This is a genomic window from Inquilinus sp. YAF38 (assembly GCF_052113205.1).
GTDB lineage: Bacteria > Pseudomonadota > Alphaproteobacteria > DSM-16000 > Inquilinaceae > Inquilinus.
In genome coordinates this window covers 1-111,149 of record NZ_JBFRCU010000009.1, presented here as the reverse complement: position 1 = coordinate 111,149, position 111,149 = coordinate 1, and the positions used below count along the sequence as shown (strand labels likewise).

105 protein-coding genes, 1 pseudogene and 1 riboswitch (1 of these 107 running past the window's edge) are annotated in these 111,149 nt (G+C 69.4%); of the genes and pseudogenes, 52 read left to right on the top strand and 54 right to left on the bottom strand.

The genetic code is table 11. The features are described 5' to 3' along the window. Nucleotides 1-885, bottom strand: partial view of an efflux RND transporter periplasmic adaptor subunit gene (locus AB4Z01_RS06385; RefSeq protein ID WP_441691753.1) — the 5' portion only. 378 nt of this gene lie to the left of the window's left edge; the window shows 885 of its 1,263 coding nt (coding positions 1-885); the start codon lies at nt 883-885; its stop codon lies off the left edge, out of view. A 156-nt stretch (nt 886-1,041) separates the two neighbouring features. Between AB4Z01_RS06385 and AB4Z01_RS06380 the strand changes: the two genes are divergently transcribed. Then, nucleotides 1,042-1,347, top strand: coding sequence for a hypothetical protein (locus AB4Z01_RS06380; protein WP_441691751.1), 306 nt, complete (start codon nt 1,042-1,044; stop codon nt 1,345-1,347). A 2-nt stretch (nt 1,348-1,349) separates the two neighbouring features. Here the strand turns inward: AB4Z01_RS06380 and AB4Z01_RS06375 are convergent, their stop codons facing one another. The 8 genes from AB4Z01_RS06375 to AB4Z01_RS06340 form a co-directional block, all read right to left on the bottom strand. After that, nucleotides 1,350-1,814 (bottom strand): DUF192 domain-containing protein, encoded by a 465-nt coding sequence (locus tag AB4Z01_RS06375; RefSeq protein WP_441691749.1) that lies wholly within the window; start codon nt 1,812-1,814, stop codon nt 1,350-1,352. A gap of 16 nt (nt 1,815-1,830) precedes the next feature. Then, complete coding sequence (locus AB4Z01_RS06370; RefSeq protein WP_441691748.1) at nt 1,831-2,937, bottom strand: acetoin utilization protein AcuC; 1,107 nt, start codon at nt 2,935-2,937, stop codon at nt 1,831-1,833. A gap of 7 nt (nt 2,938-2,944) precedes the next feature. Next, the gene (gene secF, locus AB4Z01_RS06365; RefSeq protein ID WP_441691747.1) at nt 2,945-3,904 is read right to left on the bottom strand and encodes a protein translocase subunit SecF; all 960 of its coding nucleotides are present in this window, start codon (nt 3,902-3,904) and stop codon (nt 2,945-2,947) included. Further along, nucleotides 3,904-5,517: a protein translocase subunit SecD gene (secD, locus tag AB4Z01_RS06360; RefSeq protein WP_441691746.1), complete on the bottom strand. Its 1,614-nt coding sequence runs from the start codon at nt 5,515-5,517 to the stop codon at nt 3,904-3,906. The genes secF and secD overlap by 1 nt, the downstream gene beginning before the upstream one ends. A gap of 113 nt (nt 5,518-5,630) precedes the next feature. Further along, nucleotides 5,631-6,950: a bifunctional diaminohydroxyphosphoribosylaminopyrimidine deaminase/5-amino-6-(5-phosphoribosylamino)uracil reductase RibD gene (gene ribD, locus AB4Z01_RS06355; protein WP_441691745.1), complete on the bottom strand. Its 1,320-nt coding sequence runs from the start codon at nt 6,948-6,950 to the stop codon at nt 5,631-5,633. After that, nucleotides 6,947-7,636: a GTP cyclohydrolase II gene (locus AB4Z01_RS06350; RefSeq protein WP_441691743.1), complete on the bottom strand. Its 690-nt coding sequence runs from the start codon at nt 7,634-7,636 to the stop codon at nt 6,947-6,949. The genes ribD and AB4Z01_RS06350 overlap by 4 nt, the downstream gene beginning before the upstream one ends. Nucleotides 7,637-7,748: 112 nt before the next feature. Next, nucleotides 7,749-8,441, bottom strand: coding sequence for an RES family NAD+ phosphorylase (locus AB4Z01_RS06345; RefSeq protein ID WP_441691741.1), 693 nt, complete (start codon nt 8,439-8,441; stop codon nt 7,749-7,751). Next, entirely contained in the window at nt 8,432-8,839 is a 408-nt protein-coding gene (locus tag AB4Z01_RS06340) for an MbcA/ParS/Xre antitoxin family protein (protein WP_441691739.1), read from the bottom strand. Before AB4Z01_RS06340 ends, AB4Z01_RS06345 begins: the two co-directional genes overlap by 10 nt. Before the next feature lie 351 nt (nt 8,840-9,190). On the opposite strand from AB4Z01_RS06340, the gene thrS reads away from it, so the two are divergent. The 4 genes from thrS to AB4Z01_RS06320 all read left to right on the top strand — a co-directional run bounded on the left by thrS (nt 9,191) and on the right by AB4Z01_RS06320 (nt 12,754). Then, a complete protein-coding gene (gene thrS / locus AB4Z01_RS06335; protein ID WP_441691736.1) occupies nt 9,191-10,405 on the top strand; it encodes a threonine--tRNA ligase in 1,215 nt (404 codons plus the stop codon). An 85-nt stretch (nt 10,406-10,490) separates the two neighbouring features. After that, complete coding sequence (locus AB4Z01_RS06330; RefSeq protein WP_441691733.1) at nt 10,491-11,207, top strand: hypothetical protein; 717 nt, start codon at nt 10,491-10,493, stop codon at nt 11,205-11,207. An 82-nt stretch (nt 11,208-11,289) separates the two neighbouring features. Then, nucleotides 11,290-12,198, top strand: a complete 909-nt coding sequence (locus tag AB4Z01_RS06325) for an extracellular catalytic domain type 1 short-chain-length polyhydroxyalkanoate depolymerase (protein ID WP_441691731.1) — start codon at nt 11,290-11,292, stop codon at nt 12,196-12,198. Between the two features lie 67 nt (nt 12,199-12,265). Beyond that, nucleotides 12,266-12,754: a DUF2867 domain-containing protein gene (locus AB4Z01_RS06320; protein WP_441691729.1), complete on the top strand. Its 489-nt coding sequence runs from the start codon at nt 12,266-12,268 to the stop codon at nt 12,752-12,754. 153 nt (nt 12,755-12,907) lie between these two features. Here AB4Z01_RS06320 and AB4Z01_RS06315 read toward each other — a convergent pair whose 3' ends face one another. Next, nucleotides 12,908-13,714 carry an aminotransferase class IV gene (locus AB4Z01_RS06315; protein WP_441691726.1) on the bottom strand — a complete coding sequence of 269 codons (807 nt, stop codon included), beginning with the start codon at nt 13,712-13,714 and terminating at the stop codon, nt 12,908-12,910. Next, a complete protein-coding gene (gene pabB / locus AB4Z01_RS06310; protein ID WP_441691724.1) occupies nt 13,714-15,135 on the bottom strand; it encodes an aminodeoxychorismate synthase component I in 1,422 nt (473 codons plus the stop codon). The genes AB4Z01_RS06315 and pabB overlap by 1 nt, the downstream gene beginning before the upstream one ends. Nucleotides 15,136-15,221: 86 nt before the next feature. Between pabB and AB4Z01_RS06305 the strand changes: the two genes are divergently transcribed. Further along, the gene (locus AB4Z01_RS06305) at nt 15,222-15,755 is read left to right on the top strand and encodes a hypothetical protein (protein WP_441691721.1); all 534 of its coding nucleotides are present in this window, start codon (nt 15,222-15,224) and stop codon (nt 15,753-15,755) included. Between the two features lie 18 nt (nt 15,756-15,773). On the opposite strand, the gene AB4Z01_RS06300 is transcribed toward AB4Z01_RS06305, so the two are convergent. The 6 genes from AB4Z01_RS06300 to gor all read right to left on the bottom strand — a co-directional run bounded on the left by AB4Z01_RS06300 (nt 15,774) and on the right by gor (nt 21,282). Beyond that, the gene (locus tag AB4Z01_RS06300; RefSeq protein ID WP_441691719.1) at nt 15,774-16,121 is read right to left on the bottom strand and encodes a type II toxin-antitoxin system PemK/MazF family toxin; all 348 of its coding nucleotides are present in this window, start codon (nt 16,119-16,121) and stop codon (nt 15,774-15,776) included. Then, a complete protein-coding gene (locus AB4Z01_RS06295) occupies nt 16,118-16,342 on the bottom strand; it encodes an antitoxin MazE family protein (protein ID WP_441691716.1) in 225 nt (74 codons plus the stop codon). Before AB4Z01_RS06295 ends, AB4Z01_RS06300 begins: the two co-directional genes overlap by 4 nt. A gap of 83 nt (nt 16,343-16,425) precedes the next feature. After that, on the bottom strand, nt 16,426-17,598 hold the full coding sequence (locus AB4Z01_RS06290; protein WP_441691714.1) for a nicotinate phosphoribosyltransferase: 1,173 nt from the start codon (nt 17,596-17,598) through the stop codon (nt 16,426-16,428). A gap of 15 nt (nt 17,599-17,613) precedes the next feature. Beyond that, entirely contained in the window at nt 17,614-19,002 is a 1,389-nt protein-coding gene (locus tag AB4Z01_RS06285; protein ID WP_441691712.1) for a class II 3-deoxy-7-phosphoheptulonate synthase, read from the bottom strand. A 142-nt stretch (nt 19,003-19,144) separates the two neighbouring features. Next, nucleotides 19,145-19,903 carry a class I SAM-dependent methyltransferase gene (locus AB4Z01_RS06280; RefSeq protein WP_441691709.1) on the bottom strand — a complete coding sequence of 253 codons (759 nt, stop codon included), beginning with the start codon at nt 19,901-19,903 and terminating at the stop codon, nt 19,145-19,147. After that, nucleotides 19,900-21,282 (bottom strand): glutathione-disulfide reductase, encoded by a 1,383-nt coding sequence (gene gor, locus AB4Z01_RS06275; RefSeq protein ID WP_441691707.1) that lies wholly within the window; start codon nt 21,280-21,282, stop codon nt 19,900-19,902. The genes AB4Z01_RS06280 and gor overlap by 4 nt, the downstream gene beginning before the upstream one ends. A gap of 110 nt (nt 21,283-21,392) precedes the next feature. Here gor and AB4Z01_RS06270 point away from each other — a divergent pair, with 110 nt between their 5' ends. Further along, the gene (locus tag AB4Z01_RS06270) at nt 21,393-22,550 is read left to right on the top strand and encodes a cyclic nucleotide-gated ion channel (protein WP_441691704.1); all 1,158 of its coding nucleotides are present in this window, start codon (nt 21,393-21,395) and stop codon (nt 22,548-22,550) included. A gap of 1 nt (nt 22,551) precedes the next feature. Here the strand turns inward: AB4Z01_RS06270 and AB4Z01_RS06265 are convergent, their stop codons facing one another. The 3 genes from AB4Z01_RS06265 to gabD all read right to left on the bottom strand — a co-directional run bounded on the left by AB4Z01_RS06265 (nt 22,552) and on the right by gabD (nt 25,477). Beyond that, nucleotides 22,552-23,238: a class I SAM-dependent methyltransferase gene (locus AB4Z01_RS06265; RefSeq protein ID WP_441691701.1), complete on the bottom strand. Its 687-nt coding sequence runs from the start codon at nt 23,236-23,238 to the stop codon at nt 22,552-22,554. Between the two features lie 74 nt (nt 23,239-23,312). Then, the gene (gene rpiA, locus AB4Z01_RS06260) at nt 23,313-24,023 is read right to left on the bottom strand and encodes a ribose-5-phosphate isomerase RpiA (RefSeq protein ID WP_441691699.1); all 711 of its coding nucleotides are present in this window, start codon (nt 24,021-24,023) and stop codon (nt 23,313-23,315) included. Further along, on the bottom strand, nt 24,020-25,477 hold the full coding sequence (gabD, locus tag AB4Z01_RS06255) for an NADP-dependent succinate-semialdehyde dehydrogenase (protein ID WP_441691697.1): 1,458 nt from the start codon (nt 25,475-25,477) through the stop codon (nt 24,020-24,022). The genes rpiA and gabD overlap by 4 nt, the downstream gene beginning before the upstream one ends. 655 nt (nt 25,478-26,132) lie before the next feature. Between gabD and AB4Z01_RS06250 the strand changes: the two genes are divergently transcribed. The 5 genes from AB4Z01_RS06250 to AB4Z01_RS06230 all read left to right on the top strand — a co-directional run bounded on the left by AB4Z01_RS06250 (nt 26,133) and on the right by AB4Z01_RS06230 (nt 31,234). After that, nucleotides 26,133-26,876, top strand: coding sequence for a CHAP domain-containing protein (locus AB4Z01_RS06250; RefSeq protein ID WP_441691695.1), 744 nt, complete (start codon nt 26,133-26,135; stop codon nt 26,874-26,876). Nucleotides 26,877-27,209: 333 nt separating this feature from the next. Continuing rightward, a complete protein-coding gene (locus AB4Z01_RS06245; RefSeq protein ID WP_441691692.1) occupies nt 27,210-28,814 on the top strand; it encodes a glycosyltransferase family 39 protein in 1,605 nt (534 codons plus the stop codon). Between the two features lie 7 nt (nt 28,815-28,821). Next, nucleotides 28,822-29,838: a glycosyltransferase family 2 protein gene (locus AB4Z01_RS06240; protein ID WP_441691689.1), complete on the top strand. Its 1,017-nt coding sequence runs from the start codon at nt 28,822-28,824 to the stop codon at nt 29,836-29,838. After that, on the top strand, nt 29,804-30,712 hold the full coding sequence (locus AB4Z01_RS06235; protein WP_441691688.1) for a ChbG/HpnK family deacetylase: 909 nt from the start codon (nt 29,804-29,806) through the stop codon (nt 30,710-30,712). The genes AB4Z01_RS06240 and AB4Z01_RS06235 overlap by 35 nt, the downstream gene beginning before the upstream one ends. A 36-nt stretch (nt 30,713-30,748) precedes the next feature. Then, entirely contained in the window at nt 30,749-31,234 is a 486-nt protein-coding gene (locus AB4Z01_RS06230) for a YajQ family cyclic di-GMP-binding protein (RefSeq protein ID WP_441691783.1), read from the top strand. 344 nt (nt 31,235-31,578) lie between these two features. Here AB4Z01_RS06230 and AB4Z01_RS06225 read toward each other — a convergent pair whose 3' ends face one another. After that, a complete protein-coding gene (locus tag AB4Z01_RS06225; protein ID WP_441691685.1) occupies nt 31,579-33,423 on the bottom strand; it encodes a calcium-binding protein in 1,845 nt (614 codons plus the stop codon). A gap of 254 nt (nt 33,424-33,677) precedes the next feature. On the opposite strand from AB4Z01_RS06225, the gene AB4Z01_RS06220 reads away from it, so the two are divergent. Beyond that, nucleotides 33,678-34,112: a YbaY family lipoprotein gene (locus tag AB4Z01_RS06220; protein ID WP_441691683.1), complete on the top strand. Its 435-nt coding sequence runs from the start codon at nt 33,678-33,680 to the stop codon at nt 34,110-34,112. Here AB4Z01_RS06220 and AB4Z01_RS06215 read toward each other — a convergent pair. The 3 genes from AB4Z01_RS06215 to AB4Z01_RS06205 are packed head-to-tail and all read right to left on the bottom strand — an operon-like array spanning nt 34,087 to nt 35,712. Next, the gene (locus tag AB4Z01_RS06215) at nt 34,087-34,569 is read right to left on the bottom strand and encodes a nucleoside deaminase (protein WP_441691681.1); all 483 of its coding nucleotides are present in this window, start codon (nt 34,567-34,569) and stop codon (nt 34,087-34,089) included. The two genes, AB4Z01_RS06220 and AB4Z01_RS06215, sit on opposite strands and share 26 nt — an antisense overlap. Beyond that, entirely contained in the window at nt 34,556-35,164 is a 609-nt protein-coding gene (locus AB4Z01_RS06210) for a dimethylsulfonioproprionate lyase family protein (RefSeq protein ID WP_441691678.1), read from the bottom strand. The genes AB4Z01_RS06215 and AB4Z01_RS06210 overlap by 14 nt, the downstream gene beginning before the upstream one ends. Then, nucleotides 35,161-35,712 (bottom strand): AAA family ATPase, encoded by a 552-nt coding sequence (locus AB4Z01_RS06205; protein ID WP_441691676.1) that lies wholly within the window; start codon nt 35,710-35,712, stop codon nt 35,161-35,163. Before AB4Z01_RS06205 ends, AB4Z01_RS06210 begins: the two co-directional genes overlap by 4 nt. Before the next feature lie 83 nt (nt 35,713-35,795). On the opposite strand from AB4Z01_RS06205, the gene AB4Z01_RS06200 reads away from it, so the two are divergent. The 3 genes from AB4Z01_RS06200 to AB4Z01_RS06190 all read left to right on the top strand — a co-directional run bounded on the left by AB4Z01_RS06200 (nt 35,796) and on the right by AB4Z01_RS06190 (nt 38,779). Beyond that, complete coding sequence (locus AB4Z01_RS06200; protein ID WP_441691674.1) at nt 35,796-36,230, top strand: NUDIX hydrolase; 435 nt, start codon at nt 35,796-35,798, stop codon at nt 36,228-36,230. 313 nt (nt 36,231-36,543) lie between these two features. Continuing rightward, on the top strand, nt 36,544-37,500 hold the full coding sequence (locus tag AB4Z01_RS06195; protein WP_441691672.1) for a hypothetical protein: 957 nt from the start codon (nt 36,544-36,546) through the stop codon (nt 37,498-37,500). A 568-nt stretch (nt 37,501-38,068) separates the two neighbouring features. Continuing rightward, complete coding sequence (locus tag AB4Z01_RS06190) at nt 38,069-38,779, top strand: Crp/Fnr family transcriptional regulator (RefSeq protein WP_441691669.1); 711 nt, start codon at nt 38,069-38,071, stop codon at nt 38,777-38,779. Between the two features lie 166 nt (nt 38,780-38,945). Here the strand turns inward: AB4Z01_RS06190 and AB4Z01_RS06185 are convergent, their stop codons facing one another. Continuing rightward, nucleotides 38,946-39,359, bottom strand: coding sequence for a winged helix-turn-helix transcriptional regulator (locus tag AB4Z01_RS06185; RefSeq protein WP_441691666.1), 414 nt, complete (start codon nt 39,357-39,359; stop codon nt 38,946-38,948). Nucleotides 39,360-39,492: 133 nt separating this feature from the next. Here AB4Z01_RS06185 and AB4Z01_RS06180 point away from each other — a divergent pair, with 133 nt between their 5' ends. Further along, a complete protein-coding gene (locus AB4Z01_RS06180; RefSeq protein ID WP_441691664.1) occupies nt 39,493-39,957 on the top strand; it encodes a nuclear transport factor 2 family protein in 465 nt (154 codons plus the stop codon). 174 nt (nt 39,958-40,131) lie between these two features. After that, complete coding sequence (locus tag AB4Z01_RS06175) at nt 40,132-40,443, top strand: general stress protein (protein WP_138891958.1); 312 nt, start codon at nt 40,132-40,134, stop codon at nt 40,441-40,443. Between the two features lie 101 nt (nt 40,444-40,544). Here AB4Z01_RS06175 and AB4Z01_RS06170 read toward each other — a convergent pair whose 3' ends face one another. Together AB4Z01_RS06170 and AB4Z01_RS06165 are read right to left on the bottom strand one after the other, a co-directional pair. Further along, on the bottom strand, nt 40,545-41,057 hold the full coding sequence (locus AB4Z01_RS06170; RefSeq protein WP_441691663.1) for a YciE/YciF ferroxidase family protein: 513 nt from the start codon (nt 41,055-41,057) through the stop codon (nt 40,545-40,547). Between the two features lie 89 nt (nt 41,058-41,146). Continuing rightward, nucleotides 41,147-41,848 carry a PhoH family protein gene (locus tag AB4Z01_RS06165; RefSeq protein ID WP_441691661.1) on the bottom strand — a complete coding sequence of 234 codons (702 nt, stop codon included), beginning with the start codon at nt 41,846-41,848 and terminating at the stop codon, nt 41,147-41,149. A gap of 184 nt (nt 41,849-42,032) precedes the next feature. Here AB4Z01_RS06165 and AB4Z01_RS06160 point away from each other — a divergent pair, with 184 nt between their 5' ends. Continuing rightward, nucleotides 42,033-42,239 carry a hypothetical protein gene (locus tag AB4Z01_RS06160; protein ID WP_441691659.1) on the top strand — a complete coding sequence of 69 codons (207 nt, stop codon included), beginning with the start codon at nt 42,033-42,035 and terminating at the stop codon, nt 42,237-42,239. 2 nt (nt 42,240-42,241) lie between these two features. On the opposite strand, the gene AB4Z01_RS06155 is transcribed toward AB4Z01_RS06160, so the two are convergent. After that, nucleotides 42,242-43,162 (bottom strand): LysR family transcriptional regulator, encoded by a 921-nt coding sequence (locus tag AB4Z01_RS06155; RefSeq protein WP_441691658.1) that lies wholly within the window; start codon nt 43,160-43,162, stop codon nt 42,242-42,244. 110 nt (nt 43,163-43,272) lie between these two features. Here AB4Z01_RS06155 and AB4Z01_RS06150 point away from each other — a divergent pair, with 110 nt between their 5' ends. Further along, nucleotides 43,273-44,556 (top strand): MFS transporter, encoded by a 1,284-nt coding sequence (locus AB4Z01_RS06150; protein ID WP_441691657.1) that lies wholly within the window; start codon nt 43,273-43,275, stop codon nt 44,554-44,556. Here the strand turns inward: AB4Z01_RS06150 and AB4Z01_RS06145 are convergent. Then, a complete protein-coding gene (locus AB4Z01_RS06145; protein WP_441691782.1) occupies nt 44,547-45,140 on the bottom strand; it encodes a TetR/AcrR family transcriptional regulator in 594 nt (197 codons plus the stop codon). The two genes, AB4Z01_RS06150 and AB4Z01_RS06145, sit on opposite strands and share 10 nt — an antisense overlap. A 155-nt stretch (nt 45,141-45,295) precedes the next feature. On the opposite strand from AB4Z01_RS06145, the gene AB4Z01_RS06140 reads away from it, so the two are divergent. Further along, nucleotides 45,296-45,868, top strand: coding sequence for a hydrolase (locus AB4Z01_RS06140; protein WP_441691655.1), 573 nt, complete (start codon nt 45,296-45,298; stop codon nt 45,866-45,868). 19 nt (nt 45,869-45,887) lie between these two features. Further along, nucleotides 45,888-46,976, top strand: a complete 1,089-nt coding sequence (locus tag AB4Z01_RS06135; protein WP_441691652.1) for an AbrB family transcriptional regulator — start codon at nt 45,888-45,890, stop codon at nt 46,974-46,976. On the opposite strand, the gene AB4Z01_RS06130 is transcribed toward AB4Z01_RS06135, so the two are convergent. The 5 genes from AB4Z01_RS06130 to AB4Z01_RS06110 form a co-directional block, all read right to left on the bottom strand. Then, nucleotides 46,973-47,611 carry an HD family hydrolase gene (locus AB4Z01_RS06130; RefSeq protein WP_441691650.1) on the bottom strand — a complete coding sequence of 213 codons (639 nt, stop codon included), beginning with the start codon at nt 47,609-47,611 and terminating at the stop codon, nt 46,973-46,975. The two genes, AB4Z01_RS06135 and AB4Z01_RS06130, sit on opposite strands and share 4 nt — an antisense overlap. Nucleotides 47,612-47,779: 168 nt before the next feature. Further along, on the bottom strand, nt 47,780-47,974 hold the full coding sequence (locus AB4Z01_RS06125; protein WP_441691647.1) for a hypothetical protein: 195 nt from the start codon (nt 47,972-47,974) through the stop codon (nt 47,780-47,782). A 473-nt stretch (nt 47,975-48,447) separates the two neighbouring features. Then, nucleotides 48,448-49,158: a pseudouridine synthase gene (locus AB4Z01_RS06120; RefSeq protein WP_441691645.1), complete on the bottom strand. Its 711-nt coding sequence runs from the start codon at nt 49,156-49,158 to the stop codon at nt 48,448-48,450. Then, nucleotides 49,155-50,192: a class I SAM-dependent methyltransferase gene (locus tag AB4Z01_RS06115; RefSeq protein ID WP_441691643.1), complete on the bottom strand. Its 1,038-nt coding sequence runs from the start codon at nt 50,190-50,192 to the stop codon at nt 49,155-49,157. Before AB4Z01_RS06115 ends, AB4Z01_RS06120 begins: the two co-directional genes overlap by 4 nt. 40 nt (nt 50,193-50,232) lie before the next feature. Next, nucleotides 50,233-51,063, bottom strand: a complete 831-nt coding sequence (locus AB4Z01_RS06110; protein WP_441691640.1) for an IclR family transcriptional regulator — start codon at nt 51,061-51,063, stop codon at nt 50,233-50,235. A 203-nt stretch (nt 51,064-51,266) separates the two neighbouring features. Here AB4Z01_RS06110 and AB4Z01_RS06105 point away from each other — a divergent pair, with 203 nt between their 5' ends. The 7 genes from AB4Z01_RS06105 to AB4Z01_RS06075 are packed head-to-tail and all read left to right on the top strand — an operon-like array spanning nt 51,267 to nt 57,864. Continuing rightward, nucleotides 51,267-52,340, top strand: coding sequence for an ABC transporter ATP-binding protein (locus AB4Z01_RS06105; RefSeq protein WP_441691637.1), 1,074 nt, complete (start codon nt 51,267-51,269; stop codon nt 52,338-52,340). Then, nucleotides 52,337-53,197 (top strand): ABC transporter permease, encoded by an 861-nt coding sequence (locus AB4Z01_RS06100; RefSeq protein ID WP_441691635.1) that lies wholly within the window; start codon nt 52,337-52,339, stop codon nt 53,195-53,197. Before AB4Z01_RS06105 ends, AB4Z01_RS06100 begins: the two co-directional genes overlap by 4 nt. Nucleotides 53,198-53,204: 7 nt before the next feature. Beyond that, entirely contained in the window at nt 53,205-53,999 is a 795-nt protein-coding gene (locus tag AB4Z01_RS06095; protein ID WP_441691633.1) for an ABC transporter permease, read from the top strand. Nucleotides 54,000-54,012: 13 nt separating this feature from the next. After that, nucleotides 54,013-54,297, top strand: coding sequence for a (2Fe-2S)-binding protein (locus AB4Z01_RS06090; protein ID WP_441691632.1), 285 nt, complete (start codon nt 54,013-54,015; stop codon nt 54,295-54,297). Then, nucleotides 54,294-55,667 (top strand): FAD-dependent oxidoreductase, encoded by a 1,374-nt coding sequence (locus AB4Z01_RS06085; RefSeq protein WP_441691630.1) that lies wholly within the window; start codon nt 54,294-54,296, stop codon nt 55,665-55,667. The genes AB4Z01_RS06090 and AB4Z01_RS06085 overlap by 4 nt, the downstream gene beginning before the upstream one ends. Then, on the top strand, nt 55,664-56,788 hold the full coding sequence (locus AB4Z01_RS06080) for an NAD(P)/FAD-dependent oxidoreductase (protein WP_441691627.1): 1,125 nt from the start codon (nt 55,664-55,666) through the stop codon (nt 56,786-56,788). The genes AB4Z01_RS06085 and AB4Z01_RS06080 overlap by 4 nt, the downstream gene beginning before the upstream one ends. A 29-nt stretch (nt 56,789-56,817) precedes the next feature. Beyond that, on the top strand, nt 56,818-57,864 hold the full coding sequence (locus AB4Z01_RS06075; RefSeq protein ID WP_441691624.1) for an ABC transporter substrate-binding protein: 1,047 nt from the start codon (nt 56,818-56,820) through the stop codon (nt 57,862-57,864). Nucleotides 57,865-58,069: 205 nt separating this feature from the next. On the opposite strand, the gene katG is transcribed toward AB4Z01_RS06075, so the two are convergent. From katG to AB4Z01_RS06060, 3 genes are all read right to left on the bottom strand, one after another. Beyond that, a complete protein-coding gene (gene katG / locus AB4Z01_RS06070) occupies nt 58,070-60,247 on the bottom strand; it encodes a catalase/peroxidase HPI (protein ID WP_441691622.1) in 2,178 nt (725 codons plus the stop codon). Between the two features lie 252 nt (nt 60,248-60,499). Next, complete coding sequence (locus AB4Z01_RS06065) at nt 60,500-66,625, bottom strand: hypothetical protein (protein ID WP_441691619.1); 6,126 nt, start codon at nt 66,623-66,625, stop codon at nt 60,500-60,502. Nucleotides 66,626-66,630: 5 nt separating this feature from the next. Beyond that, entirely contained in the window at nt 66,631-70,812 is a 4,182-nt protein-coding gene (locus AB4Z01_RS06060; RefSeq protein ID WP_441691616.1) for an autotransporter domain-containing protein, read from the bottom strand. A gap of 238 nt (nt 70,813-71,050) precedes the next feature. Here AB4Z01_RS06060 and AB4Z01_RS06055 point away from each other — a divergent pair, with 238 nt between their 5' ends. From AB4Z01_RS06055 to AB4Z01_RS06035, 5 genes are all read left to right on the top strand, one after another. Continuing rightward, the gene (locus AB4Z01_RS06055; protein ID WP_441691613.1) at nt 71,051-72,013 is read left to right on the top strand and encodes a hypothetical protein; all 963 of its coding nucleotides are present in this window, start codon (nt 71,051-71,053) and stop codon (nt 72,011-72,013) included. 345 nt (nt 72,014-72,358) lie between these two features. Further along, nucleotides 72,359-73,408, top strand: coding sequence for a LacI family DNA-binding transcriptional regulator (locus AB4Z01_RS06050; RefSeq protein ID WP_441691610.1), 1,050 nt, complete (start codon nt 72,359-72,361; stop codon nt 73,406-73,408). A gap of 83 nt (nt 73,409-73,491) precedes the next feature. Next, entirely contained in the window at nt 73,492-74,877 is a 1,386-nt protein-coding gene (locus tag AB4Z01_RS06045) for an ABC transporter substrate-binding protein (protein WP_441691608.1), read from the top strand. A gap of 77 nt (nt 74,878-74,954) precedes the next feature. Continuing rightward, the gene (locus tag AB4Z01_RS06040; protein WP_441691605.1) at nt 74,955-75,836 is read left to right on the top strand and encodes a carbohydrate ABC transporter permease; all 882 of its coding nucleotides are present in this window, start codon (nt 74,955-74,957) and stop codon (nt 75,834-75,836) included. After that, on the top strand, nt 75,833-76,669 hold the full coding sequence (locus AB4Z01_RS06035) for a carbohydrate ABC transporter permease (RefSeq protein ID WP_441691603.1): 837 nt from the start codon (nt 75,833-75,835) through the stop codon (nt 76,667-76,669). Before AB4Z01_RS06040 ends, AB4Z01_RS06035 begins: the two co-directional genes overlap by 4 nt. A 65-nt stretch (nt 76,670-76,734) precedes the next feature. Here AB4Z01_RS06035 and AB4Z01_RS06030 read toward each other — a convergent pair whose 3' ends face one another. Further along, entirely contained in the window at nt 76,735-77,067 is a 333-nt protein-coding gene (locus tag AB4Z01_RS06030) for a DUF1476 domain-containing protein (RefSeq protein ID WP_034833006.1), read from the bottom strand. A 213-nt stretch (nt 77,068-77,280) separates the two neighbouring features. Between AB4Z01_RS06030 and purC the strand changes: the two genes are divergently transcribed. Beyond that, on the top strand, nt 77,281-78,048 hold the full coding sequence (gene purC, locus AB4Z01_RS06025; RefSeq protein ID WP_429228213.1) for a phosphoribosylaminoimidazolesuccinocarboxamide synthase: 768 nt from the start codon (nt 77,281-77,283) through the stop codon (nt 78,046-78,048). Then, nucleotides 78,045-78,287: a phosphoribosylformylglycinamidine synthase subunit PurS gene (purS, locus tag AB4Z01_RS06020; protein WP_441691600.1), complete on the top strand. Its 243-nt coding sequence runs from the start codon at nt 78,045-78,047 to the stop codon at nt 78,285-78,287. Before purC ends, purS begins: the two co-directional genes overlap by 4 nt. A gap of 105 nt (nt 78,288-78,392) precedes the next feature. Here purS and AB4Z01_RS06015 read toward each other — a convergent pair whose 3' ends face one another. Beyond that, the gene (locus tag AB4Z01_RS06015; protein ID WP_441691598.1) at nt 78,393-79,088 is read right to left on the bottom strand and encodes a tellurite resistance TerB family protein; all 696 of its coding nucleotides are present in this window, start codon (nt 79,086-79,088) and stop codon (nt 78,393-78,395) included. A 73-nt stretch (nt 79,089-79,161) separates the two neighbouring features. Then, complete coding sequence (gcvA, locus tag AB4Z01_RS06010; RefSeq protein WP_441691596.1) at nt 79,162-80,094, bottom strand: transcriptional regulator GcvA; 933 nt, start codon at nt 80,092-80,094, stop codon at nt 79,162-79,164. 129 nt (nt 80,095-80,223) lie between these two features. On the opposite strand from gcvA, the gene AB4Z01_RS06005 reads away from it, so the two are divergent. Continuing rightward, nucleotides 80,224-80,445, top strand: coding sequence for a DUF1127 domain-containing protein (locus AB4Z01_RS06005; protein WP_441691593.1), 222 nt, complete (start codon nt 80,224-80,226; stop codon nt 80,443-80,445). A 75-nt stretch (nt 80,446-80,520) separates the two neighbouring features. Further along, the gene (locus tag AB4Z01_RS06000; RefSeq protein WP_441691591.1) at nt 80,521-81,261 is read left to right on the top strand and encodes a dienelactone hydrolase family protein; all 741 of its coding nucleotides are present in this window, start codon (nt 80,521-80,523) and stop codon (nt 81,259-81,261) included. A gap of 185 nt (nt 81,262-81,446) precedes the next feature. Here the strand turns inward: AB4Z01_RS06000 and AB4Z01_RS05995 are convergent, their stop codons facing one another. Continuing rightward, a complete protein-coding gene (locus AB4Z01_RS05995) occupies nt 81,447-82,070 on the bottom strand; it encodes a hypothetical protein (RefSeq protein ID WP_441691589.1) in 624 nt (207 codons plus the stop codon). 132 nt (nt 82,071-82,202) lie between these two features. After that, entirely contained in the window at nt 82,203-83,138 is a 936-nt protein-coding gene (locus AB4Z01_RS05990; protein WP_441691587.1) for a transcriptional regulator GcvA, read from the bottom strand. A 133-nt stretch (nt 83,139-83,271) separates the two neighbouring features. On the opposite strand from AB4Z01_RS05990, the gene AB4Z01_RS05985 reads away from it, so the two are divergent. The 5 genes from AB4Z01_RS05985 to grxD all read left to right on the top strand — a co-directional run bounded on the left by AB4Z01_RS05985 (nt 83,272) and on the right by grxD (nt 87,162). Next, nucleotides 83,272-83,490 (top strand): hypothetical protein, encoded by a 219-nt coding sequence (locus AB4Z01_RS05985; protein ID WP_441691585.1) that lies wholly within the window; start codon nt 83,272-83,274, stop codon nt 83,488-83,490. Nucleotides 83,491-83,646: 156 nt separating this feature from the next. Continuing rightward, complete coding sequence (gene purQ, locus AB4Z01_RS05980) at nt 83,647-84,327, top strand: phosphoribosylformylglycinamidine synthase subunit PurQ (RefSeq protein WP_441691583.1); 681 nt, start codon at nt 83,647-83,649, stop codon at nt 84,325-84,327. Next, nucleotides 84,324-86,564 carry a phosphoribosylformylglycinamidine synthase subunit PurL gene (purL, locus tag AB4Z01_RS05975; RefSeq protein WP_441691581.1) on the top strand — a complete coding sequence of 747 codons (2,241 nt, stop codon included), beginning with the start codon at nt 84,324-84,326 and terminating at the stop codon, nt 86,562-86,564. Before purQ ends, purL begins: the two co-directional genes overlap by 4 nt. A gap of 1 nt (nt 86,565) precedes the next feature. Next, nucleotides 86,566-86,802 (top strand): BolA family protein, encoded by a 237-nt coding sequence (locus tag AB4Z01_RS05970; RefSeq protein WP_441691578.1) that lies wholly within the window; start codon nt 86,566-86,568, stop codon nt 86,800-86,802. A 21-nt stretch (nt 86,803-86,823) separates the two neighbouring features. Further along, nucleotides 86,824-87,162 carry a Grx4 family monothiol glutaredoxin gene (gene grxD / locus AB4Z01_RS05965; protein ID WP_429228200.1) on the top strand — a complete coding sequence of 113 codons (339 nt, stop codon included), beginning with the start codon at nt 86,824-86,826 and terminating at the stop codon, nt 87,160-87,162. Between the two features lie 75 nt (nt 87,163-87,237). On the opposite strand, the gene AB4Z01_RS05960 is transcribed toward grxD, so the two are convergent. Next, nucleotides 87,238-89,943 carry a beta strand repeat-containing protein gene (locus AB4Z01_RS05960; RefSeq protein ID WP_441691575.1) on the bottom strand — a complete coding sequence of 902 codons (2,706 nt, stop codon included), beginning with the start codon at nt 89,941-89,943 and terminating at the stop codon, nt 87,238-87,240. Nucleotides 89,944-90,295: 352 nt separating this feature from the next. Here AB4Z01_RS05960 and AB4Z01_RS05955 point away from each other — a divergent pair, with 352 nt between their 5' ends. Beyond that, nucleotides 90,296-91,582 (top strand): CynX/NimT family MFS transporter, encoded by a 1,287-nt coding sequence (locus AB4Z01_RS05955; RefSeq protein WP_441691572.1) that lies wholly within the window; start codon nt 90,296-90,298, stop codon nt 91,580-91,582. Nucleotides 91,583-91,593: 11 nt separating this feature from the next. Further along, a complete protein-coding gene (gene rarD, locus AB4Z01_RS05950) occupies nt 91,594-92,529 on the top strand; it encodes an EamA family transporter RarD (RefSeq protein ID WP_441691569.1) in 936 nt (311 codons plus the stop codon). Between the two features lie 56 nt (nt 92,530-92,585). Here rarD and rpsD read toward each other — a convergent pair whose 3' ends face one another. The 4 genes from rpsD to AB4Z01_RS05930 all read right to left on the bottom strand — a co-directional run bounded on the left by rpsD (nt 92,586) and on the right by AB4Z01_RS05930 (nt 96,382). Then, nucleotides 92,586-93,200: a 30S ribosomal protein S4 gene (gene rpsD / locus AB4Z01_RS05945; protein ID WP_441691568.1), complete on the bottom strand. Its 615-nt coding sequence runs from the start codon at nt 93,198-93,200 to the stop codon at nt 92,586-92,588. A gap of 361 nt (nt 93,201-93,561) precedes the next feature. Continuing rightward, complete coding sequence (locus AB4Z01_RS05940) at nt 93,562-94,326, bottom strand: ABC transporter ATP-binding protein (RefSeq protein ID WP_441691566.1); 765 nt, start codon at nt 94,324-94,326, stop codon at nt 93,562-93,564. Then, entirely contained in the window at nt 94,323-95,357 is a 1,035-nt protein-coding gene (locus AB4Z01_RS05935) for a FecCD family ABC transporter permease (protein WP_441691564.1), read from the bottom strand. Before AB4Z01_RS05935 ends, AB4Z01_RS05940 begins: the two co-directional genes overlap by 4 nt. Further along, nucleotides 95,354-96,382: an ABC transporter substrate-binding protein gene (locus tag AB4Z01_RS05930; protein WP_441691561.1), complete on the bottom strand. Its 1,029-nt coding sequence runs from the start codon at nt 96,380-96,382 to the stop codon at nt 95,354-95,356. The genes AB4Z01_RS05935 and AB4Z01_RS05930 overlap by 4 nt, the downstream gene beginning before the upstream one ends. 34 nt (nt 96,383-96,416) lie before the next feature. Next, nucleotides 96,417-96,644: riboswitch (cobalamin riboswitch) on the bottom strand. Nucleotides 96,645-96,970: 326 nt separating this feature from the next. Here AB4Z01_RS05930 and AB4Z01_RS05925 point away from each other — a divergent pair. Both AB4Z01_RS05925 and AB4Z01_RS05920 read left to right on the top strand, forming a co-directional pair. Further along, a complete protein-coding gene (locus AB4Z01_RS05925) occupies nt 96,971-97,261 on the top strand; it encodes a hypothetical protein (protein ID WP_441691558.1) in 291 nt (96 codons plus the stop codon). Then, nucleotides 97,251-97,820: a type II toxin-antitoxin system VapC family toxin gene (locus AB4Z01_RS05920; protein WP_441691555.1), complete on the top strand. Its 570-nt coding sequence runs from the start codon at nt 97,251-97,253 to the stop codon at nt 97,818-97,820. The genes AB4Z01_RS05925 and AB4Z01_RS05920 overlap by 11 nt, the downstream gene beginning before the upstream one ends. Nucleotides 97,821-97,850: 30 nt before the next feature. Here the strand turns inward: AB4Z01_RS05920 and AB4Z01_RS05915 are convergent, their stop codons facing one another. The 3 genes from AB4Z01_RS05915 to AB4Z01_RS05905 form a co-directional block, all read right to left on the bottom strand. Then, complete coding sequence (locus AB4Z01_RS05915) at nt 97,851-98,687, bottom strand: SDR family oxidoreductase (protein ID WP_441691552.1); 837 nt, start codon at nt 98,685-98,687, stop codon at nt 97,851-97,853. A 64-nt stretch (nt 98,688-98,751) separates the two neighbouring features. Continuing rightward, the gene (locus tag AB4Z01_RS05910; RefSeq protein WP_441691549.1) at nt 98,752-100,995 is read right to left on the bottom strand and encodes a molybdopterin cofactor-binding domain-containing protein; all 2,244 of its coding nucleotides are present in this window, start codon (nt 100,993-100,995) and stop codon (nt 98,752-98,754) included. A gap of 10 nt (nt 100,996-101,005) precedes the next feature. Beyond that, nucleotides 101,006-101,479, bottom strand: a complete 474-nt coding sequence (locus AB4Z01_RS05905; RefSeq protein WP_441691546.1) for a (2Fe-2S)-binding protein — start codon at nt 101,477-101,479, stop codon at nt 101,006-101,008. A gap of 281 nt (nt 101,480-101,760) precedes the next feature. Here AB4Z01_RS05905 and AB4Z01_RS05900 point away from each other — a divergent pair, with 281 nt between their 5' ends. The 5 genes from AB4Z01_RS05900 to AB4Z01_RS05880 all read left to right on the top strand — a co-directional run bounded on the left by AB4Z01_RS05900 (nt 101,761) and on the right by AB4Z01_RS05880 (nt 106,813). Continuing rightward, a complete protein-coding gene (locus tag AB4Z01_RS05900) occupies nt 101,761-102,651 on the top strand; it encodes a LysR family transcriptional regulator (RefSeq protein WP_441691543.1) in 891 nt (296 codons plus the stop codon). 224 nt (nt 102,652-102,875) lie between these two features. Continuing rightward, on the top strand, nt 102,876-104,741 hold the full coding sequence (locus tag AB4Z01_RS05895; protein WP_441691540.1) for a hypothetical protein: 1,866 nt from the start codon (nt 102,876-102,878) through the stop codon (nt 104,739-104,741). Between the two features lie 221 nt (nt 104,742-104,962). Then, entirely contained in the window at nt 104,963-105,646 is a 684-nt protein-coding gene (locus AB4Z01_RS05890; RefSeq protein ID WP_441691537.1) for a PadR family transcriptional regulator, read from the top strand. 10 nt (nt 105,647-105,656) lie between these two features. Next, the gene (locus AB4Z01_RS05885; protein ID WP_441691535.1) at nt 105,657-106,127 is read left to right on the top strand and encodes a Fur family transcriptional regulator; all 471 of its coding nucleotides are present in this window, start codon (nt 105,657-105,659) and stop codon (nt 106,125-106,127) included. Between the two features lie 38 nt (nt 106,128-106,165). Continuing rightward, complete coding sequence (locus AB4Z01_RS05880) at nt 106,166-106,813, top strand: alpha/beta hydrolase family protein (protein WP_441691532.1); 648 nt, start codon at nt 106,166-106,168, stop codon at nt 106,811-106,813. Between the two features lie 163 nt (nt 106,814-106,976). Here the strand turns inward: AB4Z01_RS05880 and AB4Z01_RS05875 are convergent, their stop codons facing one another. The 4 genes and pseudogenes from AB4Z01_RS05875 to AB4Z01_RS05860 all read right to left on the bottom strand — a co-directional run. Next, nucleotides 106,977-107,753 carry an RNA methyltransferase gene (locus AB4Z01_RS05875; RefSeq protein WP_441691529.1) on the bottom strand — a complete coding sequence of 259 codons (777 nt, stop codon included), beginning with the start codon at nt 107,751-107,753 and terminating at the stop codon, nt 106,977-106,979. Then, the gene (cimA, locus tag AB4Z01_RS05870; RefSeq protein WP_441691526.1) at nt 107,753-109,348 is read right to left on the bottom strand and encodes a citramalate synthase; all 1,596 of its coding nucleotides are present in this window, start codon (nt 109,346-109,348) and stop codon (nt 107,753-107,755) included. The genes AB4Z01_RS05875 and cimA overlap by 1 nt, the downstream gene beginning before the upstream one ends. A gap of 4 nt (nt 109,349-109,352) precedes the next feature. Continuing rightward, nucleotides 109,353-110,735: a cysteine--tRNA ligase gene (gene cysS / locus AB4Z01_RS05865; protein ID WP_441691524.1), complete on the bottom strand. Its 1,383-nt coding sequence runs from the start codon at nt 110,733-110,735 to the stop codon at nt 109,353-109,355. 97 nt (nt 110,736-110,832) lie between these two features. Beyond that, a pseudogene (locus AB4Z01_RS05860) lies at nt 110,833-111,149 on the bottom strand (hypothetical protein); the annotation flags it as partial.

Below are 111,149 nucleotides of genomic sequence, written 5' to 3'. Positions count from 1 at the left end.
CGGCTGGACCTGCCGCAGCGCCCCGTACCAGCGCTTGTCCGGCATGCCGAGGGTGGTGAAATAGGCGGTCATGCCGAGCCGCAGCCGGCTGACATCGGCCTCCGACACCTGCGCCTTGATCGTCATGGTCGAGAGGTCCGCGACCTGGACGATGATCGGCGCCGACTGGTTGGCGTTCAGGGTCTGGCCCCGGCGCGCCGACTGCGACACCACCGTCCCGTCGATCGGCGCGTAGATCTTGGTGTAGCCGAGATTGGCCTCGTCGCCCTTCAAGGTCGACTGGATCTGGCGGGTCTGGGCGTCGATCGCATCCAGCTGGGCCTGGGCAGCGGCATAGGCCGCCTCCGCCACCTGCAGCGCGTCGTCGCTGGTGGCACGGGACGCCTTCAGGTTGCGCTGCCGCTCGGCCTGCTGCCGGGCCAGCAGCAGCTGCGCTTCCTTCTCCGCCCGCTGCGCCGCGAGGTTGGCGATCTGCGCCCGGTCGGCCTCGACCCGCGTCTGGTAGACCGTCGGGTCGATCTCGGCCAGCAGGTCGCCGGCCTTCACCCGGTCGCCGATCGCGACATGCAGCGTCTTCAGCTGGCCGGAGACCTGGGTGCCGACATCGACATAGCTGAGCGGCTGCAGCGTCCCCAGCGCGGTGATCGCATCCTCGATGTCGCCGCGCTCGGCCGTGGCGGTGAGCCAGAGCTGGTCCGGCGCGACCGCCCGGCCCCAGCGGTACCAGGCCCCGCCGCCGGCCAGCAAGGCGAGAACCAGCAGGCCCAGCAGCACAAGGCGGCGCCGGCGGGGAGCCTTGCCGCGCGCGGTCCGGGTCGGTCCGGGCAAGGGCGGCGGTGCCGCCTCCCGCAGCCTCGGCTCGATCTCAGTCCTGGTGTCCGGCATTCCCCTCGGCCCGCAATAGTGTCGCCCCTTCACGGCCCGGCCGGATATTTCCGGCGCGGGGCCGCCTCCGATCCGGCTGGTCTGGCCAGGGCGAGCCGATTATATCCTTTCGCAGGCCTCCTGGCCGCAGACTCCGATACGGCTATCGAGGCAGGCATGGCCCGTGCGGCCGTCGTCACCCTTTCCGGCATTCTCCTGACCGCCCCGGCCCTGGCGGCGCCAGCCTCCTGCGGCCCGCACGACGTGGTGGCGGACTATCTGGCGCGCGCCTTCCAGGAAACGCCGGCGGGCGCCGGCACCACCAACAGCGGCGGCCGAGCCGAGTTGTTCACGGCGCCGAAAGGACGGAGCTGGACCCTGCTCTACACCGGGCCGGACGGGCAGTCCTGCATGATCGCGGCCGGCCGCGGCTGGGCCCCACCCATGCCTGGCCTGGACGACGAGACCACCAAGCCGCGCTGAGCTCAGCCCTTGGTCGCGGCGATCAGCGGGTGGACCACCCGGTCGCCCGGCTTGATGTCGAGGAAGCGGGAGATGCCGCCGTTCAACTCCAGCACCGCCTTGGCAGGCCCTTCGGAGGTGCGCGGGTCCAGAGTCTGCGGCGGCACCTTCTCGAGGATGTTGGCGATCGTCCCGTCGGTGCGGATGAAGATCATGTCCAGCGGGATCAGCGTGTTCTTCATCCAGAAGGCTTGCGGCCCGGCCTGGTCGAACACGAACAACATGCCGGCATCCGGCGCCATCTTCTCGCGGAACATCAGGCCGCGCTGCTGCTGCTCCGGCGTCAGCGCCAGCTCGACCGTGAAATGGAAGCTCTTGCCGGCCGCGGTCTCGATGGTCAGCTCGCTGGCCTTGAACGGGACCGCTTCCTGCGCCGGGGCGGGGCCGGCGGCAAGCAGCAGGGCGACAACGGCAAGGAGCGTCTTCATCGATCGTCCCATCTCGTCAGGGTGCCATCACAGCACGGATCACGTCCTGGACCTCGTGCCGCACCGGGCCCGGCCGCGGCGCGTCGTCCATCCGGTCGAACCACGCGGGCTCGGGCGGGGTGCCGCGGCGGCGCGACCAGGACAGGCCGGCCAGCACCGTGCGGGACCCTGCCGTCAGCGGCGCCGCCGGATCGAGGCCGTTCAGCACCGCCCAGACCCCGGCCCAGCAGCGCCCGACGGTCCAGGGATTGTAGCCTCCGCCGCCGAGCACCAGGAGGCGTGGCGCGACGCCGCGCACCGCCGCCACCACGTCCCACAAGGCGCGGTTGGAGAGTGAGAGGCGGCTCAGCGGATCGTCATGCAGCGCGTCGGCGCCGCATTGCAGCACCACGACCTGGGGCCGGAAGGCTTCTACCAGCGGCAGCAGCGCCTTGTCGCGCACCGCCGCCATCTCGTCGTCGTTCAGCGCGCGCGGCATCGGCAGGTTTCGGGCATTGCCGCCGCCGCGGTCGTCGATCGCCCCGGTGAAGGGCCAGCGCTGCGCCTCATGCATCGACACGGTCAGCACCCGCGGGTCGCCAGCGAAGGCATCCTGCACCCCGTCGCCGTGATGGGCATCGACGTCGAGATAGGCGATGCGGTCGACGCCGCGATCCAGCAGGTCGAGGATCGCCAGCGCCGGGTCGTTGAAGTAGCAGAAGCCGGAGGCGCGGTCGGGCCGGCCGTGATGCAGCCCGCCGGCCGGGCTGTAGACCACCGCGCCTTCGGCCACCAGGCTGGCGCCGAGCAGCGAGGAGCCGCAGGCAGTGGCCGGGCGGCGGAACACCTCGCCGAAGATCGGGTTCTCGATCCCGCCCAGATTGTGCCGCTGCCGGCGCGCCGGGTCGAGGTCCTGGTCGCGCTCGGCATCCTGCACCGCGGCGACATAATCGGGATGGTGGAACCGGGTCAGCGCCCCCGGGCCGGCCAGCGGGCCCTCGCGGTACTGGCCGTCGGCCAGCCAGCCCTGGGCCCGGATCAGGTCGAGCGCGGTCGAGACCCGCGGGATGGCGAGCGGATGCTTCGGCCCGTAGCTGGAATGCCGGTAGACCTCGCTGCCGATCAGGATCGGCCGCGCCGCCATCGCCGGATCAGGCTCCCTTGCCCGCCGGCTTGCCCTCCGCCGGAGCCGCCGGCGGGGCCTTCTTGCGGAACAGCTTGTCCTCGCCGAGGAACAGCAGGATCGGCGCCGCGATGAAGATCGAGGAGGTGGTGGCGACGACGATGCCGATCAGGATGACGATGGCGAATTGCTGCAGGTTCTCGCCGCTCCAGATCGCCAGCGGCAGGCAGGCCAGGAAGGTGGTCAGCGAGGTGCCGATGGTGCGGTTCAGCGTCTGGTTGATCGACAGGTCGATCAGCTGCCGCAGCGGCAGCGACTTGTACAGCCGCAGGTTCTCGCGCACCCGGTCATAGACCACGACCTTGTCGTTGACCGAATAGCCGAGGACGGTCAGCAGCGCCGCGATCGAAGTCAGGTTGAACTGCATGCCGGTGACGGCATAGACCCCGATCATCTTGGTGACGTCGAGGATCATGGTGACCACGGCGCCGACGCCGAACTGCCACTCGAAGCGGAACCAGATGTAGAACAGCATGGCGACCAGAGCGAGGCCGAGCGCCAGCATGCCGTTCTGGAACAGCTCGCCCGAGACCGTGCCGCCGACCGAATCGATGCTGCGGATCTCCGTGCCCGGGACCTTCTCGGTCAGGGTCTTCTTGACCGTGTCGAGCGCCACCTGCTGCTGCTGCTCGGTCGGCTGCGCCTCCATCCGGATCAGCACGTCGCTGGGCGAGCCGAACTGCTGCAGCTGGACCTGGCCGAGGCCGAGGGCATCGAGTTCGGAGCGCAGCACCGAGAAGTCCGCCGGCTGCGGCGTCTGGATCTCGATAGCGATGCCGCCCTTGAAGTCGACGCCGTAGTTCAGCCCCGGATGGAAGAACAGGATGACCGAGGCGATGCTGAGGAAGGCCGAGGTGGCGAGGCCCAGAATGCGGCCCCGCATGAATTGGATCTTGGTGTCGTCCGGGACGAGACGGAGCCAGAACATCACGCTTTCCTCAGCACGGGCAGGACGGTGGGGCGCTTGCGGCGGATCCAGGTGACCATCATGAACCGCACCAGCACCACGGCGGTGAACATCGAGGTCAGGATGCCGATCCCGGTGGTGACGGCGAAGCCGCGCACCGGGCCCGTGGTCAACGAATACAGGATCGCCATCTTGATCAGCGAGGTGATGTTGGCGTCGAAGATCGTGCCGAAGGCCCGGCTGAAGCCCGCATCCATCGCCGAGAACGGCGACCTCCCCCGTTTCGTCTCTTCGTGCAATCGCTCATTGATCAGGATGTTGGCGTCGACCGACATGCCGAGGGTCAGCAGCATGCCGGCGATGCCGGGCAGCGTCAGCGTCGCTTCCAGCAGCGACAGGATCGCCACCGTGAGCACCATGTTCATGACCAGGGCGATGTTGGCGAACAGGCCGAACAGCCCGTAGGACAGGAACATGTAGGTGATCACCAGGACGAAGCCGACAGCGACGGCGATGATGCCGGCCTGGATGGCGTCGGCGCCCAGGTCGGGGCCGACCGTCCGCTCCTCGACGATGGTCAGCGGCGCCGGCAGCGCGCCGGCGCGCAGCAGCACCGCCAGATCGTTGGCGCTCTGGGCGCTGAAGTTGCCGCTGATCTGGCCGCGGCCGCCCAGGATCGGCTCGTTGATGTTCGGATAGGTGATGACCTTGTCGTCGAGCACGATGGCGAAGGGCTTGCCGACATTGGCCTGGGTGACCTGGCCGAAGCGGCGGGCGCCGGCGCTGTCGAACTCGAAATTCACCACCCACTGCCCGTTCTGCGAGTTGGTGCCGGCGCGGGCGTCGGTCAGGTTGGCGCCGTCGACCTCGATCCGCTTGCGCACCGCGATCGAGGTGCGCTCGCCCTGCCGCGGATTCTCGATCGGCAGCACCTCGGTGTCCGGCGGCACCGGCTGGCCGGGCTGGTAGTCGAGATTGACCAGGTGGAAGGTCATCTTCGCCGTCTGGCCCAGCAGGCGGCGGATGCGGTCGGGGTTCTGCTCGCCCGGCAGCTGCAGCAGGATGCGGCTCGATCCCTGGCGCGAGATCAGCGGCTCGCGGGTGCCACTCTCATCGACGCGGCGGCGGACGATCTCGATCGACTGCTCGACCGCCCGGGCCTCGCGGTCGCGCAGGCCCACCTCGGTCAGGGTCAGGCTGCCCTTGCCGTCGCTGCCGACGCTGATGTCGAGGTCGCGCTTGCCGCCGGCCAACGGGTCGACGGCGCCGGTCAGCAGGTTCTCGGCCAGCAGCGTGCGCACCCGGTCGGCTTGGCCGGGGTCGGACAGGGTGAAATTGACCGAATGGTCGTTCACCGCAAGGTCGCTGAAGGTAATGCTCTCGCGCCGCAGCAGGCTGCGGATCGAATCCTGCATGTTGGCGAGGCGGGCATCGACCACCGCCTTCATGTCGACCTCCAGCAGGAGGTAGGAACCGCCCCGCAGGTCGAGACCGAGATTCATTTGCCGGGCCGGGATCCAGGACGGCAGCGAGTCGAGCGTGGTGCGTGGCAGGATGTTCGGCAGGCTCAGGATCACGCCGAGGAGGCACACCACCAGGATGGTGACCTTCTTCCACGGGGCGAAATACATCATCGACGGCAAGCTCTCAAAATTCGGTCGGTTCGGGCTGGCCCGGCCGAGACATCATGGGATCCGGACCGGCACGCCGGACCGCAGGGCGCGCACGGTACAATGCACGCCGCCGTTTAGCCATGGCGAAGTGGCGGGGTCGTCACACCGGCGTCGACAAGCCGCGCCAGATGCTCCGCCACGGCCGGCGAGACGTATTCTACCAGAAGATCGGGGCCGAGGGCGGCGGTCGTGATCGGCCGCCACTCCCGCGTCCCATTGGCACGGTGGGGGGCGGCGCTGCCCGGGAAGGCGATGCGGTTGCGCTCGCCGCCGCCGACCACCGGCGCGATGAAGACATGGGCCAGATCGACGCGCCCGGCCTCGAGCAACAGGCCGAGCAGGCGCGGGCCGCCCTCGACCATCACCGAAGCGACCGGCCGGCCGAGCCGCGCCACCATCGCCGGGCCGGCCAGCGTGTCGAACAGGGCATCGACCGGCGACCCGTCCGGCAGCGCCAGCACCGCCGCCGAAGGCGGCAGCAGGGCTTCCAGCGCCACCGCCTGCCGCGCCGCCGCCGCCCCCAGCAGGAACACGGTCGGCGCATCGGCGGAGAGCAGCCCGGACTTCCAGCGCTCCAGCCGCTGCGGCAGGGCGGCCAGCGCTCGGCCGTTCGGATCGTAGACCAGCCGCAGCGGATGGCGGTGCCGGTCGCCGGCGGCGTCGCGCACGGTCAGGGCCGGATCGTCGGCCAGAACGGTGCCGGCGCCGACCAGGATGGCATCGTATTTCTGGCGCAGCCAATGGGTGTGGGCGCGCGCCGCCTTGCCGGTCAGCCAGCGCTCGGCGCCGTCGTCATAGGCGAGCTGGCCGTCCAGCGTCTGCGCCCATTTCGCCGCCACCAGCGGCCGGCCGAGACGCTGCCGCAACAGGAAGGGCGCGTGCCAGGCCGCCGCCTCCGGCGCCAGCACACCGACGCTGACCGCGACGCCGGCCGCCTGCAGCCGAGCCAGGCCGGTGCCATCGACCAGAGGGAACGGGTCGCGCAGCGCCACCACGCAGCGCGCCAGGCCGAGCGAGGCCAGGAGGTCGGCGCAGGGCGGCTGGCGACCGTGATGGCTGCAAGGTTCGAGCGTGACATAGGCGGTGGCGCCGCGGAATGCCGAGCGGTCGGCCGCCGCCTCGACCGCGACACGCTCGGCATGGCGCTCGCCGATCCGCTCGGTGGCGCCACGCGAGACGACGCGGCCATCTCGGACGATGACGCAGCCGACCACCGGGTTCGGGTCCGACAACCCGTTATGGGTCATCGCCGTCCGCAGCGTCTCCAGCATCCAGGCTTCGTCGTCACCCAGGGTTCGGGTGGGCGGCGCGGCATCGCGCAGCGGCTCCAGCAGCGTGTCGCGGAGAACGCCGCCGAAGCCGAAACCCGGCGAGAGCCCGGCCGGCAGCGTCAAGGCTTGCCCAGGCGGCGCACCCCCGGGGTGTCGCCGACCGCCAGGGGCAGCACCTTGGCCTGGCCGGAAATCTCCGACAGATCAATGCGATGTGCGTGCTTCTTCACCTTGGCTTCAAGGTATTGGATGTTGTGTTCGGTGACGAAGACGCCGGTCGGCACGATCTCGGCGATCTCGATCCCGGCGGCCTCCAGCTGCTTCGCCTTGTCGGGGTTGTTGGTCAAGAGCCGGATCCGCTTGACCCCGAGCGCCAGCAGCATCTGCGCCGCCGGGGTGAAATCCCGCAGGTCGTGCGGGAAGTTCAGCCGCTCGTTCGCCTCGTAGGTGTCAAGCCCCTGGTCCTGCAGCACATAGGCGTCGAGCTTGGCGTAGAGGCCGATGCCGCGTCCCTCCTGCCGCAGGTAGAGGACGAAACCGCCTTCTTTGCCAATACGATGCAGGGCGTCGTTCAACTGCGGGCCGCAGTCGCAGCGCTGCGAGCCGAAGACGTCGCCGGTCAGGCATTCGGAATGCACCCGCACCAGCGGCACGTCGCGGCCTTGCGGCCCGAGGGCGATGGCAAAGTGCTCGCCGCCGTCGGCGAAGCCGTCGAAGGTGTGGAATACGCCCCTCGCCGCCCCGTCCAGGATCGGGATGGTGACGGTGGTGCGGATCTCGACCCGCGGCGGGTTGACCGGTGCCTGCATCGAATACCCCGACGGCCGCGCCGCGACCGACCTCGTGAAACCGTGGGGACAATATCGGTGGGCGGCTTCGATATTCCCAGCCCTAACGAACGGAGATCGGCTATGCGGCTCGCTACGTCTGCAACGCCCGGATCTCGTTCACCGCCGCGATCCGGGTGCCGTCCCAGTGATAGGACAGGTGCCGTTCCTGGATCACCGGGGTCAGCACGCTGCGCGGCCGGAACACCGCGGCGCACTGCCCGCCGGCATGACGGACGCTGTCATAGGCGATGCCATATGAGTCCTCGCCGTGCAATTGCCGCCCCAGCGCCTGGCCGGCTGAATAATCGACCGGGTCGTAGACACCGGGCAGTTCGGCGCCCAGGCCGCGGATGTCGTGCAGCTCGCCCGACAGGCTGTTGATCAGCACCCGCATGTCGATCGTGGTCGCCGGCGTCGCCGTCGCGGCGAAGAAGCGGGCGCGGTGGTAGCTGGTTTCCACCACCGCCGTATCCAGCGCCGCGGCACCGTAATAGGCCCCGTAGGTGCCGTCGGTGAAGCGGCTACCATCCGGGTGCAGATGGGTGAAGGGCGCCATGATGAAGCTGGTACCCGGGCCGCTCATCCGCTCCTCCAGCGGCACCAGCGCGATCTGGCCGACCTGGTCGCGCAGCCGGTCGTTGGTGCGGGATTCGAGCTCGATCAGCAGCTCCCAATCCTCGGGCGGCGCCACCCGCTCGAACAGGTCGATCGGCGGATATCGGCTCGGGATGATGCGCCAGCATTCGCGCCAGTCGACCCGGCGAACCGGAAGGGTCAGCCCCAACCGCCGCGCTCCGCATCCAGGTAGCGGCGGACCACGAACAGGTCGGCGACATTGCCCGACAGCATGCGGTCGAGCGCCGAGCGGCCGCCGAAGGGCGAGGCCGTGTTCGGCCGCCGCACCCAGCCATCGGCCAGCCTGGCGTCCTTGAACAGGATCTGCAGCGCCCGGTAAATGCCGAGGATGTAGGAGATCCGCTCCATCGTGTCGGCCGAGGGATGGCCGGTCGCGCCAGCCTTCCAGCGGTAGAAAGTGGCCTTGGACGGGCGGCCCAGCAGCACGCGCTTCTCCTCGTCCTTCAGCCCCCAGGCCTCGACGATGTTGAAGAAGGCGCTCAGGCCCGCCCGGGCCATCCGCCCCTCGGCACCGCGCGGCGCCACCGCCGCCTCTTGCGCCATCATCGAACCGCTCCTCTCCAAACTCGTTTGAGACTTTTGATCTCGTTTGAGATAAATATAGCGGGAGACCCGGCCGATGACAAGTCCCGCTCCATCAACACGGCAGCCCCTCCCCGCGTTGCATGCTGGTTGACGCCGTCCGCCGGCCATGGCTCACTCCTCTCATGAGTGCGATCCGTTCGATGATTACCGCGACCACCAAAACGACCACCGCCAGAGGCGGGTCGTGCGGAGGTCGTGTGCGCTGATCGGACAGCGCCTCGCCGACCACCAAAGGGCCCCGCCGGCAACGGACGGGGCCCTTGGTCTTTCTGGGCTCTCCCTGCGCCGGTCCAAACGCAACGGAGACTTCCCATGGACGACATCGATCACCGCAGCCTCGGCAACCGCCTCGACCTGTTCCACCAGCAGGAGGATGGCCCCGGCATGGTCTTCTGGCATCCGCGCGGATGGGCGCTGTACCGCGTGGTCGAGGACCATGTCCGAAGGCGCATGGCCCGGGCCGGCTACCGCGAGGTGCGGACACCGCAGCTGCTGGCCCGCGGCCTGTGGAACCGCAGCGGCCACTGGCAGAAATTCGGCGCCCAGATGTACGCCGTGGCCGTTGAGGGCCGGATCATGGCGCTGAAGCCGATGAGCTGCCCGGGGCACGTCCAGATCTTCAACAAGCGCGTGCGGTCATACCGCGAGCTGCCGATCCGCTATTTCGAGTTCGGCGCCGTGCACCGCAACGAGCCGTCCGGCGCGCTGCAGGGGCTGATGCGGGCCCGCGGCTTCGTCCAGGACGACGCCCATGTGTTCTGCCTGGAGCAGCAGATCGAGGCCGAGGTGGCGCGGTTCTGCGGCCTGCTGCGCCGGATCTACGCCGATTTCGGCTTCGACGGCTTCGACGTCGCCTTCGCCACACGGCCGGCGCAGCGGGCGGGGTCGGACGAGGTCTGGGACCGGGCCGAGGCGGCGCTGGCGGCCGCGGCGCGGCAGGCCGGGCTCGATTTCGAGACCCTGCCCGGCGAGGGCGCCTTCTATGGCCCGAAGCTGGAGTTCCACCTGCGCGACAGCCGCGGCCGGCGCTGGCAATGCGGCGTCATCCAGCTCGACATGGTGATGCCGGAACGGCTCGGCGCCGCCTATGTCGACGAGCACGGCGCCCACCAGCAGCCGGTGATGCTGCACCACGCGGTGCTGGGCAGCCTGGAGCGCTTCATCGGCGTTCTGCTGGAGCACCATGAGGGCAAGCTGCCGCTGTGGCTGGCGCCGGAACAGGTGGTGGTCGCCTCGCTCGGCGCCGACGACGTCGTCCCGGCCTGCCGGGTGGCCGAGGCGTTCGAGGCGGCGGGGCTGCGCGTCGCCCTCGACGCCCGGCCGGTGCGGCTGTCGCGCAAGATCGTCGACGCCCATGCCGATGGGGTGCCGGTGCTGGCCGCGATCGGCGCGCGCGAGGCGCGGGACGGCACCGTGGCGCTGCGCTTCCGCGACGGCCGCCAGGAGTCCCTGCCGCTGGCCGCCGCGATCGCCCGGCTGGAGGCCGAAGCACAGTCGCCGGCGGAAGCCCCTGCCCTCGCCGCCTGAACTGCGGGGCGCGGCGGATTATGCTTTGCCGCGCCCCGCTTCGGCGTCAGGATTCCGGAACGGTCCAAAGCACCGGAGACGCTCGATGGCCAGCACCTCCCTGGCGGCGCAGGACAGCCGCCTGCACCGTGTTCTGCGCCATCTCGGGCACGAGCTCCGCCACGTGCTGCCGCCGACCCTGTTCTTCCTGGTCGGCTTCAACCTGATCGTGTTCACCCAGAACCTGATGCTGTCCGAATACCTCGCCCGGTCGATCAACTTCCTGGTCGCAACCACGGCGGCGCTGGTGGTCGGCAAGTCGGTTCTGGTCGCCGACAAGATGCCGTTCCTGCGACGCTTCGACAACGCGCCGCTGATCCTGCCGATCCTGTTCAAGACCGTCGTCTACTGGGCGTTCGTGTTCATCGCCCGGCTGATCGAGGCCTTCATCCACCACATCGTCGACAGCGGCCGGATCGGTGGCTTCGGCACGGCCATGGTGGAGCAGTTCTCCTGGCACCGCTTCCTGTTCATCCAGATCTGGATCCTGGTGCTGTTCCTGATCTACACGACCGGCGCCGAGCTGAACGGCCTGTTCGGCGACGGCGAGCTGGCCCGGATCCTGTTCCGGCACCGCTCCTCCGACCTCAAGCAGACGCGGCGGCAGCGCATCCGCGCCCTGGTGCGGCTGAGCCGATTGACCGAGGCACAGCCCACCTCCGCCTTGCGCGATCCCGCCACTCCCGCTCATCGCGAGCTCGTCGGGCTGATCGAGCAGTTGGCGCAGGATGCCGGCAGGCGTCGCGGCAGGGTCCGCGGATAGCGGCGGCCCGCGACCCTTCATCGCGGGCGTGCCGCCATACCGTGCACGCTATCCTGCGGCGCACCCATTCGAAGCGGCACACATGGCACGACGGTTATCCCAGGCCCTGGCCTTCCCGATCACGATCCTCTCGCTCCTGCTCTCGACCGCCCCCGGCCGGGCCGCTGGCGTGGATGTCGAGGCCACGCTGCCGGTCGACGGGGTCTCCCGCAGCTATACCCTGCACCTGCCGCCGGCAGCGGCGGGCGACGCCCCGTTGCCGCTGGTGGTGGTGCTGCATGGCGGCGGCGCCAATGCCGACAGTGCGATCGCCCTGACCGGCTTCAGCGCCGAGGCCGATGCGGAAGGCTTCATCGTCGCCTATCCGAACGGCACCGGCCGCCTCAGGCCGACCGCCGAGACCGCCGGCCAGTTCAGCTGGAACGCCGGCGACTGCTGCGGCGCGGCGATGCGGCAGGATGCCGACGATGTCGGTTTCCTGCGCGCCCTGGTGTCGACGATCGAGCAGGAGCGCGCGGTCGACCGCCACCGCATCTACGCCGCCGGCTTCTCCGCCGGCGGCATGATGGCCTATCGCCTGGCCTGCGACGCCGGCGACATCTTCGCCGGAATCGCCGTGGTCTCCGGCGCCATCCTGGTGCCGTCCTGCACCCCGAGCCGCCCGGTCTCGGTGATCCACATCCACGGCACCGACGACACGGCGGTTCCGTTCGACGGCACCGCGGAGCGCGAGAGCTACGCCCGTGCCAAGTTCCCGCCGGTTCGGGACTCGGTGGCGTTCTGGGCGGCCTTCGACGGCTGCCAAGCGCAGCCGGTGGCGCGGGCGACGGTGCTGGGCATCGAGGCCGAGGACTATCCCGATTGCCGGGCCGGAACCGCGGTGCGGTTCGATGTGGTCGAGGGCGGCATCCATGGCTGGCCGGACGGCGCCCACGGCTTCGCCGCCACGCCGCATATCTGGCGCTTCTTCGCCGACCACCCGCGGCTGTGAAGCGCGACATTCTGCCCGCAAATGACTTAGCGAGGCCGCCGGCATGTGTTTAGAACGAAAAGTGCGAGTGCGCCGGGCCACGCCGCCACCTGAAAGCGTCGTTGCAGGCTGGTACGAGAACGCCAGCCTGCTCGATAGCTACAGCATCGATTTGAATTCATCGAAACAGGACAGCATGCGCATGCTGGCGACCCGGACAGTCGGCGATCCGCCCGCGTGGATCAAGGCGTTGGTCGCGGTGCGCGACGCCATGGTGACGCCCTTTGGCGTCAAAACCTCCGGCGAGGTCCGGGCGTCCAGGGCCGACACCGACCGCGTGGACTTCTTCCCGGTGCAATGGGAAGGCAACGACGAGATTGTGCTGGGTGAGGATGATCGACACCTGGACTTCCGGTTGTCGCTGCTCCGTCGCTATTCTCCAACCGGCACGCAGCTCATCGCGACAACCATCGTGCACTCCCACAATGCCCTCGGCCTCACCTATCTCAACGTGATCAGGCCCTTTCATTACCTCGTGGTCAGGGCCCACCTGGCACAGTTTGCACGAGCACAATGACCCGTCATCCCGTGCGCAGCGCAGCATGCAATGATGCGCTGCAGACACGGGATCTCTCCAGGATCGCGCCGAGATCCCGTGTCTGCGCAGCGGCACTTCGCGCCGCAGCGCGCACGGGATGACGGGTCAATCTTTTCGACCGTTTGTATTACCTTATACCGCTGGCAATCCCAGTTGGCGGCACAGGCCGATAGCGGCCTCTGCTCCGGCCGGCAGAGTCCTGTCCTCCAGCCGCCCCGCGGCGCGGATCGACAGGGCGTTGGTCAGCAGCAGCGCGTCCGTCCGCTGCAGATCCGCGATCGCAAGCGGCCGCTCCACTGCGCCCAGCCGCGCCAACACTTCGGCGCGCATGATCCCCGGCAAGGCTCCCTCTGCCACCGGCGGCGTCACCCAGGCGCCGTCGATCCGGGCGAACAGGTTGGCGATGGTGGTCTCGGCCACCCGGCCCGCGGTGTTCAGCATCACCGCGTCGTCGGCGCCGCGCTCCGCGGCCTCGCGCCGGGCCAGAACGGCGTCGAGATAGTTGAGGGACTTCACCCGGCTGAGCGGCGAGGCCTGGTTGCGGCATGTGCCGCGAGCGACGATCAGCGCCACAGGGCCTTGCGGCGGCAGCCCGGCCGCGCCGGCGATCAGCACGGTCGGAGATGGCGCCACCGGCGGCAGCACGCCGCGAGGCCCGACGCCACGGCTCACGGTCAGACGCAGCACGCCGGCCTCGATCCCTTCGGCCGCGATCACCGCGGCGCAGACCTTGGCCAGGGCGGCATCGTCGAAGCGCGCCGGGATGCCCAGCACGGCGCTGCCTTCGGCCAGCCGGGCCAGATGGCGATCCAGCCAGACCGCGGCACCGTCCCGCACCCGGATGGTCTCGAACAGCCCATCGCCGAGGGTGAAGCCGCGGTCGGCCGGGTCGATCCGCGCCGCCCCAGCCGCCAGCATCTCACCATTCAACCACGGCATCAGCCGGTCCCCGCCAGCGCCTGCAGCAGCGGCCGGACCTTCACCATGGCCTCGTCATACTCGGCGTCCGGATCGGAATCATAGACGATGCCGCCGCCGGCCTGGGCCGCCACCTGCCCCTGTGCCCCGCACAGCGTGCGGATGACGATGCTGGAATCCATCGCCCCATCGAAGCCGAGATGGACGACCGAGCCGCAATAGGCCCCGCGCCGCGCCGGCTCCAGCTCGCGGATGATCTCCATTGCCCGGATCTTCGGCGCGCCGGTGATCGAACCGCCGGGGAAGCAGGCGCGCAGCAGGTCGATCGCGCTGCGGCCCGGCGCCAGCCGCCCCTCCACCACCGACACCAGGTGGTGCACCCGGGGGAAGGTCTCGAGCCCGCACAGCACCGGCACGCGCACGCTGCCGACGGCGCAGACCTTCGACAGATCGTTGCGCAGCAGGTCGACGATCATCAGGTTCTCGGCCCGGTCCTTGGCGCTGGCCTGCAGCTCCGCCGCCAGCGCCGCATCCGTCGCCGGATCGACGCCGCGCGGCCGGGTGCCCTTGATCGGCCGGGTCTCGACCCGGCCGGCCGGGTCGACCGCCAGGAACCGCTCCGGCGAGGCGCTGGCGATCCAGCGCCCCTGCCCCAGGTCGAGGAAGGCGGCGAAGGGCGCCGGCGACAGGGCGCGCAGGCGGCGGTGCAGGGTGAAGGGGTCGAGCCCGTCCGGCAGGTCGGCCAGGAAGCGCTGGGTCAGGTTGGCCTGATAGATGTCGCCGGCCGCGATCCACTCGCGGATCCGCCGCACGCAGTCGCGATAGCCATCCGCCGGCATCTCCGACTGCCAGACGCCGCGGGGCGCGGCATCAGGCGGCGGCAGCGGCGAGGCGCCAGCGATCGCCGCCGTGAGGTCGTCGGCCTGCGCCTGTGCCCAATGACTGCGGGCGACCGGGTTCTCCTCGGGCCAGCCGGTCGACAGCACCCAGGCGCGCCGCTCTACCGCATCGAACACGGCGACGCAGTCATAGAGGCCGAAAGCGATGTCCGGCAGGTCGAGCCCGACCGGCTGCGGCGCCGGCATGCGGTCGGCGAACCGCCCGGCCTCATAGCCGAGGATACCGATCGCGCCGGGTCCCAGCGGCGGCAGTTCCGGATCGGGCTCGACCCGATAGCGGGCCAGCAGCGTGGCAATGGCGCCGAAGGGATCGGCCGGCGTCTCCGCGGCCCCGACCTCGATCCAGCGGAACGGATCGGCCGCGACCAGCGACCAGCGGCCGCGCGTCCCGTCAACCAACGCCGAATCGAGCAGCACCGGCCGGGGCCGATGGCGGATCGCGGCGAAGGCGTCAACCGGGTCGCGCCAGGGGACCGGCCGGCACAGCACGTCCGGCGCCGCGGCGGCGGGCGAAGGGAACGGAGTGGCCAAGCGGTGGTTCACGTAACGATCGGGCTCCGGCGGACAGTACGGCCCGAAGCTAGCACGCGGCGGGTCGGCACACACCGCCGCGCCTTCGGGAGAGACTCATGGAACTGGTTTCCCGCGTGGCCTTCTTTCTCGTCAGCGTCATCCTCATGCTTCTGGCGGCCGGGCTGATGGCATATGCGATCTATTCGGTGGTGATGACCTTCCAAACGCCGCATGCCGCAACCGACACGGCGATGCTGGACGTGATCGGCTATCTGATCATCGCCACCGCCGTGTTCGACGTCGCCAAGTACCTGCTGGAGGAAGAGGTCGCCCGCGGCCAGGAGCGGCGCCGCACCTCCGAGGTCCGCAAGAGCCTGACCAAGTTCATCTCGACCATGATCATCGCCGTCTTCCTCGAAGCCCTGGTGGTGATCTTCAAGGTGGCCCGCGACGACGTGAACCTGCTGCTGTACCCGACCGCGCTGATCGTGGCCGGGACCGGCATGATGCTGGGCCTCGGCCTGTTCCAGCGGCTCAGCGCCTCGGTCGAGCGCGACATTGAGCGGGGCACGGTCGACGACACCGATGACGAGGAGGGCGAGGCGCCGCGCGTCCGGCGGCGCAGGCCGTCGAAGCCCTCCCCATCCTGAAGCTCCCGGCCAATGGCGCTAGGCACTCTGCCTGGTCGGGGCGGCAAGTCCGAGAAACACGAGAATGGCACGATTCAGCCGGACGATATCCTCATCGTCGAGGCGGCCGATCTGCGACCCTAGCCTGTCTCGCCGCACGATGGCGATCTTGTCGACCATCAGCCTGCACGGCGAGCGCAACCCGTTGCGCTCGCTCGGCTCGACCAGCGGGCGGAACAGGGGCGCCTCCGCCGGGTTCGTGGTGAAGCTGCAGATGGTGATTGAATCCGTCGCGTCGAAGCGATTGTCCTGGATGACCACAACCGGGCGCGGCTTGCCCATGTAGCCGCCCCCGCCGGCGGCGGTCCAGATTTCGCCACGCTTCATTCAGGAGGCCAGTCCGCGATCGCGTCGACGAAATCCTGATCCTCGTGAGCCGCGGGGCTGCGAGCGACGACAAGCGACTGTCTGTGCGCCTCCGCCGCGAATTCGGGTGATCGGACATCCGGCACCCAGATCTGGATCGGACGCAATCCCTGGCGGCGCAGCCGCTCCCGATGCGCCTTGACCTTGTCGCGCGACGACAGCGGACGGGAACGGGTCGGCATGTTCGGCTCCCCGATAAAGTTACATGTAACCTATCAGAAGCCTGCACCCCATCCAAGGCGGTACCGCGCCGTGGCCAACAGCCTCAGATCCCAGAGCCGGCCATGGTGTCCGGCCCCGACCGGGCGCTGCCGTCCGGGCGCAGCCGCAGCAGCCATTCGCGGCCGACCTTGACCATCGGCTTGCCGTCATATTCGACGATGTCGGCGGTGGCGTAGGTCTCGCTCCAGCGCTCCGGCAGGAAGCTGCCGGTGCCGACCACGTCGATCGGCGCCTTGGCCAGCGCCATCACCCGGCATTTGGCCGGGCTGAAGCCGCTCGACGCGACAATCTTCACCTTGCCGAAGCCGGCCTCGTCCAGCTTGTCGCGCAGATGGTGAATCGCAGCCGCCGAAACGCCGGTGCCGATCAGGTGGCGCAACTCCTCCTCGCTGCGATAGCCGCGCACCGCCTCGGGCACGTGGCGCTCCAGCACCGCATAGGATTCGCCGGGCCCCAGCCCCTCCATGTAGCGGCCGCCGCCGGTGTCGATGCGGACCGACAGCCGGCCGGCCGCCGCCATCTCCGGGAAGCGGCGGCAGACTTCCAGCGCGTCGGTGACCTCGCGGGCGAAGTAGTCGACCAGGACGGTCAGCGCCTCGTCCGGGTACACCTCGTGGAACATCTCCGCGGCCCGGACGGTCGACCCGGCATAGCCGATCAAAGCGTGCGGCATGGTGCCGAGCCCATCGGTCTGGCCGAAGAAATGCGCCGTGGCGTCGGTGGCGTTGCCGATGAAGCCCTTGGCGTCATGCTTGCGCCGGGCCCGGGCCGAGCCGACGCTGGCGGCATAGGCCATCGACTCCGCCATCTCCGTGCCGGCGCAGTGCCGCGCATCCATCGCCAGGAAGGCGGCGCGGGACAGCTCGGCGCACATGGTGTAGGCGTTGTAGGCGGCGACGCAGGCCGGACCCAGCTTCTGCAGCAGCACCGTCTCGCAATCGACCAGGTGCCGCAGCGGACCGGTGATGTAGAGCAGCGGCTCGCCCGACCCGACCCATTTGCCCTCGGCGTAGCGCAGCTCGATCTCGACCGCGAAACCGCGCTCCTTGGCCACCTGCTGCAGCCATTCGATCGCCAGCCGCGGTGCGGCCACCACCGGCCGGCGCATGAACACGGCATAGGTGACGCGGGTGTCGCCGAAGCGCTCCACGATCCCCTTGGTCCGCAGGAAGTACTTGTCGGTCCAGCGCGACAGCTCGTCGACCGAAGGGGTCATGGACGCCGTTCCCTGCTATTCCGCAGCCGCGGCCCGGCGGGCCGCGTCGTGGGCGCTGCGCTCCTGCTTCAACTTCTCGGCGATCAGGAACGCAAGCTCGAGTGACTGGCTGGCGTTCAGCCGCGGGTCGACCGCGGTCTGGTAGCGCAGCGACAGCGCCTCGTCGGTGATCGCCTGGGCGCCGCCGGTGCATTCGGTGACATCCTCGCCGGTCATCTCGAAATGCACGCCGCCGGGATGGGTGCCCTCGGCCCGGTGCACGTCGAAGAAGTCGCGCACCTCGGACAGGATCCGGTCGAACGGCCGGGTCTTGTAGCCGGAGGGCGAGGAGATGGTGTTGCCGTGCATCGGGTCGCAGCACCAGACCACGGCGCGACCCTCGTCGCGCACCCGGCGCAGCAGCGGCGGCAGCTTGTCGACGACCTTGTCGGCGCCCATGCGCACGATCAGCGTCAGCCGCCCGGCCTCGTTGTCCGGGTTCAGCACGTCGATCAGGCGGATCAGGTCGTCGGGATCCAGCGACGGGCCGCATTTCAGGCCCACCGGGTTCTTCACTCCGCGCAGGAACTCGACATGCGCGCCGTCGGCCTGGCGGGTGCGGTCGCCGATCCACAGCAGATGGGCCGAGACATCGTACCAGTCGCCCGTGGTGCTGTCGATCCGGGTCAGCGCCTGCTCATAGGGCAGCAGCAGCGCCTCGTGGCTGGTGTAGAAATCGGTCTCGCGGATCGCCGGCGTGGTCTCGGCGGTGACGCCGCAGGCGGCCATGAACTCCAGCGCCTCGTCGATCCGGCTGGCGAAGGCCTCGTAGCGCTCGCCCTGCGGCGACCGGGTGACGAAGCCCAGGTTCCACTGGTGCACCTTGTGCAGGTCGGCATAGCCGCCCTGGGCGAAGGCGCGCAGCAGGTTCAGCGTGGCGGCCGACTGGTTGAAGGCCTGCACCATGCGCGCCGGGTCGGGGATGCGCGAGGCCTCGTCGAACTCGACGCCGTTGACGATGTCGCCGCGATAGGAGGGCAGCGAGACGCCGTCGATCGTCTCCATGTCGGCGGAGCGCGGCTTGGCGAACTGCCCGGCCATGCGGCCGACCTTGACCACCGGCAGGCCGCCGCCGAAGGTCAGGATCACCGCCATCTGCAGCAGCACGCGGAAGGTGTCGCGGATCTTGTCGGGATGGAACTCGGCGAAGCTTTCGGCGCAGTCGCCGCCCTGCAACAGGAACGCCCTGCCCGAAGCCACACGGCCGAGCGCCGCCTTCAGCGAGCGCGCCTCGCCGGCGAAGACCAGCGGCGGATACTTCGACAGGGTCTTCTCCGCCGCCGCCACCTTGGCCGCGTCGGGATATTGCGGCATCTGCCGCACCGGCATCGCGCGCCAGGAGTCAGGGGTCCACCGTTCCGCCATCACACACTCCGCACCTTGCGCCCCTGCCCGCACACTCCCCATGGCGGCCAGGACCGGATGTGAGGCTATACGCCTGCCCATCCGGCATTTCCAGCGTCGCAGCGCAGCTCCCTTATGACAAGAACCGCGTGCAGCCGGCCCGCTACGCCGGCTTGTCCGCGGCCAGCAGCAGGAACGGAGGCCGGCGCCGTTGCAGCGCCAACTCCGGCCGGGCCTGCAGCGCCGCCGGATCGGCCTCCGGCTCCTCCAGCCGCACCAGGGTCAGCCCGGCATCGACCAGGCCGTTCACATAGCCGGCAACCGTGCGATGGTATTTGACCACCCCGTCGACGAACCAGCGCGTGTCGCGCCGCCCCTCCTCGCCGTAGCGATCGACCGGCCAATGCAGCTCGGCGCCAGCGGCATCGCGATGCCATTCATAGACACCCATCGCGGTGCACATCGGATGCTCGACCGAGAAGACGAAGCGGCCGTGGGGCGCCAGGGCAGCGGCGATCGTCCGGACCGCCGCCCGATAATCGGCGACGTAGTGCAGGGCCAGCGACGAGACGGCCAGGTCGAACGCCCCCTGCTCCACCGCCAGCGTCTCGATTGCCGCCTGTTCGTAACGGATCGCGGGATCCGAGGTCCGCCGCCGGGCCTCAGCCAGCATCTTCTCCGAGACATCGATCGCCAGCACCGAAGCAGCGCCCCGCTCCCGGGCGGCGCGGGCGAAGTCGCCGAAGCCGCAGCCGAGATCGAGGATGCGCAGCCCCGCGAGCGAGGCCGGCAGCAGCCGCGCCAGCGCCGGCTGCTCCAGCACGGCGTTCAGCCCGCTCTCGGCGTCGCGCAGCGCGGCATAGCCGGCGAAGAACACCGGGTCGTCATAGATGTTCTGCGGCCTGTCCGGCTCAGCCGTCATTGCGCCAACCCCGGGCTGGCCGGGCGCTCGACCTTGCTGCGCATGGTCACGAACTCCTCCGCCGCGGTCGGGTGGATGCCGATGGTGGCGTCGAACTGTGCCTTGGTGGCGCCGCAGGTCAGGGCGATGCCCAGGCCCTGGACGATCTCCGGCGCGTCCGGCCCGACCATGTGGCAGCCCAGCACCCGGTCGGTCACCGGGTCGACCACCAGCTTCATCAGCGTCCGCTCCTCGCGGCCCGACAGGGTGTGGCGCATCGGCCGGAACACGGCGCGATAGACATCGACCTCGCCATGGCGCTGCCGCGCCGCCGCCTCGGTCAGCCCGACCGTGCCGATCGGCGGGTTGGAGAACACCGCGGTCGGCACGTTCTCGTAGGACGGCACCCGCGGCCGGCCGCCGAACAGCGTGTCGGCCAGGGCATGGCCCTCGGCGATCGCCACCGGCGTCAGGTTCAGCCGGTCGGTGACGTCACCCAGCGCGTAGATGCTCGGCACGCTGGTCCGGTAGTGCTCGTCGACGGTGATGGCGCCGTCGGTATCGACCGCGACCCCGACCGCCTCCAGCCCCAGCCCCGCCGAGTTCGGCTTGCGGCCGGTGGCGTACATCACCCCGTCGGCGGCGATCACCTCGTCGTTGCTCAGCGTCACCGCCAGGGCATCTCCGATCTTGGCGATGCCCTCGACATTGCAGCCGAGGCGCAGATTGATCCCGGCCTTGCCCATCTCGGTGGCGAGGTGGACGCGCAGGTCGTCGTCGAAGCCGCGCAGCACCATGTCGCCGCGATGCACCAGCGTCACCTCGGCGCCGAGGCCGTGGAAGATGCTGGCGAACTCCACGGCGATGTAGCCGCCGCCGACGATCACCACGCGCTGTGGCATCCGCTCCAGATGGAACGCCTCGTTCGAGGTGAAGGCGTGCTCGCGGACGCCCGGCTTGTCCGGCAGCACCGGCCAGCCGCCGGTCGCCACCAGGATGCGGTCGGCGGTCACCCGCCTGCCGCCGACATCGATCGTGTGCGCGTCGACCAGCACCGCGCGGGCGTCGAACATGGTGGCGCCGGCATTGGTCAGCAGGGTGCGGTAGATGCCGTTCAGCCGGCCGATCTCGGCATCCTTGCGGGCGATCAGCGTGGCCCAGTCATGGGTCGCGGACGAGACGGTCCAGCCGAAGCCGGCGGCATCCTCGAAATCGGCGGAGAAATGCGCCGCCATGGCCAGCAGCTTCTTCGGCACGCAGCCGACATTGACGCAGGTGCCGCCCCAGTAGCGCTCCTCGGCGATGCCGACGCGGGCGCCATGCTGCGCCGCGATGCGGGCCGAGCGCACGCCGCCCGAGCCGCCGCCGATGACGAAATAGTCGAAATCCATGCTGGTCATGGCGAGTCCCGAGGGTTGCGGAGCGGTCCAGGCAGCGCCGAGCGCGCGCCAACGGCATTTGCACATGATCGGGCGCCGGCGCAAGATCCCCGCCGCAATGACCCGACGCCATGCCGACCGCCCTTCGCCGCCGCATCCACGATGTTCTTGACCCGAACGGCCGCAGCCGCGCCGCCCGGACGATCCGGGTCATCCAGATCCTCCTGGTGATCGCCGGCCTCGTTCTCGCCGCCCTCAGCACGGAGCCGACAGTGCCGGTGGAGGCCGACATGCTGCGCCTGCCCTTCGCGGCGCTGGTGGTCGTCTTCGCGGCCGAATACGGGCTGAGGCTGTGGACCGCGGTCGAGGCGCCGGGGCATGCCGCACGATCCGACCGGGCGGTGCGCTGGCGCTGGGCGGTCTCGCCGACCGGGCTGATCGACGCCGCGTGCCTGCTGCCGATCATCCCGATCCTGCTGCAGCCGGACCCGGCGACGATGCTGCAGACGGCAGCCGGCGGCATCGAGATGATCTGGGTCCTGAAGCTGGTCCGCTACGTCCCCGGCGCGACTGCGCTCGGCCGCGTGCTGCGCAACGAACGGCACACGCTGGGCGGCGTGCTGCTGATGTTCATCGCCGCGGTCGTGATCGCGGCGACGCTGGCGCATCTGGCCGAAGGGGCGGCGCAGCCGGAGCGGTTCGGCAGCATTCCGCGAGCGCTGTGGTGGGCGGTGACCACCATGACCACCACCGGCTACGGCGACGCCGTGCCGGTCACCCCTCTCGGCCGCATGCTCGGCTCGGCAGTGATGGTCTCCGGCATCATGGTGCTGGCGCTGCTGGCCGGCATCCTGGCCACCGGCTTCGCCGATGAGATCCGGCGCCGCGACTTCGTGCGGATCTGGTCGCTGGTGGCCCAGGTGCCGTTCCTGCGCTCGGCCGGGGCCGCCGTGATCGGTGAGATCGCGCGGGCGCTGCGGCAGAAGGAGGTGCCGGCAGGCGGCACGATCATCCGCCGCGGCGAAGTCGGCGACTGCATGTATTTCATCGTCCGCGGCGAGGTCGAGGTGCGGCTGCCCGAGCCGGTGACGCTGGCGGAAGGCAGCTTCTTCGGTGAGGTGGCGCTGCTGCAGGACGGCCGGCGCACTGCCACGGTGGTGGCGCGAACCGCCTGCTCGCTGCTGGTGCTGGACGTCGCCGATTTCCGCTATCTCGCCGGCCAGCGGCCAGATCTGGCGGAGGCGATCACCGAAGAGGGCCGGCGGCGCGGCGCCCGGACCGCCCATTGATTCAGGCGGCCGGCTTGGCCAGACGGAACAGCAGCTTGTGCTCCGCCCCGTAGGTCACGGCGTCGATCAGCTTCGGATAGTAGCGCCGGTCCTTGCCGGCCGGCACGAAGCCGTCATAGCCGAACTTCTTGACCGAGACCGCGAAGCCGGCGGCGGTGAAGGCCTCGGCATAGTCGTCGGGCGACCGGTCCTGGACCGGCGCGTTGGTCGTCCCGCCGATCAGGCTGCGCCAGTGCGGCCACAGCGGGCTGTCGGTGTGGCAGCCGGTCACCGCGTAATAGACGCCGCCGGGGCGCAGCGCCTGGACCATCTGCGCCGCATGGCCGGCGATGTCCGGCAGCAGGTAGATCACCTCGTAGCTGAAGGCGATGTCGAAGCGGCCGACCCAGGGCGAGAGGTCGGTCACGACGCGATGCTCGACCGGAAGGTCGCCCTTGGCGGCTTCCGCCGCGGCGATCGAGTCGGCGGCGATGTCGACGCCGAGCGCCCATCGGAACGGGCGCCGCGCGTGCAGCAGTTGCAGGAAGCCGCCACGGTTGCAGCCGAAATCGAGCACGTCGCGCCCGGCCAGATCCGTCTCCGGCACCAGGCCGATGAAGTGCTCCCAATAGGGCCGGTGGCCGTCCGCCATGGCGACCTCGCGCGCAGGGTCGGCGTGCCAGGTGCCGTAGCTCGCCCGGGTGCTCATATGGACTCTCCTGGTCTCGATATGTGCGGACCATAGCCGAGGCGGATGGCCTTGTCCGCCTCGGTCCGGAGCTCTCAGGGCATGGGCCGCAGCGAGGTCGTCGTGCCGTCCGCCTGGCCGATGATCGCCTGCTCGGCGCCGCCGAGGAACAGACCGGTCTCGACCACCCCGGCGATCGACCTGACCGCCCGCTGCAGCCCATCCGGGTCGCGGATCGGGGCGAAGCCGCCGCAATCCAGCACCAGGTTGCCGCCATCGGTGCGGACCGCGGCGCCGTCGCGTTGCCGCAGCACCGGGGCGCCGCCGAGGGCCGTTAGGCGCCGGGCCGTCGCCTCCCAGCCGAAGGCCGTGACCTCGACCGGCAGCGGCGCCTTCTCGCCGAGCACCTCGACGATCTTCGAAGCGTCGACCACGGCGACGAAGCGGGAAGAGGCCTCGGCCACGATCTTCTCGCGCAGCAGCGCCCCGCCCAGCCCCTTGATCAGGCGCAGCGTGCCGCGCTCGACCTCGTCGGCCCCGTCGATGCACAGGTCGAGCGCCTCGGTTGCGGCGAAGTCGGTCAGCGGGATGCCGAGCGCGCGCGCCCGCTCGGCCGTCTGCTCCGAGGTCGGGATGCCGGTGACGCGCAGCCCCTCCTCCCGGATGCGGCGGCCCAGCGCCTCCAGCACCCAGCGGACGGTCGAGCCGGTGCCGAGGCCGAGCCGCATGCCGTCCTCGACCAGCGCCGCCGCGGCCTCGCCGGCCGCGCGCTTGCCCTGCTCCTGCGGCGACAGCGTCTCGGTCACCGGTTCAGCCCGCCCATGCACAGGTATTTGACCTCGAGATAGTCCTCGATGCCGTAGTGCGAGCCTTCGCGGCCGAGGCCGCTTTCCTTGACCCCGCCGAACGGCGCGACGGCGGTCGAGATCAGCCCCTCATTGATGCCGACGATGCCGTATTCCAGCGCCTCGCCGACCCGCCAGATCCGGCCGATGTCGCGGCTGTAGAAATAGGAGGCCAGGCCGAATTCGGTGTCGTTGGCCATCCGGATCGCCTCCTCCTCGGTCTTGAAGCGGAACAGCGGCGCCAGCGGGCCGAAGGTCTCCTCCTTCGCCACCTTCATCTCCGGAGTCACATCGGTCAGGATCGTCGGCTCGAAGAAGGTGCCGCCCAGCGCATGGCGCTTGCCGCCCAGGGCGACATGCGCACCCTTCTCCACGGCATCGGCGATGTGCTCCTCGACCTTCTCGACCGCCTTCATGTTGATCAGCGGCCCCTGCTGGGCACCGTCGGTCATGCCATCGGCGACCTTCAGCTTGCCGACCGCCTCGGCCAGCTTGGCGGCGAAGGCATCGTAGACCCCGTCCTGCACCAGCAGGCGGTTGGCGCAGACGCAGGTCTGGCCGGTGTTGCGGTACTTCGAGGCGATCGCCCCCTGCACCGCGGCGTCGAGATCGGCATCGTCGAAGACGATGAAGGGCGCATTGCCGCCCAGCTCCATCGACACCTTCTTCACCGTCGAGGCCGATTGCTGGATCAGCAGCTTGCCGATCTCGGTCGACCCGGTGAAGGTCACCTTGCGCACGATCGGGCTCGACGTCATCTCGCCGCCGATCTCGCCGGCGCTGCCGGTGATGACCGAGAACACCCCGGCCGGGATGCCCGCACGCTCCGCCAGCTCGGCCAGCGCCAGGGCCGAATAGGGCGTCTCGCTGGCCGGCTTGACCACCATGGTGCAGCCGGCGGCCAGCGCCGCGCCGGCCTTGCGGGTGATCATCGCCGCCGGGAAGTTCCAGGGGGTGATCGCGGCGCAGACGCCGATCGGCTGCTTGATCACGACGATGCGGCGGTCGCCGGCCGGCGCCGGGATGGTGTCGCCATAGATCCGCTTGCCCTCCTCGGCGAACCATTCGACGAAGCTGGCGGCATAGGCGATCTCGCCGCGGCTCTCGGCCAGCGGCTTGCCCTGCTCCGCCGTCATCAGCTTCGCCAGGTCCTCCTGATTCGCCAGCATCAGCTCGAACCAGCGCCGCAGGATCGTGAACCGCTCCTGCGCCGTCTTGGCGCGCCAGGCCGGCCAGGCCTTGTCGGCGGCGGCGATGGCGCGGCGGGTCTCGGCGGTGCCGGCGCGCGGCACGCTGCCCAGCCTGGCGCCGCCGGCCGGGTTGGTGACGTCGATCACCCGCCCGTCATCGGCGTCCGCCCAGCGCCCGTCGATGTAGCATTGCTGGCGGAAAAGCTTCGAGTCGGTGAGCTGCATCGGTTCGGTCTCCCTCTTCTCGGCGCATCCGGCCGCCTGAATCTCGGAAGGAGGTTGTAGCGCGGCCGGCGAAGGGCTGCCAGGGCACGGGATATTCTGCTATGCGCCAGGCGCGGGGCTTCCCGCTTCGCTGCAAGGTCCGAAACCGGAACATCCTCTGGATATGTCGGACGTTCAAGATGTTAGCAGCCGCTTCGCTTCCCTGCCCTTAAATAGTCTTACCAATCAATTGAACCGTTCGACTTTCCAGCATCGTGTTCACGGCGGGACGAATAGGCCCGCGAAGCGACCCATGCACTTTGCAAAACCCCAATAATTTTTTTACGTCCGCCTGCAATACATAAACTTGGACCGCTTTTGTATTGAAGTTCGAAAGCGGGCAGGAATCGGGCGAAAGCGTGTCATTTTTGCTTGGCGGGAATATTTCAGAATGTTACTAGACATCCTTGCCGGTGAGGGGGCGGTGACTGGGGTCACCGAACGAGCCGGACGGAAAGGCGCTGCATCCGTTTGGAGCGCCAAGGGAGCGAGTGCAGTCCGATTGACACAGCGCAGGGGGGACGGGCCAGTGATGACCCGCGACAATGACTATGACTTCAGACTCAGAACTCAACGTCGGGCCAAGCGCCCACTCAGTACCCTCACTGCAAGTCTGTTGACGCTGGTCTGCAGCGTCGCCCTCTTCAGCGAAACCGCACACGCCGCATCGCGCACCACGCGCGAATTGAATGCCGCGGCTGCCGCAGCCGCCGGCCAGGCCAGTGAGCGGGTCGAAGGCGCAGTCCGCAGCGCCGTGGCCACCGGCCAGACGGCGACGGACCGGGCGGCCAGCCCGGCACCGGCCACCGAGCGGAAGACGGCCGCAGCACCGGCCCCCCGGGTTCGCCCTCAGGCTCCTGCCGCGGCCGATGCGGCGATCCCGCGCACCCAGCTGACGGCCCGCAACGTCACCGAGCAGCGGCAGATCCAGCGCGTCGCTGCGCTGAAGACCCAGGGTCGCCGCTGGTCCTGCGTTCCCTTCGCCCGCGAGCTGACCGGGTTCGAGATCTCCGGCGACGCGTGGCGCTGGTGGGACGCCGCCGCCGGTCGCTACAATCGCGGCCGCATGCCGGTCGCCGGCTCCGTCATCGTGCTGAAGCGCACCGGCTCGATGCGCCGCGGCCATGTTGCGGTGGTCCGCCGGGTGGTCAGCTCCCGCGAGATCATCGTCGACCAGGCCAACTGGGCACCGCGCGGCCGGGTGAACGAGCCGGCCCGGGTGATCGACGTCTCGGCCAAGAACGACTGGAGCCAGACCCGCTTCTGGCATCAGCCGACCGGGCAGATGGGGACCTCGGTCTACCCGACCTACGGCTTCATCTACGCGCCGAACACCCAGGTCGCCGAACGCGCCGACTGACCGACCGCCTCCTGCTCCCGGTTCCAGCAAGGCCCGCCGCAATTGCCGGCGGGCCTTCGTCTTTTACGGGCCGGCAAGCAGAAGTGGCGTCCTTTCACAAGCACGTCTGCAGTTTTTCATCGAACTACTCAAACAGACCAAAATTATTAATTTCTCTCCACAATACTTTAATCTCGGGCAGAGCCAGCGCTGACGAATAGACGGCGCATCAGAAATCCATACCAAACCGTAAATACCGAAACCTCGGGCGAGCCATTATTTCTGATGGCGTCACATCCCCGACCGCCATCGGCCGGGCCGAGATCAAGCGTCCCATCGAGCAGCAATGACATCGTGAGCACAGAAGCGGTCCGATCCATTGCCGAGGCCCCGGCCGCGCTGGGGACGCACCATCCCGACCCGGCGCCGGCCGGAGCGCTGCTGCCGGTCGCCCGTGATATCCATCCGCTCTGGGTCGCCGCGTTCCTCGGCGCCGGCTTCGTGGCCTGGACCCTGCTGCCGGCCTGGCTGGACGGCAACCTTCATCCCGACACGCTCGAAGGACTCTATTGGGGCCAGCACTGGCTCTGGGGCTATCACAAGCACCCGCCGCTGGCCGCCTGGTCCGCCGAGCTCGTCCATGCCGTGTTCGGCAGCGCCGACTGGGCCTATTACGCGCTGAGCCAGGCCTTCATCGCCGCCGCCTTCGCCGGCATCTGGCTGCTGACGCGCGACGTCGCCGGGCGCCGGGCCGCGTTGGTCGCGGTCGTCCTGCTGGCTCTGACGCACTACACCACCTACGCCGCGCCGCGCTTCAACCCGAACACCGTGCAGTTCGCCTTCTGGGCCTGGACGATGGCGCTGTTCTGGCGCGCCGTCACCCGCGACCGTGCGGCCTGGTGGGTGCTGACCGGGCTCGCCGCCGGGCTGGGCCTGCTGGCGAAGTATTCCATCGGCGTGCTGCTGGCCACGCTGCTGGCCTATCTGCTGCTGTCGCCCGCCGGCCGGCGACACCTCGCCCGGCCCGGCCCCTATCTCGCAGTGGCGGCCTGCCTGCTGGTGGTCGCACCGCATCTGCTGTGGCTGGCGCAGAACGATTTCACCACGCTGAGCTATCTGGCCGAGCGCAGCGACGACACCCTGACCGGCCCGGCAGGCCATCTGATCGGCCCCCTCACCTTCCTCGGCGACCAGGCCTTCGCCGTCGTGCCGATGCTGCTGGCGGCGGCGATCGGGCTCAGCCCGCTGGGGCGGGAGCGAGTCGCGTCCCTCCTCCAGCTCGCCCACCGACGGCTGGGCTCTCCGGCCGGGGTCTATCTCGCCTTCGTCTACCTGGTCCCGATCGCCGTCCTCGCCCTCGCCTCGGCCGCCACCGGCATCCGCATCCGGACGATGTGGGGCATGAGCTTCGTGCTGGCGGCGCCGCCGCTCCTGGCCCTGCTCCTGCCCGCCCTCGGCCTCGCGGCGTCGCGCTTCCGCACCGCCGCCCTGGCCCTGGCACCGGCCTTCGCGATCGGCTTCGTGGTGCTGATGCTGGTCAAGCCCGGCCTGACCGGCAGGCCGAACATCATGAATCTCGACGGCCCGGCCCTGTCCGCGGCGGCCGAGGCGCTGTGGCGGCAGAGCCAGCCCGGCGCGCCGGAGACCGTGATCGGCACCATCCCGGAGGCCGGGACGGTCTCCCTGTACGGCGCCGCCTGGCCACAGGTCTTCGAGGATGCGGATCCAACGCTGTCGCCCTGGGTCGACCAGGACCGCCTGCTGCGCAGCGGCGCCGTCTACGCCTCCCGGCGCGTCCCCGTGCCGGGCCGCCCGATCGCCGGCCTCTGCCCCCGGGACGTCACCGCCTACGCCTGGCCGGCGCGGACGGCGCTAGGCACGCCGCTCGAGAGCCGCACCGTCTGGCTCGCCGTGCTTCCCGGCCGGACCATCCCGGCCGTCACCTGCCCCGGCTCATGAGGCCATGATGAACCACACCCTCCGCACCATCCCGCGCCGCCTGTCGATCGTCGTGCCGCTGTACAACGAGGCGGAGTCGGTGGCGGCGCTGCACCGGCAGCTCGAGGCCCTGGCCTTCCGGCTCGACGAAGCCCACGGCCTGACGGTCGAGGTGATCTATGTCGACGACGGCAGCGGGGACGGCAGCGCCGGGGTCATCGCCGCCCTGCCGGACGGCTGGGCGCGGGTCGAGCTGATCCGCCTCAGCCGCAACTTCGGCAAGGAGGCGGCGCTGACCGCCGGCCTCGACGCCGCGATGGGCGACGCGGTGGTGTTCATGGATTCGGACGGCCAACACCCGCCGGAGCTGATCGACACCTTCGTGCGCCACTGGCTGGTCGACGGCGACGACATCGTCTATGCCGTCCGCCGCCGGCGTGAGGCCGGGCCGGTCTACCGCCTGCTGGTCAAATCCTTCTACGGGCTGATGAATTCCGGCAACGCCTTTCGCATCGCGCCGGATGCGGCGGATTTCCGCCTCATATCGGCCAGGGCGGCCGAGGCGCTGCGCGGCCTGCGCGAGCGCGGCCGGTTCTTCAAGGGCCTGTCGGTCTGGGTCGGCTACCAGCAGCGCCGGATCGACTACCAGCCGGCGGAGCGGATCGGCGGCACCACGAAATGGTCGTTCTGGAAGCTGCTGCTGCTGTCGCTCAACGGCGTCACCTCGTTCAGCCGCATGCCGCTCAGGATCTCGACGCTGCTCGGCTTCGCCATGGCCCTGACCGCCTTCGCCTACGGGCTGTGGATCACCATCGTCTGCCTGGCCGAAGGCGTGGCCCTGCCCGGCGTGCCCGGGGTGATCGCCATCCTGGTGCTGATTGGCGGGGTGCTGCTGATCAATCTCGGCATCCTCGGCGAATATCTCGGCCAGATCCTCGACGAGGTGAAGGACCGCCCCCTCTATGTCGTCGCCGAGCATAGGCGGCGCGACCGTGTGGAAGAGTTGAGCCATGTCCTCGAGACGTATCACGCTGGTCGCCGATGATTACGGCCTCGCCCCCGGCGTGTCGCTGGCGATCCGCCAGCTGCTGGCCGAGGGCCGCCTGTCCGGCACCAGCTGCCTGACCGTCGGAAGTTTCTGGGCCGAAGCGGCCGGCCTGCTGCGCAGTCTGCCCGCCGCCGCCGGGCCAGCCGAAATCGGCCTGCATCTCTGTCTCACCGGGCCCTTTGCGCCGCTGTCGCCGCAGCTGCGCGAAGGGGCCGGCTGGAACCGGTTCCCAAGCCTCGCCGCCCTGGTCCGGCTGAGCCTCGCCCGGCGATTGCCGACGGGCGCCCTGTCGGCCGAGATCGAGGCGCAGCACGCCGCGTTCGTCGATGCCTTCGGCCGGGCGCCGGACTTCATCGACGGACACCAGCATATCCATCTACTGCCCGGCATCGCCGAGACCCTGGCTCTGACCCTGCGCTCGGCCGGGCTGCGCCCGCGCTGGATCCGGCGCTGCGGCGACCGCCCACGGCGGATCATCCGCCGTCCCTTCGCCGTGAAATCGCTCGCCCTGCAGGCCCTCAGCCTGCGGTCCGACGCCGTGCTCGACCAGGCGGCCGCGCGCCGGAACGACAGCTTCTGCGGGGTTTACGACTTCATCGACCGCGGCTACGGCGTGCTGTTCGAGCGCTGGCTCGAGACCGCGCCGGACCGGACGGTGATCATGTGCCATCCCGGCCTGGTCGACACCCGGCTCGCCGCCCTCGACCCGGTCACCGGGATGCGCGCGGTGGAATATCGCTACTTCGCCGGGTCGGATTTCCCGGCCGCGCTGCGGCGGCATGGCGCGACGCTGGCGCCCTTCGGCGCGCCGGCGCCAGCCAATCATCCGATTCCGGCCATGAAGGCTCCCATTCGCCGCGGAATCGGCTAGACTCGCCGATCTGGTTCCGCAGATCCGCGAATGGTCATGCCCTCCTTCGACATCGTCTCCAAGACCGACCTGACCGAAGTCGACAACGCCGTCGCCGGCGTCACCCGCGAGGTGGCGCAGCGCTTCGACTTCAAGGGGTCGAAGTGCACGATCGAGCGCAGCGACGAGACGCTGACGATCATGGCCGACGACGACCTGAAGCTGAAGCAGATGCACGAGCTGCTGCGCGTCTATTTCACCCGGCGCAAGCTCGATGCCGGCGCGCTCGACTTCAAGACGGTGGAGAAGGCCTCGGGCAACATGGTGCGCCAGGAGGTGGTGGTGAAGCAGGGCATCGACCGCGACCTGGCCCGGACCATCATCAAGGCGATCAAGGACAGCAAGCAGAAAGTCCAGGCCGCGATCCAGGGCGACGAGCTGCGCGTCACCGGCAAGAAGATCGACGACCTGCAGGCCACCATCGCCGTGGTCCGTGGTCTGAAGATCGAGCAGCCGCTGCAGTATCTGAACTTCCGCGACTGATACCGGGGCGGGCACAGATGTCCGGTTGAGGTTGAACAACAGCGGGTGGACGAAATTCAAAACCGAGGGTTCTATTTTTAACTGTCATGCCTGGACTTGACCCACGGCTGGCCAGTCAAGCTTTTCAGGTTGCAGATCTAGACGCTGAACTGAACTCTTATTGTCATTGCCGGGCTTGACCCGGCAATCCAGGGGCCATCGAGAACTGCTCTGGCTGCCCCTGGATCCTCGGATCAAGCCCGAGGATGACAATAAAAAGTGAACTCCACTCCTTTCAACACCCCGAAACCTCGACCGGCAGCCCTGGGCGCTGGCGCCGATCCGCGAGACCGGCGCCCGCCCAGTCACAGCACGAAATCGGCCGCGGTGAGCGTGGCGCTTCCCTGCACCAGGATGGCGAAGTCGGCGACCTTGTCGCCATTCGTGTCCGCCTGCACCAGCAGGTCGTCGCCGGCGATCTCGAAGCGCACCTCCGACCCCGATCCGGTGAAGACACCCTCGCCGATGAAGTGGAAGGCGCTGTTCCCGTTGCCGGCATTGCCGTCGGCATCGATCTGGCTGAGGTCGATCTTGTCGTTCTCCAGGCTGTTGAAGTCCTGGATCGTGTCGCGGCCTGCCACGGCAACGGTGCTATCGCCGACCGCCCGATAGGTGAACAGGTCCCCGCCGGCCCCGCCGTTCAGAACGTCAGCCCCGCCGGCCCCGGTCAGCCGGTCGTTGCTGTCTTCGCCGGACAGCATGTTGGCCCCGTTATTGCCGGTCAGGGTGTCGCCGCGGGCGGAGCCGACAAGGTTCTCGACATTGGTCAGCACATCGCCCTGGGCATCGCCGAACCGGGCCGTGCCGGCGCCGAGATCGACCATGACGCCCAGGCTGGAATGGGTGTAGCCGACCGTGTCGACGCCGGTGCCGCCGTCGAGACGGTCGGCGCCGAGGCCACCGTCGAGGACGTCGTTCCCGGCATCGCCCCACAGGCCGTTGGCGCCGCCGTCGCCGGTCAGGACGTCGTCATGGGTGCTGCCGACCACGCTCTCGATGCCGGAGAGCGTGTCGCCGGCCGCCGAGCCGCCGGCGCCGGTGCCGGACAGCAGATTGACCTGCACCCCCACCGTGCTGTCGGCATACTGGGCCGTATCGATCCCGGCGCCGCCGACGAGCTGATCCGCCCCGGTGCGCCCGGTCAGGTAATCGTTCCCGGCACCGCCGTCGAAGCGATCGTTCCCGCTGCTTCCGACCAGGGTGTCGGCGAAGGCGCTGCCCGAGACCGAATTAACATTGGTGAAGGTATCGCCGGTCGCATCGCCGCCTACGGCCGCGCTGCTGGTGAGGCTGACGCTGACGCCCACCGCGTTCTCGGCATAGGACACGGTCGCCAGATGGGCACCATCGAAATGATCGGCCCCGGCGCCGCCGATCAGCACGGCCGTCGCGGTCGTCCCGATCAGCGTATCGGCGCCGCCCTGGCCTCTGAGGACGTCGTTCCCGGTGCCGCTGACCAGGGTGTCGCCACCGTCCCCGCCGAACAGTTGGTCGTCGCCGGCGCCGCCTTCGAGTCGGTTGTTGCCGCCGCTTCCCATCAGCTGGTCATTGCCGCTGCCGCCGATCGCATTCTCGACGCTGATGTAGGTGTCGCCGAGCGCCGCGCCGCCGGTGCCCTGGCTAAGCCCGAGATCGACCTGGATGGCGGCGGTGAGATCCCCATAATCGACCGTGTCGTTGCCGTCGCCGCCGTCAATGGTGTCGCCGCCGCCGGAGCCGCTCAGCCGGTCGTCCCCGGCCATTCCCTGCAGGTGGTTGGCGATGCCGGCGCCGGTTGCCCCGGTCAGCCCGATGACGTCGTTGAAGTTGCTGCCGATGGCGTTCTCGACCGAGGAGACCTGGATCGTATTGAAACTTCCGAATTGGGCGCCCGCGATCCGGTTCACGAAGCTGACCGTATCGTCGCCGGCGCCCCCGAACAGGTAGCTGACGAACGCCGGCGCGTCATCGAGCCGGAACAGGTCGTCGCCGGCGCCGCCATCCATGACGTAGACAGCGGCCTGGACCGCAATCACGTCGTCGCCGCCATTGCCGTAGATATAGGTGGTCCCACCCTGGTCGATCAAAATCTCGTGATAGCCGGGATACGAACCTGACGCGCCCGGATAGTGGATAAAATCGCTCCCCTCCGTACCACCGTAACTCGGCATAATATCCTCCCTAAATTAATATAAATGATAAACATCCTAGCACGTCAAATGTCTACATCAAGGCTCAATACCATGAATATCGCCCCATCTTCTTGTTCGAATATTTCACCACTGGTGGAAGCATCCGGTCTTGTGAATCGATCGGCTCTCCGCAAAACACCGGCGAGGCCGTGCGCCCCGCATCACCTGCGCAACCGATCGGCTGGTGGAGCGTTCTCTCCGGACAGCGGCTGGCCCGAGCCTGGAGAGTATCGATGATCCGTATGTTCCGTCCGATCACCACCCTGGCTGTGGTCCTGGCTCTCGCCGCCTGCAGCCGGACCGAGGAGACTGCCACGCCGACGCCCGCCCCTGTCGCCAGCGCCGCTGTCACCGGCACCGCCACCTATCGCGAGCGCATCGCCCTGCCGGCGGATGCGGAGCTGATCGTGCAGCTGCTCGACGTCTCGCTGGCCGACGCGTCGTCGACGGTGGTGGCCGAGCAGCGCATCGCTCCGGTGCGCGTGCCGGCGACCTTCACCCTGTCCTACGATCCGGCGCAGATCGACCAGCGCCACAGCTACGCCGTCTCGGCTCGGGTCGAGCGCGCCGGCAAGCAGCTGTTCGTCACCGACACCCGCCACCCGGTGCTGACCCAGGGCGGCGGTGGCACTGCCGACATCGTCATGACCCGGGTCCGGGCGCCCTGAGCCGGTAGCGCCACAGCGCGTAAAGGTCGATCCCGTCCAGCCGCACCGGCAGGTACCGGATGGTCATCGCCTGGTCGGCCGGCGGCTTGGCCAGCTCGGCATAGACCGCGGCGGTCGACAGTCCGTAGGGCGCGCCCTCCTCGTTGGAATGGGCATAGTACACCGCGGCGACGCCGGTCATGGTCATCGCCGCAAGGCACATCGGGCAGGGATGGCCGCTGGCATAGATGGTGCAGCCGTCGAGCCGCAGCGCGCCGAGCGCATGGGCGGCCGCCCGGATCGCCTGCAGCTCGGCATGCGCCGTCGGGTCGCCGGTGGTGCCCATCTGGTTGACGCCGGTGGCGATCACCACACCGTCGCGCACCAGCACCGCGCCGAAAGGCCGGCCGCCCTCCTCCTCGACATTGCGGCGGGCCAGCTCGATCGCCTGGGCGAGGAAGCGTTCATGCGTGGTCATCTGATCCTCCACCAAGGAGCTTCGACTTCTGCGCCAGGTCGCCGCCGCGCCAGAGATACAGCGCCAGCAGCGRCTGCTCATCCGTTCGCATCGCATGGCCGACGCCGGACGGGTGGTGGATCAGCTCGCCCGGTCGCCGCCGCCGCCACCCCTCCCGGCCGCGGAGCCAATCGGCGGTGCCGGCCAGCGGCAGATAGATCTCCTCGGCCGCATGGCTGTGCGGCGGATACTCGATCTCCGGTCCCAGCAGCAGGACGCCGCAGGCCAGCCGGTCGCTGGCGATCGGGCCGCGCAGGCCGATCAGCTCGCTCCAGCCATAGCGCTCGAGAAAGCGCTCGCCCAGATCGCCCGCCGCATAGGTCTGCCCCCAGGCCAGCGTTCCGGCCGCGGCGACAACCTCATCGACCAGCGGCCGGGTCGCCGCCGCGGCCGTGGCCTGGTCGAGCCAGCGCAGCACCGGCAGGGGCCTGGGCTCGACCATCCGCCGCGCGGCGTCGGGTGCCGGCCATTCGTCCAGGAACGGGGCCAGCTCCGGCTGGTCGAAGCCGGCCAGCAGCATCCGCGCCGCCGCGGCCAGCCGCTCCGCGCCCGTCACGACAGCCCCTTCCGGGTCTCGGCGACGCGCGCCAGGATCGCGTCGACGGTCTCGCCGACCGTCAGCCCCGAGCTGTCGAGCCACAGCCCGAGCCGCGGCGTGTCGGCGCGCAGGCCTTGGTCCAGGTCGGCGGGCGTCCAGGCGCCGTATCCGGTCTTGCTTCGCCCCGTCTCGCGCGCGGCCACGGCTTCGGGCGACGGGCACAGCACGACGATGCCGAAGGACCGGCCGCGCAACAGCTCGGCGACCCGCGCCAGGGTCGGCCCCAGGATCACATCCTGCCAGATCACGGTGAAACCGGCCTCGGCATAGCGCCCGGCTACCGTCGCCGCCAGCTCGTGGCGCAGGTCGAGCTGGCGCATCGCCTCGGCCGGCAGGTCGGGCGTCACCTCGACCCGGCCGGAGACGATCATGCGCCGGAACAGATCGCCGCGCAGATGCACCGCCCGTGGCAGCCGTTCCGCCAGCGCCTGGGCCACGGTCGATTTGCCCGCCGCCATGATCTCGGGGACGACGAGGATGTCGGGCAGCTCGGTTTCGCTCGGCATGGTCAATCTCTTCGGTTCTCGTCCATGATTGCCGTCCCATGGCGCGACGGCACCGATCCGATGTCAACCATCCGCAACCCACCATGACCAAGGTAGGCTCGATGAAGCAGATCGCCTGCGCCATCCTGCTGCGCGACGGCCGCATCCTGCTGGGCCGCCGCACGCCGCAGCGCCGCTTCTATCCGGATTGCTGGGATGTGCTGGGCGGCCATCTCGAGGCCGGGGAAACGCCGGAGCAGGCGCTGATTCGCGAGGTGCAGGAGGAGGCCGGGGTCACGCCCCTGCGCAATCGCCTGGTCGCGACGCTGCCGGCCCCCGATCCCGTCCTGAACGGCGAAGCCCGGTACCATATCTTCGTCGTCACCGGCTGGACCGGAGGCGAGCCGCGGATGCTGGGCGACGAGCACAGCGAGATCCGGTGGGTCCCGATCGACGAGGCCGCCCAGCTGCGCGACCTTGCGGTCGAGGCCTATCGCGACATCTTCCGGTCGTTGGCCCACCCGCGAACGATCGGCTGACGCCTTCCGAGACAACCGTCATGGCGAGCCGCTAGGGGCGTGGCCATCCAGACTGTCGCCGTCACGAGCGGCGGCTGAAAGACTGGATGGCCACGCTTCGCTCGCCATGACGGTGTGGGGCAGATGACTGCCCTCCAAATCACAGCCGGGGTTCTGATCCTGTAATCCGGATCCACCGCCCCGATCAAAATTCGTCATGGCGAGCCCCGCAGGGGCGTGGCCATCCAGCAGCTCCGGCTCCGACATTGCGATGACCATTCAACCGAGTGCGATTCTGCTGGCTTAAGTGTTCCCTTTTTGTTCTAATACAGACATGGCCAATGCCACCTCAGCCGAGACTCCGTCCCCCGGCTCGCCGTCCACGGACGAGCGGGAGACCGAGCTCCTGTCCGGGTTGACGAAGCTCGCTCTGGAGATGGCCCGGACCTTCCAGGCCGAGGCGGTCGCCGCCCTCGCGGCCGGCGATCTCGACCGGGCCGGCAAGGCCGAGACCCGCTTCAGCACCCTCTTCCTCGCCATCCGCCGCGCCGTCGCGCTCACGCTGCGCCGGCGGCGGGAGGACTCCGCCGCGTCACCGGCCGCAGACGAGGCCGCGATGCTGTCCGAGCTGATGGCGCTCGGGGAGGAGCTCGCCCGCGGCTTTCACGCCCTGGCCCTCGCCGCCCTTGCGGCCGGCGATCTCGACCGCGCCGGGGAGGCGGAGACCCGCTTCAGCAGCCTGTTCCTCGGCATCCGCCGCGCCATCGCGCTCAAGGCCAGGCTGCGGCAGCAGCGGGAGCAGGCGCAGCGCGAGGCCGAGATCCGGCGGAAGGCCCGGCAGGACGAGAAGGACGGCCGGCGCCAGGCCGCCGCCCACGGCGTCGCCGCCGCCATTGCCGCGGTGCCCGACGCCGAGGCCCAGGAGCGGCTGACCGCCGAGCTCCGGGAAAAGCTGACCGAGGACGAGCGCATCGACGTCGACCTCGCCGACACCGCCTTGCCGATCGAAGCCCTGATCGCCAGCCTGTGCCGGGCCCTCGGCCTCCCGCCCGATGGGATTCCGCCGGCCGGCGGACCCGCCGGGGCGGCGGAGTCCGGGGCCGATGATATCGGCACCGGGCCGAAGAACCAGGCCTCCGATCCGGCCTCGATTCGGTCCGCTCTCAGGCGCGGCCGCTGCAGTCCCGCAGCAGCAGGGTGGCGAACCAATCGTCCTTCAGAAGAAAGTTCAGGTTCTTGGCGATGGCGTCGTCCACCGCGCGGTCCACCGACTGGCCACGAGCCACGGTGAAGGTGGTGCCGAAGGCCTGGTCGAACTGGACGTTGCCGCCGACCGCCAGCACGTAATGGATGTCGACGCCGTAATGCTCCTCCGCCCCGGCCCGGTCGACCTTGAAATCGCGGACCGTGGCGTCGAGCACGCAGCGCGACGAGTTCAGCCCGGCGCCGGCGCGGCGCAGCTCGGCCTTCAGCGCGTTGGTGACGTAGCCTGGCACGTCGCGCACGCTGCCCTGCGGCGCCACCCCGCTGCGGGGCCGGTAGTCCATGGGATTGACTGCGACCGCCCCGGTGAGATGCGCGGTGGTCTGCGGCTGATAGCCGGTGCGCGGCGCCGGCACCGGCTGGGTGGCGCAGGCGGCGATGAGAAGGGCAAAGGCAAGCGGCAGGCGGCGCAGCATTGGGGACTCCCGAGATGTCCGGCGGGGTCCGAAACGCCCCTCCCCGACATAGCCTCGCCGCCGCCACGGGGTCAATCGATGCTCGCGCCGACGGGCCGGCCCACCACGGGGTCTCGGTCGACCTCGGAACCGTCTGCCGGCTCGGCACGTTTCTGACACGCCGAACCGGGAGAGCCTGCCATGTCCCCCCACGATCTGAACGTCAAGCTCGATGCCGATGTGCCGCAGCTCAAGATCCTCGACCCCGAGTTGCTCGACTATATCCAGCGGCGCCGGGTCGAGGATGTCGGCTTCCCCGCCGGCGCGCGGATCATGACCGAGGGCGATTCCAACCCGCCGCTCTACACCGTGGCCCGCGGCTGGGCGATGCGGTTCAAGGCCCTGCCGGACGGTCGCCGGCAGATCCTGTCCTTCATCCTGCCGGGCGACGTGATCGGCTTCCAGGCCCAGTTCTTCGACAGCGCCGTCACCTCGATCGAGGCGATCACCGACGTCTCGCTCTGCGTCGTCCCCTATCAGGACGTCGCCGGCCTGTCCCAGGCCCAGCCGGAGATCGCGCTCCGCTTCGCCGCGCTGACCGCGGACCAGAAGCGCGCGATGGAGGAACAGTTGCTGTCGCTGGGCCAGCGCACCGCGCCGGAGCGGGTGGCGGCCCTGGTCCTCGACCTGTATGGCCGGGCCGAGGCGCGCGACATGGTGCGAAGCGACGGCATGCCGTTCCCGCTCACCCAGCAGCATATCGCCGACGCGCTCGGCATCTCGCTGGTGCATGCCAACCGGACGCTGAAGCGGCTGCAGCGCGACGGGTTGTTCCGGATCAAGGGACGGCGGCTGCAGGTCCTGGACGCTGCGGCGCTCGAGAAAAGGACGGCGCAGAAGCTGGCGGCCTGAGCGCCAGGTCTCCTGAGTGTTAAGAGACCGTTTCGAAATGCGCTGGCGAGAGTCGGCTGGCGGTTGGTTTCGAGAACCGGCGCGCAGCGGACGTTTGGGTCCGTGAGCACCGGAAGCGCAGAAAACGCCGTCAGACGGCCGCGCCAGTAGCATTTCCAAACGGTCTCTAAGCGGCTTCCGCGGTCGGCGGCACATAGGCCATGCGGGCGGCGCGCACCTTGTCGTGATGCTGGTCGGCCCAGCGCACCAGCGCGTCCAGCGGCTCCATCAGCGACCGGCCCAGCGGTGTCAGCGCGTAGTCCACCCGCGGTGGGATCGTCGGATGCACCGTGCGCGTCACCAGCCCGTCCTGCTCCAATCGGCGCAGCGTCTGCGCCAGCATGCGCTGGGAGATGTCGCCGATCTCGCGCTTGACCACGGTGAAGCGCTTCACCCCCGGCGACAGCGTCTGCAACACCAAAAGACTCCAGCGATCGCCGATCCGGTCCAGCACGTCCCGGATCGGACAGGGATGAAACGCCCCGTCCACCATCTGCCGCGCCACCATCACCGCTCCTTCCTCGCCCATCCAGCCGGTCACCAATCCGTCACCAGGTGACGGGGAGAACCCGTCTTGCCCGCCCGACCCTGCAGGGCTTACCCAAAGGTACCTTATCGGAACCGATATCTGGATCGGAACCGATCAAACTGGCCGCGTCGTAGGGGAGACCATCATGCCGCACCCATCCACTCGTCGTTTTATCCTGGCGACCATGGGCTTGGCCGTCGCCGGGGCAGCGCCTGTGATCCAGGCGCGCGCGGAAGGACCGGAGCCGAAATCCGTCGTGGTGGAGTTCTACCGGATGGCCTTCGAGCAGCACCGGGTGAAGGAGGCCTTCGACCGGTATGTCGGCCCGCAATACATCCAGCACAATCCGATGGTGCCGGACGGCGCCGAGGCCACCATCAGCTTCCTCAGCGAGCGGTTCCGGAAGAACCCGCAGGCGACCAATGCCATCAAGCGGGTGATCGCCGATGGCGATCTGGTGGCGCTGCATGTGCTGTCCACCAGCGGCCCGGGCGACCGCGGCCGGGCCATCGTCGACATCTTCCGCGTCGCCGACGGCAAGATTGTCGAGCACTGGGACGTCATCCAGCCGGCGCCGGAGACCGCGGCGAACCCCAACACCATGTTCTAGCCAGACCGGGCAGCTGGCGAGATTCGCCGGATCCCGGCCGGCCGACAGCACCTCCCCGGATCACCACAAGCAAAGCCTGACGAAGCGGCTGAAAGTTAAGGATTTTTCATTGGGAACCTCGCCTCGCTGCGGCCTATTCCCATGACGTAAGCCCACAGCAAGGGAGCTTGGATTATGGCGAGCAGCCAGACTCCGCACCGGGGCGGCGCCGGGAACTTCGCCTACAATCGGGAGCGAGCGGCGGAAGCCGGCCGCAAGGGCGGCCAAAAGAGCAGCGGCAACTTCGCCCATGACCCCGCCCGCGCTTCGGAAGCCGGCCGCAAGGGCGGCCAGCACAGCGGCGGCAACTTCAAGAACGATCCGGCCCGGGCGGCGGCGGCAGGTCGCAAGGGTGGACAGGAAAGCGGCGGCAACTTCGCCAATGACCGCGAGCGCGCGGCGGAAGCCGGGCGGAAGGGCGGTCTCTCCGGCCACGGGCCGCATTGACGCGACAGCGCTGACGTCGCGGCATCAGGGCAGGCTGGACCTGCCCTTTCTTTTGCTGAGAGTGTTCGGCCGACCGGAGACGACCGACCGAATGCGATGTTTCAAGCTGCCCGCGGGTGGGCGTGCCGGGCCGCCGCGGTGTTGACCGTGGTCTTGGCCAGCTTGGTCAGCGTCTCGTCGGTCGCCTTCTCCTCCGCCAGGGTTTCCAGCAGCAGATTCAGCGCCTCGTCGTGCTTCATCGCCTTGGCCCAGGTGCAGACGGTGCCGTAGGCGGCGATCTCGTAATGCTCGACTTTCTGCGCCGCCGCGGTCAGCGCGGCATCGAGCGCGTCGGGCTCGAGCCCGAGCTCGGTCAGCTCCTGCGCCTCGGCCAGCAGCCCCTCCATCGCCTCACAGCTCTGGCCGCGCGGCGACGCGTCGAGATCCTTGAACACAACGTCCAGGCGCTCGACCTGGGCCTTGGTCTGCTCCAGGTGGTGCTCGAAGCCCTGCTTCAGCTCCGGATTGGTGGCGGCGCGCGCCATCTTCGGCAGCGCCCGGGTCAGCTGCTGCTCGGCGCTGTAGAGGTCCTTCAGCTCGTTGAGGAACAGGTCGTGCAGCGTCTTCGTTGCCATGGCCGGCCTCGCTGTGGCTGGTGACGAGGGCCGCCGGCGTATGGCAGCCCTCGTTCCAGCAATGGCGGCGTCCGGCCCGCGGTTCCGGATCAGGCCAGCAGCGGCATCATCGCGGCGACCAGCGGGTGGCGCACGATGTCCGCGGTGGTCAACCGGACGACGGCGACGCCGTCCAGTGCCTCCAGCCGCCGCGCCGCTTCCTCCAGCCCGGACAGGCCGGGCAGCAGGTCGGTCTGGTCGGGGTCGCCGGTGATCACCATGGTCGAGTGCCAGCCCAGGCGGGTCAGCAGCATCTTCAGCTGCTGGAAGGTCATGTTCTGCGCCTCGTCGACGATGACGAAGCTGCGCGAGATGGTGCGGCCGCGCATATAGGCCAGCGGCGCGATCTCGACGATCCCCTCCTTGGTCATCTGGCGCACCTGCTTGGCGCCGAGACGGTCGGACAGCGCGTCGTAGATCGGGCGCATCCAGGGATCCATCTTCTCGTTGATGTCCCCCGGCAGGTAGCCCAGGCTCTCGCCCGCCTCCACCACCGGCCGGGTGATGACGATGCGGCTGACCCGCTCGGCGGTCAGCGCCTCGACCGCCTTGGACACGGCGAGATAGGTCTTGCCCGTGCCGGCGGGGCCGAGGGCCAGGGTCATGGCATGGCCGTCGATCGCCTTCATCAGCGCTTCCTGATTGGCGGTCCGCGGCTTGACCGTCTTCAGGTAGCTCTGCTCCCGGAAATCATCGTCATAGCCCTCGCTGATCGGGACGATACGGGCGGTGGAAGCGCTGCGTTTGGCCATGGAACGTCGTCCTTTGCTCTCGCTTGCATCCTCGAACAGGGGATCCCAGTTGCGGCCCCCTTCACCGGGAGATCTCATTCGCCGGAACCCTCCATCGGGTCGGGTGGAACAGGACAGTGACGGATCGGAACGGACGGCCGAAAACGACAAACGCCCCTGCGAGGGGGCGTTCGAACGAGCGGCGATGCTGATGCTGACCCTGGTGGGGGGCCGGGAAGCGGATGGTGATGCCAGGCTGCTGCCCTTGCATGTCGCCTTTCCGATCACTGACGACGAAAATCACGCCGCCATGAGAAGCGTCTCACCAACCCTCGTGCTGCACCAGCGAAAAGAAGGGCGACACGGAAAATTCATACCAATAGTGGCCGCGCTGCGCCGGAGGTGCGGCTAGATCTAGCGGCTACTACTAATTGATGCATCGACCTGCGTCGCCATGTCGATGAAAGCGCGTGCCGCCGGTGAGGTCTCGTCCCGGCGCCAGGTCAGCCACATGGTGGTGACCGCGCCCGGGTCGGACAGTCGGCGGAACACCACGCCCTCGACCTGGATCCGCTGCAGCGAGGCCGGCAGCAGCGCCACGCCGAGCCCGGCCGCGACCAGCCCGACGATGGTCGAGACCTCGCGCGCCTCCTGCCCCAGCCGCGGACTGAACCCAGCGTCGCGGCACAGGCCGATCATCTGGTCGTACAGGCTGGTGCCGGCGTCGCGCGGATAGCAGACGAAGGATTCGTCGGCCAACTCGGCCAGGCCCAGCGGCGCAGGGGCACCCGCCGCCAGCGGATGGTCGGTGCGCAGCGCCGCCACCAGCGGGTCACGGAACAGCTCGCGCACCTCGATCCCGTCCGGCACCGGCGGGTAGGTCGGGTTGCGCAGGAAGCCGATCTGCAGCCGCCGCTCCGCCAGCGCCTCGATCTGCTGCCGGGTCGGCATCTCCTGCAGCTCCAGATGCACGTCCGGGTGGCGGCGGCGGAAGGCGAAGATGGTCTGCGGGATCAGCGTGGTGAAGGGGGCGGAGGCGGTGAAGGCGATGCGGATCTCGCCGATCTCGCCGCGCTGCGCCCGGCGCGCCACCTCCACCGCACGGTCGGCCGCGGCCAGCACGGTCCGCGCCTGCTCCAGGAACAGTCGCCCGACCTCGGTCAGCGCCACCCGCCGGTTGCTGCGCTCGAACAGCCGGGCGCCGAGCTCCTCCTCCAGCGCCTGGATCTGCTGGCTCAGCGGCGGTTGGGAGATACCCAGTCGCGCCGCCGCCCGGCCGAAATGCAGCTCCTCGGCCAGGGCCACGGCGTAGCGCAGATGCCGCAGTTCCATCATTCGCCAAGCCTATCAAACATGCCGCCAAACATATTGGACACTATCAATCGGCACGGCCATGTTTTCTGAAGGGTCGGGCGCCCTTCCGCAGGCCCGGCCGGAGACTTTCCGTGACCGCATCGGTCCAGTCCCTGCCGCGCTCATCCGCGCCATCCTCGATCGCCGACACCATGCCGGCCGGGACGGTGGCGGCCGAGGACATCGTCGCCTTCATCGAGCACGGCACCGCCGCCTTCCACCGCACCAACCTGGCGCTGTTCGCCGCCGGCTTCGCCACCTTCGCCCTGATCTACTGCGTGCAGCCGCTGATGCCGGTCTTCGCCACGACCTATGGCATCAGCGCGGCCGAGAGCAGCCTGTCGCTGTCGCTGACCACCGGGACGCTGGCCGTCGCGCTGCTGGTCGCCGGCGCCCTGTCCGAGGCCTGGGGCCGCAAGCCGGTGATGGTGGCATCGCTGTTCGCCTCGGCGATCCTGACCATTCTCTCCGCCCTGATGCCGTCCTGGCACGGACTTCTGGTGTTGAGAGCGCTGATGGGGCTGGCGGTCAGCGGATTGCCGGCCGTCGCCATGGCCTATGTCAGCGAGGAGATGCATCCCCGTTCGGTCGGGCTGGCGATGGGGCTGTTCATCGGCGGCAGCGCCATGGGCGGGCTCGGCGGCCGCCTGATCGCCGGCATTCTGACCGACCTCGCCTCCTGGCGCCTCGGCCTCGGCGTGGTCGGGCTCTCCGGCCTGGTCTGCGCCTTCCTGTTCTGGCGCAGCCTGCCGCCCTCGGCGCATTTCACCCCTCGGCCGCTGCGGCCGCGGCTGCTGCTGGCCGCCTTCGCCGACCATCTGCGCGACCCGGGGCTGCGCTGGCTGTTCCTGGAAGGCTTCCTGCTGATGGGCGCCTTCGTCACGCTCTACAACTACACCGGCTTCCGCTTGCTCGCGCCGCCCTACGGGCTGAGCCAGACCGCGGTGGCGGCCATCTTCGCGGTCTATCTGATCGGCATCGGCGCCTCGATCTGGGTCGGCCATCTCGCCGGCATGCTCGGTCGCCGCCGGGTGTTCTGGGCGCCGATCCTGCTGATGCTGGCCGGCATCGCCCTGACCCGCAGCGACGATCTGTGGGCGATCATCGCCGGCGTCGCCGTGCTGACCTTCGGCTTCTTCGGCGCCCATTCGGTGGCCAGCAGCTGGGTCGGCCGCCGGGCGCGGCATGCCCGCGCCCAGGCCTCCTCGCTCTATCTCTTCTTCTACTATCTCGGCTCCAGCGTCGCCGGCTCGCTCGGCGGCGTGGCCTGGGCCGATTGGGGCTGGCCGGGCGTCACCCTGATGATCGGCGCCCTGGCCCTGACGGCGCTGCTGATCGCCCTGCGCCTGGTCGTCCTGCCGCCGCGTCAGGCCTGATCGGTGCCTAGGCCCTCGACGAGGTAGAGCCGGGTCATCCGCCGCAGCTCGCCCAGGGCGGCGGCACGCGGCTTCAACCCCGGCTCGACGCCGAGCGCCGCCGCCGCTTTCATCTGCAGCAGCACGACGATCGCCATCGCCATGGCCCGGTCCGGCGGCAGCCCCGGTGCGCGGAATATCAGAATCCGCGCCACGCCCTCACGCAAGGCGTCGCGCAGCCGCAACGGCTGGGCGGCGTCCCGTCGCGCCTCGAACAGCGCCAGAGCCGCCGCGCGCTCCTGCTTCAGCCCGACCAGCAGGTCGATCAGCGCATTCGCCAGCGCCGGGACAGCCAGCTGCGCCGCCTGCGCCTCGACCGCCTGCAGCCTCGCCAGCACCCGCTCGCTATAGCCGGCCAGCAGCGCGTCGGCCAACGCCTCCTTGCTCGGGAAGAATTGGTACAGCGAGCCGATCGGCGCGCCGGCCCGGGCCGCGACCTCGGTCATCGTTGTCGCTTCATAGCCCTTCTCCGCGAACACGGCCGCCCCCGCCTGCAGCAGCGCCGCGACGCGGTCGCGCCCGCGCTGGCGCCGGGGCTCGCGCATCACGGCGGCGTCGGAGACCGTTGACTTTTGTGAGGACATACTCATAAAACTGATTGCGAGGCTATCCTCATATTTTCACATGCACCCGCCCCCGTCCATCCGCCCGGCCCGCCGGCGGAACTGGAGGCGCGCTGCCTGCCGCGAAAGGCGACGACATGCCCACTCTCGACCCGCACAGCACCGCCCTGGTCCTGATCGATCTGCAGCACGGCATCCTCGGCATGCCGCTCGCGCCCCGCGGTGGGGCGGAGGTGCTGGTCACGGCCAAGGCCCTGGCCGCGCGCTTCCGTGCCGCCGGTGCCCTGGTGCTGCCGGTCCGCGTCGGCTGGGCGCCGGATTTCGCCGATGCGCCCCGCCAGCCGGTGGACCGGCCGATGCCCCGCCCGGCCGGCGGCTTGCCGGCGGGCTGGAGCGACCTCGCCGAGGGCGTGGCCGAGCCCGGTGACGTCGTTGTCACCAAGCGGCACTGGGGCGCCTTCACCGGCACCGAGCTCGACCTGCAGCTGCGCCGGCGTGGCATCGGCACCATCGTGCTCGGCGGCATCGCCACCAATTTCGGCGTCGAATCCACCGCCCGCAACGCTTGGGAGCTGAACTACGCCGTGGTCTTCGCCGAGGATGCGATGACCAGCCTGTCGGCGGAGATGCATGGCTTCGCGGTCGAGTCTATCCTGCCCCGCATCGGAATCGTCTCCCAGGCGGCGGACATCCTGCTCGGCCGGACCTGAGGCGGAAAGCGAGGCTGCAGTGGTTTCCGTGAATGGCCCGGCCCTGCCGGTCCTGGCCAGGCTGCCGCGCGCCGGGCAATGGGCCGTCCTGCTGGCCGTCTCGGCCGGGATCGCCGCCCTGCTGCAGGCCGCGGCCCTGCCCGCGGCGCTGCTGCTGGGCCCGATGGTCGCGGGCATCCTGGTCGGCATCGGCGGCGGCACCATCCGGGTGCCGCGCCAGCCCTATCTCGGTGCCCAGGCGATCATCGGCTGCCTGATCGCCGGGGCGATCACGCCGGCGATCCTGGTGTCCTTCCTGCGGGACTGGCCGCTGTTCCTGGCGATCGTGCTGGCGACGCTGGCCGCCAGCAGCCTGCTGGGCTGGCTGATGAGCCGCTGGCAGGTGCTGCCCGGCACCACCGGCGTCTGGGGCTCCTCCCCCGGCGCCGCGACCGCCATGGTGCTGATGGCCGAGGCGTTCGGCGCCGACGCCCGGCTGGTCGCCTTCATGCAGTATCTGCGCGTCGTCTGCGTCGCCACCGCGGCCTCGCTGATCGCCCGTTTCTGGGTCGACGCCGGCGATGCCGGTCCGGCGGCGATCGTGTGGTTCCCGCCGATCGATGCCGGCGCCTTCGCGGCGACGCTGGCCCTGGCCGGGCTGGGCGCCGCGGCCGGGCGGCGGCTGCGCATCCCTGCCGGCCCGATGCTGGTGCCGCTGGTGGTCGGGGCGGTGCTGCACGGGACTGGCCTGATCGAGATCGAGCTGCCGGAATGGCTGCTCGCCCTGGCCTATGCGCTGATCGGCTGGAACATCGGCCTCGGCTTCACCCGCTCGGTGCTGGTGCACGCCGCGCGGGCGCTGCCGCAGATCCTGCTGTCGATCTTGGCGCTGATCGCCTTCTGCAGCGGCCTCGCCTACGTGCTGGTGCGGACGCTCGGGGTCGACCCGCTGACCGCCTATCTGGCGACCAGCCCCGGCGGCATGGATTCGATCGCCATCATCGCCGCCTCCAGCGATGTCGACCTGCCCTTCGTCATGGCGCTGCAGACCGTGCGCTTTTCCCTGGTGGTGCTGCTGGGTCCCGCGGTAGCGCGCTTCATCGCCCGGCGGTCGCCACACGCGTCCTAGCCGGCCGCCGCTTTCAGCCTGCCCAGCTCCTCCAGGAAGCGCTCCGCCGCCACATCGGGCGACCAGGGCTCCCAGGGCGTGCCGCCATAGGCGGACAGCAGCGGGTCGTCCTCGACCGGCCGGAACCGGATCTTCAGCACCCGCCAGACCTCGTCACGGGTCCAGCCGACGACATGGATCGCCTCGCTGGCCGCGGCCACCCGGTCGGCTCGCTTGTGGAAAGCCTTCTGCTCCACCGTCCAGCGCGGCAGGCCGTAGCGCAGGAACACCGTGTCCTCGAGCCGCGCGGCCAGGTCGCGGAACTCCTGGCCCAGGAACGGCTTGATCACCGACAGCGGATCGAAGCCCAGCAGCCCCTCATCGGCGTCGTGCAGCAGCTCGCGCAGCTCGGCCAGCGGCGACAGCGGGGCCGGAGCCCAGGCCCGGCACAGCGCCAGCACGGCCAGCGAGTGCTGTGCGACCGACAGCGGCAGCGGCCAGRCCGAATGCCCGCCCCAGCGATAGGTCCGGGCCAGGCCGAGCGCCAAGTCGCGGTCGTCCCAGTCGAACGGGGTGGGGTTGAGCAGATCCAGCCGCTTGCCCGACGGCAGCCGGACCCAGGCCCGCGCCATCGCCGTCCGTCCCTCCCAGCGCATCCGCTCCCCTCGATCCCTGGCCGCACTGCCCTTCCGGGTAGCACCGAACCCGACGGGCTGTCATCCGCGGCAGGTGCGGACGGTCATCCCAACTCGCGGGCAAGCGAAGACCGGCAGGCCGCAATGGCGGCGACCGCCGGTCGGATCGCTCAGGATCTTTGGGAGAGGCTATACCTTGATGCCGCTCGTCCGCCCGTCGCGCGGCGCCCAGTTGCGCACGATGGCGCCGGCCGGTCCGTAGCGGCGGGCGAACTCCGACTGGGACAGGCGCAGCCCGCGGCACAGCATCTCGGCCCGGAGGGCGGCCTGGATGCGGGACGGGCGGGGTGCAGCGGGTTGGGGTTGCTCGGCCGAAGGGGCCATGTCTGCGATCTCCCTCATCGGGACCACAACGTCGGTGTCGTTCGCGGCCTTCTGCGGAAGCGGGGTTGGCTTGTGTTCATCCGCCCGAAGCGGGGCCGGATTCGTCTTGGGACGCCTGCGGTGCTGACCTGCCATGGCGGTTCCTCCAGCGGCTTTTGTCGTTGCAGCCCTTGGCGGCCCCGGAGGCCCGCCGCGCGCCGTGGTTTTCGCAGGAGAAGATCGATCCCATGTCCATCGGCGATGCGCCGGATCCTGTGAAGCGCATCGGCACCGGGGACGGGTGCCAAACCGACAAACACACGGGCCGGCGGAGCTGACGGCAGGAAACTTGCTCGACGCCCTCGCGGCCGATCTCCGACCTGCAGGGTCGGCACTCTGCGCCAGCGGCTGCGCCTCGACAAGGAAAATTATGGACGGAGTTATAATATTACATTCCTATGACGCGCCCCGGGTCTGAGCGGGCGAACATCTGTTCAAGATGCCGTCGGCTTGAACACTCGCGCCACCTCGGCCGCGGCCAGCAACCGCCACTTTCCTTCTGCCAGATCATCGAGACCGAGGCCGCCGATGGCGGTCCGGTGCAGGGCCTCGACATGGTTGCCGGCGGCGGCGAACATGCGCCGGACCTGATGGTAGCGGCCCTCGGTCACTGTCAGCCGGGCGCGGCGCGGCCCCATCACCTCCAACATCGCCGGCGCCAGCGGCGTGGTCTCGGACCGCAGCATCAGCGTGCCGGCGGCGAAGACCGCCGCCTCCTCCCCGGTCAGGTCGCGCGCCAGCGTCGCCTCATAGACTTTCGGGATCCGGCTCTTCGGCGAGATGATCCGGTGCAGCAGCGGCCCGTCATCGGTCAGCAGCAGCAGGCCGGTGGTGTCGCGGTCGAGGCGCCCGACGGGGGCGATGATCGGGTTGCGCAGGCGGAAGCGCGGCGGCAGCAGCTCGTAGACCACCCGGCCCGGATCGCTGGTCGAGCAGGTGGTGCCGGCAGGCTTGTGCAGCATCAGCACGACACCGGGCGGCGGGTCGAGCGGCTCGCCGTCGATCCGGATGTCCTGCTGCTCCGGCTGCGCCTCGGGCCCGAGCGGCGCGCCGCCGGCATCGGTGACGCGGCCGTCGCGCAGCAGCAGTTCGACCTGCCTGCGGCTGCCATAGCCGAGATTGGCGAGGCGGCGGACGAGCTTCATCGCACGCCCTTCGCCGCCTCGATCACCTTGTAGGCGCCGTCATCGGCAATGCGGCGGACCTTGACGAAGGCCTTCTCCAGCGTCGCCTCATAGGGCAGATGCCGGTTCGCCACCAGGAACAGCCGGCCCTTCTGGCGCAGCGCGGCGGCCGCGGCGGCGATGAAGGCCCGGCCGAGATCGTGCCGGTCGGCCCGGCCGCCCTCGTGGAAGGGCGGGTTGGTGACGATGAAATGGTAGCGCCGGTCCCGCGGCAGCCCGGTGGCGACATCGTGCCAGAGGAAATCGAGCGCGACCCGGCCGGCATAGGGCTCCAGGTTGCGCCGTGCCAGATCCAGCGCCCGCGCTTCGGCGTCGTAGAGGTCGAGCGCCGTCACCTCCGGGCCGCGGTCCAGGACCTCGGCCGCGAGAGTGCCGAAGCCAGCGCCGAGATCGGCGCCCTGCCCCTTCAGATCCGTCGGCAGATGTGCCGCCAGCAGGGCCGAGCCTGGATCGATCCGGTCCCAGGCGAACAGGCCGGGGCGGCTGAGGAAGCGGCCGTCGGCCACCGGCCGCGGTTCGTCCAGCGCCGCCCACTCGGCGCGCAAGGCCGGATCGCCGGCGCCGGCCCGGGCCCAGAACACGCGGCAGCGGTTCTTCGACAGGCTGTCGATCGGGCCGGCTAGCCGGGCCAGATCCTCCTCGGCCGAGCGCGCACCGTCGGTGTTGGCGAGGCTGACCACCACCGTCCCGCCCGGCTCGGCCTGGTCCAGTGCGCGGGCCAGCAGCGCCCTCGTCGCCTCACGCTGGCGCGGCGGCAGCACCAGCACCAGCGGGAAGCGGCCCTCGACCCGGGTCGACACGGTCAGCCCCGCTGCCTCCAACGCCGCGGCCCGCGGCCGGAAGCTCTGCTCGCAGGCCAGGGCCGGCGAGGTGAATTCGGCCAAAGCGGTGCCGGCACGGGCGCCGAGCAGCAGGGCGCGGCCATCAGCCGGCCAGGCCAGGGTGCCGTTGTGGAACGGCAGGAACAGGGTGTCGAGCGCTGGATCGTCGGTCATGCCGGCCCTCCCTGGCATATCGCCGGCGAAAACGGAAGCCTCACCCACTTCGGGAAGCGCTGCCCAGCAGTTGCGCCGGGCGGCGCAGTGCCGGGTCGAATGGGTTGATGCGCGGCCCGATTGCCGCGGCCTCACGCTTCAGGATCTCGATCACCGTCGGCAGCCGGTCCTCGCCGAGCCGCTCCGAGATCGTGCCGATGCTCAGCGCCGCCATCGCCCGGCCATCGCGGTCCAGGATCGGCACCGCGGCACCGCCCATGCCGGGCAGCACGAAGTCGCGCCGGGCGGCGAAGCCCGCCTCGCGCGCCTTCGCCATCTCGGCGCGCAGATAGACCTCATCCATCATGAAGCTCTGGCCGATCAGGCGCGGGACGTTGAAGCGGATCGCCTCCTCGCGCTCCGCCTCCGGCAGGAAGGCCAGGATCACCAGCGCCCCCTGCCCGACCCCGAGCGGAACCCGGCCGCCGATGTCGCCGGTGAAGGAGCGGATCGGAAACGGCCCTTCGCAGCGGTCGAGGCACATGGCGTCGAAGCCGCTGCGCACCAGCAGGAACACGGTGTCGCCGAGCATGGCGGAGAGGCGCTGCAGCACCGGCCGGCACAGGTCCCGCAGATTGCCGGGATTGCCGGCCCGCGCCGCCAGGGCGAAAAAGTCGATGCCGAGCCGGTAGAGCCGGCTGCGCCCGTCCTGCTCGACCATCCCTTCTGCCTGCAGCGCCTGCAGCAGCCGGTGCACGGTCGCCTGGGTCAGGCCGGTGGCCTCGGCGATGCGGATCAGCTTCGCCCCCTCGCCGCCCGCCTCGACCAGGGCCCGCAGGATGGCGAAGCCGCGCTGCAGGCTCTTGCCTGGGGCTTCGCTCTCTTTCGCCATTTCCGGAAACTCCAGGTCGAAAACGCATCTCTGATTCCGATATCCGGAATCTAATTCACAATACTCTCAATAAAACGGAATGTCTCCTTGACTCGCTGCCACGAAAGAGTCTTCTGGAAAGACGCGTCGGCGCCTTCCGTTCCACGGAAGCAAGACCGACGGGGCCGAAACGGCCATCGGACAGGGATGCCAGGGAGACTGCAGTGACCTTCCTCCGGCTCGAACGGATCTCGAAGCTCTATGGCGACGTCGCGGCGGTCGCCGATCTCGATCTGACCGTGGAGCGCGGCGAGTTCGTGTCGCTGCTCGGCCCCTCCGGCTGCGGCAAGACCACGACCTTGCAGATGGTCGCCGGCTTCGTCCCCGCCACCACCGGGCGGATCCTGCTCGACGGGCAGGACCTGACCCGGGTCAAGCCGAACCGCCGCGGCCTCGGCGTGGTGTTCCAGAGCTACGCCCTGTTCCCGCACATGACCGTGGCCGACAACGTCGCCTTCGGCCTGGAGATGCGCGGCGTCGCCAAGCCGGAACGGGCGAAGCGGGTCGAGGAGGCGCTGGCGCTGGTCCATCTCGACCACCTCGCCGGCCGCTATCCGCGGTCGCTGTCCGGCGGCCAGCGCCAACGCGTCGCTTTGGCCCGCGCCCTGGTGATCGAGCCGCCGGTGCTGCTGCTGGACGAGCCGCTGTCGAACCTGGACGCCAAGCTGCGCGAGGCGATGCAGTTCGAGCTGCGCCAGATCCAGCGCCGCACCGGCACCACCACGATCATGGTCACCCATGACCAGTCCGAGGCGCTGTCGATCAGCGATCGGGTGGTGGTGATGGAGCGCGGCCGCATCACCCAGATCGACCAGCCCTACCGGATGTACGAGCATCCGCGCAGCCGCTTCATCTCCGACTTCGTCGGCAAGGCCAACCTGCTGGACGGCGTGGTGGCCCGGCCCGGCGCCGTGGCGCGGGTCGCGGTCGGCGCCGCGACCCTGGAGGTGCCGGGCGACGGCCTGCCCGCCGGCGCCCGGGTGCTGCTGTGCCTGCGGCCCGAGAAGCTGGCGCTGGGCGCGCCCGGCACCGGCCGGCTGCCGGGCACGGTGTCGCGCCGCTACTTCCTGGGCAGCCAGTGGCTGTACCACCTGGACAGCCCAGCCGGCGAGCTGCTGGTCGCCGCGCCGAACCTGGGCGGCGAGCCGCTGGCCGAGGGTGCTGCGGCCGGCATCGACTGGGCGCCGGAGATGGTGCGGGTGCTGCGCGACACCGAAGCCGCGGAGGGCGCCCGATGAGCGCGACCGCCGAGGGGCGCCTGGCCCCCGCTGCGATGGCGCTGCCGGCGACGATCCTGTTCGCCGGGCTGGTGCTGACGCCGCTGGCGCTGACCCTGATCCTGTCCTTCCACGTCTACGACCACGCCACCGGCGTGCAGGATGCATGGACCATCGGCCAGTACCTGACGGTGCTGACCGACCCCTACTACTACGAGATCTTCCTGCGCACCTTCCGCCTCTCGGCCCTGACCACGCTGATCTGCATCGTGGTCGGCGCGCCCGAGGCCTATGTGCTGAGCCGGATGCGCAGCCCCTGGCGATCGATCTTCCTGCTGGTGGTGCTGGCGCCGCTGCTGGTCTCGGTCGTGGTCCGCGCCTTCGGCTGGAGCATGCTGCTGGGCCCGACCGGCCTGGTGAACGAGGCGACGCAGGCGCTGGGCCTCGGCCGCATCCGGCTGCTCTACACCGAGACCGCGGTGGTGGTGGCGCTGGTCCACGTCATGGTGCCCTTCATGGTCATCCCGGTCTGGACCTCGCTGCAGAAGCTGGACCCGGCGACCGAGCAGGCGGCGCTGTCGCTGGGCGCGTCGCATGCCACCGTGCTGCGCCGGGTGGTGCTGCCGCAGATCCTGCCCGGCCTGTTGTCCGGCAGCTTGATCGTGTTCGGCCTCGCCGCCAGCTCCTTCGCCATCCCGGGCCTGCTGGGCGGGCGGCGGCTGAAAATGGTCGCGACCGTGGTCTACGACGAATACCTGAACTCGCTGAACTGGCCGCTGGGCGCCGCCATCGCGGTGATCCTGCTGGTCGCCAGCCTGGCCATCATGCTCGGCTACAACCGGATCGTCGAAGGACGGTACCGGAAGACCCTCGGCTGAGGCGCCGATGTCCCGCAACGGCCCCCTCGCCCTGGTCTTCCACACGCTGGTCGTGATCTTCATGCTGGCGCCGCTGGTGATCGTCTGCCTGGTCGCCTTCACGCCGGAGAACACGCTGAGCCTGCCGACCGCCGGCCTCTCGCTGCGCTGGTTCGACGCGGTATTCCACCATGCTGATTTCCTGCAGTCCTTCTGGAACAGCCTGGCCCTGGCGACCCTGTCGGCGACCCTGTCGACCGCGATCGCCGTGCCGGCCGGCATTGCCACCACCCGCTACGCCTTCCGCGGCCGCGACGCGCTGAACGCGCTGTTCCTGTCGCCGCTGCTGATCCCGCATCTGGTGCTGGGCGTGGCGCTGCTGCAGCTGTTCTCGCGGATCGGCGCCGCCGGCAGCTTCTTCTGGCTGGTGCTGGCGCACAGCGTGGTGATCACGCCCTATGCGCTGCGGCTGGTGATCGCCGCCCTGGTCGGCTTCGACCGGTCAACCGAGCAGGCGGCAGCATCGCTGGGGGCCAGTGCGTTCACCGTGTTCCGCCGCATCACCCTGCCGATGATCCTGCCCGGCGTCGCCGGCGGCTGGCTGCTGGCCTTCATCAACAGCTTCGACGAGCTGACGATGTCGATCTTCGTCACCTCCCCCGCCACCGTCACCCTGCCGGTGCGGATGTACATGTACGCGACGGAATCGATCGACCCGATGATGGCCGCCGTCTCGGCGCTGATGGTGGCCGTCACTGCCGTCACCATGATCGTGCTCGACCGCATCTACGGCCTCGACCGCATCCTGGTCGGCCGCCAGTGACCGGATCCACCCGATGCCCATCCTGACCCGCCTGGCCGAGACCGGCCGGCCCGAGATCCGCTTCCGCCTCGACGGCCGGCCCGCCACCGCCCTGGCCGGCGACACGGTGCTGACCGCGATCCTGACCGTGGCCGACCGGCTGCGGCGATCGGAGTTCGGCGGCGGCCCCCGCGCCGGCTTCTGCCTGATGGGCGCCTGCCAGGATTGCTGGGTGGCGACCGAGGACGGGCAGCGCTTCCGCGCCTGCTCCACCGCCATCGCCGAGGGCATGCGCCTGGTCACCGGAGAGGCGGCATGAGCGACGACATCCGCCCGGTCATCGTCGGCGCCGGCCCGGGCGGCATCCGCGCTGCCCAGGCCCTCACGGCGGCCGGGCTGCGGCCGATGGTGGTGGACGAGGCGGCCAAAGGCGGCGGCCAGATCTACCGCCGCCAGCCGGACGGCTTCACCCGCGACGCCAAAACCCTCTACGGCACCGAGGCGGCCAAGGCCGAAGCGCTGCACCGGACCATCGACGGGCTGGCCATCGACCACCGGACGCAGACCTTGGTCTGGAATATCGAGGCCGGGGCGCTGGACCTGCTGCGCGACGGCCAGGCCGAGCGGTTGCCCTACAGCCATCTGATCCTGGCCACCGGCGCCACCGACCGCATCCTGCCGATTCCCGGCTGGACCCTGCCCGGCGCCTACAGCCTGGGCGCGGCGCAGGTGGCGCTGAAGTATCAGGGCTGCGGCATCGGCCGGCGCGTCGCCTTCATCGGCACCGGCCCGCTGCTGCCGCTGGTTGCCTCGCAATATCTGAAGGCCGGGGCGGAGGTCGCGGCGGTGCTGGACACCGCCCGCCAGGCCGACAAGCTGGTGGCCCTGCCCGGCCTGCTGCGCAGCCCGGCTGTCCTGGCCAAGGGACTGCGCCTGCTGGCGGCGCTGAAGGCCGGCGGCGTGCTCATGCGCTACGGCGCCCGGCCTCTCCGCATCCTCGGGACCAAGCGGGTCGAGGGCCTCATCTGGCATGACGGCGAGCGCGAGCACCGCATCGACTGCGACGCCGTTGCCTTCGGCTATGGTTTGCGGTCCGAGACCCAGCTGGCCGATCTGGCCGGCTGCCGCTTCCGCTTCGATCCGCTGAACCGCGCCTGGCTGCCGGAGCGCGATGCCGCCGGCCGCAGCAGCGTGCCGGGCGTCTACTTGGCCGGCGACGGCGCCGGCATCGCCGGGGCGGACGCCGCCGAGCTGGCCGGCGAACGCGCGGCCCTGGCGCTGCTGGAAGATCTCGGCCGGCCGGTCGACCGCGCCCGCGCCGCGCGGCTGGAGGCGAAGCTGGCCGCGATCGGGAAATTCCGCCAGGGGCTGGAGCGCGCCTTCCCCTTCCCCGCGGATTGGGCCGCCCAGGCGCCGGACGATCTGGTCGTTTGCCGCTGTGAGGAGGTATCGGCCGGCACGCTGCGTGCCACCGCCACCCGCTGGGGCACGCCGGAGCTGAACCGGCTGAAGGCGCTGTGCCGGGTCGGCATGGGCCGCTGCCAGGGCCGGATGTGCGGCGCCGCGGCGGCCGAGATCCTGGCCGCCCATCGCGGCGTCCCGGTTGAGACGGTCGGCCGGCTGCGCGGACAGGCCCCGGTCAAGCCGATCCCGATCGCGATCGAGGACGAGCCGGAGGCAGCGGCATGACCGAGCACATCACCGCCGATGTCGCCATCATCGGCGGCGGCATCGCCGGCGCGGCCGCGGCCCTGGCGTTGCGGCGCATGGGCATGTCGGTGCTGCTGCTGGAGCGCGGCTTCTGCGGCGCCCAGGCCAGCGGCGTGAACTATGGCGGCGTGCGCCGCCAGGGCCGGCCGCCGGAGCAGATCCCGCTGTCGCAGCGCGCCCACGCGATCTGGCAGCGCCTGCCCGAGACGATCGGCATCGACGGCGAGTACATCCGCTCCGGCCATCTCAAGCTGGCGCGCAGCGAGGCCGAGTTGGCGTCGCTGGAGGCCTATCTGGATCGGGTGCGCGACCTCGGCCTCGGGCTCGAGGTCGTCGCCGGCAACGCCTTCCGCGCCCGCTGGCCCTGGCTGGGCGACCGCGCCATCGCCGGGTCCTGGTGCCCGGCCGACGGACACGCCAATCCGCGGCTGGTGTCGCCCGGCTTCGCCCGCGCCGCGCGCAAGGCCGGCGCCGACATCCGCGAGCAGACGGCGGTGCGGGAGGCGGTGCGCGACGGCGACGGCTTCCGCCTGCTGGCCGGCGACGGTCTGGAGATCCGGTCGCGCCTGCTGCTGAACTGCGCCGGCGCCTGGTCCGGCCGCTTCGCCGCCGCCTTCGGCGAGCCGGTGCCGCTGGAATCGGCCCATCCCAACATGGCGGTGACCGAGCCGCTGCCGCGCCTGATGGACATCAATGTCGGGGTCGAGGGCGGTGCCATCTATGCCCGCCAGGTCGAACGCGGCAACTGCGTCATGGGCGGCGGCCGCGGCATCACCCTGGACGAAGACCGCGCCCGGCCCGGCCGCAGCGCCATCGGCGCGCTGCTGCGCCAGGCGGCGGAGCTGTTCCCGGCCCTGCGCGGCGCCCAGGTGATCCGGTTCTGGAGCGGGGTCGAGGGCGACACGCCCGACCGCAACCCGGTGCTGGGGCCGAGCCGGACCACACCAGGGCTGATCCACGGCTTCGGCTTCTCCGGCGCTGGCTTCCAGATCGGCCCGGCGGTCGGCGAGGTGCTGGCCGAGTTGGCCCGCGACGGCCGCAGTACCACCCCGATCGAGGCCTTCGACATCGGCCGCTTCGCCAGAACGGCAGCGGCCTGAGCAGCAACAATCAAACGGGAGAGAGCGACATGAACGGACGGATCACGACGGCGCTGCTGGCCACGACGGCCCTGCTGGCCTCGGGCGCGGCGATGGCGGAGACCAAGACCCTCTACATCGGCATGAATGGCGGCGACATGGAGAAGGCGTTCACCGAACACGTCTTCCCGGCGTTCGAGAAGGCCAATGACGTCAAGGTCGTGGTCGTGCCCGGCACCTCCTCCGAGATCCTGGCCAAGGCGACGGCGGCCAAGGACAACCCGCAGATGCACCTGATCTTCCTCGATGACGGGGTGATGGTGCGGGCGATCGGCATGGGGTTGTGCCAGAAGACCGAGCCCGACCCGGTGCTGGACGAGTTGTACCCCGCCGCGCGGATCAAGGACGACATGGCCACCGGCGTGACCCTGGGCCTGACCGGCCTGGGCTACAACACCAAGATGTTCCAGGAGGAGGGCTGGGCCGCCCCGACCTCCTGGATGGACTTGGCCGATCCGAAATTCGAGGGCAAGGTCGTGTTCCAGTCGCTGTCGAGCAGCACCTACGGGCTGCACGGCTTCCTGATGGTCAACCGCATCCAGGGCGGCAGCGAGGCGAATGTCGAGCCCGGCTTCGGCAAATGGGCCGAGACCATCGGCCCGAACGTGTTGGAATACATCCCCAGCTCGGCCAAGCTGTCGGAGATGGTGCAGACCGGCGAGGCCGCGATCTTCCCGCTGACCCCGACCGCCATCGCCGGGATGCAGAACAAGGGCATCCCGGTGGCCTACGCCCAGCCCAAGGAGGGCGGCGTGCTGCTGATGGTGACGCAATGCGTCGTGGCCGGGAACACCGAGCCGGCGCTGGCGCAGAAGCTGGCGCATTACCTGCTGAGCGCCCAGGCTCAGGATCCGGCGCTGCAATATGGCGGCCAGATCCCGTCCAACAGCAAGGTCGCCGGCGCGACACCGGAAGCCGCCAAGATGCTGACCGAGTTTCGCGGCTATCTCGATCACGCCGTGGTGCTGGACTGGGACCAGATCAACGCCCACCGGCCGGATTGGAACGACCGCTGGAACCGGACGGTCGAGCGGTAAGCGTCTCCGTTTACGAGGCCACCTACCCTTCATCGTCATTGCGAGAAGGCGAAGCCGACGAAGCAATCCAGGCGCACGCCAAACGCCCCTGGATTGCTTCGCTGCGCTCGCAATGACGGTATTGGAGCTCGATTCAGTCGAGACCGGCGCCCGACACAATGCGGAGCGGGTCCCCGGCGTCGACCGCCGGGGACCGCCGCCACGATCAGGCGAGATCGAACCGATCGAGGTTCATCACCTTGGTCCACGCCGCCACGAAGTCCTTTACGAACTTCGCCTGCGAGTCGGAGGCGCCGTAGACCTCCGCCAGCGCCCGCAGCTGCGAATGCGATCCGAAGATCAGGTCGACGCGGGTCCCGGTCCACTTGACCTCTTCCGTCTTCCGGTCCCGGCCCTGGAACACGTTCTCGGCGTCCGAGGACGGCGCCCATTGCGTGCCCATGTCGAGCAGGTTGACGAAGAAGTCGTTGGTCAGCGTGCCCACCCGCTGCGTGAAGACGCCATGCGAGTTCCCGACATTGGCGCCCAGCACGCGCAGGCCGCCGACCAGCACCGTCATCTCCGGCGCCGTCAGCGTCAGCAGCTGCGCCCGGTCGACCAGCAACTCCTCGGGCGTCAGGGCCAGCAGCGTCTCGCCGAGATAGTTGCGGAACCCGTCGACCTTCGGCTCGAGCGGCGCGAAGGAGACGACATCGGTCTGCTCCTGCGACGCATCGGTGCGGCCCGGGGTGAAGGGCACCTGCACGTCCTGCCCGGCATCCTTCGCCGCCTTCTCGACCGCAGCGCCGCCGGCGAGGACGATCAGGTCGGCCAGCGAGATCTTCTTGCCGCCCGACGCCGAGGCGTTGAACTCCTGCTGGATCGCTTCCAGCTTAGCCAGCACCGTCGCCAGCTGGTCCGGCTGGTTGACCGCCCAGTCCTTCTGCGGCGCCAGGCGAATGCGGGCGCCATTGGCGCCGCCGCGCTTGTCGGAGCCGCGGAAGGTCGACGCCGAAGCCCAGGCGGTCGAGACCAGCTGCGGCACGGTGAGGCCGGAGGCCAGCACCTTCGCCTTCAGCGCGGTGACGTCCGACGCGTCGACCGGCGGATGGTCGACCTCGGGGACCGGATCCTGCCAGATCAGCGTCTCCTTCGGCACCAGCGGGCCGAGATAGCGCACCTTCGGCCCCATGTCGCGATGGGTCAGCTTGAACCAGGCGCGGGCGAAGGCGTCGGCGAACTCCTCCGGATGCTCGAGGAAGCGCCGCGAGATCTTCTCATAGGCGGGATCGAACCGCAGGGCGAGGTCGGTGGTCAGCATCCCCGGCGCGTGGCGCTTCGACGGGTCGTGCGCATCCGGAACCTGGCTGGCGCCGGCGCCGTCCTTCGGCCGCCACTGCTGCGCGCCGGCCGGGCTCTTGGTCAGCTCCCATTCGTACTGGAACAGGTTCCTGAAGAACTCGTTGCTCCACTTCGTCGGCGTCGAGGTCCAGGTCACCTCCAGGCCGCTGGTGATCGCGTCGCCCGCGTGGCCGGTGCCGTGGGTGCTGCGCCAGCCCAGGCCCTGGTCCACGATGTCCGACCCTTCCGGCTCGACGCCGACCAGGGACGCGTCGCCGGCGCCGTGGGTCTTGCCGAAGCTGTGGCCGCCGGCGATCAGGGCGACCGTCTCCTCGTCGTTCATCGCCATCCGGGCGAAGGTCTCGCGGATGTCGCGCGCCGCGGCGACCGGGTCCGGGTTGCCGTTCGGGCCTTCCGGGTTGACGTAGATCAGCCCCATCTGCACGGCGCCGAGATGGCCCTGCAGCTCGCGGTCGCCGCTGTAGCGCTCATCCGCCAGCCACTTGCCCTCAGGACCCCAGAAGATGTCGTGGTCGGGTTCCCAGGTGTCAGGGCGACCGCCGCCAAAGCCGAAGGTCTTGAAGCCCATCGACTCGAGCGCGACGTTGCCGGTCAGGATCAGCAGGTCGGCCCAGGAAAGCTTGCGGCCGTATTTCTGCTTGATCGGCCACAGCAGCCGGCGCGCCTTGTCGAGATTCCCGTTGTCCGGCCAGCTGTTGAGCGGCGCGAAGCGCTGCTGCCCTCGCCCGCCGCCGCCGCGGCCGTCGCCGATGCGATAGGTGCCGGCGCTGTGCCAGGCCATGCGGATGAACAACCCGCCGTAATGGCCGAAATCGGCCGGCCACCAATCCTGCGAATCCGTCATCACGGCCCGCAGGTCCTTGATCACGGCGTCCAGGTCGAGGGTCTTGAATTCCTTGGCGTAGTCGAACGCCTCGCCCATCGGGTCGGACAGGGCGGAGTGCTGGTGGAGCACCTGAAGATCCAGTTGGTTCGGCCACCAGTCGCGGTTGGTGGGCTTGCGGCCACCGCCTGTGAACGGGCACTTGCCTTCGTCAGCCATGTTCCCTCCGTTTGCGTTCCGCAGTTTCAATTTTGAATCATTCTAAAACCTACACGCCGCTTTGGCCAAGGGCGAATAAGTTCGAACGTGATCTCATCCGGGAACCCGCGCCGGTCTCAATGCCCCATCCGCGGCCATCGAGGTCGATGGAATGCAGTGGTGAGGGATGGGACGCTCATCGCCCGAGAGGCCCCGCGGTTCGTGAGGCCTCGGCACGGATTCAGCGCACGGTCTCATGAACCGGTGCGAGGGTCAGAACCGATAGGCCAGCCGCCCCAGGCCGGCATGAGAGGAATACCCGTCGCCGACCTCGGTGCTGTACTGCAGTCGGAAATCCCAGCTCGTGCTGCTCAGCACCTCGGCACCGAGGGTGAACTTGCCCAGCACGTCCGGAATGGGTGTCGTGGCACGGAAGCCCCGGCTGCCCGGCTGATCGGCGAACCGCGCCGTCGCCGCCCAGTCGCCGTTGGCGTTCAGCTCGACGCCGGCGCTCGCATATGGACGCAGCACCGCAGTCCCGCCGAGGGGAATGCGCGCCCCCACCTCCACCGCCGGAATCGCCGCGAAGGCCGTGGCGCCCTCGGACTCGACGGCAAGGTCGAACGGGCCGGCCCCCGTCTCGGTGTAGCTGTTGCCGTGCACATAGGTCAGGTGCAGGTCGAGGCGAGGCTGCACGTACCAGTCCGCGATCGGCGCCTGGTAGGCGAGGCGCGCATGGGCGCCGACATGCCAGATGTTCGGCGAGGCGTCGGCGGTCCCCTGGAAGCTGCCGGCTTCGACCGAGCGCCGGCTGTCATACCAGCCATAGCCGAAGTCGAGCGCACCCGAGGCCTGCCACGGCCCGGTCTGGTAACGGAGGGACGCGCCGAGCAGCAGGCTGTCGCCGCTGACCCGCGCGTCGGCGCCGTCGCCGCGCAGGCTGCTGCTCTCATACCCGATGGAGCCGCCGAGGAACCAGGCGGGAGCAATCTCGCGCTGGCCGCCGGCCTGCAGGGTCCAGGCGCTCGTATGGTAGCCCAGCGCGTCCCCGGTGCTGTCCTGGTCGGCCACGCCGCCGAAGGCGCGCGACCAGACGCAGCTGGCCTCATCCTGGGTCCGGCCGGCGCCCCCGAAGGTCGCGCATTCATCCAGCATGTTGGTGACGAAGCCATGGCTCGAACTGTAGCGGAGGGCCGCGACTGCGCCGACCGTCTGTCCCGAAAGGCTGCTCAGCGCCCGCGCGTAGCTGCTTCCGTCCGCGACGCCGGCAAGCGCGGTGAAGCCTTCATCGAGCGCCGCACCGCTGTCCCAAAGCCGCTGCAGATGCGCCGCCACCTGCCGCTGGTTCCGGCCCAGCGGACCGGCCGCCGCGGTGAACTCCGCCACCGGCTGCACCTGCAGGCTGTTGCCGGACTGTTGCGCATCGAAGCGGTAGAGATGGGTGCGGTTGACCGTGAAGCCCGGATCGACCGCCAGCCCCCCGGCTGCGCTCAGCACCGTCACCGGGCGGTTGGCGAGCGACAGCGGATGCACCTCCACCACGCCGCCCAGGCGCGCGGTGCCCCGCACATCGAGGAGATCCGCCGAGCCGGTGCCGTGGTTCGTCTCCACCACCAGGCGGCCCGTGGCGCCCTGCACGAGGTCGCCCGTGACTGTCGTCCTGCCGATCGCGCTGGCGCCGCCGACCTGCAGGCTGCCGGCGTTGCGCAGCTGGCCGCCGTTCAGGTCGATGGTCGTGAAGGCCTCGATCACGCCGCCGGGACGGTTGTCCAAGACATTCCCGACCCCGCTGTTGGAGATGATGTCGCCCGAGATCGTTCCCGTGTTCGTGACCTGGGTGTTGCCCGCCGGCGTGTCGGTCAGGATCGCAATGCCACCGACCGCGGCAGTGATCCCCCCCGCATTGTCGATCTCGTTCTGGGCACCGCCCATCAGCCGGATGGCCGCCGCGTCGCGCTGTCTGGGGTCTTGACCAGCGGGGAAGGCAGGGTCGGGCTTGCCGCCGTTAGCCTCCGAAAGGCTATCGATCGAAATTTTGATCTTGCCTGCTCCCTGTCCTCCATCACTCTGGGCGAAGATGCCCGACGACCCCGTCGAAAACGACTGGACCCGGCTGTTGACGAGCGAGATCGTTATGGCCCCGCCGCTGCCATTGCCGCCGGCCGTGCCCCGCGCCTGGATCTTGTTCTGGGAGCCGTCGGCGTTGTTGTAGTTCACCATGCCGCCGCCGCCGCCGATGCTCTGAGCGAAGATGGCCGGGGCATAAGCGCCCGTGGTCTGAACGCGGGCGTTCTCCGCAACGATCGAGATGTCTCCGCCATTGCCGGTGTTGGACTTCACGGCCAGCGCCGTACCCGTCTGGTAGAGGTGGACCGAGGACGGATCGCCGGCGAAGCCGCCGCCGCCGCCGATGCTCTGGGCAATAATGCCGTAGGCGCCGTCGCCGGCGGTGGAAATCGCCGTGCCCGTATTGAGCTGGATGGTGACGGAGTCGCCGTCGCCGAAGGCGCCGCCGACCCCGCCCGCTCCACCCGGCAGGATGATCTGCCCCCCGACGGCCATCCCGCCGCCACCCCCGATCGACTGCGCCAGGATGCCATGCGCGTCCAGGCCGGATGTGGTGATCGGGCCGCTTGTGGTGACGAAGACGTGCTCGCTGTCACCGCCGACGCCGTTCCGGCCGCCCAGCGACAACGTCAGGCCGTGGACGTCGCCGATGCGCCCTTGCGGGTTGTCGACGAGCTTGGAGGGATCGAAGGTCTCGTCGGTGGTCATCGTCCGGACCAGCCCGCCGCCGCCGCCGACACTCTGGGCAAAGATGGCGATGCCGTGCTTTCCGGTGGTGGTGATCGCGCCGTCCGACGTGACGGCGACCGCGGCGCCAATCCCGCCGCCGCCGCCATCGCCGCCGATCCCGACGGAGAGGCTCTTCAACGAGCCGCTGACGGTGCCGGCCAGCGATCCTTCGCCGCCGCCGMCGCCGACGCTTTGCGCCATGATGCCGAACGCGGCCACACCCTGCGTCAGGATCTTGGCGCCCGCCTGGTTGGTGACAATCACGACACCGCCGTTGCCGCCGCCGCCACCCTTGCCGCCCACGCCGATTGCGGTCTGAATCGGCGTGTCGTCGGCGGCGCCGCTGGTCGAGCTTGCGGCGCCGCCGCTGCCGCCGCCGCCGCCGACGCTTTGCGCATAGATACCATCCGACTGGGCCCCGTAAGTCGCGATCAACCCGGTGTTGGTCGCGTTGGCCGCGCCGCCGTCGCCCGCGGCCCCGCCACTGCCGCCGACCGACACCGAGACGTTCACCTTGACGGCGGTGCCCTTCTGCGCGTCACCCGATTGCGGCTGCGAGAAGATTCCGTTCAACTCGTCGTAGGTCGCCTGGATCTCCTCGCCGATATGCCCGATCCGCAGAATGCCGTCGCCGAGTTTGGTGACCTCCTGATTGAGGCCCAGACCGCCTGACAGGATGTCGAACAGCGCCTTCGCGTTCGAGAGAACGGCCGCTCCGCCGGCGGTGGCGCCGCCTTTGCCGCCCTTGCCGCCGCCGCCGCCGATGCTCTGCACCGACAGGCCGATCGCATCGGTACCGCGGGTCACGATGCTGCCGCCATTCGCGACCGTGGCGGTGTTGCCGTTTCCGCCCGCGCCGCCGCTCCCGCCGACACCGACGGCAACGCTCAGCGTGCCGCCGCCGGCGGTGGCGACTCCGCCCCCGCCGGCCCCCCCACCWCCGCCGACGCTTTGGGCAAACACGCCATCGGACCCGTCGCCGACCGTCGTCACCGCGCCGGTGCTGGTCACATCGACGGTGTCGGCGTGGCCGCCGGTGCCGCCGGTCCCGCCGACACCGATCGACGTGGCGACGCTGAACTTTGCCTGGCTCGCTGCCGACGAGGCATCGCCGGCGCCGCCGGATCCGCCGCCGCCGCCGACGCTCTGGGCAAAGACGCCGTAGGCATCCTGGCCYAGCGTGGCCACGAGACCTTCATTGGTCACCGTCACCGCGCCGCCGGTCCCGCCGGTTCCCCCGGAACCGCCGACCGCCACCGAGACCGAAACCGTGAGGCCGCCCTGGGGGCCGCCGGAATAGGACGCTGCCGTGCTGTCGCCACCCGTGCCGCCACCGCCACCGACCGATTGCGCCATCACCCCGATGGCGCCGTCGCCGGCCGTGGCGATCAGTCCCGAATTGTCGAGCCAGACCTTGCCGCCGGTGTTGCCCGACCCGCCCTGGCCGCCTGTCGCCACCGAGATCGAGATGGCGGGGACATACTTGCTTGGCGAGAGATCGACCGCACGCGCCGCCGCGGCCCCTCCGGTTCCGCCCCCGCCGCCGATGCTTTGGATGAGGATTCCGGTGGCGTCCGCGCCGTAGGTCGTGACCTGGCCGCTGTTGCTGACGAAAACGTTCCCCGCCGGGCCGCCGCTGCCGCCGCGGCCGCCGACCGCGACCGCCGCAGTCGGAAGGATGCCGGCGGTAAAGGTGAACGCCGCGCCCCCCTTGCCGCCGCCGCCGCCGATGCTTTGCGCCTGGATGCCGGCCGCATGATCGCCATAGCTGGTGATCAGCGACTTGTTGGCGACGCTGACCAGGCCGCCGACGCCGCCACCGCCCGCATCGCCGCCGATCGCCATCGAAAAGAATCCGGTGCCCGTCGAGGCCGCACTGCCGCCGGCGCCACCGGACCCGCCGATGCTCTGCGCCAGGATGCCCGCGCCGCCGAGCGTGCTGGTGGACGCGAACACGCCCCCCGCCAGGTCCATGCTGACGACCCCGCCATTGCCGCCGAGACCGCCATTGCCGCCGATGGCAACCTGGGTGCCGATCGCGATATCGTTGGTGTCGCCGCCCACGCCGCCGCCGCCGCCCACGCTTTGCGCCACCATCGCGATGGCGCCCCTGCCGGTGGCGATCACCGAGCCGTCGGGCGCCTTGACCACGGCCGCGCCGCCATTGCCCCCTGCGGCGCCGGCGCCGCCCTGGGCGTTGAAACTCGCATTGCCGCCGTTGCCACCGGCACCGCCGACGCTCTGCACCAGGGCGCCATGGGCGAAAGCCCCCAAAGTTCGGACGGTGCCCGTGCCGGCAGGGTCGCCCAGGATCAGGGTCGCAGTCCCCCCGGCGCCGGCGAATCCGCCGCCGCCCGCCTGGCCGACAATTCCACCCGCATCGGCACCGAGCCCACCGACGCCGCCATTGGATTGGACCAGGACGCCCTGACCACCGCCCTGGCTGGAATAGGCGACCGAGCCAAGAATGGTGGCGCTGGCATTCCCGCCGCTCCCGCCATTCCCGCCGCTGCCACCGACCGGCCCAATCCCAGCGCCTTCGGTTCCCCCATTGCCGCCATCGCCGCCGGTGGACGACACATAGAGTCCGGCGCCCGTCGAACGGGGCGGGGCCAGGTTGACGGTGACACTGCCGCCGCTGAACAACAGGCTGGCTGTGCCCGCATTGCCGCCCGCACCGGCATTGCCGCCCTGGGGGGAGGCGAAGATTGAGGACGATGCCGCGCCTCCGGCGCCTCCGACCCCGCCATCTGCGATGGCAAGCAAACCGAATTGCGCGGAAGTGACAGTGCCGCCCAGCCAATTCAGCGACACCGAGCCCCCCTGACCGCCATTGCCGCCAACGCCGCCAACTGGGTCGAGGATCGCGTCTCCAGTGGCAGCATTGCCTCCGCTCCCGCCCGAGCCGCCGCGGGACTGCACCAAAACGCCGGCATCATCCGCTTGGATAGAACCGCTTGCCGTAAGCGCGACTGATCCGCCGGCCCCCCCTTGCCCGCCATCGCCCCCACTCTGGCGGAAGGTTCCCCCATCGTTGGAAGCCCCCCCGTCACCGCCGGCGGCGCCTGCGGACAACACGTGGAGTCCGTAAGTGGCCAGACCGGTCTGTGGATCCGGAACGAAGGTGCCGTCGAACCCGACAGCAATATTGCCGCCCGCCCCACCGGCGCCGCCATCGCCACCCTGTTGGTCAGAGGCGGTGAAGCCGTTACGACCGCCGGCGCCTCCACCACCACCCACGCTGGCGATGTACGCGCCGATGGTGGAAATGCTGTCGACAGTGTACGTGCCGCCGATGATGTGCAGGGCCGTGTTGGTGCCGCTGATCTGCCCTCCGGCTTGGCCCGGACTGCCAGGGCCGCCGGATTCGCTGTAGCCCCCATCGCTCCCGATGCAGCCGGTGATGCCCGACGAGGTCACCACATAGGGCTTTAGCGGTGGATTGCCGAAGCTCTGGTTCGAGAAGTTCGCCGTGACCGCAGGCGGCGGAGACGGATTGCTGCTCGAGTTGCACTGCGCCTGCGCCGCGGTGGGGACCGCGATCTGGGCGAAGGCGATGCCGCCGAATGCCAGGCCGATGACGTCTTTTCGAGTGCTGCCCATTTGCTTCACCAGGTCCGCCGGAAGACCGCCCTGAGCTGATGGTTGTCGGTGCTGCCGCCGACTTCGCCGTCGTAGCCGACCGACAGGGAGGTGTTGGCGGCGATCTCGGTTGCGGCGGAGACGCCGATCACGGCGCTGTCGCGCGCCGCCGTGGCGCCGGAGACCGTGAACCGCGGACCGGATGCCTCGTCGAAGGCCGCCGTGATCGGCCGATCCGTGTCGGCGAATTCGTGCATCCACCCCACCCACACGCCGACATCCAGCGGCCAGCCGCCGCCGAGATCGAAGCCGGCGGCGAGGTCGGCGCCGAAGGTCGAGCGCACCGAGGTGGTGGTCTGCGACTCGACGTCGAGATTGAAGTCGCTCCCGCCCGTCTCGGTAAAGCCATCCTGATGGACCGAGGCGATCTGCAGGCGGCCGAAGGGGGTGATCGACGTGTCGGCCGGCAAGCCCAGCCCGATCCTGTAGCCGGTCTCGATCTGGCCGAGGAACTGGTCGGCGCTGGTGTCGCCGTTGGCGCTGCCGCTCTCCATCCCCGGAAGGGAGACTTTGCGCCGCATGTCGTTGGAGGCATTGGCGTAGCCCGCCAGCGCATCGGCATAGAAGGCGCCCTGGGTGAAGGAGCCGTAGAGAGCGACGCTCAGCGCATCGGTGTGGCCGTCGCCCCGGAAGCCGTCGACCGACTGCGAGCCGCCGACATAGCCGCCGGCGATGCCGACCAGCAGGCGCGGATCGAGGCGATAGTCGATTCCGAAGGCGGTGCCGCCCAGAGTGTAGCTGAGGTCGGCGGCGTTGCCGTCGCCGTCGACGCCGCCGATGCTGCCGATGCCGCCCAGCCAGGCGGAGAAGCGCGACGGCGTGACAGCGTCGGCGTCGCAGGCGGCCTCGCACGACTCGGCCAGCGCCACGCTCGGGGGCGCGCCGAGGCTCGCGCCGCGCCGGCCTGCCATCTGGCGGCCGACCGCATTCATGAACAGCTGGCTCGCCTGCACGTTCACCGTGCCGAAATCGGCGTAGGGCTGGCCGCTCAGCGCATCGAATGCCGCCCCGCCCTGCGACGGTTGCAGGTTGGCCACTGCCGTGATCAGGCCGCCGTCATCGCCGGCGGCGATGACGTCCAGCGCGCCGCCGACTGCCTGCTGGTTGGCGGTCCGGCCAGCCGAGCGGAAGGCATCGGGCGGCAGCGCCAGGGTGAGGTAGATGCTGTGCAGATCGGGATCGATCGAGGCCTCCGGCACCAGGAACCCGACGCCGCCGGCCAGCTCACCGACCCAGACGTTGCCGCCGGCCTCGGTCGTGATGATCGTGTATCTTGTGTCGGGTGTGTAGATGCCGGCGTGCGGGACGACCAGCAGCGTGCCGGTATGGATCCTCACCGCGTGGCCGGCGCCGACCACGCTGACGCGGTCGCTGTCGCCCTGGGGATCGACCTCGACCTCGTAGGTGCCGCTGTTGAAGGTGAAGTCGCCGTCGACCGTCAGGTGGCCGATCGAGTTGCCCGGGCTGATCGTGCCGCCATTGTTGGTGATGCTGCCGGTGATGTTGCCCACGCCGTTGAGCGTGCCGCCCTGGTTGACCGTGACGTTGCTGGCCAGGTGACCGTTGATGGCAAGGGCGCCGGCATTGATGGTCGTGCCGCCGCCGACGCTGCTGGTGCCGGTGAAACTGAGTTTGCCGGTGCCGTTCTTGGCGAGCGTGCCGGTGCCGGTCATGGCGCCGGCATAAGTGCCGGCAAAGTCCTGGTCGAAGATTACCGCGGAATTGTTCGCGATGGCGCCCTGCAGGCTCTTGCTCGTGCCCTGCAAGGTCCCGGCCGAAACCGTGGTGCCGGTGCTGTAGCTGTTGTTGCCGCCCAGGATCAGCGTGCCGGCGCCGGTCTTGGCCAGGCTGCCGATGCCGGTGATGGTGCCGGCAAAGCTGCCGTCCGTGGCCTGGTCGAACGTGACCGATCGGGCGATCGTGTTCTGCGCGTTGGCATCGAAGGCGATGTTGCCGCCGCCCAGGGTCGAGGTGTTGCCCTGCAGCGTGCCGCCGTTCTGGTAGATGGTCCCGATTGCGCTGCTGGTGCCCGCCAGGACGAGCGTGCCGGCTCCGATCTTGGTGAGGCCGCTTCCTGCGGCCACTTGGAGGTCCCCGCTCAGGGTGAGGGTTTGGCCGGCGTCGACCYGGAACGCGCCGCCCCCGTTCTGCAGCAGGAAGGGCCGCGGGGTGGTGAAGGTCCCGGAGGCCCAGAGATTGCCCCCCTGGATCAAGGTGACGCCCGTGCCCGCCGCGCCGAGCTTGTCGTCGGACGCGATCTGCAGCGTGCCTTGCGCCACGAACGTGCCGCCGGTGTAGGTGTTGGTCGCTCCCGCGAGAGTCAGCACGCCGAGGCCGTTCTTGATCAACTGGCCATTGCCGGTGATGTTGCCGGCCCAGGTGAGAGGATTGACCCCGAGGGTGATGGCGCCCCTGCCGGCCAGGGTGATGGGGCGGGTCATCGAGAGGCCTGCGACCGCATCCTTGGTCGGTCCGATCGTCCCGCCGTTCTCCAGCGTGATCCCCGTGCCGGCCGCGCCCAGATTGGCGTCGGAGGTGAACGACAGCGTGCCGCCGCCGACGACCGTGCCGCCGGAATAGGTGTTGACCCCGGACAGGATCAGCGTGCCAAGGCCGGACTTGCCCAGCCTGCCGCCGCTGATCTGGCCGCTCCAGGTCACAGGGCTTGCGACGTCGTCTCCGACGAACATCCCGCCGGTGGTGTCGATCGTGACGGGTCGGCTGAAGACCTGTCCTCCCGCCCCCGAACCGACCCCGATCGTGCCGTTGTGGAGACCGATGACGTTGCCGGCCTTGCCCAGGTTGGCGTCGGAGGTGAACAACAGCGTGCCGCCGTCGACCTCCGTGGCTGCCGAATAGGTGTTGGTTCCGCTGAATGTGACGGCACCGGTACCGCGCACGGTGACGGCGCCGGTGCCCGACAGGTTGCCGGCATAGGTGCCGGCGCCGGCCTGGTCGAAGACCACGCTGGCATTGTTCAGGATGTTGCCCAGCAGGCCCGCGGTGCTGCCCTGCAGGACACCGGCCTTGACCGTGATTCCGCCGGAATAGGCGTTGGCCCCGGTCAGGATCGTCGTCCCCGCACCGTCCTTCACCAGCGACCAGCTGCCGGCGTTGGGGCCGGTGCCGCCGGCACCAGACTGGTCGACGATGGCGTCGCTGATCACCTGTGACAGCCCGGCACCGGGAGTCAGGTTCAGCGTCCCGTTGCCGCCGAGAAAGAGTCCCGATCCGATGCCGGCGCCGGACTGGCCGCTGGTATGGCCGGATCCACCGCTGCCACCGGCGACCGTGTTTCCGGAAACGTTGATCGAGCTGGCCAGGTTCAGGGTGCCGCCTTGCTGGACGAAGATCGCACCGCCAAATCCGCCGCCGCCGCCGCCACCACCGCCAAGGCCGGATGCGCCGGCGCCACCCGTGCCGCCCCCGAAGCCACCGGGCATCGTGGTGGCACCGCTGCCGCCGCCAGCGCCGCCGCCAAACCCGCCGATGCCGCCGAAGACGCTGGCGCTGCCGCCCCCGCCGCCGCCAAATCCGCCGTTGGCTCCGCTTTGATTCTGGAAGCCGTCGCCGCCACCGCCGGCGCCGCCATTGCCGCTCGCGAAGAAGCCGGCGTCTTCGCCATCGGCCCGGTAGCTGCCGCCGCCGCCGCTGGTATTGCCGGTGCCGGCGCCGCTCTTGCCGCCATTGCCGCCGCGCGCCGAACCGTTCTGCGCGCTGACGTTGCTCACCGCCACCTGGGCGCCGGTGGCGACGAACAGCGCGCCACCGAGTCCGGCGCCGCCGCCGCCGGCGCCGCCCTCTTCGCCGTTTCCGCCTCTGCCGCCCTGGGCGACGGCATCCTTGATGGCGAGATCGTTGATCGCGACCGTGCCGGACTGCACGAACAGGCCGCGATACTTGTTGTCGCCCGACAGAGTGAAGAGTCCGCCGTTGACGGTCACGTTCTTGGTCACCGTCGGCAAGTTGTCGCCGAGGGTGATGTTGCCGGTGAAGGTGATGGTGTCGCCATTCCCGGCGCTGCTGATGGCGTTCCTCAACTGGGCGTCGGTGCCGACCTTGAAGTTTGCGGCAAGCGCAGGGCCGGCCGGCCACGAGACGCCCACGGCAAGGCCCAGGACGAGCAGCACGGCCGGGGTCCGGCGCATGACGGGGGTCCGGAGGCAAGTGCTGTCGAGGAGCGCCCGTGCCGCTGCGCGGCCGTGACCCTGCAAACCGGTGATCAATTCAGCCCCCTCAGGTGCACTTTCCCACATCATCTTTGCGGCAGTGCGGAGGGGAACAGCATCCCCTGCGTTTGGAACGCGTCGGATTTCTTTGTCTTTTCCAGGAATATGCCAATATGGCGTCGGCAATGGGCGGGTGGCCCGTCAGCAGGGAACTCGAGTGGCACGAGACATCGATCGGAAGTTTCGTCTCACCGCGGCCGTACTGGGTGCGGCCACGCACAAGGATCTCGCCGCCGCGTTTCGGCGCATCAATCCGGCGACGCCGTTCGATGTCGACCGCGCCTACAAATGGCTGCAGGGCCGTGCCCAGCCGCGCGAGCGGCAGATCTACGAGGACTGGTCCAAGGTGCTCGGCCTGGACCGGCCCGGCCAATGGATCGCGGACTGCGACATCGAGGCGTTCCTCGACGAGATCTGTACCCGCCACGGCTGTGACCGCGAGGATCTGCTGCACCGCCTCGGCGAGCCCGCCAACCGCCGCAACAGATCGGGATCGGTGGAGCTGGCCGGCACCTTCGTCTGCTATTCACATGCCTGGTCGCCCTATTTCCGCGGCAGGCTCGTCCGGGGCGAGCTGACCCTCGGGGTCGAATCGAGTCCCAATCGGCTGCCGGTCTCCTACACCGAGGTGCTGCCCACCGGCACTCTGGCGCTCAAGGGCGCCATGTTCCTCTCCAAGCATGGTCTGCACATCCAGGTCGGCGACCTGACGGGAGACGCGCAAGCCATCACCTTCTGCCTGTTTCCGGCGGCTCCGCCCGCCAGCGTTCTGGGCGGATTGATGCTCGGCACGACCCTGATCAGCCCCGATGCCCAACCCTCGGTGACACGCGTCGTCCTGGTGCGGCTGCCCGCGGCGAGCCCGCAGCTGCGTTCGGTCGACGCCTATCTTCCGCGGCAAGGCTCGGTGGCCGAAGACCTGGCTCAGTTCGGCCTGCACGTCGGCGACGCCACGGCCGTCGACCTCCGTCTTGCCGAGTTCCTCAGCGGCAGCAGCGACGGCTTCGATCAGGTGCCCGTATCGGCCTATCGCGCACTGGCGGACCTGTTCGATCGCGATTGGCTCGTGGGCGCGGCGCGGCGCCCCGGGTCGCTGCGCGTCATCGCCGGCGGCGCGTGAACGCGTCCCGCGATTTCCGCGCCAATCCTCGCCAGATCCTTTCACCGTACGCGGCCTCACTCTTGCGTTCTGACGGCCATCCATGTTACCGGTCACATCAATAAGAACGACAAATCGACCTCAGGCCGTGGGGAGGGCCGACATCATGCTTGCCATCGATCGCATCCGCCTGACCGTACGGACCGCCCGGCCCTGCCGATGATGCGTCCCGTGGCCTGCTGCGCCTGCGTGCGACCCCGCCCCGCCCGCCGGCCTGCCGCCGCGGCCCGGATGCGCCGGGATGCGCGGCCCAGTCGGCGCCGGGCTGGATTCGGAGCAGTTGCACGGCCGATCGAGAGCCAAGCCATGCCCAAGCGTTCCTTCCGGCCGACCATGCGGGACGTTGCCCGTCTCGCCGGGGTCTCACCGATGACCGTGTCCCGGGTGCAGGCCGGCAGCAGCCGGGTGGCGCCGGAGACGCGCGACCGCATCCGCCGGGCGATCGAGCAGCTCGGCTATGTCGACGACAAGGTGGCCGCCGCCCTGTCGTCGCGCCGCACCGGCTTCATCGCCACGCTGGTGCCGACGCTGACCAACTCCAACTTCGCCGATACCGCGCATGGGCTGTCGGAGGCGCTGCGCCGGACCGGCTACCAGCTGCTGATTGGCTATACTCTCTACCGGATGGGTGAGGAGGAAGCGCTGGTGCGGGCGATGCTGGAGCGCCGGCCGGAGGCGATCGTGCTGGCCGGCATGCATCACACCGAGGCGGTGCGGACCATGCTGCACAGCGCCGGCATCCCGGTGGTCGAGATCTGGGACTGCGGCGCGACCGCCCCGATCGACCGGGCCGTCGGCTTCTCCAACATCGACGCCGGCCGGGCCGCGGCGCGGCACCTGATCGCGCTGGGGCACCGCCGCATCGGTGGCATCGGCCCGGCGGTCGGCGGCGCCTCACATGATTTCCGCGGCGAGGCCCGGCTGGTCGGCTTCACCGAGGTGCTGCACCAGGCCGGGCTGCCGGCCGACGCCGTCGTCCATCGCGGCCACGTGCCGGTGTCCTTCGCCGGCGGCGCCGCTGCCATGGGCCATCTGCTCGACACCGCCGGGCCGATCGACGCGGTGTTCGCGGTCTCGGACCTCGCCGCCGTCGGCGCCCTGATGGAATGCCATCGCCGCGGCATCGCCGTGCCGGGGCAGGTCTCGATCATGGGTTTCGGCGATTTCGAGATCGGCGGGCAATGCGTGCCGGCGCTGTCGACCGTGCGGATCGATGCCGAAGGCATCGGCCGCCGGGTCGGCGAGCTGCTGCTGCGCATCCTCGACGCCGGGGACGACGCCCCGGCGCCGCCCCGGGTGATCGATGTCGGCTTCGAGATCGTCGAACGGGGCTCCACCGCCAGGAGGCCCGCCTGAAAACCCCGCTTCCGGCCGTCCGGAGGCCACCAGCAAGACGGCACAAGCCGCCGCTTCCTTTCCTCTGTTCTGGGAGAAGTTCCATGCCCAAGATCGGTCTCCGCCACCTCATGGCGGGTTGTGCTCTGACCCTCGGCCTCACCGCCGCCCTGCCCGCCCTGGCGCAGGACACCCTCACCGTCTGGGTCACCAAAGGGTTCTACAAGGGCGAGGACGCCGCCCTGACGGACCTGATCGACCGCTACCAGAAGGCCACCGGCGTCAAGGTCGAGCTGTCGCTGTATTCGACCGAGGACTGCATCGTGAAGTCGGTCGCCGCGGTCGAGGCCGGCACGCCGCCGGATGTCGGCTACTGCACCACCTATGATTTCCGCACCACCGGCCAATGGGCCTTCGAGGGCCGCCTGGAGGATGTCAGCGACGTCATCAATCCGATCAAGGACCAGTTCCAGCCCGACGCGCTGGCCACCACCTTCCTGATGAACGGCAAGACCGGGCAGAAGGCCTATTACGCCTTCCCGATCGAACGCCAGACCATGCACATCTTCTACTGGAAGGACATGCTGCAGGACGCCGGCTTCAGCGAGGCCGACATCCCGACCGAGTGGAACGCGTACTGGGACTTCTGGTGCGACAAGGTGCAGGCCGGCCTGCGCGCCAAGGGCAAGCGCATCTACGCCATCGGCCATCCGATGAGCGTCGCCGCCTCCGACACCTTCTTCAGCTTCCTGACTTGGGCCAACGCCTACAACGTCAAGATCGTCGACGAGAGCGGCAAGATCGTGCTCGACCAGCCGGAGAACCGGGCGGCGATGATCGAGGCGGTCAAGGCTTACAGCTCGATCTTCACCCGCGGCTGCACCCCGCCCTCCTCGGTCAACTGGCTCGACACCGACAACAACGTCAACTTCCACAATAAGACCACGATCCTAACCCACAACGCCACGATCTCGATCCCCAGCAAGCATCTGGACGATTCGACCAACCAGACGCTGACCGAGGAGCAGCGGGCCCAGGCGAAGAAGAACTACGAAGAGAACATCCGCACCACCCTATTCCCGAAGAAGCCGGATGGCGGGACGCTGCCGAACCTGGCGGCGACCAAGACCGCGGTGATCTTCGCCGACTCCAAGAACAAGGTGCAGGCCAAGGAGTTCATGGCCTTCATGCTGAAGGACGAGAACCTGACGCCCTTCGTCGAGGGTTCGGTCGGCCGCTGGTATCCGGCGACCAAGTCGGGCGCCGCCCGGCCGTTCTGGACCGACGGCAGCGACCCGCACCGCGCCGTGGTGTCGAAGCAGTTCACCGGGGGCACGGTGCCCTTCCCCTTCGTCTACAACTATCATTTCACCACGGTGAACGCGGAAAACGTCTGGGCCAAGGCGCTGAACCGCGTGGTCCAGGACGGCGTCTCGCCAGACCAGGCGGTCGATGAGATGATCGCCCGGATCAAGGAAATCGCCGGTTAAGCACCGACCTGCCGGCCCGACCCGCGCGCAACGCCGCGCGGGTCGGGCCGCAGCCCTTTCTGAGAGAGGACCAGCCGATGACCGCGACCACGGTCCATGCGATCCCGGCCGCCGCCCATCGCAGCCATCGCCGCATCTGGGCGACCTGGGGGGCGATCATGCTCATCCCCTACATCGCCGTGTTCCTGGTGCTGGTGGCCTATCCGGTCGGCTACGGCCTCTATCTCGGCGCCAACCCGGCCAGCTACCGGCGCCTGTTCGCCGACCCGATCTTCCTGACCGCGGCGGTCAACACCATCCTGTTCCTGCTGATCGCGGTGAACGTGAAGATGGTGATCGCGCTCGGCCTGTCAGGCTTCTTCGCCGTGCCGCGCTGGTGGATCCGGCTGCTGCTGGTGCTGTTCATCCTGCCCTGGGCGGTGCCGTCGATTCCGACCATCCTGTCGTTCCGGGTGATGCTCAACCCCGAGACGGGCATGATCAACCAGCAGCTGTTCCAGCTGTTCGGGATCTTCGAGGGCCCGCCCTGGCTGACCAATCCATGGCTGGCCTTCTTCTGCACGATCGTGGTCCATATCTGGAAGTCGCTGCCGTTCTGGACCCTGATCCTGCTGACCGGCCGCCTCGCCATCGCCCGCGACCTCTATGAGGCCGCCTCGGTCGACGGCGCCTCGCGCTGGCAGCGCTTCCGCTTCGTCACCTGGCCGTCGGTCGCGGCGCTCTACGTCACCTCGACCATCCTGTCGACGATCTGGACCCTGGGCGACTTCAACAGCGTCTACCTGCTGACCGGCGGCGGCCCGAACGACAGCACCCAGGTGCTGGCCACGCTCGGCATCCGCTACCTGCGCAACAACGCCCTCGACCTCGGCGTCGCCTCGATCATCGTCGCCATGCCGCTGGTCCTGCCGCTGGTCTTCGTCATGGTGAAGCGCCTGTCCAAGGGAGGCGAGGCATGAAGCGCCGGCTGAACGAAGCGGTTCTGGTGCTGATCGCCGTCCCGGTGGTGCTGTGGACGATCGTGCCGCTGTACCACCTGTTCGTGCTGGCGATCTCGCCGCAGGACGCGGTCCTGGCCGGGACGCTTTGGCCGGAGCACCCGACCTTCTCCAACTTCCTCACCGTGTTCCGGCAGCAGCACTACTATCTCAGCAATTTCTGGCTGCAGCTCGGCAACAGCTTCTTCATCGCGGTCACCACCGGGGTCGCGACCCTGTTCGTCGCCACCTGCGCCGCCTTCGCCATCAGCCGGCTGCGGGTCAAGGGTGGCCGCCAGGTGATGAACCTGGCGCTGGCCACCTACCTGATCCCGGCCGCCTTCCTGGCGGTGCCGATGTACAAGACCATGGGCTCCTACGGCCTGCTCGACACCCAGACCGCGCTGATCCTGGCGATGATCGCGCTGGCCTCGCCCTATGCCATCTGGGTGCTGAAGCAGGCCTCGGACAAGCTGCCGCGCGAGCTGGACGAGGCGGCGATCATGGACGGCGCCAGTCCGCTGCAGATCTTCCGCCTGGTCTACCTGCCGCTGATGCGCCCGTCCCTGGTGGCGATCGGCATCTACGCGCTGATCCTGGCCTGGAACGAATATCTCTATGCGTTCCTGCTGCTGTCGAGCGAGAAGGCGGCGCCGCTGTCGGTCGGGCTGGGCCTGTTCCTGTCGGCCGACGATTCGCCGTGGAACCTGCTGATGGCGACCGGGCTGATCTACGCCGTGCCGCCAGCGGTGATCTACTATATCTTCCGCAACGCCATGACCAGCGGGCTGACCGCCGGCGCAGTCAAGGGCTGACCGGGCGTTCAGCCAATGAAAAGGGCGGCCGAAGCCGCCCTTTTCCAGCCAACGAAGGCGCCCGCCTACTTCGGCGTCGCCTCGGTCATGATCTGCTGCCGCGCCACGGCCAGCAGCGCGTCCATCTTCTTGCGCAGCCGATGGTCGGACAGGTCGACGTCGTGGATCTTCAGGTCGGCATAGACCTTGTCGTGCACGTCCTCGTCGGTCTGCTTCTCGAAGTCCGACATGATGACCTCCTTCGCATAGGCCTCGGCATCGGCGCCGGTCTTGCCCAGCAGCTCGGCCGCCCACAGGCCCAGCAGCTTGTTGCGCCGGTTCTGGATCCGGAACAGGAGCTCCTGGTCGTGCTGGAACTCCGCCTCGAAAGCCTGGCCCCGCGAATCGAACGTCGTCATGCCGAATTCCCTCTCAGTGCCCGCCGGAGCGAGCGCGTCTCATGCCGGAGGATATAGCGTCTCCGGCCGCCGCGGTCACGCCCGGAGGCGGACGGGAGCGCGCAATTGTTTACCGGAGCCGCGCTTGCTATATGTGCGCGAGCGTGGACGTCCCTCGTGGGACGTCCCGACCCTTTTTTGCTGTTGGCTTCACCGTACCATGGACGCCCCCACATGAGCCGCCGCAGGCGCATCTACGAAGGCAAGGCCAAGGTCCTCTACGAAGGGCCGGAGCCTGGCACCATCGTCCAGTACTTCAAGGACGATGCGACGGCGAACAACGGTACGAAGAAGGCGGTCATCTCCGGCAAGGGGGTGCTGAACAACCGCATCTCCGAGTACCTGATGACCCGGCTGTCCGAGATCGGCGTGCCGACGCATTTCATGCGCCGCCTGAACATGCGCGAGCAGCTGATCCACGAGGTCGAGATCATTCCGCTCGAGGTGGTGGTGCGCAACATCGCCGCCGGCTCGTTCTCCAAGCGCTTCAACGTGCCCGAAGGCACGCCGCTGCCGCGCTCGATCATCGAATATTATTTGAAGTCGGACGAGCTCAACGACCCGATGGTGTCGGAGGAGCACATCACCGCCTTCGGCTGGGCCAACGCCCAGGATCTCGACGACATCGTCTCGCTGTCGCTGCGGGTGAACGACTACCTCACCGGCCTGTTCCTCGGCATCGGCCTCAAGCTCGTCGACTTCAAGCTGGAGTTCGGCCGGCTGTACGACGAGAACGACGAGATGCGGATCGTCCTGGCCGACGAGATCAGCCCGGACAACTGCCGCCTGTGGGACGTGCAGACCAACGAGAAATTCGATAAGGATCGCTTCCGCCAGGATCTCGGCGGCGTCCTCGAGGCCTATCAGGAAGTGGCCCGGCGCCTCGGCATCCTGCCGGAAGGAAGTGTCGTCGACATCCGTGAGAGCCAGGTCGCCCCATGAAAGCGCGCATCCACGTCATGCTGAAGCCCGGTGTCCTGGACACCCAGGGCAAGGCGATCGGCCATTCCCTGCAGGGCCTCGGCTTCGACGAGGTCGGCGAGGTCCGGCAGGGCAAGGTGATCGAGGTCGAGATCGCCGCCGCCGATGCGGCCGAGGCCAAGGCGCGCCTCGACGAGATGTGCCGCAAGCTGCTGCCCAACCCGGTCACCGAGAGCTACACGATCGATCTGGTCGCCTGAGGCGGCCGGATCCGACGTAGGTTGGGTTCGCCGCGGCGAACCCAACACTTCAATGGCCGAAGGCAACGTGTTGGGTTCGCGAGGCGAACCCAACCTACGTACCCGTCAGACGACCGCGGCCGCCTGCGCTTCGAGATGGGCTGCGAGCCCATCGGGCAGCTTCAGCCGCACCGCCAGATCGTCGAGATAGGCCTTCTCGCGCGGGTCGTCCGCATCGATCGCCAGGCGTGAGGCCAGCCAGATCTCCGCCGCCTGCTCCGGCGTCGCCGGCAGGGCCGCGATCGCCGCGATGTCGAGCGGCTTGGCCAGCTCGTCCATGACGAAAGCCTTCTCCTCGGTGCCGAGGCCGAGCTGGCCGATGCGGTCGAACAGGGCCCGCTGCTCCTCGGCATCGATATGGCCGTCGGCCTTGGCCGCGGCGATCATCGCCCGCACCACGGCGATGCGCGCGTCGCCGCCGCCGGCGGCGCTCTGCGTCTCCAGATCGAACGGGCTGCGCGGCGGCGGCAAGGCCAGCGGCTGCTGCGCCGGGGGCTGGGCCGAAGCCGGCGCCCGGTTGGCCGACCAGTCCTGCCACGCCTTGTAGGCCAGGCCGCCGAGCACCGCGGCGCCGCCATAGCCGAGCGCGCTGCCGCCGAACTTGCGGACCTTCTTCGAGCCGAGGAGGAGGCCGATCAACCCGCCGCCGACCGCGCCGGTGGCCAGCGTCCCGAAATTGCCGGACAGGCCGGAGCCCTTGCCGCCGGGCTGCTTCGCGCCGCCGCCGAGGAAATCCTCGAACAGCTTCTTCGGATCGATCACGCGTCACTCCTCCAATCGTTGCACCGGAAGGCAGATGGTCCGGCCGGCGGGGTGCGGCAAGGCCGGGCGCGGCTCAATCGGCCGGGCGCGACGACGTGACCGGCTCGCGCGGCGCCAGGGTGGTCTCGGCCGCGGCGGCGACGATCCAGTCGCGGAACGCCCGCACGATCGGCCGGCGCAACGCCCGGGTCGTGGCGACGAAATGGTAGCTGGCGGGGCTTTGCACCGAGAGGTCGAGCGGCCGCACCAGCCGCCCCGCTGCGAGGTCGTCGGCGACCAGCGAGAACACGACCAGCGCCACCCCCTGCCCTTCCATCGCCGCCTGGATGGTCAGCGAGGAATCGCTGACCCGCGGCCCTCGCACCCAGTCGACATCCACCATGCCGACGGCGCGCAGCCAGTCGCGCCACGGCGCCAGGGACTGGTCGTGCAGCAACGTGTGCCGGCGCAGGTCGTCGAGCGTGCGCAGCCCCGGCGGGCCGTCGCGCAGCGCCGGGCTGCACACCGGGAAGTAGTCTTCGGCGAACAGCCGGTCGCATGCCAGCCCCTCCCACCCGCCCCGGCCCCAGCGGGTGGCGCAATCCGCCTCCCCGCCATCGAGATCGACCCGGGCCAGCGAGGCGGTGACGTTGACGTCGATATCGGGATGCGCCGCGGTGAACCCCTGCAGGCGGGCGGTCAGCCATTTCGCGGCAAAGGACGGGGTGGTGCTGATGGTGAGCACGCCGGCGGTGCGGCCCGGCGCGATCTGCGCCGTGGCATCGGCGATGCCGGCCAGGGCGGCACTGACCAGGGGCAGATAGGTGCGGCCGGCCTCGGTCAGTTCCAGGCTGTTCTCGCGCCGGTGGAACAGCTTGACCGACAGCCAGTCCTCCAGCCGGCGCACCTGCTGGCTGACCGCGGCCTGGGTCACCGACAGCTCGGCCGCGGCCCGGGTGAAGCTGCGATGCCGCGCCGACGCCTCGAAGGCCCGAACACCGTTCAGCGGAGGCAGCCGCCATCCCATTCCGAGCTCCACAGGCCAAGTTTTTGTTGGTCTAGGGCCAGACTATCCCGTTTGCGGCCACGGCCGCCAGGACCGATCTTAGGGGCACGGGTCGACCCCTGATCTTCAACCCTCGATCAGGACCGTATCATGACCAGCTTCTGCATCGACGAACGCCGCGCGGCACCCCGCAAGCGGCCGAACCCCATCCTTGCCCTGCTCCGCCGCGTCGCAGCCCTGCCGGCGCTGTGGTACGCCCGTATCCAGGCGCGCAGCCGGATGCAACGCATGGACGACGAAACCCTGTGCGACCTCGGCCTGCGCCGCGACCAGGTCGAGACCATGCGCCGCAAGCCCTTCTGGCGGGAATGAGGGCTATGCTCCCGCCACGGCCGCTCCTTCTCGATGGCGCTCCCGCGGCCGGGGCGAGCCACCAAGGATTGGCAGATGAGGCGCGACCTCCAGATCAAGACGTCGGACGGGACGGCCAAGGCGGCGCTGTTCCACCCCGACAGTGCTGCCGCGGCCGGCAAGACGCTGCGCGGCGTCATCCTCTACATGGATGCGATGGGCCCGCGGGCCTCGCTGGCGGGCATGGCGCAGCGGCTGGCCGATTCGGGCCATGTGGTGCTGCTGCCGGACCTGTTCTACCGGTTCGGGGCGTATGGCCCGTTCACCGGCGCGTCCTTCGCCGACGACACCGCCCGGGCCCAGATCATGACGATGCTGCGCGAGACCAGCCAGGAGATGACGCGGCGCGACACCGCCGCCTTCCTGGACGTGTTCGACGCGGAGAAGGTCGCGGGCCCGATCGGCGCCGTCGGCTACTGCATGGGCGGCGCCCGCGCTCTGACTGCGGCGGCCGCCTATGCCGACCGGATCGGCGCGGCGGCGAGCTTCCATGGCGGCAACCTGGCCAGCGAGGCGCCCGACAGCCCGCATCTGCTCGCCGACCAGATCAAGGGCCGCGTCTATGTCGGCGTCGCCGAGGTCGACAACAGCTTCCCGCCGGAGCAGTCCGCCCGGCTGGCCGAAGCCCTGCGGCGGGGCAGCGTCGACCACATCATCGAGAACTATGTCGGCATGGCGCATGGCTGGGCGGTGCCCGACCACAGCGTCTACAACGAGACCGGCGCCGAGCGGCACTGGAAGCGGCTGCTGACATTCTTCGACGAAGCGTTGGCGTAGAGCGGGGCCTCGGCAAAGGGCCTTCAACCGGAGGTGCAAGCGCCTCCGGCCCCGCCCGCAGGGCGGGAGAGGCAAAACAATTCGGGTTTCGTAGGTTGAGTTCGCGGCAGCGAACCCAACAGGATCGGGGGCCGCGCTGGCGGCAACGTGTTGGGTTCGCGAAGACGCGAACCCAACCTACGCGGTCACCCCGTGTCCGGCGGCTTGCGGCGGCCGGGAGCCGCGGAACGAGGCTTGGGCGGATCCTCGTCGTCCTCGCCGTCCTCCGGCGGAATGAAGCCCAGCTCCTCCAAAGCCTCGTCGGCCATCTCCAGCCACTGCTTCACCTGCACCGGATAGCCCCAGCGCCGGCACAAGGCCGCCACCGCGACCTCGGCCCGGCTGGCTTCCACCAGCTCCGCCACCTCCGGCCGCTCCAGCCGCTCGCACACCTCGTCGGCGCGGCGGTCGGCCTCCTCCTCGTCCTCGGACACCTCAGAGGCGGCCGCCATCATCGCCAGCCGGACCCGCAGCGCGTGCCAGTCCTCCTGCGCCGCCTCGCGCTGCGCCGCGGCCTTGCGCCGCTCGGCGGCCTGGCGCGACAGCTTGTCCTTGAGCAGCAGGGTCAGCCGCACGGCGCGCGAGACGGTGGCGATCCGCTGGCAGTAATCGACCCCGGGCTGCGGCGCCTGCAGCGCCTCCTGCTGCGTCGCCCGGGCGATCGACATCTGGATCTCGACCAGCTCCGCCACCACGCACAGATCCGCCGCCCGCTCCTCCTGCGGAGCGGCCGGGGCCTCGGGGGCCGAATCGGTCTGCGCCTTGTTCATAGAACATAGCATGAACGTGATCGCCGATTAATACAAGAAAACAATGTGTTAACAGCGCCGAAGCGATCGCACCGAGCACGCTCGGCATCATTTCATCATGGCCTGAAACTCCCCCGAGCCGACGGTCCCCGACTACGCCGCCGGCAGCGCCATCGGCTCCTCCGGCGAGGCCTCGGCCTCCGCGGCCATGGCGAACAGCCAGTCGCGGAAGGCCCGCACCAGGGGCCGGCTGAGGGCGGTCGGCGGCGCCACGAAATAATAGGCGTAGTCGCTCTTCAGACGGTCGCTCTTCAGTGACAGCTCGAACGGCCGGACCAGCCGGCCGGCGCGCAGGTCGTCCATCACCAGCACCCGCTGCGCCAGCGCCACGCCCTGGCCTTCGATCGCCATCTGGATCAGCAGCGCCGAATCCTGCGTCCGCGGCCCGCGGACCCAGCCGAGCTCCTCCATCCCCGCCGCCCGCAGCCAGTGCTTCCACTGCACCAGCGTCTCGTCGTGCAGCAGGCGGAAGCGGCGCAGATCCTCCAGCTGGCACAGGCCGGCCTCGACCAGCGCCGGGCTGCACACCGGGAAGGTGTCCTCGGAGAACAGCTTCTCCGCCACCACCCCCTCCCAGGCGCCGCTGCCGAAGCGGATGGCGCAGTCGACCCGGTCGCGACTGAAGTCGATCAGCCGGGATTCGGCGTCGAGATTGACGTCGATCTCGGGCTGCTGCTCGTTGAAGGACGGCATCCGCGACACCAGCCATTTGCGGATGAAGGACGGGATCGCCGACACGGTGAGGATGCCGGAATGCGGCGGCGGCCGGATCCGGGCCGTGGCCTCGGCGATGGCGTCGAAGGCGTCGCGCAGCACCGGCAGGTAGTTGCGGCCGGTGTCGGTCAGCTCCAGCCCACCCTCGGTGCGGTCGAACAGCTTGGCGCCCAGCCAGTCTTCCAGCCGCCGCACCTGCTGGCTGACCGCGGCCTGGGTCACCGCCAACTCCTCGGCGGCGCGGGTGAAGCTCTCGTGACGCGCCGAGGCCTCGAAGGCGCGGATCCCGTTCAGCGGCGGCAGGCGACGGCGCATGGTTCCCTCGTCGGCTCGATAGATTCTCTTATCCCGTCCAAGAGAATATCCTGTTTGCGGTTTGTTCTCCAGAACGCGATCCTCATGGTGTTCCCGATGACCGATCGAACGCCCTGCCGGAAAGGGAAATACCATGACGACCGCCTGCACCGACCACATCCTGCATCGCGCCGCCCTGCCGACCAGCCGCTCCGGCCTGCGCGCCCTGATCGGCGCCGTCACGGCCACGCTTGGCGCCCGCCGCATCAGCCGGTTGCCGATGGAGGCGCTGGACGACCACATGCTGCGCGACATCGGGGTCGATGGCCCCGCCCCCGCCAGCGACCCGCGCGACCTGCTTCTCCGCCTGTAGCCTCCCCCTGCGACTGGCCTGCCGGCCGGCTCCGTCACCCTGCGGAGCCGGCCATTTTCTTCTCCGCGTACCGCAGGCCGAGGCTGCGATGCCCTGCATGCCAGCACCGCCAGCGGCGCCCTTGCCAAGGCCCGGCGGGACCGCTACATCCCGCGCATGCAAGCCGCCGTCATCGTCTTCCCGGGATCGAACGCCGACCGAGACCTCGCCGTGGCACTCTCCCACGCGACCGGACGGCCGACCCACATGGTCTGGCACCGCGACACCGAGCTGCCGCCGACCGACCTGATCGCCATCCCCGGCGGCTTCTCCTATGGCGACTATCTCCGCTCCGGCGCCATGGCGGCACAGTCGCCGATTATGGGCGCGATCCGCCAGGCGGTGGCCCGCGGCGTGCCGACCGTCGGCATCTGCAACGGCTTCCAGATCCTGACCGAGGCCGGGCTGCTGCCCGGCGCCCTGCTGCGCAACGCCGGGCTGAAATTCGTCTCGCGCGCCGTGGCGATGCGGGTCGAAACCTCGAACAGCCCGTTCACCCGCGGCTACAATGCCGGGCAGACGGTGCGCATCCCGATCCAGCACCATGACGGCTGCTACTTCGCAGACCCGGACACGCTGAAGCGGCTGGAGGACGAGGACCGCGTCGCCTTCCGCTACATCGCCGACCAGGACGGCCGCGGCAATCCGAACGGCAGCCTGAACGACATCGCCGGCATCCTGTCCGAGAACCGGCGGGTGCTCGGCATGATGCCCCACCCCGAGCGCGCCGCGGAGCCGGAGCACGGCGACACCGACGGCCGTGCCATGTTCGAAGGCCTGGTGCAGATCCTTTCATGACCGCATCGTCCAACGCCCCCGCCAGCAACCTCCCGGCAGAACCCGAAGTCACCCAGGCGCTGGCGGCGGAGTTCGGCCTGACCGCCGATGAGTTCGCCCTGACCCAGACGATCATGGGCCGGATGCCGACGCTGACCGAGCTCGGCATCTTCTCGGTGATGTGGTCGGAGCACTGCTCCTACAAATCCTCCCGCCGCTGGCTGAAGCAGCTGCCGACCGAAGCACCCTGGGTGATCTGCGGCCCGGGTGAGAATGCCGGCGTGATCGACATCGGCGACGGCCAGGCCGCCATCTTCAAGATGGAGAGCCACAACCACCCGAGCTTCATCGAGCCGTACCAGGGCGCCGCGACCGGTGTCGGCGGCATCCTGCGCGACGTGTTCACCATGGGCGCGCGGCCGGTGGCGAACATGAACGCGCTGCGCTTCGGCAGCCCGGACCACGCCAGGACCCGGCACCTGGTGGCCGGCGTGGTCGCCGGCATCGGCGGCTATGGCAACTGCGTCGGCGTGCCGACGGTGGGCGGCGAGACCAATTTCCACGCCTCCTACAACGGCAACATCCTGGTCAACGCCATGACCGTGGGCGTGGCCGGCACCGACAAGATCTTCTATTCGGCCGCCGGCGGCATCGGCAACCCGGTGGTCTATGTCGGCTCCAAGACCGGGCGCGACGGCATCCACGGCGCCACCATGGCCTCGGCCGAGTTCGACGAGGCGTCGGAGGAGAAGCGCCCGACCGTGCAGGTCGGCGACCCCTTCACCGAGAAGCTGCTGATCGAGGCCTGCCTGGAGCTGATGGCCACCGACGCCATCGTCGCCATCCAGGACATGGGCGCGGCCGGCCTGACCTCCTCCTCGGTCGAGATGGCGAGCAAGGGCGGCTGCGGCATCGAGCTGGACCTCGACCACGTGCCGCAGCGCGAGACCGGCATGGTCCCCTACGAGATCATGCTGTCGGAGAGCCAGGAGCGGATGCTGATGGTGCTGAAGCCCGGCCGCGAGGCCGAGGCCGAGGCGATCTTCCGCAAATGGGAGCTGGACTTCGCCGTGATCGGCCGGGTCACCGACACCGGCCGCATGGTGCTGAAGATGCACGGCATGGTCTGGGCCGATATGCCGGTGGCGGAGCTGGTCGACGCCTCGCCGAACTATGCCCGGCCGTGGGAGCCGACGCCGAAGCAGCCGGAGATCGCGGCCGCGTCCTTGCCCCTGCCGGACACGGCGGAGACGGTGCTGACGCGCCTTCTGGCCTGCCCCGACCTCGCCTCCAAGCGCTGGATCTGGGAACAGTATGACAGCCAGGTCGGCGCCGACACGATCGCCCTGTCCGGCCAGGCCGATGCGGCGCTGGTGCGGGTGCACGGCACCGGCAAGATCCTGGCCATCACCACCGACTGCACCCCGCGCTACTGCCTGGCCGACCCCGAGGCGGGCGGCGCCCAGGCTGTCGCCGAGGCGTGGCGGAACCTGACCGCCACCGGCGCCCTGCCGCTGGCGATCACCGACAACATGAACTTCGGCAACCCCGAGAAGCCGCGGATCATGGGCCAGTTCGTCGGCTGCATCCAGGGCATGAAGGCCGCTTGCTTAGCGCTTGATTTTCCTGTCGTTTCCGGCAATGTCTCGCTCTACAACGAGACCTCGGGCGAAGGCATCATGCCGACCCCGGCGATCGGCGGCGTCGGCCTCATCGCGGACGGCGGGCGCCATGTCCGGCTCGGCTTCAAGGACGCCGGCGAAGCCGTTGTCCTGATCGGCGAGACCAAGGGGCATCTCGGCGTCTCGCTGTATGCCCGCGAGATCCATGGCCGCGAGGATGGCGCACCGCCGCCGGTCGACCTGGCGGCCGAGCGCCGCAACGGCGATCTCGTCCGCGCGTTGATCCAGGACGGCACGGCCACCGCCTGCCACGACCTGTCCGACGGCGGCCTCTATGTCGCCCTGGCGGAGATGGCGATGGCCGGGCGGATCGGCGCCACGGTGGATCTTCCGGCCGAGGCCGGGCTGCTGTTCGGCGAGGACCAGGGCCGCTACCTGGTGACTGCGACCGATGGCGAAGCGCTGCTGGCATGGGCCCGGGCGGCGGGCGTGCCAGCGCAAATCATCGGGCGCACCGGCGGCGACGTGTTGAAGCGCAAGGACGGCAGTGCCATATCCGTGGCTGAGTTGCGCCGCGTCAACGAGGCGTGGCTGCCCGGATACATGACCGATATCGTCCAGGCTGGAGAAGCGTGAGATGGCGATGGAACCGGCGGAGATCGTCCGCCTGATCAAGGATGGCCTGCCCGGCGCCGAGGTGCGGATCGAGGATCTGCGCGGCGACGGCGACCACTATGCCGCCTACGTCACCAGCTCCGCCTTCACCGGCAAGAGCCGCGTGCAGCAGCACCAGATGGTCTATCAGGCCCTCGGCGGCCGGATGGGCAACGAGCTGCATGCGCTGATGCTGCACACCACCGCCGCCGAAGCCTGACCCTCAGCCAGCGAGTATCCCATGGACAATCCCGTCTTCGAGCGCATCCGCAGCGACATTTCCGGCACCGACGTCGTCGTCTACATGAAGGGCACCCCGGTGTTCCCGCAATGCGGCTTTTCCGCCGCGGTTGTGCAGGTGCTGACCCATCTCGGCGTGCCGTTCAAGGGCATCGACATCCTGACCGACCCTAGCCTGCGCCAGGGCGTCAAGGAGTTCTCGAACTGGCCGACCATCCCGCAGGTCTACGTCAAGGGCGAGTTCGTCGGCGGCTGCGACATCGTCCGCGAGATGTTCCAGACCGGCGAGCTGCAGGAGCTGCTGGAAGGCAAGGGCATCGCCGTCGCCGCCCAGGGCTGAGGCCAGCGTCTTCGATCCAGACCAATGCCCGCCCCTCCCGGGGCGGGCATTGTCATGTCGGCCTGATACTGACGGCTACAGCACGAAGTCGGCCGCCACCAGGGCGATCGCGCCGGTCAGCTGGATGTGGAAGTCGGACGTGCCATCGCCGTTGACGTCACCGGCGATGGTGGTGACGCCCGCGACCTGGCTGTAGCGCAGCTGGCCCGCGACGCCGGTGTACAGGCCCGAGCCGATGAAGGTGAAGGCCTGGTTGCCGGCGGCAATGGTGTTGGCGTCGATCACCGACAGGTCGATGCGGTCGCCCTGGGCGTGGCTGAAATCGGTGATCCGGTCGGCATCGGCGCCCACCGGGCTCTGGGCGATGGCGTTGTAGACGAAGCGGTCGGCTCCGGCGCCGCCGGCCAGCGTGTCCTTGCCGTCGCCGCCAGTGAGCACGTCATTGCCGTTCCAGCCCTGCAGGATGTTAGCGCCGGCGTTCCCGACCAGGCTGTCGCTGCCCTGGCTGCCGGAGATGTTCTCGATACCGCTCAGAATGTCGCCCTGGGCGTCGCCGCCGCTGCCGAGGCCGGTGACGAGGCTGACCGCAACCCCGACCGTGCCGGTGTAGTAGCTGGCGGTGTCGATGCCGGTGCCGCCGTCGAGGTGGTCGGCTCCGGCATCGCCCCGCAGGACGTCGGTGTCGGCCCCGCCATAGAGCCAGTCGTTGCCGGCCGCCCCGGTGAGGGTGTCGTTGCCGGCATCGCCGTTGAGGCTCTCGGAATCGGCCGACCCGACCAGGGTATCGGTGCCGTCGCCGCCATAGCCGTAATCGTTGCCGCCCCCGCCGGTCTCGATCAGGTCGTTATCGAGTCCGCCATAGAGGTAATCGGTGCCGGCGCCGCCACGGAGCGTGTCGTTGCCCTCATCGCCATAGGCAGTGTCGTTGCCGTCGCCGCCAGTGAGCGTATCGGCGCCGATCCCGCCGCGGAGATAGTCGTTGCCTGCCGCCCCGGCCAGGACATCGGTTCCGGCATAGCCGTAGATCGTGTCGTTGCCGCCGGCCCCGGTGATGGTGTCGTTGCCCGACCCGGCATAGTAGGTCATCAGCTCCATGTTGACCGCCTTGCTGCCGTCGCTGCCGGCGACACCGTTCAAGGTGAAGCTGACCCCGGTCGAGAGAAGGGTGCGGTCGACATAAAGCGTGTCGGTGCCGGCACCGCCATCGACGATATCGACCCCGACGCCGGTGGAGATATAGTCGTCGCCGTCGCCACCGTTGAGCGTGTCGTTGTCGGCACCGCCATTGAGCGTGTCGTTGCCGGCCAGGCCGGAGATCACGTCATTGCCGGTATCGCCGTAAAGGGACTCGGCGTCGGCCGACCCGATCAGCGTGTCGGCGCCGTCGCCGCCATAGCCATAGTCGCCGCCGCCCCCGCCGGTCTCGATCCGGTCGTTGTCGGCATTGCCGTACATGTAGTCCGTGCCGGCGCCGCCGCGGAGGATGTCGTTGCCGTCATTGCCCGAGAGGCTGTCGTTGCCGTCGCCGCCGCCGAGCGTGTCGGTGCCGGCTCCGCCATTGAGGTTGTCGGCGCCTGCCGCCCCGTTCAGGACATCGGTGCCGCCGCCGCCATAGATCGTGTCGGTGCCGCCGGCCCCGGTGATGGTGTCGTTGCCAGTTCCGGCGTAATAGGTCATCAGCTCCATGCTGGTCGCCCGGCTGCCATCGCTGCCGGCGGCGCCGTTCAGGGTGAAGCTGACCCCGGTCGAGGTGGTGCCGCGGTCGACATACAGCGTGTCGGTGCCGGCGCCGCCATCGACGATATCGGCCCCGACGCCGGTGGAGATATAATCGTCGCCGTCGCCGCCGCTGAGCGTGTCGTTGTCGGCACCGCCATTGAGCGTGTCGTTGCCGGCCAGGCCGTAGATGGCATCGTTGCCGGCATCGCCGTAGAGGCTTTCGGCATCGGCCGACCCGATCAGGGTATCGACCCCGTCGCCGCCATAGCCGTAGTCGCCGCCGCCCCCGCCGGTCTCGATCCGGTCGTCGCCGGCCTGGCCGTACATGTAGTCCGTGCCGGCGCCGCCGCGGAGCGTATCGTTGCCGTCATTCCCCGAGAGGCTGTCGTTGCCGTCGCCGCCGCCGAGCGTGTCTGTGCCGAGCCCACCGTTGAGGTTATCGGCGCCTGCCGCCCCGTTCAGGACATCGGTGCCGGCGCCGCCATAGATCGTGTCGTTGCCGCCGGCACCCGTGATGGTGTCGTTGCCGGTCCCGGCATAGTAGGTCATCAGCTCCATATTGGCCGCCCAGCTGCCGTCGCTGCCGGTGGCGCCATTCAGGGTGAAGCTGACTCCGGTGGTGGTGCTGGTGCGGTCGACATACAGCGTGTCGATGCCGGCGCCGCCATCCACCTTGTCGATCCCGGTGCCGGTGGCGACGTAGTCGTCGCCGTCGCCGCCGCTGAGCGTGTCGTTGTCGGCGCCGCCATAGATCGTGTCGTTGCCGGCCTGGCCGTAGATCGCGTCGTTCCCGGCATCGCCGTAGAGAGTCTCGGCATCGGCCGACCCGATCAGGGTATCGGCGCCGTCGCCGCCATAGCCGTAGTCGCCGCCGCCCCCGCCGGTCTCGATCCGGTCATCGCCGACATCGCCATACATGTAGTCGGTGCCGGTGCCGCCGCGGAGGATGTCATTGCCGCCATATCCGCGCAGCGTGTCGTTGCCCGCCAGCCCGTCGATGGTGTCGGCAAAGGCAGTCCCGTTCAGGGAATCGTTGCCGGGGGTTCCTGGAATGATCGCCATCGTGACTATGCCTTCCGTTCAAACCGCACGATCTCCCGGCCGGATCCGGCGCAGCGCCACGCTTCTCGATATTCGACAAGGGCGCACATGGACGGCCTGAAGAGGAACACTCAACCTGCTTGGAAACGCTTCGTTCGGCATCAGCCGAACGGAGGGTGCGCGATCTCGAATCAAAGTGTATATTTGATGGTTTTCGATACAGCATTGGTCAGCGGCAGCGTGGCCATGCCGAGCCCTGGACCCTGGCATGACGAGGTGGGACGGGCGACGAGACCCCACTCCGGTCCAGAATGGCGGCAACCGCCCCGCGATCCGCCGGGGCGGATATCGTTTCGTGGCCAGGAGGAACCCCGTGGTGTCGACAGCCGAGCAGGATCGGAAGGCCCGGGCCGTGCCCCCTGCCCTTGCCGACGAGTTGCTGATCGACGCCGAGGTCGACGACATCCCGGCGCCGGCGTCGCCGCTCAAGGCCGGGTGGCTGCTGGTGGTCTGCCTGGTCCTGATCGCGCTGAACCTGCGGCCGGCGCTGTCGAGCCTGGGCCCGGTGCTGAAGGAGATCATCGCCGACACCGGCATCTCCGCCGGCACGGCCAGCCTGCTGACCACGGCGCCGGTGGTCTGCCTCGGCCTGTTCGGCGTGCTGGCGCCGCGGATCAGCCGGCGGCTGGGCACCGAGCGGGCGATCCTGGCGCTGCTGCTGGTGCTGGCGGCCGGCACCGCACTGCGCGGCCTGGGCACGACCCCTGCCCTGCTGCTGGGCGCCGTCCTGGCCGGCGCCGGCATCGGCGTCACCAACGTGCTGCTGCCGGGCATCGTCAAGCGCGACTTCCCGGACAAGGCGGCGCTGATGACCGGGGTCTACACCATGGCGCTATGCGCCGGCGCCGCGGTCGCCGCCGGCAGCACCTTGCCGCTCGCCCGGGCGGCCGACGGGTCCTGGGCCGCGGCCCTGGCCTTCTGGGCCATCCCGGCGATCATCGCCGCGCTGGTCTGGCTGACCCAGATCCCGCCGCGCCGGGGCCCGGCCGCCCATGCCCGCTTCACCGTCCGTGGCCTGTGGACCGATCCGCTGGCCTGGCAGGTCACGCTGTTCATGGGGCTGCAATCGTCGCTGGCCTACAGCGTCTTCGGCTGGCTGGCCCCGATCCTGCGCGACCGTGGCGTCGACGGCGTGGCCGCCGGGATCATGGTCTCGGTCTCGATCATGGTCCAGGTCGCCGCCGCGCTGGTGGCGCCGTCGCTAGCGACCCGCGGCCGCGACCAGAAGCTGGCGGCGGTGCTGTGCATGGCGTTCTCGCTGGCCGGGTTCCTGGGCTGCATCTTCGCGCCGCTGGGCACGATCTGGCTGTGGATTGTGCTGCTGGGCATCGGCCAGGGCGCCGCCTTCGCCGTGGCGCTGACCCTGGTGGTGCTGCGCACGCCGGACGCCCATGTCGCGGCCCATCTGTCCTCGATGTCGCAGGGTGTCGGTTACACCCTGGCGTCGGGCGGGCCGCTGCTGATCGGCCTGCTGCACGACTGGACCGGCGGCTGGACTGCGGCCGGGCTGCTGATCCTGGCGATCGGCACCGTCGCGGCCCTGGCCGGCCTCGGCGCCGGCCGCGACCGGCTGGTCCGGGCCCGGGCCGTGGCCGGCTGATCGGGACGATCATGGACGCCCAATCCAGCCGCAGCCGCCCCAGCTTCGGGGCCGGCGCCGCGCTCAGCGCCTTCCTGATCTGGGGCTTCGCGCCGCTCTACTTCAAGGCGGTGGAGCATATCGGCCCCTGGCAGATCGTGGCGCACCGCATCCTGTGGAGCGTGGTCATGCTGGGCCTGCTGCTGCTGGCCCTGGGGCGGCTGCGCGAGATCGGCGACGTGCTGCGCAGCCGCCGCCGCTTCCTGACCTATTGCACCACCACCACGCTGATGACCGTCAACTGGAGCGTGTTCATCTGGGCGGTGCTGAACGGCTATCTGGTGCAGTCGGCACTCGGCTACTATCTCAGCCCGCTGCTCAACGTGCTGCTCGGCGTCGCCTTCCTGGGCGAGCGGCTGGGCCGGCTGCAGGTCGCGGCCGTCGTGCTGGCTGCAGCCGGCGTCGTGGTCTCGGTGATCGGCGCCGGCGAGATCCCCTGGATCGCCCTGGTCCTGGCCTCGACCTGGGGCTTCTACGGCCTGATCCGCAAGCGCGAGAAGATCGACCCCTTCGTCGGGCTGATGGTCGAGACCGGCTTCCTGCTGCCGGCCTGCCTGGCCTATCTGCTGTGGCTGTGGAGCCAGGGCACCGGCGCCTTCGGCCCGGTGGCGGCCGGCGGCGAGGGCTGGGTGATGTCGCTGGCGATCATGGCCTCCGGCCTGATCACCGGCCTGCCGATCGTGCTGTACATGATCGGGGCGCGGCACCTGCCGCTGTCGACCGTCGGGCTGCTGCAATACCTGGCGCCGAGCATCAACCTGGTGCTGGCCACGCTGGTGTTCGAGGAGCCACTGCGGCCGGCCACGCTGGTGACCTTCGCCTGCATCTGGGCCGGGCTGGCCCTGTTCACCTTCGACGCCACCCGGCGCGCGAGGCTGCCGGTGGCCCCGCGCCACGGCGTCGGCTGAAACAAGAAAGGGCGCCCGCGGGCGCCCTTTCTCTTCGTCGAAACAGCCGGCTCAGATCAGCGGCTGTAGAACTCGACCACCAGGTTCGGCTCCATCTGGACCGGGTACGGCACATCGGCCAGGGCCGGGCTGCGCACGATCTTGCCCTTGAAGGTGCTGTGGTCGACCTCGATGTAGTCCGGCACGTCGCGCTCGGAGGACGAGATCGCGCCGAGGATCACCGGCAGCTCACGCGACTTCTGCTTGATCTCGATCACGTCGCCGTCCTTGACCTGGTAGGAGGCGATGTTGAGGCGCTTGCCGTTCACCAGGACATGGCCGTGGTTGACGATCTGGCGGGCGGCGAACACGGTCGGGACGAACTTCATCCGGTAGACGACGGTGTCCAGGCGGCGCTCCAGCAGGCCGATCAGGTTCTCGCCGGTGTCGCCCTTGCGGCGCACGGCCTCTTCGAACAGGCGGCGGAACTGCTTCTCGCCGATATTGCCGTAATAGCCCTTCAGCTTCTGCTTGGACATCAGCTGGGTGCCGAAATCGGTCGGCTTCGTGCGCCGCTGGCCGTGCTGGCCCGGGCGGTAATCGCGGTTGTTCAGCGGGCTCTTCGGACGGCCCCAGAGGTTGACGCCGAGGCGGCGGTCGATCTTGTGCTTCGAATTCAGGCGCTTGCTCACGCGCTCGATCCTCTCTCATGTTGTCCCGGTAGGCCCTGCCAAAGGCAAGGCGGGGCGCCGGCTCATGCGCCGGACCCACGTTCCCAGGAATGGAAGCGGTGAAAAACGCCATTCCGGGCCGGATGTCAAGCCTGAAGCCATCTGCCGCGGCTCAGCGCGTGGCCTCTCCCGCGTGGCCAGATCCTTTCGTAACACCCACCCTCGCCGTCATTGCGAGGAGGCGAAGCCGACGAAGCAATCCAGGGGCCAGTGCGTGCGGCCCCTGGATTGCTTCGCTGCGCTCGCAATGACGGTGCTGGGAATTCTGGAGAGGTCTCGCGCGACGGGAGAGGCAACGCGTCGAGCCCGGGTCGACCCATCCCTACCCCGGCAGGTAGTGGATATGCGGCCGGCCGTGATGCGGCGACCGCTCGACATGGGCCCGCACCCCGAACACCTCGCGGATCCGGGCCTGGGTCAGGATCTCCTCCGGCGGCCCGGCGCAGACCACCCGCCCGTCCTGCAGCAGCGCCACGGCGTCGCAGAACATGGCGGCCAGGTTGAGGTCGTGCAGCGCGACGATGCTGGTCGCCGGCAGCCGGCCGACCAAAGCCAGGATCTCGAGCTGGTGCTGCACGTCGAGATGGTTGGTCGGCTCGTCCAGCAGCAGCTCGGACGGGGTCTGGGCCAAGGCGCGCGCGATCTGCACCCGCTGCCGCTCGCCGCCCGACAAAGTGTGCCAGGATTGGCCGCGCTTGCCGTCCAGCCCGACCCGGCGCAGCGCGTCCTCCACCGCAGCGTCGTCGCGGTCGCCCCAGGGCGACAGCGGGCCGCGATGCGGGGTGCGGCCGAGCCGGACGACGTCGAGCACCGACACCTGCATGTCGGTCGCCGCCTGCTGCTCGACCAGGGCGACGCGGCGGGCGATGGCCGCGCGGGGCAGGTCCGCTATGTCCGCACCGCCGAGCGTGATCACGCCGCTCTCGACCCGGCGCAGGCGGCAGATCAGGCGCAGCAAAGTGGATTTCCCGGCGCCGTTCGGGCCCAGCAGGCCCAGCATCCGGCCGGGCGCCGCCTGCAGCGTGACGCCGTCGACGATCATCCGGCCGCCGGCGGCCCAGCGCACGTCGTGCGTGGCGATGGTCATGCCGCCCGCCTCGCCCGATAGAGCAGCACGGCGAAGGCCGGCGCGCCGAACAGGGCGGTGACCACGCCGATCGGCAGGATCTGCTGCGGGATGATGATGCGGGAGACGATGTCGGCCAGCACCATGAAGATGGCGCCGATCATCGCCGTGGCCGGCAGCAGCCTGGCGTGGCCCGGCCCGACCAGGAAGCGCGCGGCATGGGGGATGACGAGGCCGACGAACCCCACCGATCCGACGATGCTGACCATGGTCGCCGTCATCGCCGCGGTGGCCGCGAACAGCACCACGCGCACCCGGGTGACGGCGATGCCGAGCGAGGCGGCGGCGTCGGCCCCGAAGGTGAAGGCGTCGAGCGCGCGGGCGTGCAGGATGCACAGGACGAAGCCGATCGCCGCGACCGGCACCGCGACCTGCACATCCGGCCAGCGCACCCCGCCGAGGCTGCCGAGCAGCCAGAACATCACGCCGCGCGCCTGCTCGGCATTGGCCGAGGTGGTGACGATGGTGGAGGTCAGGGCGTTGAACAGCTGCGACCCGGCGACGCCGGCCAGGATCACGCGGTCGATGCCGCCGCCGACTCCGGCCGCCAGCAGCGACACCAGGACGAAGGCCAGGACGGCGCCGATGAAGGCGCCGCCGGACAGCGAGATGGCGCCGCCGCCGAAGCCCGCGATCATCACCGCGACGGCGCCGGTCGACGCCCCGGCGGAGATGCCGAGGACATAGGGCTCGGCCAGCGGGTTGCGCAGCAGCGCCTGCAGGATCGCGCCGGACAGGGCCAGCGCGGCGCCGCAGCAGGCCGCGACCAGGGCCCGGCTGAGCCGGTAGTCCCAGATCACGCCTTCCTGGATCGGGCTGAGCGCGAAGCCGGCGCCGAACAGCCGGTTGGCCAGCGCCTGGACCGTGGTGGCCAGCGGGATCGCCATCTCGCCGATCGACACGGCCAGGGCGATGGCCGCGACCAGCGCCGCCAGGGACAGCACGGCCAGCAGGGCGCGGACGCCCCAGCCGTCGCCGAGCAGCGGCCTCATCCCCCGAGCCCGAAGCTCTTGATGCCGCGGGCCACCGCCTCGATGCCGTCGACGGCGCGGATCGRGGGCTGCATCGCCTGCACGTCCATCACCACGATGCGCTTGTCCTTGACCGCCTCGAGCCGGCTGGTGACCGGGTCGGTGGCGAGGAAGGTCAGCTTCACCGCGGTGTCGTCGGCGGCGTAGCGGCGGCGGCTCATCTCCGCCATCACGATGATCGCGGGGTTGGCGGCGGCGATGCGCTCCCAGCTCACCAGCGGCCACTCCTCCTCGGTGGTGATGACGTTGCGGGCACCGAGCTGCTGCAGGATCCAGGCGGGCACGCCGTTCTTGCCGGCGACGAAGGCCTCGCCCGCGACCTCCTTGCTGGAGAACCAGAACACCATCGGCACATTGTCGAGCCGGGCGCCCGCCACCGAGGCGATGGCCGCGGCCTCGCGCTGCCGCAGGTCGGCGACCAGCGCCTCGCCGCGGTCGGCGACGTCGAAGATCCGCGCCAGGTCGCGGACCTCCTGATAGACGAGGTCCATGCTGAACAGCTGCTTGCGCACGCCGTCGCCGCCGCCGGAATTGTCCTTCTCGACGCAATCGGCCGGCGAGATGTAGGTCGGGATGCCGAGGCCGGCGAACTGCTCGCGGGTGCCGACCGAACCCTGCGGCCCGACATGCCATTCGAACTGGGCCGTCACCAGCTCCGGCTCCTTGCCGACCACGGATTCGAAGCTGGGGTCGTTGTCGGCCAGGCGCGGGATCCTGGCGTTCGCCGCCTCATAGGCCGGCAGCACCGGGCCGAACCAGACGGCGGTGCCGACGATGCGGTCGGCCAGGCCGAGCGACAGCAGGATCTCGGTGCTGCTCTGCCCGATCGACACGGCGCGCCGCGGCGCCTTGGCGACGGTGATGTCGACGCCGCAGTTGCGGATGGTCAGCGGATACTGCGTCGGGTCGGCCCAGGCCGCCGGCGACAGGACGAGAAGCCCGGCCAGGGCCAGGACATGCGAAGAGAAAGACCGGAATGCCGCCACGAAAACCTCCTGCCCGGGCCACCCCGCCCGGGAAACGGGTTGCGCTGCGACGGCAGGTCTCCTGGCTCGCGGATCATGGCTTCGCGCCTGCCTTCCCACCCGCGCGCGGGCAGTGGCATGGCCCTTGAGGGGCCACGAGGACGCTCGGCGATCCGCTGACAGTTGCGGGGGCAGCCACGGATTCCGCCCCCTCACCTTAGATCGGGGGCGCCACCGTGTTCCCTTTTGATCCCCTAGGGGAACCGTCGTCGCGATGTGTATCAGCGACGCCGAGAGCCGGTCAATCGAGGCGGAGGTTCCATCGGTTCTGCCCTCTAGCTTCCCCTCTCCAACCCACACCGTCATTGCGAGCGCAGCGAAGCAATCCAGGGCCGCGAGAGCGGAATCATGGATTGCTTCGTCGGCTTCGCCTCCTCGCAATGACGGTATGGGGATGTGCCGAGGCAGCGCAGGATGCACCGTGAGGGCTAGCTGCTGTCCGGCTGCTGGCCCAGACGGCGGACGGCCACCTTCTGCCCTGATCATTGTTGCAAAGGATGTTGAGCCTGTTGGCCAGAATCTCTATTCTGTCCAACAAGGAGCCTTGCCATGTTGAAGCCGACTCCAGACATGCTCGATACGCCGGTTCAACCGAGCCTCCGGCGCCGTGTCGTCATGGACACAGCGCGCCAGCTCGGATTGCTCGGCGGTGAGAACAGCCGAATCGGCGGGCGCATTCGCCGCGATCTGGTTGCGGCCGCGAAGAAGAAGTCGGGGATCTCCTCCGACACCGAGTTGCTCGAATACGCTTTGGCGAAGGTCGCGCTCGAAGACGACTTCGGCACGAAGCTCGTCCGGCGCAAGGGCCGGATCGCGCAAGACATCGACCTTGAGCTTTGATCTCGCGCGCTCCCTGCGGCGGATCAAGCCGCAGCGCACGGCGAATGCGATCCGGCGCCGCTCGATCGACGACTTGCCAGTGGTCGAGGCACCAGCCTCGGCGGGCGCGGAATTGCTGCTCGACACCTGCGTTTACATCGATGTTTTACAGGGCCGCACGCCGGCGAGCGTCGATGAACTGCTGGAAGCGCGGGTCGTCAATCACTCGACCGTCTGCCTCGCGGAGATAACGCATCTGTTCGGACGCCTCGATCCAGCGCATTCCGGCACAAAGGCAGTGTTGCGCGAGATACGACGCACGATCGACGACATTCCGCCCCATCGCCTCTCGGCACCCTCAGAGACCGCGACGGGTGAAGCCGGGATGCTTGCCGGCCTGGTATCGCGCCTTCTCGGCGTCGAGCGAAGCGAACGGCCACTCCTGCTGAACGATGCGAGACTCTACCTTCAGGCGCTCGAACGCGGATGGACGGTTCTGACGCGCAATATCCGGGATTTCGACTGCTTCGACCAGCTTCTCCCGGCAAACCGCGTGCTCCTTTATGAGCAACAGAGCTGAGTCGACCCCAAAGTGTACGCGTGTGAAAGCTCAGAACGAGCCGTCGGTCGAACGGGACAGCGCCTCGAATGAGCGCAGCTCTTCGAGGCGAGCCTCGATGACGGGCTTGAATGCGGCCACGGCATCGCTGCCGGCCAGAAACTGCTTCGGCGGATCGGCCATGGCGGCGATCGTCACGAGGACCTCGCCGAGCTTCGCGGGATCGCCCTGCTGGCTGCCGTGATAGCCCGACCACATATCCTCCGCCGCACCTTCCGCGGCGTAGTCGTCGATCGAGCCTTCGGCGTATGTCACGTTGGCGGGATCGAGCAGATCCGTGCGGAAGAAGCCGGGCGCGACCGTCGTGATCCGGATGCCGAACGGCTCGACCTCCTGGGCCGCCGCCTGCGACAGGCCCTCGACCGCGAATTTGGCGGCGCTGTAAGCTCCGCAATGCTTGAAGCCGATGACACCGGCGAGCGAGCTGATGTTGATGATGCGGCCGGACCGCTGCTTGCGCATGACCGGGAGGACTGCCCGCATCGCGAACATGACGCCGTAGAAATTCGTCGCCATCAGGCTCTGGATGTCTTCGGTGGTCAATTCCTCGAAATTGCCGAGCAGGCTGTAGCCGGCGTTGTTGACCAGGACGTCGATGCGGCCGAATGCGGTGACGGCCGCTTCGACCGCCGCCTGCGACTGCGTCTCGCTGCTCACATCCAATGCGACGAAAGCGACGCTGTCGCCGACGAGGTCGGCAAGCGCGCGGCGGACCTTGTCGAGATTGCGACCCGTCGCGACCACACGGTCGCCGGCCTTCACGGCGGCCCGTGCCGTCGCAGCGCCAATGCCGCTGCCGGCACCGGTGATGAACCAGACTTTACTCACCTTGAATTCCTCTCATGGGTCGGGTGCGCGCTTCGCGCTCGAACTGCCTTGCCGTCGTGGCGTCTCAGGCGAGGTTGAAGGGCAGCTGGCGCAGCGGCTTGCCGGTGAGCTGCGCGATGGCATTGGCGAAGGCGGGCGCCAGCGGCGGCAGGCCGGGCTCGCCCATGCCCGTCGGCGGCTCGGCGCTGGGCACGATGTTCACATCGAATTCGGGCACGTCGGTGATCCGGGCCACCGTGTAGTCGCCGAAATTGCCCTGTTCGACGACGCCGTCTTTGAGGGTGATGGCCGAACCGGCCAGGCACATCGACAGACCCATGATGGCGGCACCCTGGACCTGCGCTTCGATGGTGCGCGGATTGACCGCCAGGTTGCAGTGTATACCGGCGGTGACGCGGTGCAGTGTCGGCTGGCCGTCCTGCACCGAGGCTTCGACCACATAGGCGACCACCGACTCGAAAGACTCATGGACGGCGACGCCCCAGGCGCGGCCGGCCGGCAGGGGCGCCTTGCCGTAGCCGCTCTTGTCCACCGCCAGCTGCAAGGCGGCGCGATGGCGCGGGTGATCGTCGCCGAAGAGCTGCATGCGATAGGCGACCGGGTCCTGCCGCGTCGCCCGGGCGATCTCGTCGAGCAGAGTCTCCATCACGAAGGCGGCGTGGGTGGAGCCGACGCTGCGCCACCAGAGCACCGGCACGTTGAGCTTGGGATGGTGCACCGTCAGACGCATCGGCAGCGGATAGGGATCGCGCATGCCTTCCGTGGCCGTGGCGTCGATACCGTCCTTGATCTGGAAAGCAGCGAACACGGTCCCGGCCAGGATGGACTGGCCGACGATGACATGATCCCAGGCCAGAACCTTGCCTTTGTCGTCGAAGCCGATACGCGCACGATGCAGGTGCATGGGTCGGTAGAAGCCGCCCCTCATGTCGTCTTCGCGGCTCCACAGCGTGCGCACCGGTGCATCCAGTCCCGCTGCACGCGCCGCCTTGGCGATCGTGCAGGCCTCGACCGCGACATCGTTGGTGCTGGATAAGCGCCGGCCGAAGCCGCCGCCCGCCATCTGCACGTGGACCACGACCTGATCCGGCTCGAGGCCGAGCGCGGTCGCGGCAGCGCCGGCATCGAGCCCGGCGCTTTGGCTGCCCATCCAGATCTCGGCACGATCGTCGGACAGCCGAACCGTGCAGTTCAGCGGTTCCATGGCTGCGTGGGCAAGGTAGGGAAACACGAACTCGGTATCGAGCTTCAGGGGCGCGGGGGCCAGCGGCGCCATGTCGGCGTCGAATTTGCGCGGCCCGGGGCGATCGGCCAGTTCGCGGTACTGGGCAAGCTGCTTCTCGCTGTCGACCTTCTCGACAGCCGACGTGTCCCATTCCAGCGTCAGCGCCTCCCGGCCCTGCGTGGCCTGCCAGTAGCCCTCGGCCACCACGGCCACGCCTTCAGCGCCACCGTCCAGCGGCACGCGCAGGACCGCTTTGACGCCCCTGACCGCACGGGCCGCACTGTCGTCCACCGCGGCCAGACGGGCGCCGAACACCGGCGGGCGCGCCACCACGGCGGTGAGCTGACCGGGCAGGCGCATATCGATGCCGAAATCCTGCCGCCCGCTGCTCTTCGCCGGCGCATCCAGGCGCGGCGTGGGACGGCCGATGATGCGGAAGTCCCTGGGGTCCTTCAGCGCGACGGTCTCGGGCACGGGCAGCGCCATGGCGGCCTCGGCCAGCTCGCCATAGCCGGCCTTGCGGTCGCCGGGCCCGAGCACGGTGCCGGCCTGCGTGCGCAACGTGACGATGTCGACGTTCCAGCGCGCTGCCGCGGCGGCGAGCAGCATGGCCCGAGCCCGTGCGCCGAGCTCGCGATACTGGGTGAAGCTGTTCTTGATCGTGTTGGAACCGCCGGTCAGGTGGATGCCGAAGATCGGATCGACATAGGCGGCGTCATTCGTGCCGTGTTGGCTGCGCACCAGGCTCCAATCGGCGTCGAGCTCCTCGGCCAGGATCATCGGCAGGGCGGTGTTGACGCCCTGTCCAAACTCCAGCCGGTTGATGGTCACGGTGACCTCGCCATTGCCGGCGATCTGCACGAAGGCAGAGGGCTGCTGCGTCGGCTTGAGGGCGTTGGCGGCCTGGCCTGCCGCGCCCGCCTGGGCCATCGCGAGGTGAGGAAACACACCGAGTGCCAGCCCGCCGGCACCGGCCAGCTTGAGGAAGCTGCGGCGCGGCAGCGCCTTGGGCGCGCGCTCTCCGCGGCTCATCAGATGCTGAAGCGCGCGCGGCAGCTCGCCGGGGTCGATATCGTGCAACATGGCGGCTCCTTCAGGCGAGCGTGCTGGCGGCGTCGGCGACGGCCGCACGGATGCGGGCATATGTGCCGCAGCGGCAGATGTTGCCGGACATGGCGGCATCGATGTCGGCGGCGGCCGGCCGCGCGCCGCTGGGTAATGATCTGAGAAAGGCGGTCGCGCTCATGATCTGGCCGCTCTGGCAGTAGCCGCATTGGGCGACGTCATGCTTGACCCAGGCCGCATGAACCGCGGCGCCGATGCCGTCAGCTCCCTCGGCGACGGCCTCGATGGTGGTGATCTTCCTGCCCCCGGCCTCCGACACCGGCGTGCTGCAGGACCGGATGGCCTCGCCGTCCAGATGCACCGTGCAGGCCCCGCACAGAGCCGCGCCGCAGCCGAACTTGGTGCCGGTCATGCCCAGCGTATCGCGCAGGGCCCAAAGGATCGGCGTGGCCGGGTCGACATCGACCGTGTGCTCACGGCCGTTCACAACAAGCTGCACCATACTATCCTCGCGACTGACTGAGGTGGCGTTGCCAGCCGATCGAGGACGCAGAGTCCGGGACCCGCCGACCCGATCAGCGGATCCGGAAGGTCCGCACCATCCCTGTTGGATCACTGCAGGCTACGACGATCGCTATCTGCCGATTAGCCGGCGGCTCGCAATAGGGTCTATTCACCGGATGCATCAATCCCGGCCGAAATTGCGGGCAGGAGCTGCGCTGCGCCCGAGCAGCAAAGTGATTCAAGTGCAATGCGGCTCGTTTCTATGCAGTATCTGCATGAATGGAACGGAACCAGCTGAACGACCTTGCGGCCTTCCAGATCGTCGCGGATGAGGGCAGCTTCACGCGCGCCGCAGCGAAACTGGGCATGTCGCAACCGGCTTTGAGCCATGCCATGAACGCCCTCGAGCGGCGGCTCGGCCTGCGCCTCCTGGCCCGGACGACACGCAGCGTCGCGCCGACGGATGCCGGCCAGCGCCTGCTGCGGATGCTGCGGCCGGCTCTGGCGGACATCGAGGCCGGCCTGGCCTCGCTCAGCGAATTGCGGGACACCCCGTCGGGCAGCTTGCGGATCAGCGTACCCAAACCCGCCGCCGGCTTCGTCATGACCGCGCTTGCGCAGTTCCTGCCTGCCTATCCCGACATAGCGGTGGAGGTGGTCAGCGACGACAGCTTCACCGACATCGTCGCCGGCCGGTTCGACGCGGGCGTGCGGCTGGGCGAAAGCATCGACCAGGACATGATCGCCGTGCGCATCTCGCCCGAGATCAGCATGGCGGTGGTCGGATCACCGTCCTATTTCGCCCGGCGCCCGAGGCCGGAAACCCCGCATGATCTGGCCGCCCATACCTGCATCAACTATCGCAGTGGCCATGCCGGAGGACTCTATGCCTGGGAATTCGAGCGCGACGGCCGGGAATTGTCGGTCCGGGTGCAGGGCAGCTTCATCTCGAACGACTCGGACCTCTCGCTCGATGCCGCCCTGAGGGGGCTCGGGATCGCGATCCTGTTCGACTATCAGGTGGCGGACCTCGTCGCCTCCGGCCGTCTGGTGCGGGCCCTCGAGGATTGGTGTCCGCCCTTTCCGGGCTTCTATCTCTATTACCCCAGCCGGCGGCACACCCCGCCGGCCTTGGCAGCGCTCATCCATGCGCTGCGCTGGAGGGATTAGCCGGGCGCGGCCTGCATTCAGCATCCCTCCGCTCCCGATGCAATCTTTAGCAGATTGACATTTTCATTCGCTTAAGAGATCTTTAGTTTTAATTTTTAATCCGTTTTAGAAAAAATCAACCGAGCACCGCCCTCGGGCCGGCGCTGGAGCAAGCAGACGCAAGTCTCGGGAGCCAGTCCTCCGACAAGTCCGTCGCACGTTCGATGAGAACTTAGGAGGCTGACATGACGAAAGATGCGCGTGGATCGAGGGATCCCAACGGCACGACGCATTGTCGGGTCGATATTCATATCGAGAACAAGGGCGACGTTCATGTCCACGCGTGCTGCGCGGAGGACAAGGAGCCAGCGGACACCGAGTGCCCGAGTGACTGCGCACCGCCCAGAACAGAGGGCGCCTGCATCCCGCTTGGGCTTGGCTGCAAGCCGAAGCAGAGTCGTGCCCAGAAGCTCGAACGGCTGCGCTCCCGCAGCTCCGTTCCGAGCGCGTTGGCCGCGTCGTTCTTTCAGACGGCACGACGGCACCTGGCAGGGGCAAGCGCGGCAAACGATTTCGAAGCTGCGGTGTTTCCGGTCTTCGCCGGCATGTCGCCGTCGGTTCGGGGCGTCCTGGCCTGCGCTGTCGACAGCTATGAGACGACGCCCGCGGACCTGCGCGATGCCGGGCTCGATCCGTCGATCCTCGCCGATCCCACCAAGCCGGTGGATACCGCAACGTTGACCGCGGCGGTGGTCCGCGAGATCACGCTGCGGGCCGCCGAAACCGCGTTCGGGGACGTCACCGCGCTGGAGGAGCGGCCGGGCCTCAATCGCTTCTTCGATCCCGGTGGCGAATTTTTCGAGGCGCAGCTTCAGATCTGCCGGGTCAACGACTTGCGCACCGCAACGCACCGGCCGCCGATACCGCTGGGCGACCGGCTGCCGGGCGAAATCCAGCAGAGCTGTACGCTCATCCTCGGCTCTGACGGAGTCATCCGGCAGAATTGCAGCGTCCAGACCGGCAACTGCCCGGGCAATGAACTGCTCGATTCGGTCTGCGCCCGGGTGCCCGACATCGCCAACGGCGACAGCGTCATGCTGAGCGGCGTCAACTTCATGAACATCGACATGAAGGTGCGGCTGAAGGCGCGGGTCGGGGCCGGCTCTGCCGAAGTGGATGCGCATGTCTTCGGCGACCTGACCACGCCGCTGAACGAGGAGGTCGGCGGGCAAACCGTGCTCATCCGCGATTGCCGCGTGAAGGACCAGGCAAGCTTCGTCGTGCCGGACGACCTGCCGCCGGGGATCTATGAGCTGCAACTGGCGATGCCGAACACCACCGGATTCCCGATCTTCGGGCCGACGGTGCTATCCAACAGCGAGTTCATCAACATCGTGCCGCCGGCAACGGCGCGGTTCCAGATCGTCGCCGAGCGGATGCGGGCCCGGCAGGAGACGTCGCCGCAATCCTTCGGCTCGGACGAGGTGGCACTCACCTTCCTGGCGGCGGAGTTGTTGGCGGACGGGTCGACCGGCTCGCTGCAGAAGCTCACCAAGCGCTTCGGCGATGTCGATTCGGGCGAGAACCGGACCATCGATCAACCCATCTTCATCCAGTCCCAGCCCGCACTCGGGATGGCGATGAGCGTGGTCGGCTTCGAGGTTGACAGCGAGCGGGCGTTCCGCGAGCAGTTGAACGACTTCCAGGACGCCTTCGTCGACTATCTGAGCCGGGCCTGGGAGAAGCTGAAAGAGGCGCTCACCACCGGGGCGGGAGCGGCGATCAAGGTCCTCGGCTTCATCAAGGGAGCGGTCGCGATCGCCATTGCCGCGGTGATCGGCATTGCCATCATCGCGGTCATTGCGCGCTGGGCACCAGCGGACCTGATCATGGATGACGCCATTGGCTTCTCGGTGATCGAGTTCGCGGAGCTGACCAATGTCGATGTGCCCACGGGCGGAATCACCCAGCACCAATCGCCGCAGGATCTCGAAGTGGTGGTGACGCCGCTCGACAAGACCGCGCTGACGTATCGCGAGTTCCGGGAGTATGTCGCCGATGACGAGGACAGCCGGTACGAGGTCTATCTACGCTACAACCGGATCGCATAGGCGCCTGCGCAAACCGACCAGGCTGCCTTTCGTCATCAGTGATCGAGAGAGGTCGGGCCTGCAACCGCAAGCCCGGCCATCGCCTGCCCTCACCCCAGACAGAGGCACTGGGAGATAGGTCATTGCCCGCTCATCGTTAAAAACACATCTCAAGATATATCTTGAAACCGATCTTCAAGCGCCATATCTTTCGATATATCGAAACCTATGGAGTGAATTCGATGTTCGGAAGACATCATCGCGGTCATCGCGACGATCATGGCCATCGCGGCGATTGCGGCGGCGGCGGCGAGGAGATGTGGGCCGGCGGGCGCGGCCGGGGCGGACGGATGTTCGGTCATGGCTTCGGCGGCGGGTTCGGCGGCCGCGGCTTCGGCGGCGGCGGCGACATGATGCGCGCCGGCCGGATGCTGGCCCAGGGCGACCTGCGCCTGCTGGCCCTGGCCCTGATCGAGCAGCAGCCGCGCCACGGCTACGAGATCATCAAGCTGATCGAGGACAAGACCGGCGGCTGGTACAGCCCGAGCCCGGGCACGGTCTACCCGACCCTGACCTATCTCGAGGAAGCCGGCTACGTCACGGTCGAGGCCGAGGGCAGCAAGAAGCTCTACACCATCACCGCCGAGGGCCGCGCCTATCTCGACAGCAACCGCGGCATCATCGACGCCGTGCTGGGCCGCCTGGCCGCGGCCGGCGAGAAGATCGCCTGGGTCAACAAGATGATGGGCGGCGAGCGGGACCGCGAGCGCGAACGGTCGAGCCGGCTGCCGTCGCTGGTGGTCGCGGCGCTGGACAACCTGCGCGAGGCGAGCGAGCAGAAGCTGGATGCCGGCACCGACCCCGACGCCGAGACCCGGATCGTCGAGATCCTGGCCCGGGCCGCGGCCGAGATCCGGCGCAACTGAGGGCGGCGGCATGAGCCCCGCCCTTCTTCCCCACCCCGGGCCTGCCCCTGCCCTGGCCCGGCTGCGCGACGCCGGGCTGCGGCCGACCCGGCCGCGCCGCATCCTGCTGGCGGTGCTGGCCGAGGCCGACCGCGCGCTCGACGCCCGGGAAATCTGGGGTAGAGCACGCCGGCTGGACTCGCGGATCAGCCTGGCCACCGTCTACCGCTTCCTGGCGGCGCTGCGCCGGTCCGGCCTCACCGGCTGGCGCGACGACGCGCCGAAACGGCTGGCGATCGGCCCGGCCGCCGCGCCGCCGGTGGAGACGCTGACGCTGGGCGAGGTCCAGCTGCGCGCCGCCCTGGCCGACGTGCTGCGCCAGTTCGGCTACCGCCTGGTCCGCGCCCGGTTCGAGCTCGAGGTCGAGAAGCTGCATCCGGAGGCCCCCTTGGCCGATCCCGACCCGCTCCCGGCCTTTGCCAAGCTCACCTGCATTCCCTGAGATTCAGGCCGGTCGCGCCGGCATGCTAGGGTCGGCCAATGGCACCGACCTTCCTCACCGACGGGCCGCCTGAGGCTCGCATCACCATCCTGCTCGCCCATGGCGCCGGAGCGCCGATGGATTCGGCCTCGATGACCGCGGCGGCGAAGGCGCTGGCAGAAGCCGGGTTCCGGGTGGCGCGCTTCGAGTTCGGCTACATGGCGGCGCGGCGTGACGGGCAGCGCAAGCCGCCGCCGCGGGCCGATACCGTGATCCCGGAATACCGGGCGGCGGTCGACGCCCTCGGCGCCACGGGACCGCTGATCATCGGCGGCAAGTCGATGGGCGGCCGTGTGGCCTCGATGGCCGCCGACGAGCTGCATGCCGCCGGCCTCATCGCCGGGCTGCTGTGCCTGGGCTACCCCTTCCACCCGCCGGGCAAGCCGGCGCAGCTGCGCACCGCGCATCTCGCCGGGCTGGCGACGCCGACGCTGATCTGCCAGGGCACGCGCGACGAGTTCGGGACGCGAGACGAGGTCGCCGGTTACGCCCTGTCGGACCGGATCGAACTGTTGTGGCTGGAGGATGGCGACCACGACCTGAAGCCGCGCAAGAGCATCTCCGGTTTCACCGCCGCCGACCATCTGCGGACGATGGCTGCTGCTGTGTCCGACTGGGCCGGACGGATCACGCGGCCGACGGGCTGATCCTTATACCGGCGGCCCGAAACCTTAACCCGTCATGGCGAGCCCCGCAGGGGCGTGGCCATCCAGTGGCTCCGGCCGTCCACAGATGGATGGCCACGTCGCTTCGCTCCTCGCCATGACGAGGGAGGAGCTGGAAGAGTCGCTCTCGAAGCMGGCGCCGGTATTACTCCCCGCCCCCGCCCTTCCGGCGGCCGGAGAGGGCGACGATCATGCCGTGCAGGGTCCGCACCTCCTGCTCCGACAGCTGGGCGCGCTGCAGGAAGGCGCGGATGTTGCGCTGCATGCTGGGCTTCTTCTCCGGCACCCGGAAGAAGTTGCCGGCGTCCAGCGCCTCCTCCAGATGCTCGAACATGTTGACCAGCTGGTCCTTGGTCGCCGGCGGCGCGTCCTCCTCATAGTCCAGCCGCCGCTCCGGCGTCGCGTTGCCGGCGGTGAACCATTCATAGGACACCAGCAGCACCGCCTGGCCCAGATTCAGCGAGGAGAAGGCGGGATTCAGCGGCACGTTGACCACGGCATCGGCCAGGGCGACATCGTCATTGGTCATGCCGGTGCGTTCCGGCCCGAACAGGATGCCGGCCCCGACTCCCGCGGCATGGTGCGCCCGCATCTCCACGGCCGCCCGGCGCGGCGTCACCACCGGCTTCAGCTGGTCGCGCAGCCGCGCCGTGGTGGCGTAGACGGCGCCGAGATCGGCGATCGCATCCTCGGTGCGGTCGAACACCCGGACATGGTCGAGCACGGCATCGGCGCCGGAGGCGGTCGGCACCGCCTTCGGGTTCGGCCAGCCGTCGCGCGGCCGCACCAGGCGCAGGTCGGTCAGGCCGCAATTCAGCATCGCCCGTGCCGCGGTGCCGATGTTCTCGCCCATCTGCGGCTCGATCAGGATGATCGCCGGGCCGCCCAGCAGCGGGTCGCGGGTCTGGTCGGTGCCGGCCATCAGATTGGAGCCGTGGCGCCGGCCTGCAGCAGCGCATAGGTGAAGCTGTCGCCCAGCGCCTCGAAGGAGGCGTCGATGACGTTGGTCGAGACCCCGATGGTCGACCAGCGGGTACCGTCGGCGTCCTCGGTCTCGATCATCACGCGCGGCATGGCGCCGGTGCCTTCGTTCGAGCGCAGGATGCGGACCTTGAAGTCGACCAGCCGCAGCGGCTTCAGCCCGGGATAGATCGGCTCCAGCGCCTTGCGCATGGCGTTGTCGAGCGCGTTGACCGGGCCGTTGCCGAAGGACACCTCGTGCCAGGTCTTGTCGCCGACGCGCAGCAGCACCGTGGCCTCGGATTCCTGCACCACCTCGCCGCGGGCGTTGAAGCGCCGCTCATCGACCACGGTGAAGCGGTCCATGGCGAAATAGGCCGGCACCTGGCCCAGCATGCGCCGGGCCAGCAGCTCGAAGCTGGCGGCGGCGGTATCGTAGGAATAGCCCTCGAATTCGCGTTGCTTCACCAGGTCGACCAGCCGCTCGACATTGCGGTCCTTCGGGTCGATGGCGACGCCGATCTCGGCGAAGCGGGCCAGGATGTTCGCCCGCCCGGCCTGGTCGGAGACGACGAGGTGGCGGCGGTTGCCCACCCGCTCCGGCGCCACATGCTCGTAGGAGCGCGGGTCCTTGGCGATGGCGGAGACGTGCAGCCCACCCTTGTGGGCGAAGGCGCGGCCGCCAACATAGGGCGCGCCGGATTGCGGCGTGCGGTCCAGCCGCTCGTCGAACCAGTGGCTGAGATCGGTCAGCGAGGCCAGGCCGGCCTCGGTCACGCCGGTCTCGTAGCCCATCTTCAGCGCCAGGGTCGGGATCAGGGTGATCAGGTTGGCGTTRCCGCAGCGCTCGCCCAGGCCGTTCAGCGTGCCCTGGATCTGGCGCGCCCCGGCCCGCACCGCCGCCAGGCTGTTGGCGACGGCGTTGCCGGTGTCGTCATGGGTGTGGATGCCCAGCCGGTCGCCCGGGATGTGCCGGGCCACCGCCGTGACGATCTCGCTCACCTCATGCGGCAGGGCGCCGCCATTGGTGTCGCACAGCACCACCCAGCGGGCCCCGGCCTCGTACGCCGCCCTGGCGCAGGCCAGGGCATAGTCCGGATTGGCCTTGTACCCGTCGAAGAAATGCTCGCAGTCGAAGCCGGCCTCGCGGCCGCGGCCGACGATCTCCGCAACGCTGTCGCGGATCAGCTCGAGATTCTCCTCGCGCGGGATGTTCAGCGCGACATCGACATGGAAGTCCCAGGTCTTGCCGACGATGGTGATCGCCTGGACATCGCAGTTCAGCAGCGCCGACAGGCCGGGGTCGTTGGCGGCGCTGCGGCCCGGCCGCCGGGTCATGCCGAAGGCGGTGAAGCGGGCATGCGCCAGCTTCGGCGGGTCGCGGAACAGCGCGTCGTCGGTCGGGTTGGCACCCGGCCAGCCGCCCTCGACATAATCGATGCCGAGCGCGTCGAGCTTCTTGGCGATGGCGATCTTGTCGGCCACCGAGAAGTCCACGCCCTGGGTCTGCGCCCCGTCGCGCAGGGTGGTGTCGAACAGCCAGATCCGCTCGCTCATCGCCTCACCCCACCCGGCGCCACAGCGTGCGGTCCGGCTTGTCCTCCAGGGCGATGCCGGCGGCCACCAGCAGGTCGCGGAGGCGGTCGGCCTCGGCGAAGTCCTTCGCCGCCCGCGCCGCCCGGCGGTCTGCCACCAGCGCGTCGATCTCGGCGTCGTCCAGCCCCGAATCCGCCTTCGGCCGCCAGCGGAACCAGTCCTCCGGCTCCTGCTCCAGCAAGCCCAGCAGTCGGCCGCCGGCCAGCAATCCGGCCTTGAGGCGGGCCTGCTCGGCGGGATCCGTCGCCTTGTTCAGCTCACCCACGGTTTCGTGCAGTGCGGCCAGAGCCTCCGGCGTGTTGAGGTCGTCCTCCAGCGCCGCCAGCACAGCCGGGGGCACCTCGCCCGGTTCGATCGACGCGGGGCCGATGGCACGCAGCGCGCCATAGAACCGGTCGAGCGCCGCCCGGGCCTGGCGCACCCCGTCCTTGGTGAAGTCGAAGGGCTGGCGGTAGTGGCCCGACAGCAGGGCATAGCGCAGCACCTCGCCGGGGAACTCCTCCAGCAGCTCGTGCGGCGTGTAGAAGTTGCCGAGCGACTTCGACATCTTCTGGCCTTCGACCTGCAGGAAGCCGTTGTGCAGCCAGGTATTCGCCATCACCGGCGTGCCATGGGCGCAGCGGCTCTGGGCGATCTCGTTCTCGTGATGCGGGAAGACGAGGTCGATGCCGCCGGCATGGATGTCGAAGATGGTGCCGAGATGGGCGGCGGCCATGGCCGAGCATTCGATGTGCCAGCCCGGCCGGCCGCGGCCCCAGGGGCTGTCCCAGCCCGGCTGGTCCTCGGTCGACGGCTTCCACAGCACGAAATCGGCCGGGTCGCGCTTGTAGGGCGCCACGTCGATCCGGGCGCCGTCGATCAGCTCGTCGCGGTTGCGGCGCGACAACTGGCCGTAATCCGGCATCGACGGCACATTGAACAGCACATGGCCATCGGCGGCGTAGGCGTGGCCCTTGTCGATCAGCGTGCCGATCATCGCCTGCATCTGCGGGATATGCTCGGTGGCGCGCGGCTGGATATCGGGCAGCAGGGCGCCCAGCGCCGCCATGTCCGCGGCGAAGACCTCGCCGGTGCGCCGGGTCAGCTCACCGATCGATTCCCCGTTGGCCTTCGCCCGCTCGATGATCTTGTCTTCGATGTCGGTGATGTTGCGGGCATAGGTCACCTGCGGATACAGCGTCCGCAGCAGCCGGTACAGCACGTCGAAGACGACGATCGGCCGGGCGTTGCCGATATGGGCGTAGTCGTAGACCGTCGGGCCGCAGACATACATCCGCACATGGCTCGGGTCGATCGGGACGAAGAGCTCCTTCGTCCGGGTGAGCGTGTTGTGCAGAGAGAGCGCCACGGGCCGCAATCCTAAGGTCAGACCTGTCCGGTCGGGACCGCGACGATTACCAGATCAGGCCCCTGGCGTCCAAGGCTCCGGCCGCAGGGCAGCCCGGTCAGCGACGCTTGCCGAACCAGCCCTTGCGCTGCGGCACCACCGGGGTGCCGGCCATCAGCGGCGGGCCGGCGGGGGCTGCCTCAGGCTCGTCGAACTGGGCGGTCAGCGACGGGCGATGGGCRCGGGCCGCCGGAGAAGGGCGCGGCGGTTCCGCCACCGCAGGCCCCAGCCGGGCCGCGCGGGCAGGCTCGGTCGGTGGCTTCACGCGCAGGCGGGGTGCCGGCTCCACCGGTCGCGGGGCCGGCGCCGGGTCCGGGCGAAGTGCCGGGGCGGCCTGACGGGCCGCCGGCGCCGCCGCGGACGGGCGGATCTTCT

What these genes read in the sequence shown, in the direction of transcription:
- AB4Z01_RS06380 (WP_441691751.1), top strand. Translation starts at nt 1,042, where the DNA reads ATGGCCCGTGCGGCCGTCGTCACCCTTTCCGGCATTCTCCTGACCGCC.
- AB4Z01_RS06375 (WP_441691749.1), bottom strand. Translation starts at nt 1,814, where the DNA reads ATGAAGACGCTCCTTGCCGTTGTCGCCCTGCTGCTTGCCGCCGGCCCC.
- AB4Z01_RS06370 (WP_441691748.1), bottom strand. Translation starts at nt 2,937, where the DNA reads ATGGCGGCGCGGCCGATCCTGATCGGCAGCGAGGTCTACCGGCATTCC.
- secF (WP_441691747.1), bottom strand. Translation starts at nt 3,904, where the DNA reads ATGTTCTGGCTCCGTCTCGTCCCGGACGACACCAAGATCCAATTCATG.
- secD (WP_441691746.1), bottom strand. Translation starts at nt 5,517, where the DNA reads ATGATGTATTTCGCCCCGTGGAAGAAGGTCACCATCCTGGTGGTGTGC.
- AB4Z01_RS06350 (WP_441691743.1), bottom strand. Translation starts at nt 7,636, where the DNA reads ATGCAGGCACCGGTCAACCCGCCGCGGGTCGAGATCCGCACCACCGTC.
- AB4Z01_RS06340 (WP_441691739.1), bottom strand. Translation starts at nt 8,839, where the DNA reads ATGATGGCGCAAGAGGCGGCGGTGGCGCCGCGCGGTGCCGAGGGGCGG.
- thrS (WP_441691736.1), top strand. Translation starts at nt 9,191, where the DNA reads ATGGACGACATCGATCACCGCAGCCTCGGCAACCGCCTCGACCTGTTC.
- AB4Z01_RS06330 (WP_441691733.1), top strand. Translation starts at nt 10,491, where the DNA reads ATGGCCAGCACCTCCCTGGCGGCGCAGGACAGCCGCCTGCACCGTGTT.
- AB4Z01_RS06325 (WP_441691731.1), top strand. Translation starts at nt 11,290, where the DNA reads ATGGCACGACGGTTATCCCAGGCCCTGGCCTTCCCGATCACGATCCTC.
- AB4Z01_RS06315 (WP_441691726.1), bottom strand. Translation starts at nt 13,714, where the DNA reads ATGCCGTGGTTGAATGGTGAGATGCTGGCGGCTGGGGCGGCGCGGATC.
- AB4Z01_RS06305 (WP_441691721.1), top strand. Translation starts at nt 15,222, where the DNA reads ATGGAACTGGTTTCCCGCGTGGCCTTCTTTCTCGTCAGCGTCATCCTC.
- AB4Z01_RS06300 (WP_441691719.1), bottom strand. Translation starts at nt 16,121, where the DNA reads ATGAAGCGTGGCGAAATCTGGACCGCCGCCGGCGGGGGCGGCTACATG.
- AB4Z01_RS06295 (WP_441691716.1), bottom strand. Translation starts at nt 16,342, where the DNA reads ATGCCGACCCGTTCCCGTCCGCTGTCGTCGCGCGACAAGGTCAAGGCG.
- AB4Z01_RS06290 (WP_441691714.1), bottom strand. Translation starts at nt 17,598, where the DNA reads ATGACCCCTTCGGTCGACGAGCTGTCGCGCTGGACCGACAAGTACTTC.
- AB4Z01_RS06285 (WP_441691712.1), bottom strand. Translation starts at nt 19,002, where the DNA reads ATGGCGGAACGGTGGACCCCTGACTCCTGGCGCGCGATGCCGGTGCGG.
- AB4Z01_RS06280 (WP_441691709.1), bottom strand. Translation starts at nt 19,903, where the DNA reads ATGACGGCTGAGCCGGACAGGCCGCAGAACATCTATGACGACCCGGTG.
- gor (WP_441691707.1), bottom strand. Translation starts at nt 21,282, where the DNA reads ATGACCAGCATGGATTTCGACTATTTCGTCATCGGCGGCGGCTCGGGC.
- AB4Z01_RS06270 (WP_441691704.1), top strand. Translation starts at nt 21,393, where the DNA reads ATGCCGACCGCCCTTCGCCGCCGCATCCACGATGTTCTTGACCCGAAC.
- AB4Z01_RS06265 (WP_441691701.1), bottom strand. Translation starts at nt 23,238, where the DNA reads ATGAGCACCCGGGCGAGCTACGGCACCTGGCACGCCGACCCTGCGCGC.
- gabD (WP_441691697.1), bottom strand. Translation starts at nt 25,477, where the DNA reads ATGCAGCTCACCGACTCGAAGCTTTTCCGCCAGCAATGCTACATCGAC.
- AB4Z01_RS06240 (WP_441691689.1), top strand. Translation starts at nt 28,822, where the DNA reads ATGAACCACACCCTCCGCACCATCCCGCGCCGCCTGTCGATCGTCGTG.
- AB4Z01_RS06235 (WP_441691688.1), top strand. Translation starts at nt 29,804, where the DNA reads ATGTCCTCGAGACGTATCACGCTGGTCGCCGATGATTACGGCCTCGCC.
- AB4Z01_RS06230 (WP_441691783.1), top strand. Translation starts at nt 30,749, where the DNA reads ATGCCCTCCTTCGACATCGTCTCCAAGACCGACCTGACCGAAGTCGAC.
- AB4Z01_RS06225 (WP_441691685.1), bottom strand. Translation starts at nt 33,423, where the DNA reads ATGCCGAGTTACGGTGGTACGGAGGGGAGCGATTTTATCCACTATCCG.
- AB4Z01_RS06220 (WP_441691683.1), top strand. Translation starts at nt 33,678, where the DNA reads ATGATCCGTATGTTCCGTCCGATCACCACCCTGGCTGTGGTCCTGGCT.
- AB4Z01_RS06215 (WP_441691681.1), bottom strand. Translation starts at nt 34,569, where the DNA reads ATGACCACGCATGAACGCTTCCTCGCCCAGGCGATCGAGCTGGCCCGC.
- AB4Z01_RS06205 (WP_441691676.1), bottom strand. Translation starts at nt 35,712, where the DNA reads ATGCCGAGCGAAACCGAGCTGCCCGACATCCTCGTCGTCCCCGAGATC.
- AB4Z01_RS06200 (WP_441691674.1), top strand. Translation starts at nt 35,796, where the DNA reads ATGACCAAGGTAGGCTCGATGAAGCAGATCGCCTGCGCCATCCTGCTG.
- AB4Z01_RS06195 (WP_441691672.1), top strand. Translation starts at nt 36,544, where the DNA reads ATGGCCAATGCCACCTCAGCCGAGACTCCGTCCCCCGGCTCGCCGTCC.
- AB4Z01_RS06190 (WP_441691669.1), top strand. Translation starts at nt 38,069, where the DNA reads ATGTCCCCCCACGATCTGAACGTCAAGCTCGATGCCGATGTGCCGCAG.
- AB4Z01_RS06180 (WP_441691664.1), top strand. Translation starts at nt 39,493, where the DNA reads ATGCCGCACCCATCCACTCGTCGTTTTATCCTGGCGACCATGGGCTTG.
- AB4Z01_RS06175 (WP_138891958.1), top strand. Translation starts at nt 40,132, where the DNA reads ATGGCGAGCAGCCAGACTCCGCACCGGGGCGGCGCCGGGAACTTCGCC.
- AB4Z01_RS06170 (WP_441691663.1), bottom strand. Translation starts at nt 41,057, where the DNA reads ATGGCAACGAAGACGCTGCACGACCTGTTCCTCAACGAGCTGAAGGAC.
- AB4Z01_RS06165 (WP_441691661.1), bottom strand. Translation starts at nt 41,848, where the DNA reads ATGGCCAAACGCAGCGCTTCCACCGCCCGTATCGTCCCGATCAGCGAG.
- AB4Z01_RS06160 (WP_441691659.1), top strand. Translation starts at nt 42,033, where the DNA reads ATGCTGATGCTGACCCTGGTGGGGGGCCGGGAAGCGGATGGTGATGCC.
- AB4Z01_RS06155 (WP_441691658.1), bottom strand. Translation starts at nt 43,162, where the DNA reads ATGATGGAACTGCGGCATCTGCGCTACGCCGTGGCCCTGGCCGAGGAG.
- AB4Z01_RS06145 (WP_441691782.1), bottom strand. Translation starts at nt 45,140, where the DNA reads ATGCGCGAGCCCCGGCGCCAGCGCGGGCGCGACCGCGTCGCGGCGCTG.
- AB4Z01_RS06140 (WP_441691655.1), top strand. Translation starts at nt 45,296, where the DNA reads ATGCCCACTCTCGACCCGCACAGCACCGCCCTGGTCCTGATCGATCTG.
- AB4Z01_RS06125 (WP_441691647.1), bottom strand. Translation starts at nt 47,974, where the DNA reads ATGGCCCCTTCGGCCGAGCAACCCCAACCCGCTGCACCCCGCCCGTCC.
- AB4Z01_RS06120 (WP_441691645.1), bottom strand. Translation starts at nt 49,158, where the DNA reads ATGAAGCTCGTCCGCCGCCTCGCCAATCTCGGCTATGGCAGCCGCAGG.
- AB4Z01_RS06115 (WP_441691643.1), bottom strand. Translation starts at nt 50,192, where the DNA reads ATGACCGACGATCCAGCGCTCGACACCCTGTTCCTGCCGTTCCACAAC.
- AB4Z01_RS06110 (WP_441691640.1), bottom strand. Translation starts at nt 51,063, where the DNA reads ATGGCGAAAGAGAGCGAAGCCCCAGGCAAGAGCCTGCAGCGCGGCTTC.
- AB4Z01_RS06100 (WP_441691635.1), top strand. Translation starts at nt 52,337, where the DNA reads ATGAGCGCGACCGCCGAGGGGCGCCTGGCCCCCGCTGCGATGGCGCTG.
- AB4Z01_RS06095 (WP_441691633.1), top strand. Translation starts at nt 53,205, where the DNA reads ATGTCCCGCAACGGCCCCCTCGCCCTGGTCTTCCACACGCTGGTCGTG.
- AB4Z01_RS06090 (WP_441691632.1), top strand. Translation starts at nt 54,013, where the DNA reads ATGCCCATCCTGACCCGCCTGGCCGAGACCGGCCGGCCCGAGATCCGC.
- AB4Z01_RS06085 (WP_441691630.1), top strand. Translation starts at nt 54,294, where the DNA reads ATGAGCGACGACATCCGCCCGGTCATCGTCGGCGCCGGCCCGGGCGGC.
- AB4Z01_RS06080 (WP_441691627.1), top strand. Translation starts at nt 55,664, where the DNA reads ATGACCGAGCACATCACCGCCGATGTCGCCATCATCGGCGGCGGCATC.
- AB4Z01_RS06075 (WP_441691624.1), top strand. Translation starts at nt 56,818, where the DNA reads ATGAACGGACGGATCACGACGGCGCTGCTGGCCACGACGGCCCTGCTG.
- katG (WP_441691622.1), bottom strand. Translation starts at nt 60,247, where the DNA reads ATGGCTGACGAAGGCAAGTGCCCGTTCACAGGCGGTGGCCGCAAGCCC.
- AB4Z01_RS06050 (WP_441691610.1), top strand. Translation starts at nt 72,359, where the DNA reads ATGCCCAAGCGTTCCTTCCGGCCGACCATGCGGGACGTTGCCCGTCTC.
- AB4Z01_RS06045 (WP_441691608.1), top strand. Translation starts at nt 73,492, where the DNA reads ATGCCCAAGATCGGTCTCCGCCACCTCATGGCGGGTTGTGCTCTGACC.
- AB4Z01_RS06040 (WP_441691605.1), top strand. Translation starts at nt 74,955, where the DNA reads ATGACCGCGACCACGGTCCATGCGATCCCGGCCGCCGCCCATCGCAGC.
- AB4Z01_RS06035 (WP_441691603.1), top strand. Translation starts at nt 75,833, where the DNA reads ATGAAGCGCCGGCTGAACGAAGCGGTTCTGGTGCTGATCGCCGTCCCG.
- AB4Z01_RS06030 (WP_034833006.1), bottom strand. Translation starts at nt 77,067, where the DNA reads ATGACGACGTTCGATTCGCGGGGCCAGGCTTTCGAGGCGGAGTTCCAG.
- purC (WP_429228213.1), top strand. Translation starts at nt 77,281, where the DNA reads ATGAGCCGCCGCAGGCGCATCTACGAAGGCAAGGCCAAGGTCCTCTAC.
- purS (WP_441691600.1), top strand. Translation starts at nt 78,045, where the DNA reads ATGAAAGCGCGCATCCACGTCATGCTGAAGCCCGGTGTCCTGGACACC.
- gcvA (WP_441691596.1), bottom strand. Translation starts at nt 80,094, where the DNA reads ATGGGATGGCGGCTGCCTCCGCTGAACGGTGTTCGGGCCTTCGAGGCG.
- AB4Z01_RS06005 (WP_441691593.1), top strand. Translation starts at nt 80,224, where the DNA reads ATGACCAGCTTCTGCATCGACGAACGCCGCGCGGCACCCCGCAAGCGG.
- AB4Z01_RS06000 (WP_441691591.1), top strand. Translation starts at nt 80,521, where the DNA reads ATGAGGCGCGACCTCCAGATCAAGACGTCGGACGGGACGGCCAAGGCG.
- AB4Z01_RS05995 (WP_441691589.1), bottom strand. Translation starts at nt 82,070, where the DNA reads ATGAACAAGGCGCAGACCGATTCGGCCCCCGAGGCCCCGGCCGCTCCG.
- AB4Z01_RS05990 (WP_441691587.1), bottom strand. Translation starts at nt 83,138, where the DNA reads ATGCGCCGTCGCCTGCCGCCGCTGAACGGGATCCGCGCCTTCGAGGCC.
- AB4Z01_RS05985 (WP_441691585.1), top strand. Translation starts at nt 83,272, where the DNA reads ATGACGACCGCCTGCACCGACCACATCCTGCATCGCGCCGCCCTGCCG.
- purQ (WP_441691583.1), top strand. Translation starts at nt 83,647, where the DNA reads ATGCAAGCCGCCGTCATCGTCTTCCCGGGATCGAACGCCGACCGAGAC.
- purL (WP_441691581.1), top strand. Translation starts at nt 84,324, where the DNA reads ATGACCGCATCGTCCAACGCCCCCGCCAGCAACCTCCCGGCAGAACCC.
- AB4Z01_RS05970 (WP_441691578.1), top strand. Translation starts at nt 86,566, where the DNA reads ATGGCGATGGAACCGGCGGAGATCGTCCGCCTGATCAAGGATGGCCTG.
- grxD (WP_429228200.1), top strand. Translation starts at nt 86,824, where the DNA reads ATGGACAATCCCGTCTTCGAGCGCATCCGCAGCGACATTTCCGGCACC.
- AB4Z01_RS05960 (WP_441691575.1), bottom strand. Translation starts at nt 89,943, where the DNA reads ATGGCGATCATTCCAGGAACCCCCGGCAACGATTCCCTGAACGGGACT.
- rarD (WP_441691569.1), top strand. Translation starts at nt 91,594, where the DNA reads ATGGACGCCCAATCCAGCCGCAGCCGCCCCAGCTTCGGGGCCGGCGCC.
- AB4Z01_RS05940 (WP_441691566.1), bottom strand. Translation starts at nt 94,326, where the DNA reads ATGACCATCGCCACGCACGACGTGCGCTGGGCCGCCGGCGGCCGGATG.
- AB4Z01_RS05935 (WP_441691564.1), bottom strand. Translation starts at nt 95,357, where the DNA reads ATGAGGCCGCTGCTCGGCGACGGCTGGGGCGTCCGCGCCCTGCTGGCC.
- AB4Z01_RS05925 (WP_441691558.1), top strand. Translation starts at nt 96,971, where the DNA reads ATGTTGAAGCCGACTCCAGACATGCTCGATACGCCGGTTCAACCGAGC.
- AB4Z01_RS05910 (WP_441691549.1), bottom strand. Translation starts at nt 100,995, where the DNA reads ATGTTGCACGATATCGACCCCGGCGAGCTGCCGCGCGCGCTTCAGCAT.
- AB4Z01_RS05905 (WP_441691546.1), bottom strand. Translation starts at nt 101,479, where the DNA reads ATGGTGCAGCTTGTTGTGAACGGCCGTGAGCACACGGTCGATGTCGAC.
- AB4Z01_RS05900 (WP_441691543.1), top strand. Translation starts at nt 101,761, where the DNA reads ATGGAACGGAACCAGCTGAACGACCTTGCGGCCTTCCAGATCGTCGCG.
- AB4Z01_RS05895 (WP_441691540.1), top strand. Translation starts at nt 102,876, where the DNA reads ATGACGAAAGATGCGCGTGGATCGAGGGATCCCAACGGCACGACGCAT.
- AB4Z01_RS05890 (WP_441691537.1), top strand. Translation starts at nt 104,963, where the DNA reads ATGTTCGGAAGACATCATCGCGGTCATCGCGACGATCATGGCCATCGC.
- AB4Z01_RS05885 (WP_441691535.1), top strand. Translation starts at nt 105,657, where the DNA reads ATGAGCCCCGCCCTTCTTCCCCACCCCGGGCCTGCCCCTGCCCTGGCC.
- AB4Z01_RS05880 (WP_441691532.1), top strand. Translation starts at nt 106,166, where the DNA reads ATGGCACCGACCTTCCTCACCGACGGGCCGCCTGAGGCTCGCATCACC.
- AB4Z01_RS05875 (WP_441691529.1), bottom strand. Translation starts at nt 107,753, where the DNA reads ATGGCCGGCACCGACCAGACCCGCGACCCGCTGCTGGGCGGCCCGGCG.